The organism is Paraburkholderia phytofirmans, assembly GCF_046028095.1.
Taxonomy (GTDB): Bacteria; Pseudomonadota; Gammaproteobacteria; order Burkholderiales; family Burkholderiaceae; genus Paraburkholderia; species Paraburkholderia phytofirmans_A.
The window spans coordinates 458,747-572,915 of record NZ_JAQQDJ010000004.1; the positions used below are offsets into that span (position 1 = coordinate 458,747).

Here is a 114,169-nt window from a genome sequence, read left to right on the forward strand (position 1 = left end):
GCGGTGGCGGCGCTCGAAGCGCGCATCGGCGTCCGGCTTTTCAATCGCACGACGCGCAGCGTGTCGCTCTCGGAAGCGGGCGCGCAATTCGTGGATAGCGTGGCGCCCGCGCTGTCCACGATCCGCGTCGCAATCGAGCAGGCCGGCAGCTTTCGCGACACGCTGTCGGGCACGTTGCGCATCAATGCCTCGGTGGGCGCGGCGAAGCAAGCCATGCCGCTCTTCATCGCGTTTTTGCAGCGCTATCCCGACATGAAGCTCGATCTCGTCACCGAGGGCAGGCTGGTCGACATCGTCGTCGAAGGTTTCGACGCGGGTATCCGTCTGGCCGAAACGGTGCCGCAGGACATGATCGCGGTGCCGTTCGGCGACAAGCAGCGCTTCGCGGTCGTCGGCAGTCCCGCTTACTTCGCGCAACACAAAGCGCCGCGCACGCCCGCCGATCTGCTCGCGCACCGCTGTATCCGCACGCGCATGCCGAGCGGCGCGATCTATCAATGGGAATTCGAGCGCCGCGGCGAAACGATGCGGATCGACGGAAAAGGCGCGCTGACGCTCGATGAACCGGGTTTGATGCTGGAAGCGGCGCGCGCCGGCCTCGGGCTGACCTATCTGACCGAATGGAATGTCGCTGCGGATCTGCGGGCGGGCACGCTGGTGCGCGTGCTGGAGGATTGGACTCCGCCACTGGACGGGCTGTGTTTGTACTATCCAGGCCGCCGTCACGCGCCGGCCGGGTTACGGGCGCTCATCGATATGATCCGCGAGCACGCCGATATGCAGCGCGAACAGGCGCGGACCAGGCGCAAAGCACGTGGCTCGCGGTAGGTCACTTTTTCCGATCCGGAGAGAGGTCGACTCGTTTCCTCAGTCGATTTAACCCGATCCTCTACGTTTACGTAATAATCGCGACACGCGCGGGTTTCGATTTATCAACCATCAAAAATGCGTAGGTCATGGCTTTCAGCGAACCAAGGTCTCCATTTTTCAAGTGGGTCGTCTCTTCCTCTCAGGATCTGAGCGCGGATAATCGCCAGATATTGCTCGCCAATCTGTTCACGCGAACCGCCTCGATCGTGTTTGCGTCGATCTGTGAAATCAGCGTCTGCGCCACCGCTTACTACCTTTATCCCAAGGCTCTTTACGCGAGTTGGGGCAGCGCCGTTGTCGCATTGCTGGTTGCCCGGCTCGCATTGATCTGGTTGTGCTGCTCGCGCAGCGCCAACGGTCAGCCGACTCCTACCTCCGCGTTTCTGTTCGCGAGCCTTCTCTGGAGCGTGCTGTTCGGCTATGGCACCTTGCTGTGCAATATCAGCGGAGACCAGACACTGTTCCTGCTCGGCAACGTTTGCGCCGTGGGCGTTATTGGCGGATTGGCCGGCCGTAATGCGGGCACCCCTCGGCTCGTATTGCTGCAGATCACGTTCATTCTCGGATTGTTGGCTGTCGGGGCGGCGCTGTCGCCCGGCTCCGGCAAACTGGTGCTGCTTTTCCAGGCGCCGTTCTGCGCCGCCGGCTTCTTTACCGTCGCGCTGCGCAGCAATCGCGACACGGTCGCGTTGCTTCTGGCGCGGGAAAACAGCCACCGGCTCGCCCATCACGATAGCCTCACCGGCTTGCCGAATCGCGCGCGTATCAGCGAACTGCTGCTCGAACGCACGGAGATGGGCGCGCTGCGCAAAGATCGATCGTTCGCTGTTCTACTGATCGATCTGGACGGATTCAAGGCCATCAATGACAGCCTGGGCCATGCCGCCGGCGATCAGATCCTTCAGGAAGCCGCAATTCGCTTGCGTGAAGTGTTGCCGAGCGGCGACCTCGTCGGACGCCTGGCTGGCGATGAGTTCGTGGCGCTTTCCGATGGCATGGGTGACGCTCGCGACGTACGCATTCTGGCGGACCGCATCGTGAAGACTTTGGCGCGCCCGTTCGCGTTGCGCGAGGCGCTGGTGCATATCGGCGCGAGCGTGGGTGTCTCGCTCTATCCAGACCACGCGAAAACCGGCCCGCAACTGCTGATTTGCGCCGACCGCGCGTTGTATGCCGTGAAACGCAGCGGCAAAAGCGCATTCGCTATTTTCGACGCCGCGAAGCACGCGTCGGATGAAAGCCTGAGCCTTCTGCGCAGCGATCTGGAAGGCGCGCTGCATTCGTTCAGCGGTTTGCGCATGGAGTACCAGCCCATTGTCGATCTCAGCAGCGGTGCGGTGTCGGGTCGCGAGGCGCTAATACGCTGGACCCATCCCACGCGCGGTGAACTCTCACCCTCCGCGTTCATTCCTACCGCCGAACGTACAGGCCTCATTCTCTCTTTGGGCGAGTGGGCTTTGCTGCAATCGTGCAAGGAAGCGGTGACGTGGCGAGACAAAGTCACCGTCGCCGTGAATGTATCGCCGGTGCAATTGCGGGAGGAGTCGTTTGCTTCGACCGTTTCGGCGATTCTCCGCAAGACGAAGCTCCCGCCGCAGCGCCTGAATATCGAGGTCACGGAAACGGTGCTGCTGAACGACGATGTCGTGACCCGGCGCAACGTCGGCAGGCTGCGTGCGTTAGGCATCGGTCTCGCGCTCGACGATTTTGGCACCGGCTTTTCGACCATGTCGACCCTCGTGCGCTTTTCGTTCGACAAGCTCAAGATCGATAGCTCGTTCGTCAAGGAGTCCGTGCATCGTCGAGAATCGGCGGCGGTAGTGCGCGGGATCGTCGCGTTGGCGCGGGAAATCGGCATACCGACCACGGCGGAAGGCATCGAGACGCAAGAGCAACTTGATTTCGTGCGCGTATGCGGGTGCACGCATGCCCAAGGCTTTCTACTCGGCAAGCCGGTGCAAAGCCACGAGATTGCGCGGATCGAAGAAAAGGTTGCCGCGCATTCCGCGGATAAAGAATGAGCATTCATGAATGCCGACACTGAGGCGACTATGGAACCTGCCTTGCAATTCCAACTGCGGATTACTGTCTCGCCGGAACTGGCCGACACGTTACATGCTGACCCGGCCTGCGCGTCGCATGCCGCACTCCATGATGTTCTGCGCAGGCACGACGCGACGTTGAAATGCCAGTTCGATGCATTCGCCGACTATGTGAGCGAAGCTGAACGCGAAGGCACGGAAAATTATCCGCTCTATCAATGGACCCGTGAGACGATCGAGAACCCGGAGAAGAAAGCGAAGTACTTGCGGTCGTTTACGGTCTATGTGAATGGCGCCGAAGTCTACGGCAAAGATGCCGCCGATATCATGGAGACCGAACTATTGCGGTTGGTCCGTGAAGACGGCATACAACGCGTTTCCCGATTCGATACCAATCCGGCGAATAACCCACAGCCGCCGCGGCGATAGGCGCGACACTTACCAAACGGAAAGTTTCGCGTTGCCTTTCAGTGGTGTCAGCTAATCGTCATTTCGGTTTTACATTTGACGACAAGGCGTCGAGATCGTGAGACGATGCAAACTCACTTTTTCTCGAGGAGAGCGCCATGGGACTCTTGGACGAAGCAGGAAAGATTGCGGGGGCGATCGCCGCGGTTGAAGCAGCAGAAAAAGTGGATCCGGAAGCGGGTTTGCTAACGAAAGGCATCGCCGCTATCGCCGGTTTTGAAGGCGCAGGCAAGCTGGAATCAATGATCGAAAAGAAAGACGACGACAAGCAGGACGTCGCCGACAACACCCAGTCCACGGACGACACGAATCCGCAGACGTGAGTGATGCTTTGCCGCCGGTCGCATGATTCATGATGGAATCCATGCGCCGGCAAATGCGGCACTCTGTTCTGAGTGTCGTCAATTGTCCGTTAATTCTCTGCATGCGTCGTCGCCACGCCCTTGCGCTTCGAATGGCGGCGAACGCTTCGCGCCTCACGCGGTTTCATCTGACTGTCATAGCCTGGCGACTACGATGGCTGGTCGTCTCCGTTGCGCGCCGGTCTTCAGCGCACTCGCCGTTCACGAAGAGCGCGGTGTGCCCGGCCTGCGCGTCGGCGTCCTTCCACCCCGTACAACAACACCAGACATGTCGAACAAAAAAATCGCTAAGGCTTCGCCGACCGATCAAGGCGCTTCCATCGTCTCGCGTCGCGGGTTCCTGAAGTTTGCCGGCGCGTCCAGTCTCGCCACGGCGGCGGGCACGCTCTCATCGGCCGCGCGCGCGGCGAACAGTGTACCCGACGGCACACCGGAGCAGGTCCACCTGACATGGGGCAACGATCCTGCCCGTGAGGTCACGGTGTCGTGGGCGTCGCTTGCGCCGGCGGTCAACCCGCAGGTGCGCGTGAGCGGCGCACGCGAGGGCAAACATACGGTGCATGGCGTCCAAAGCACCTATACCGATGGCCTGAACGGCGAGGTCGTGTTCACGTATCACGCGCGGCTGCGAGACCTGAAGCCCGATACGAGCTACGAATACGAAGTGACCGCCGACAACGACAGCAACGCGGCGCAGCCCTTCACGGCCAGTTTCCGTACTGCGCCGCGCGGACGTGCGCCGTTCCGCTGGACCAGCTATGGCGATCTCGCGACGCCGAATACCGGCTGGGTTTTGTCGTCGCCGCAAAGCCGCTTCGCGGTGCAGGCGGTCGAGCGCTTTCAGCCGCTTTTTCATTTGCTCAACGGCGACCTGTGTTACGCCAATCTGAATCCGATGCACCAGCCGGACGTGTGGCGCGACTTCGGCAACAACTGCCAGACGTCCGCGTCGAACCGGCCGTGGATGCCGTGTCCGGGCAACCACGAGCTCGAGTTTCACAACGGCGAACAAGGCCTCGCTTCGTATCTTGCACGCTATACGCTGCCGGACAACCACACGCGCTTTCAGGGCCGCTGGTACAGCTTCCGCGTCAGCTCCGTGCTGTTCATTTCGCTCGATGCCGACGACGTCGTCTATCAGGACGCGGCCGCGTTCGTTGCCGGCCCGGCTCCACTGGTGCCGGTTGCGAGCACCGGCAATCCGCCCGTTCAACCCGGCACGTCGCTCTATGTGCGTGGCTATAGCGCCGGCGAGCAGACGCGCTGGCTCGAGAAGACACTGCACCATGCCGCCGCAGACGACGAGGTCGACTGGATCATCGTGCAGATGCATCAGGACGCGCTGAGTTCGTCGAAGACCGGCAACGGGTCCGATAAGGGCATCCGCGAGGCCTGGTTGCCGCTGTTCGATCGCTACGGTGTGGACCTGGTGCTGTGCGGTCACGATCACGACTACGAGCGCAGCTACCCCGTGCGCGGATGCAACCACAACAAGGGTACCGACATCGCGACGGGCCGGCCGGTGGATACGTTGCAGCCGAAACCGGTGATGTCGGCGGTGTCGTCGGGCGCATCGACGTTCGATACGAGCCACGGCACGATTCACCTGATACTCGGCGGCGGCGGCACGAGCGCGCCGCTGGACGTCTATGGCGTGGATGTCGGCACGGGGCTGCCGCAGGCGCGTATTTTCACGCGTCCCAACCGCCCGGTGGCCGGCACGACGGCCGGGACATTCGTGCGCGCGAACGCGGACGCCGTGGAAGACGCGATCTGGTCGGCGCAACGCGATACCGGCACCGGTTATGGGATCGCGGTGTTCGATCATGATCCGGGGCATCCGGGCGGCGAGACCACCATCACGATGAACTACTATCACGCGCCCGGCGCCGATCAAGTGCCGACGCAGAACTACGAATTGTTCGAGACCGTGGAGTTGAAAAAGAAGCGGCGCGGATAAAATTCAAGTGAGCGGTTGGCGGGCTGCCGGTCTACGGCAGCTCGCCAGTATCGTCGGCGCGATCATCAATATGATTAGCTATCCGACAGATATTCAAGAAGCAACGAATGATCTTCTCTTTCTGTTCGGCTTGAACCGATAAAAGCCTCCGCTCTCGACCCTTCGATCATTTTGTTACACGTCTTACCGATGTCGCGCGACGTGGTTACAGAAGCCTTTCAAAAGCGCGGTTATACTCGGCGCCGTCAACAACAGTGAAAGAGCTTTTTATGTCGATGAGAATCCTCAAGATTGTTGCCGTTGCAGCGCTCACGGCTTCGGCGTCGTTGTCGGCAATGGCCGGCGATATGAACAACGCGCTTGGTGGCGCGCTCGGCGGCGTGGCGGGCGCTGCGCTGGGCGGCGCGGTGGGCGGCAGCACGGGCGCCGTGCTCGGCGGCGCAGTGGGTGGCGGCGCCGGCGGCGCGGTCACGTCGAACCGCAGGGAGCGCACGGGTGCCATTATCGGCGGCGCGCTGGGCGGCGGTGCAGGCACGGCGGCAGGCAATGCGATGGGCGGTCGCGGCGGTGGTCTCGTCGGCGCAGCCTTGGGCGGTGGCGCGGGTTCGGCGCTCGGCGGCAACATCTCGCGCTCCAACTCCTACGCCGACGACTATTCCCGCGGTGGCCGATCGGGCAAGCGTCACCACAAGCATCGGCATTACGACTGAGCGGAGCGCCAGAGGGCGGCGTAGCGCGTAACACAGGTACTTGTCTGCGCGCCGGGTGTGCCGGGCCATAAGCGGCCGACGCTCTGCATTGACTTTGCTTCCTCGATGGTTATCGTAAACGGTCCTCGCAGCGCAGTCGCATGCCGGCACGCGTTGCGAGAATACTTCACGATTTCTCCGTCCTCAGGAGAGGAAAAAAGATGCCACGAGTGTATTGCGCTGGTCCGCTTTTCAACGCAGCCGAACGAACCGAAATGGATTCGATTGCAGCCACGCTGGAGGCTGCGGGTTTGACGACATTTCTTCCGCATCGCGACGGTCTCGAGTTTGCGAAGCTGAAGCCGGAACTCGAGAAACTCGGCGCGTCGGTTGAAGAAGCCGCGGACATGCTCGACCGTGCAATCTTCAGTCTGGATACGTATCAGTTGCTCAGGCGTTGCGATGTGGTCGTCGCCAATCTCAACGGCCGCGTTGCCGATGAAGGCACGGTTGTCGAGGCGTCGTTGGCGTGGCACGCGGGCAAACCGTTGGTGCTCTTCAAGGCTGACGCGCGGTCCATGCTCAGCGGCTCCGACAACCCTATGCTCACGGGCTTAGGCGATTTCGACGTGGTCGACCGACTGTCCGCGCTGCCGCAGGCTGTGCTGGACGCCATCGAGCGCGATCGAAGTGGCAGGGTGGAACGGACGCTGGAGAGCGGTGCGGAGATCGCGTCGCTTCGCGAGAGCGGTGGTGAGTTGACCGCGCTTGCTAAGACGCTGTACAGCGCCTTCAGGAAGCAATAAGCCACGATGCTTGCGATGCAGGCGTTCTAGTTGCGACGATCCGCACCATCAAAAAGAAAAAAGGTCGCGAATCGCAACGCAATTCCTCACACGAAAAATGGCGGTAATACCCCCACTTGACGGTGCATCCACCGAGTGCGAGTATCGCCGCCCAATGCTTATGAATTGCTGATTCGCAGCACGCCCCGTGCACTGCGACATGTGCCGAAGCACAAGATAACCAATAAAGCGGTTTGAAAAAGATCGCCTCTAAAACGTATACAAGGACCGATCCCGCACTGTAAATTTTTGACCGAGGTCACTCATGCTGTTTCACGCTTCCATCCCGGCACACAATCCGGAAAACGTCGCACGCGTCATTGCCGAACTGTGGGGCGGATTCCACGCCCCGTTCCCTTCCTTTCCCGATTCGTGGATGGCCATTGCCGGTGACGATCGTGGCTCGATCATCGAGACCTATCCCAACGATCGCGTCCTGAGCCCCGGCGGCGAGCAGGGCTCATTTGTTCCAGGGTCGAGCACAGCCTCGCAATACAGCGCATTTCACATAGCCGTCGCGAGCAAACTTTCCCCGGAGGAAGTATTCGCGATCGGCAAGCGGGAAGGCTGGCGCGCGGTGCGCTGCACGCGCGGCCGCGACTTTTTCGATGTGATCGAGTTGTGGATCGAAAACGTTCTGCTGATCGAGGTGCTGACGGAAGAGATGCAGAAACAGTATCTCGCCTTTGCCACGCCGGCGAACTTCCGAGCGTTCGCAGCCGCAGCGGCTTCAGCGGCAGAAGCTTCAGCGGCACAAGTATGAGCTAATGAGCGGCGCCGCGAGTGTTTATCTCCTGGCTAAGGCATTCGCCTGCGCGTCGCTCTTTCTACAGTCGGAACACATGCCGAACAGAACCAGCTGACGTCCCGTCACCGCGAAGTCGAGGCTGTTCGCGACAGACTGCTGTCGCGCCTCGATTTCCGCATCGAAGAACTCATAGATTCGACCGCAGACCGTGCAAACGAGGTGATCGTGCCGGGCTCCGTCATTGAGTTCGTAGACCATGCGGCCGTCGCCAAAGGCCACGCCAGACAATAGATCCGCATTCACGAGTTGACCGGGCACGCGATAGACCGTGGCGAGACTCATGTTGCGCATGTCTTCGTTGAGAAGCTTATCGACCTGTTCAGCTGTGAAGTGGTCACGAGCGTGCTCTTGAAAAAACTCCAGCACCAGGACTCGTGGGAACGTGGGCCGCAGACGGGCCCGCTCCAGAATTCTATGAATGTTCATGGATGTCGTGGCAATGGAGAAGCGGCGGCCGACCCGCTGGATTGCAGGCCGCCGCCAGGAAGAAGTCGTCGGGAATGACGTCGTGCTGTTGCGGCAAGACGAACCGCGAGTGGCCGAACTATGTAAGCCGGTCCCTTAAGAGAACCTTAAGCGGCAGTTTCAGGAAGCATTGGACGACCGCGAATCGATGAACTGAAACGAGTTCTTAACGTTAAATTACATAATCCTTTCGCACGATTTTTGTCGTTAATATCGCGCCACACTGACTTCCGGCACACGCTGCAACACGTTAAGCTTCGGCCCCTCATTGTTCTTTTGACGCCACGCCGCTTATTTTTTTGACACCGCATTTATTTTCATCGCCCTATGATCGGGGGGCTCGTTTCCGCCGCGCTGGCTAGCATGCGCCGACTGAGCCGACTTGAAAACCATGCAATAGATAAGCGCACGCCTTGGCATAGCCATTGAATTAACGTGTCGCGCAATAAACATCCAATAATTACTTATGCTTCTCGCAGTTTGCGCAACAACGGTTGTAAATGTATTGCATGCGTGTTCACGGCGCTGGTGGAAAGAGCAATTGATACCCTCAATTACCGCTTGATCACGGAGCCAACAAGTATGAAAAAGTCTTTACTCGCGGCCGCGCTCTTCGGCGCATTTACGATGTCGGCGCATGCGCAAAGCAGCGTGACGCTCTACGGCCTCATCGATACGGGATTGGTTTACACGAACAATCAGTTTGGGCACAGCAACTGGCAGGAAGTGAGCAGCTCGACCCAGAACACGGTGTTCGGCCTCAAGGGCTCAGAGGATCTGGGTGGCGGCTTGCACGCGGTCTTCAAACTCGAGCAAGGTTTCCTGCTGAATAACGGCGCCCAGGCATTCTCCGGCGATGGTTTCGGTTCTCAGGCATGGGTCGGCCTGCAAAGCGATCCGTACGGCACCTTGACGTTCGGCCGCCAGTTCGACGTGATGAACGACCTCGTCGGACCGCTCACCGCGGAGTTCAACACGTGGGGCGGCAGCATGGCCGCGCATCCGTTCGAAAACGACAATCTTGCTGCGAATTCCGTCGTGATCAACAACTCGGTCAAGTACGCGAGCCCGACTTACCGCGGCGTTACGTTCGAAACGATGTACTCGTTCAGCAACAAGGCGGGCGACTTCGGGAATAACCGGTCTTACGGTTTCGGCGTTTCGTATGCGCAAGGTCCGGTGAATCTTGCCGCCGGCTATCTGCAACTGAACAACGCGGGCAATGGCAGCGGCGCGGTGACTTCGGGCGATGCAAGCGCGAACTTCCTCGCACAACGCCAGCGTATCTGGTCGCTGGGTGGTAACTACACGTTCGGGCCGGCCACGGTCGGGCTGGTTTGGAGCCACACTCAGATCGACAACGCGTCGGGCGTGTTCTCGTTCGGCACGGGCAGCTACCTCGGTTCGGGCGATACGTCCGCGGGATCGCTGGGCGGTTCGCTGCGTCTCGACAACTACGAGGTGAACGCAAAGTACGCGCTTACGCCGGCGTTGAGCGTATCCGGCGAGTACACGTACACGCATGGCGCGTATAACGGTTCGTCGCCGGGATGGAATACGGCCATGCTGCAAACCGACTACTCGATCAGCAAACGCACGGACTTCTATCTCGAAGGCGTCTATCAGAACGTGCACGGTGCGCCTGCGGACTCCGTCCTCTCGCATGCCATGATCAACACGTTGTCGCCGTCCGCGACGAACACGCAAGTGGCGGTCACCGTGGGCATGCGTCACGCGTTCTAGGCAGGCTCGCGTCGAATAATGTGAACACGCATGCCCTGTTTTTTGCAGGGCATGCGTTGTCATGCTCGGCACGATCAGGGCGCGACGCTCTGCGTTACGTCTCCTGTGAACCCTCGTTCTCCGCTTCAGCCAGAATCTGCTGGATGGCCTGCTCGAAAGTTTCGACAGGCTGTCCGCCGCTCACCAGGTAGCGACGGTTGAAGATAATGGCCGGCACCGACTGAATACCCATTGCCTCGTTATTCCGTTCCTCTGCGCGAACTTCAGCGGCATAGGTTTGTTTTTGCAGTACGTCACGCGCCTTCACGGCATCGAGCCCAACGGACTGCGCGGCTTCGACCAGCACTTCGTGATCGCTCGGATCTTTGCCGTCGGAGTGATATGCCTGCAGCAGCGCCAATTTGAGCGGCAACTGCTTGCCCTCGATGCCGGCCCAATGCAACAGACGGTGCGCGTCGAAGGTGTTGTACACGCGGTTGCGCGGGCCAAAAGTAAAACCGACGCTCGCACCGCGCTCGCGGATCGCGGCCTGTGTTTCGGCGATCTGCTCCGGCGTACGGCCATATTTCTTGCCGAGATAGTCGACAATGGCCTCGCCGTCCGGTCCCATATCCGGATTCAATTCGAACGGATGCACGACGATTTGCGCGTCGACGGCATCGCCAAGACGCGAGAGCGCGCGTTGGAGCGAGGAGAGGCCGATCGCGCACCAGGGGCATGCGATATCGGAGACAAAATCGATTGTGAGCGCTTGGGTCATTGCTGTGTTCCGGTCCTGTGTCAAAGCGAAATCCGCAGCCAGCGTAACCCGTATTGCCAGTATTTGCAGGACTGCCCTCGTGACGGAACGCGAGCCGGCGTCTTACAATTCACCTGCCGCAGTTGGAGCGATTGACCACGCGCGCAATGGGGATGCTGCGAGGCGTCATAATCCCTGTTCGCCGTCGTGCACGACAACGACTGCTTTTCCAACGTTGAAAGGAGCATCAAATGAGCAAGGGATACTGGGTGACGTCATATCGCGCGACGAAGGACGCAACCAAACTCGCCGCGTATGCGCAGCTCGCCGCGCCCGCGGTGGCGGCTGCCGGCGGCAAGTTCATCGTGCGTGGCGCAGCGGAAGAGGCACGTGAGCAAGGCTTGAAGGAGCGGACGGTCGTGATCGAGTTTCCGACCTACGAAGCGGCCATCGCCGCTTACGACAGCGAACCCTACAAGAAAGCGCTGGCCGCATTGGGCGATGGCGTCGAGCGCGATCTGCGGATTGTGCGCGGCACGGAGTAACACGAAAGCGAAAGATACGGCGAGCGCGACCTGCTCATGCAGTTTCGCGCTTGCCCCAGCATCTATTTCACGGCGCCCAACGCGAGCCCCTTCACCAGATACCTCTGCAACCACGCGAACACCACCGAAACCGGCAATGTCGCGCAGAGCGTGGCGGCCATCACCAGATGCCACTGGACCACGTATTTCCCGGCGACCATGTCGGTCACCTGCACGGTCAGCGTCTTGTTCTCGGGTGAGCGGATCAAGGTATAGACCACGGCGAACTCGTTCCACGCGTTGATGAACGTGAAGATCGCGGTGACGACGATCGCAGGCACCGCGAGCGGCAGGAACACTTTGAAGACCGCCTTGGTCCGTCCGCACCCTTCGAGCCACGCCGACTCTTCCAGATCCCGCGGCACCGTCTGAAAGTACGAAGACAGCATCCACACGGCAAACGCGATATTGAAGGCCGCGTAAGAGACGATCACGCCGATCTTGGAATCGACCAGGTTGCCGTCGCCATAAGGAATCATCGCTGCCAGGCGGAACAGGCCGACCACGAGCAGAATCGGCGACAACATTTGCGTGACCAGCAGAAACTGGCGGTAAAGCCCACGTCCTCGAAACGGGAATCTGGCCAATGCATACGCCGCCGGCAAGCTGACGCCCAGCGCAAGCGCGGTCGACAGCAAACTGATCACCGTGCTATTGCGCAGCGCCACGCCGAAATTCGCCGCCACCCACATATCGGAGAAATTGCTCCACTGCCAATGCACAGGCAACCAGCGCGCCGGATAAACAAAAATCTCGGAAGCCGGCTTCAACGCGGTGAACAGCATGACGGCAAACGGAAACAGCACCACTACGACCAGCGGCGACAACGCGAGCCAGCACCACAGCGAGCGCTTCATCTTGACGCTGAGACTCATGACGGATCTCCTTCTTTCGCGGGCTGCAGGCGCAGATAGGCGATCGAGAAAATGAACAGCATGACGAGCATGATCAGCGACACCGCCGCGGCTTCGCCGGGACGCCCGAGCCGGAAGCCGAGCTCATAAAGATACGTGACGAGAATGTGCGTGCTGTTGTCGGGACCGCCCTGTGTCATCACCCAGATGATCGGAAACGAGTTGAACACGTAGATCACGTTCAACAGAATCGTCATGTTGATGAACGGCCGCAACAGAGGCATGGTGAGTTTGCGAAACTGCTGCCAGGCGCTTGCGCCGTCCATGCGTGCGGCTTCATAAATATCGCCGGGCACCGAGGACAAACCGCCGAGCAGAATTGTCACCGTAAATGGCACCGACACCAGAATGCCGACTGCGATTTCGACGGGAAACGCGAGTTCCGGCGTGGCCAGCCAATGAATCGGACCGCTGATCAGGCCGAGCCGCTGCAACGTGACGTTGACCATGCCGTAATCGTCGTTGAAAGCCCAGCGCCAGACCACGGCGGTCATGGTCAGCGAGACGGACCACGGCAGCATCACGATCGTGCGCGCCACACCGCGTCCATAGAAATCCTGGTTCAGCACCAGCGCAACGGGCACCGAGATCAGCACCGTGCCGCCCACCACGCACACAGTCCAGACAAGGGTCCGCCTGGCGGCGGCAAGAAACGCGGGGTCGCTGAAGATCGTGTAGAAATTCTGCAGACCCGTGAAATCGCGAATCGCGCCGAAGCGCGAGACCTCGTGCAGCGATTGCCACACGATGTTGAAAATCGGATAGCTGATGATGAAAAGCGCCAGGACCAGACTCGGCGCAATCAGCAACCAGGGCGCTTGCAGGCGCGAAGAAGCGGAGCGGCTCATGCGTGCTCGATCGTAAGACGCGTCCGCATTAATGAGCGGGCGCGACGGGATGGGCCGGATAGTGCATTACGACCGAAACGCGCACCGCCTTTGCAGGGGCGGCGCGCGTTGCGGGTTCAGCGGATCACTACGAGACTGCGCGTGTTACTTGCCGAGCGACTTGTTCGCCTGCGTGGCCGCCGCGTTCAACGCGTCGGCCGGCTTCGCCTTGCCCAGGTAAATCGACTGCATTGCGTCGGTCACGGCCTTCGCGGTGTCTTCCCAGCCGGTCACCGTCGGCGCGAAGTGGGCAGTCGGCAGCAGCGCGACGAAGGCCTTGGTGTCCGGGTCGTTGAATGCCGGATCGGTCGCCTCAGCCTTGGTGGTCGGCAGGAAGCCTTCGGTCGTGGTGAACTCCACGCGCGGTTCCTTCGTGAACAGATAGTCGAGGAACTTCCACGCCGATTTCTTCACCTTCGAGTTCTTGAACATCACGATTGAATCCGTGACGGCGTAGGTGGCGTGCGCCGTGCCCATCGGAATCGGATCGATGCCGTACTTCAGGTTCGGCGCTTCCTTCTTGATCTGTTTGGCGAGGAACGGTGCGGAGATCATCATCGCGACGCGGCCTTGCTTGAACAGATTCTGTACGTCTTCACGGCTATAGCCGGTCACGCCCGGTTGCGTCAGGCCCTGGTCGATCATCGTCTTGTACAGCGTGGCAGCCTTGATGCCGGCCGGCGAATTGAAGGCCGCCTTGCCGTCTTTGCCGACCACGTCGCCGCCATTGGTCCACAGGGCGTAGTAATAGTAGACGTCGGTTTCGATTTCCTTGCCTTGCAGACCGAAGCCGGCAATGCCCTGCGCCTTCAGTTTCTTCGACGCTTCGATCACGTCGTTCCAGGTCTTCGGACCGTCGGGATAGCCGACTTTCGCGAGGAGGTCTTTGTTGTAGTACAGCCCACGCGCGGACGCGGCGATCGGCAGGCCGTACACCTTGCCGTTGATTTCACCCGGCGCGAGGAACGGGCCGATGAAGCGGCTCTTGAAGTTCGCGTCCATGTAGCCGTCGAGCGGCTCGGCGACGTCGTCCTTCACGAAGTCGAGCAGCCAGCGCGTGCCGACGATCGCGAGGTCGGCGTTGGCGTTGCCGGAAATGTCTGTCTGCAGTTTCTGCTGCAGCGTGTCCCAGTTCACGTCTTCGATCTTGATCGTCGTGCCGGGATTGGCCTTCTCGAAGTTACGGGCCATTTTTTCGAAGTACGGCGCGGTCGCGTCGCTGTAGTGCGCGACGGTCACGCGGACCGTGTCGGCGTGAGCCGCGACGGCAATACCTGCAAACGCGAGCGCCACGGCAACTTTGCCTAGCGCGAGGGAAGCACGGGCATGCAACGACATTTCTCTCTCTCCTGTGTCGAACGGAGTTAGCGCTTTAGCGCTTACTCCGGTCCCATCCAGCAATGGTGGGGTTGGTTCGCTGCCGTCGCCGGCCGCTTCGGGTTGAATTGTTTGAAAAAATCCTACATGACGCAAAATAGCTTGTCACGTAGGGTCTGCCATATTTTTTCCTAGGCCGTTTTGTGCCTAAGATGCTGTAAAGCAGGGATATTCTGCGCAACGTGATGTCACGGATACCCAATCTTCGGGATGACCAAGCAACTGCGGCGAATGCGGATTTGTAGGAAATTTACACGCTAATCCGGGCTGGCGGCTTGGTTGAACAGCGAGGCGGACAATGAATCGTGTGGTGTTGGTAACGGGCGCTTGCGGCGGCATCGGCAGCGTGTTGTGCAAGCGCTTCGTGGAGCAGGGCGATACGGTGCTGGCGCTCGACATCGACGCCGCCGCGCTGAAGGCTCTGAGCGCGCAGCTCGGCGAGGCGCATGTCACGCCGATTGCGGTCGATCTCGGCGACGCCGCCGCAGTGCAGCAAGCGGTGGCCGCCGCGGTCGAGTTGCGCGGTCCGGTGGACGTGCTGGTCGCCAACGCGGGCGCGGCAGAAGGTCTGACGCTCGCCACGACCGACGTCGCGAGCTGGCAGCGCGACATTCATCTGAATCTGAACGGCACGTATCACACGGTCGAAGCGGTGCGCGCGTCGATGATCGAGCGGCAGCGCGGCGCGCTGGTGCTGATCGGTTCGGTGAACGGCATGGCCGCGCTCGGTCATCCGGCGTACAGCGCGGCGAAGGCCGGGCTCATCAGTTATACGAAGGCGCTCGCGCTCGAACTCGGCCGCTACGGCATTCGCGCGAACATCGTGTGTCCGGGAACGGTGAAGACGCAGGCGTGGCAGGCGCGCGTCGACAAGAACCCGCAGGTCTTCGAGGATCTGAAAAAGTGGTACCCGTTGCGCGACTTCGCGACGCCCGACGACATCGCCGACGCGGTGCTGTTTCTGGCCTCGCCGATGGCGCGCGTCATTACCGGCGTCGCGTTGCCGGTAGACGGCGGCCTGATGGCCGGCAACCGTTTGATGGCGGAAGAACTGACGCTCGAGTCGCTCTGAATCGACTGAAGCAACGCGCAAAAGCAGCACGAGATCGAGTCAACCAGGCAAGACGATGAGGACAGCATGGCAGCAGTGCAACTGAGCGGCATCTTCAAACGCTATGGCGACACGCAAGTGGTGCACGGCATCGATCTCGACATCGACGACGGCGAGTTCGTCGTGCTGGTCGGGCCGTCGGGCTGCGGCAAGAGCACGTTGATGCGCATGGTGGCGGGGCTCGAGGAAATCAGCGGCGGCGATCTGATGATCGGCGGCACGCGCGCGAACACTCTCGCGCCGCAGCAGCGCAATATCTCGATGGTGTTCCAGAGCTACGCGCTGTATCCGCATTTGTCCGTCTACGAAAACATCGCGTTCGGGCCGCGGATTCGCAAGGAGTCGGCGGCGAGTTTCAAGCCGCGGATCGAAGCCGCGGCGAAGATGCTGAACCTCGGCGGCTATCTGGATCGTTTGCCGCGCGCGCTCTCGGGCGGCCAGCGGCAACGCGTGGCGATGGGCCGCGCGGTTGTGCGCGAGCCCTCGCTGTTCCTGTTCGACGAGCCGTTGTCCAATCTCGACGCCAAGCTGCGCGTGCAGATGCGCACCGAAATCAAGGCGCTGCATCAGCGGCTGAAGAATACGGTGATCTACGTCACGCACGATCAGATCGAAGCCATGACGATGGCGGACCGCATTGTCGTCATGAACGCGGGGCGGATCGAGCAGATCGGCCGGCCGCTGGAACTGTACGACCATCCGGCGAATCTGTTCGTGGCGAGCTTTCTCGGCTCGCCGTCGATGAACTTTGCCGAAGGCGTGATTGCGAACCGCGCGCAAGGTCGGGGCCTCACGCTGAAACTCACGGACGGCGGCGAGATCGTGCTGGAAGGTGCGCCCGCGTCGGCGGTGGTTGGCGCGAAGGTCACGCTCGGCGTGCGGCCGGAACACATCGAAACCATGACGCAAGCACCGGACGCGACGATGGAAGTCGAAGTGGTCGAGCCGACTGGTGCGGAGACTCACTTGTACGGGAAAATAGGCGGCAGCACGTGGTGCGTGACGACGCGTCAGCGCTCGAAAATCGAGCCCGGCCAGCGCGTCACGCTGCGTTTGCCGGCCGAGCATATTCATCTGTTCGATACGGAGAGTGGACGCAGGCTGGTCTGACCCGCGTGTTGCCGTTTGAGGTTGATACGAGCTTGCCTTAGGCTCACTGAAGCTGCGACGCGACGCGGATTTATTTAACGCATGAGAATGCGCCGGGCCGCTCCAGGTTTTCTCACCCCGTCGGGGGCCTGGCGCGAAGCGACAGGTCTGGGGGCGCTTTGAAGGAACACCGGGTGTCCGCACCGAACTTGATTCCCCACATCCGCAGCGCACTCGCCAATTTGCGGCCGGCCGAGCGCAAGGTCGCCGAGATGGTGCTGAGCGACGTCGACTTCGCGATGCGCGCGAGCATCACCGAACTCGCGCAGCGCGCCGAGGTGTCCGAGCCTTCCGTCACGCGCTTTTGCCGCGCTATCGGTGCGCATGGTCTGCGCGACTTCAAGATGCAATTGGCGCAGAGCGTGGCGGGCGGGTTGCCCTATGCATCCACGGCGGTGGCGCGCGACGACGACGTGCAGACGCTCATGGACAAGGTGGGCGAGGCCGCGGTCGACGGCATCACGCATGCGCGCGGCGCGCTGGATCCGGCGGTGGTCGAGAGTGCGATCGCGGCGTTGTCCAGCGCGCGGCGGGTGTTCTTTTTCGGCGTCGGTTCGGGCTCGGGGCTGGTCGCGCAAGACGCGGCGCTGCGGTTTCTGCGGCTCGATATTGCATCCACGGCGTTTACGGATGGGCATTTGCAGCGTCTTTACGCGGGCTTGATGGAACCGGGCGATGTGGCTTTCGCGATTTCGCATTCGGGTCGTAGTGTTGAAGTCAACGAGAGCATTCAGATTGCCAAGGAGCGTGGCGCGACCACGATTGCGCTGACCAATGTCGGCTCGCGGCTGGCTTGGCTGGTGGATATTCCGCTGCTGCTGCGCGTGCCGAGCCCGATCGATCCGAACACGCCGGGCGTGTCGCGGCTCGTGCATCTTTGCATCATGGACGCGCTGGCGATCGGCGTCGCGCTCAAGGCCGGGCCGAAGACGCTCGAGAAGATGCGGCATGCGAAGGCGAGGCTGGCTTCGCATGAGCCGGAGGCGGCGGGGGATTGAGGCGGTAGCGGTGCTATGCCATCCACCCAAACCGCCGCGACAACCTCGACGTCGCGGCGCGCAAAGTCTGCGCCGGCCCACCCGCCAAATCACTGTCGAAGCTGCCGCTCGGCCCCATCAACGCCAGAACGAGGCAGATGCTGCCCGTATGATCCAGCACCGGCGCGGCCAGCGTGTTAATGCCCGGAACAGGCCGGCTGAGGGCAGTGTCGATCCCATCCGCTCGGATTTGCGCGAGACGCTGCGCGTAGGCTTGCGTCAGCGGCGGCAATGCCGACGCCGCGTCCGTGTCGCCCGCAGCTTTAGCTTTGCCCGCCGGCGCCGGCTTTCCTGCAAAAACCTCCGCCGCATCCGCCCCCGCCAACCGCAGATGATCCTGCACCAGCAAACCCGCGCGCACATCGTCCGCGACATAGGCGGCGAACACGCGGCCGATCGCCGTATTAGCCAGCGACATCACCGTGCCGACCCGCAAGCTCACATGCAGCGGCCGCGCCGACTCCTCCAGACGCACGACGGTCGGCCCAAGCGGACCGAGCACCGCCATCGCGACGCTCATGCCCGTCGTCGCCGCGAGTTCGACCACCTCGGGCTCCGCTTCACGCGTCGGCGACAAGCGCTGCAATCCGATCAAACCCAACTCCAGCGCGAGCGGCCCGGCTTCGAAGCAGCCTGACGCATCGCGATTGAGCAAGCCGATTTTCAGCAGACTCACCAGATGCGGAAACGCCTTTGCCGGCGGCATGCCCGCGGCGGCCGCAAGATCGCGCAGGTTCAACGGCCGAGCCGCCGCGACCAGCGCGGCCAGCAATTCGCCCGTGCTGTCGAGCGACTGGATGCCGCGCTGCGGTTTCGCATCGGCGGCGGAATGGGCGTGAGAAGTGTCGAGAGAGTCGGTCACGATGCGGAAGTTGCCAGCAAGGAAGGGGCGGTTGCCAGTTCAGCGCCGATGTCGCGCGCCGTCGCAAGCAGTGCACGCGCGATCGGACCGTCGGCGGCGACCTCGATCGCACCGGTCGAGCCGATCACCGTCAGCGCCAGCGACAAGCGGCCGTCGGCATCCAGCACGGGCGCGCTCAGACTGCTGATGCCCGGACTCGGCATATCCACGCTGCACGCGAGGCCACGCGCGCGGATTGCGGCCAACGCGGCTTCGAAGGCGGCGCTTTCGTCAGACGGTGTCATGGCGTTGCCAATCGCGCCCGATTGATTCGACCACATTGCGTCAAGCACCTCGCGCCGCGAATAAGCGCAAAACACCCGTCCCGTCGACGTAGCCGGCAACGACATCACCGTGCCCACATGCAAATTGACGTGCAACGGAAAGCCCGCATGCTCATAGCGAACAATGGTCGGCCCTTGCGGCCCGGCAATACAGATCGCGACGCTGAAGCCGATCGCTTCGGCCAACGCGGCCACGCGCGGCACGGCGGCGCGAAACGCCGGCTGGTTTTCCAGGTGCAGCAAACCGAGCCGCAACGACAGCGGACCGGGTTCGTAGCGGCCCGACAACTCGTCGCGTTTGATCAAGCCCAGCCGGCTCAAGCTCACCAGATACGCGTGCGCCTGCCCCGGCGCGAGTTGCGCCGCGCTGGCGAGGTCGGACAAGGCGAGGGGCGTGCGCGCTTGCGCGAGCGCCAGCAACACGCGGCCGCCCACTTCGACGCTTTGAATGCCGCGCTGCGTCTTGCCGCCGTCCGCCGTCTCGCTGCCGCCCGCGCCTTTGCCCGTGGCCGATTTCGCTGCTTTGCTCACACTCGCGCTCGTCCGTGAAAAAGGGTCCATGTTATCCGAAGGCCTGTGCCTTCCTGTCATCATCTTAGGCTCCTCAAGATTTGCGTATAGCGATACATTTCGCTATTGACAAATAAACTGACGCCGTCCTAAGATGCATTCACCCCGACACACCGGCGCAGTTATAGAGTCAAGAAACGGGGCGAGACAATCCTCCAATACCGTCAGCCCGCGCGGCATTCGCGCAGCCGGCCGTCTCGCCTCACGTCCAACTTTTGAGGGAGACAAGCATGGCAAAGGCATTCGCATCCCAGGCCGACCTGGAAGTCAAGAAAGTCACGTGGACCAAGCTATCCGAGAACGCCTACGCGTACACCGCCGAGGGCGATCCGAACTCGGGCGTGATCATCGGCGACGACGGCGTGCTGATCGTCGACACCACCGCCACGCCGGCCATGGCGCAAGACCTCATCGCGAAGATTCGCAGCGTCACGGATAAGCCGATCAAATACGTCGTGCTGTCGCATTACCACGCGGTGCGCGTGCTCGGCGCGTCGGCGTATTTCGAGGAAGGCGCGCAGGAAGTGATCGCGAGCCGCGGCACATACGAGATGATCGTCGAGCGCGGCGAAGCGGACATGAAGTCGGAAATCGAACGCTTCCCGCGTCTGTTTGCGGGCGTCGAAACGGTGCCGGGGCTGACGTGGCCGACGCTGGTGTTCGAAAAGGAGATGACGCTGTTCCTCGGCAAGCTCGAAGTGCGCATCGCGCATCTCGGCGCGGGTCATACGAAGGGCGATACGGTCGTATGGCTGCCGTCGCAAAAGGTGCTGTTCTCCGGCGATCTGGTCGAGTACGACGCAGCTTGCTATTGCGGCGACGCGCAGCTCGAACAATGGCCGGCCACGCTCGAAGCATTGCGCGCGCTGAAAGCCGACAAGCTCGTGCCGGGCCGCGGCCCTGCGCTGACCACGCCGGAAGACGTCAACAAGGGTCTCGATTACACGAAAGATTTCGTCACCACGCTGCTGCAACAAGGCCGTGAAGCCGTCGAACAGAAACTCGATCTGAAGGCCGCGATGGAACACACGCGCAAGGCCATGGATCCGAAGTTCGGCCACGTCTTCATCTACGAGCACTGTCTGCCGTTCGACGTGTCGCGTGCTGTCGACGAAGCAAGCGGTATCACGCATCCGCGTATCTGGACCGCGCAGCGCGACAAGGAAATGTGGGACGCACTGCAAGCCTGATAAGAACAGACGCACAGCAAGACCAGCAGAGCGGAGAAGGACGGAGACACAAGATGAGTATCAACTACCAGACGCTGTCGTTCGAATATCAGCCGTGCCGCGAACAGAGCGCGCAGGGCGGCGCGGAACAGGCGGCCTATCCCGTGATCGTGGTCGGGGCCGGCCCGGTGGGTCTCGCCACCGCGATCGATCTCGCGCAGCAGGGCGTGCCGGTCGTGCTGGTCGACGACGATTGTTCGTTGTCCACGGGATCGCGGGCGATCTGCTTCTCGAAGCGCTCGCTCGATATTTTCGATCGCCTGGGATGCGGGCAGCGAATGGTGGACAAGGGCGTCAGCTGGAATGTCGGCAAAGTGTTCCTGAAAGACGAGTTGGTGTACACGTTCAATCTGCAACCGGAAGCGGGCCATAGCCGGCCCGCGTTCATCAACCTGCAGCAGTACTACGTCGAAGGTTTCCTGCTCGAACGCGCGCAGGAGATGCCGAATCTCGAGATCCGCTGGAAAAGCAAAGTGGTCGGCGTGCAGCAAAACGGCACGCCCGGCACGCACGACGCCAGCGTGACGCTCACAGTGGACACGCCTGATGGCGAGTACGCGTTGTGCGGCCGCTATGTAGTCGCCGCCGACGGCTCGCGCAGTCCGATCCGCAATCTGATGGGGCTCGACAGCAAAGGTGTGACGTTCAAAGATCGTTTCCTGATCGCCGACGTCAAGATGGAAGCGGAGTTTCCGACCGAACGCTGGTTCTGGTTCGATCCGCCGTTTCATCCGAATCAATCGGTGCTGCTGCATCGGCAGCCGGATAACGTGTGGCGGATCGATTTCCAGTTAGGGTGGGACGCCGATCCGGTGCTGGAAAAAACGCCGGAGCGGGTGATCCCGCGCGTGCGCGCGTTGCTCGGGCCGGACGCGAAGTTCGAGCTGGAATGGGTCAGCGTCTATACGTTCTCGTGTTTGCGCATGGAGCGCTTCCGCCATGGCAACGTGCTGTTCGCCGGAGACTCCGCACATGGGGTGTCGCCGTTCGGCGCGCGTGGTGCGAATAGCGGCGTGCAGGACGCGGAGAACCTCGCATGGAAACTGGCGATGGTGCTCGAAGGCAAAGCCTCCGATGCTTTGCTCGACACCTATGCAAGCGAACGCGAATTCGCCGCTGATGAGAACATCCGCAATTCCACGCGTTCCACCGATTTCATTACGCCGAAGAGTCCTGTCAGCCGCGTGTTCCGCGATGCGGTGCTGAAGCTCTCGCGTCATCATCCGTTTGCACGGCAATTGGCCAATAGCGGCCGGCTGTCCGTGCCGGCTGTGTTGCGTGATTCTCCGCTGAATACAGCGGACGGTGACGAGTTTGAGGGGGCGATGGTGCCGGGCGCGGCGTGCGTCGATGCACCGGTGCAAGTCGCGGCACAACCGGCATGGCTGCTGCGGCAACTCGGTCAGCAATTCACCGGCGTGCTGTTCTGCGGCGAGCAAGGTATCGATCAATCGGTTCAGGCAGCGTTGGACAGGTTGCGCGCGGGACCGATTCCGCTGAAGCTCGTCGTGGTGACGCGTGGCGATCCGCAGGCCGTTGTGTCGGTGGACGCGCAAGTGGCGCACGATATCGAAGGGCTGGCTCACGCACGTTACGACGCAAAGCCCGGCACGTTCTATCTGATCCGTCCGGACCAGCATGTCTGCGCGCGCTGGCGGCAACTCGATGCGGGTGATGTCGCGGACGCGTTGAAACGCGCGCTGTGCGTCGAAGGTACCGCTTGAACGTGCGCAGAACGCCGCTTGAGTGGCACGCGCGCGGCATCAGGAAAAAAATAGCTGGAGACAAACATGACACTTAACACGCAACCGAATCTCGCCCGCCCCGATGATTTCTACGAGGCATTGATCGATATGCATCGCGATCTGGACGATGCGCAGAGCCAGTCGGCCAATGCGCAACTCATCCTGCTGCTCGCCAACCATATCGGCGATCACGCCACGCTGCTCGAAGCGATACGGCATGCCCGCGACGGCGTAATCGACATGCCGGCGCGAAATGGTGAAGCACATCCGCTAGCCGCTTAAGCTCCTCGCGCGACCAAAATTAACTTGCGCAACGCAGATGTCGGAAGACTTCGATAGTAATGATTTGTTGCGCGCGCTTTCTCTAAAACTCGCGGTGGATTTCTCTCAATTTTTTCTTTCCGACTATCAGATTCTTCTTAGCAACGTGGCTGGTGTGCTGACTCATACTAGCCGGCTTGTTGAGCTAGGGATGCATAGGGTGTGACGCTCCGGTGGGCCAGATTGCTTCGTGCCGGCGCACCATCTCCTCGTGCGTTGCCCGTGGGCAAGTTCCCACGTTCGGCTGGAAAGAGACACGAGATGAAATTGTTTTTGATAAGCGACCTTGTCGTTCAACAGTTGGCGGCGATGAAAGTCGACGGTAAATGGCTTTCTCCCGCGCAGTTTGCCGAATCGGCGTTGCTCTGGATCAGCCATTACGCGCCGGGTCTGGACGTGCCTGAATCGTTTTTTTTCGAAGTCGAGTGCGAAGTGCTGCAGATTGCCGCACAGCTCGCGGCCGGAGAATTGGCCTCCGTCGAAGATTCGCCATTAGCGCAGTTGTTCGGCGAATATCCAGCGGTTAATTACGCGCATCCTCTGAGCGCGAAAGCGTTGGCCGCGACGCTTGCAGCATGCCGTGAAAAAATCGCCAGTGGTACTAACGCAGCGGTGTCGAATGATGCATTCTGGTCGCGGCGGTTCGCGAACTGCGTGAAGAACGCGCCGCAGTCTCTTGGGTGTCACCCCACCCTTTGTCGGTTGATGAATCATGTCAGTGATACGTCGAAGGCGTGAAGCGTCGCTAGAGATCAAGGCTTCGGACGTGATATCGGGTAGAGTCGCGGCTATGCGTCCGCGATTGCACCCATCACATCCGAACCATGTATTCCATCGACCCTGTTCCGCTGCCTCACGACGGCCCGCCCGACATTGCACTGTGGCGGATCGACATCGACTTCACTGCGTCGCTCGACGCGCCTGCCTTCGCATCCCTCAGCGACGACGAACGCACGCGCGCCCGCCACTTTCGCCGTCATGAAGACGCGCTGCGCTTCGCCAGCGTGCGCGCCGCGTTGCGTGAAGAACTCGCGCGGCGGCTCGATATCGCAGCGCACGCCGTGCGTTTTTCGCTCGACGCCAACCACCGCCCTCACATCGCCGATTCGGATCGCTTCGATTTCAATGTCTCGCATGCGGGCGCGCACGGACTGATCGCCATGTCGGCGGTTCGGCGCGTCGGCGTCGATATCGAGCAGTGCAGCGACAAATTCGATTGGCGTTCGATTGCGGCGTTGACGCTCGATAAAGAAGAGACCGCGTGGATCGGACGTCTCGACGCGGGACAGCGGAGCGCTGCGTTTTACGACGCGTGGGTCGCCAAGGAAGCGCTCGTCAAAACAACGGGCGTGGGCATCACGCGCGGGTTGCAGCATTTGACGGTGCTGCCGCGTGAGAGTACGCGCGTGACGCTGCGCAAGCAGATTCCCGCGGATATGCGCGATGTCGCGGCGCACTGGCTTGCGGCACCGGACGCCTACGCTGCATGCGTAGCGTGGTCGGAGACCACATTCCGGTAATCGCAAACAGACTCAGCACGCTAGGCGTTTGCCTGACCGAACGCCAAACCCTTCGGCCAGCCGAACGTATGCACGTGAGTGAGCGGCTGCCTGGCCGGCTGCGCAAGCGCGACCGCCGCGCGAATCTTGCCGGCCATCGGGACATCGAGCACATGCCAGCGGCCATGTTCTGCGAGATCGAACGCACCGGTTGCGGTGTGGCTGAACAGCAATTCGATATCGATGTCGACGGGCGCGTAACGCAGCGCATTGCAAAGACTGCCGTAGCGAGCGCGCCGGCGCGAGGCTTCCGGCGTCTCGTCGGGCGCCGCGCCGGGCGAAGGCACGATGACGCTCAATCCCAGCGTCGCCGATGCAACGCCGATCACGATCCAGATGCCGCCGTACGCGATATCGATCGTAATGCCGCGGCCGTCGCGAGGATGACGCGCCCGCAGCTTCTCGTTGCCGTCGTCTTGCAGATCGACGGCGTGCGGCTCGCAGTCGAACAGATTCCCGACGATCCAGCGCACCACCACGCGTGCACTGATAAAGCGTTTGCGCAACGCGGCGTTCGGATGCAGCCGCGCGCGCTCGCGTTCACTCTTCGACAACCAGGTATCGCCTTCCTGAACCGGCACCGGCAGCCATTCGCAGCGGAACCGCCAAAGATGCAACTCGCCTGCGCGCGGCGCGGCGACGTTGTATGGATGGCTGCGCGTCAACGGATGGCACAGGAATGCGGGCGCAGCCGCGGTGGAGGGTGCAGTGCTGGCGGCCTGCACGGCAGCTTCGCCGGCCCTGCGTTCAGCGACGACTTCGCGTGACTCGCGGCTGTCGCGCTCACGCGAAGTCGCCGGGCAAGCCTGGTCCAGTTCCAATGACATAGGCCTGCTTCCTCAATGCATGTAGGTGACGCGCCGTGCTTGCACGTCGATTTCCACACCGGCGTCGAGCAGATCGATGGCGAACCAGCGAAGCAGCTTCAGGACGCCACTCACCGCGGGCGCGGGCAGCCATTCGTTCAACATGCGCAACGCCGCGCCGCTATGCGTTCTTTGCAGCAACGCGATGGTCTGCAGGATCACCGCTTCGTCCTTGCCGAGGTCGCTGGCGCACCGGCAGCGCATATCGAGCGGACGATACGACACGTGCATCAGCGAACGCATCAGCAGATCGAAGTGTTCGATGCCGTCCTGTCGCAGACCGACGCCGCTGAGAATGTCGCGCCAGTGCACGCCGCCGCGCGCCGTTTCGCAAGCGGGCCGCAGCCATGTGCGGACGGCGCTCAGGACGGTGCGGTCGGGCGCGTCGGCGGTGTCGGTCGGATGATCGTCGATCAGCTCCGGACGGCTGCTGTGTTGAGAGCGAAAGTTCATCGATGCTCCTGAATGGACACGGTCCATGAATCGCGCCGGCCGGATGGGACGGATGCCGCGTCGCAGGCCAGCGCTTGTCGCGTGCGACGGATGGGCGATGACGCAGAGCCTGCGTCGGGTGCTTATGCGTTTGTTGCGGTTACCGCGGCGTTTGCTTCAGCTTTGAGCCGGCGGCGTCGGCTGCGTCGGTTTCCATTCGCGCACGTGCTTGCTTCGCGCCGGACGCGCCGGTGCTTGCCCCAATGTTTTCGGCGTGCCGACAAAGATGAAGCCGAGCAGGCGCTCGTTCGGCCCGAAGCCGAGCGCGTCGCGCAGGCGTGCTTCGTAACTGTCCGGTCCGGTGGACCAGAAGCCGCCGTAGCCGAGCGCGTGGATCGCGTTGAGCATGTTCATCGCCGCCGCGCCGGCAGCCAGCAATTGCTCGATCTCGGGCACCTTGGGATGCGCCGAGATCGCCGCACCGAGCGCGATCACCAGCGGCGCGGCGAATGCCTTCTGCCGACGATGCGCATGCGCCGAACGCGGTTCGTCCGGCGAGCGGGCGCTGGCGAGGTCGACCAGCACGTCGCCGAGTGCGCCGCGCGCATCGCCGCGAATCGTCACGAAGCGCCAGGGACGCAGATTGCCGTGATCCGGTGCGCGCAAGGCGGCGTCGAAGATCAGGTCGAGTTCGGCGTCCGCCGGACCGGGCTCGGTCAGCGGCCATTGCGATTGGCGGGACAGCAGGACGTCGAGCGCCGCCGAAGCATTCGGGCCGGCACCGGGGGCAGGTTTTGCCGCCGCTGGGTGCTCGCTTTCGGTTTCGGGGCGGGTGATGTCTAGCGTCGTCATGATTTGGGTTCGGCTGATGGCATGGGCTGAATAATGAGCTAATTCGCTAGTAAATGCAAATCATTCGCATTTAGAAATTGTCTTCGTGGTTGGGTTTTCGCCTTGGTCCCCGCGCTCTCCGCAAAATGCGGGTGATATCAGCCGCCGAAGCCGCAAGCCACTGACGCAACTAACGGTCAACCGCCCCCGGCGCCCCCGGATATGATGACGAAGTGCCGAATTGAGCCCTTTCTGACAAAAGCGGCTTGCAGCCTTCTTGCCCACTTTCGCTCGCCCCATGCCGACAAAAACAAAAACACTCGACGCCTCCGTCTCGACTTCCGAGCCCACCGAAGCAGCGCAGCGCCTCCCTACGCTGATGCTCGCCGCGTCCCTATCCTTGGGCAGCGCGATCGCGCTCGGACTCGCCCGCTTCGCGTACGCGCTGCTGTTGCCGTCGATGAAACTCGACCTCGGCTGGAGTTTCGCGCAGGCCGGCGCGATGAATACGGCCAACGCGCTCGGTTATCTGCTGGGCGCGCTGGCTTTCCCGCACCTCGCGCGCCGCTGGTCGGCCGGCGCATTATTCTGCGGCGGTTGCGTGGCGACCGCGCTGCTGATGGCCTGCAGCGGCTTGCTCGCCGACACGAACGCGCTGCTCGCCTTGCGCGTGATCACCGGTGTGAGCAGCGCGGCGATTTTCATCAGCGGCGGCGTGTTGGCGGCGCGGCTTGCATCGGCGAGACCGCACGACGCGGGGCTCGTCCTCGGCTTGTATTACGGCGGTACGGGGTGGGGCATCGTGGCGTCGTCGGTGCTGGTGCCGTTGACTATCTTCAACGTCGCGCACGGCTGGCAGTTCGCGTGGTTCGCACTCGCGCTCGCGTGTGCGGCGCTCGCGGCGGTGGCCGTCGGCGCAGCGCGAAAAATCGAGCGCGTGCACGCGATGCCGTCGTCGGCCGCGCAATCGCACGCCGCCGCCGATGCCCCCCGCTGGCCGCGATTCAGTCTCGCGCTGGCTGGCTACACGTTGTTCGGCGTCGGCTATATCGGCTACATGACGTTTATCGTCGCGCTGCTGCGCAATGCGGGCATGAGCGCGGCTGTCGTCACGTGCTTCTATCTGCTGCTCGGCGTGGCGACTGTGGTCTCGGCGCGGGTGTGGTCGGGGTTACTGGATCGCATGCGCGGCGGCCAGGCGCTCGCGGTGCTGAACGCTTTACTCGCGATCGCGACGCTGCTGCCCGCGTTGTTCACGCAGCCATGGGTGGCGTTCGTATCCGGCGTGTTGTTTGGCGCGACCTTTCTCTCCGCCGTGGCGTCGACCACGGCTTTCGTGCGCCACAATCTGCCCGCGAGTCATTGGGCCAAGGGCATTAGCGCGTTCACGATCGTGTTCGCGTTCGGACAGATCGTCGGGCCGATGGTGATTGGCTGGGTCTCGGACGGCGCGGGTCTCGCGCGCGGGCTCGTCTATTCCGCGCTGCTGCTCGCGGCGGGTGCAGTGCTGGCGGCGTGTCAGAAGGCGTTGCGCCGAACGTGATTCCACGCATGCACGCCTGTGCGCTGCACGCTTTTCAAACCTGCACGGACGGGATGCTCTTCATGCAACGCAAGGCAAACATCGAACGGCTATGACGGATGCCGGCGATCTTGTAGAGCTTCTCACGCAGAAACCGCTCGTAGCCTGCCGTACCGTCGACCGCCACCTTCACCAGATAGTCGTAGTCGCCCGATACGAGATACGCCTCCAGCACTTCGGTTAGCGTCGCCAGTTCGGCGCCGAAGCGCGCGAGGGCGTCGTCGTCGTGACGGTCGAGCGTGACTTCGAGCAGGACGATGTCCGCGAAGCCGAGCTTCTGCTGATCGAGCAGCGCAACGTAGCCGCGGATATACCCCTCGGTTTCCAGTTGACGCGTGCGATTCCAGCACGCGGTGGTCGACATGCCGACCAGCTCCGCCAATTCGGCATTGCTCAGGCGCGCGTTCTTTTGCAACTCGCGCATGATCTTGCGATCCTGGTTGTCGAGCGGGCGATTTCGGATGGTCATACGCGTCACCGGAAGCTTGTCCTGGAAAAGCGCATTCTAACGGAAGATCGTCCCGGTATCGCGTGGGAAGCTCATGGCTTTAAGAAGCCTATCCAGCCGGTGTCCCGGTATATTTTCAGGGTGCATTCATGTCCGGGACAACCGTCCGGGCCGCGGGCCACGCGCCCGCAGCCTCACGCGGCCACAAGCTGCCATCCGGTGTCTCGCCGCCTTTTCACAGGAAGGCGGCACGCGGGCGAATTGCGGCGTCATCAGCGCCGTAAGACGCGCTCGCCGGGCATGGACGCATGTTCCTGAATGTCTACCAGCATGACCGTCCGCGCGGCTCGGTCCCTCGACCTGCAGAGAACGCGGCGTGACGCTGAGAAGCAAGCATGTAGCCGCTTGCTCAACCGCGTTTGGTCGGCGCTTTGGCCGCGCTCTGTACCGCGACATTGCGATAGACGTCACGGCAAAATTGCATACCGCCTTGATGCGTGCCGTTGACACCCGCCGCGATGTGTACCGTTCCCTCCACATGCTGCGGCGCCGCCGGATTAACGACAGCGGCGTCGATCGCGAACGGATCTGAAGGCGACGCACGCATGATGCCGATGCCCTTGATCGTCACGGCAAGGCAAGGGTCGGGCAGTTGCGGAGCGTGGCCGGCCGCGACGTCGAAATTGATGTTCAACGTCCAGAAACCCTCGTGAATATGCTGATGAATAATGACGGCCTTCACCACGTCCTGGTGTGACAGCGTGTACTCGTTGCTTGCCATCGGTCCCTCCTTGCTCCTACGCGTGCTGAGCGTGCGTGTGCAGAAATGGCATTTGCGCGGACTAGGGAAGGTTAGTTTTACGCGCCATTCCTCGCAGTGCAAGCGGAAAGATACGTGCACCCATGCGTCGGCAAACTGCATTGCACGGACGCGCGAAAGGCGACGCCCCGACGCTGGCGTCGCCTTTCGCGCCGTAGCCGTATGGGCTGCGGCGCGGTAAAACGGAGCCTCCGATCAACCGCGCATGCGAGTACGTAGCAACGATTAATGGAAGATGAGGTACAGGATGACCAGTACGATCAACGGTACGCCAAGCAACCAGCCGAGAAGGTAAGGCATGATGTGATCTCCTTTCGTATCGAGGTTTGAATACGAAAGTGATGGAGCATCCGGCGTGCCTGACGTGCCGCTTCGACTCTTCGGCATCGCCACCGCAACGTCAAGGCAAATTCTCCCGTAGAACAATGCTGAATTGCACGGGCTTCACGTCGCTCATCGCATCGCGCTTTTCGCGCACGTTGCGGAATATACGCAGACAATTTCCCACCATGGCCTGCGGCGCTTGCGTGATCAACGCATCCATGGTGCCGTCGATGAGCAAGGCTCGCGTGTCGGGCGTCAAGCCATGCCCGACAAACAGAATCTTCTGCTCCGAACGCGCCTCGACAATCGCGCGCGCCACGCCATCCGATCCACCGCCGCTGTTGTAAATGCCGGCAAGATCGGGATGCTGTTCCAGCAGCTTGCGCGTTTGCATATAGTTGCGCTCGCTGTCGTCGTGTCCTTCACGTAATCCGATCACGCGCACTTGTGGGAACGTCGATTCGATCAAATGCAGAAAACCGATCTCGCGTTCTTCATGCCCACGATAGTTGAGGCTGCCCGCGAGCATCGCGATCTTTCCGCTCGGCCGAGGGCCCATGAAGCGCCCGAGCAGCAACGCCGCCGTGCGTCCCGCCGAACGATTGTCGATGCCCACATAAGCCAGCCGCCGCGCATTCGATAAATCAGAAATAAGCGTGATGGCCGGCACGCCCTGATCCGCCAACACATTCACGGCGTCGCGCACCACGGGATGTTCGAGCGCCATGAACACGACGCCATCCGCACGCTGCCCGTAGTGCAACAGACGGTCGGCCAATTCCTTCGGATTGAAACTCTCGACGTAATGCACGCGGCACTTCATGTCCAACGCGTTCCACTGATCGTGTGCGAAGTCGATGTAGTCGCCGAGCATATGCAAGTAGCGATTGGTGCCGGCAGGCAGCAGGAACGCGATGCGCATCGGCTTCGAGGCGGGCACCACGGGCGCCTCTGGCGTGAGCAGATAGCCGAGCTGGGCGGCCGCTTGCAGCACGCGTTGCGCCGTCACGGCGCGCACGCCTTCGCGGCCATTGAGCACCCGATCCACCGTGGCGGTCGACACACCGGCGGCGCGCGCAATGTCGGGAATGCGGGCCCGCGCGGCGGCGTTGAGAAGAAGCGTATCGGACATGGCAGTCCTTCGTTCACAGAACGGAAGTCCATCAAAAAACATCAAGCTTGCGGTTTGACAGCGCTAGCCGCGCACGCCTAGTCTTGCAGCTATCACACGACGACGCGACACCGCTGACTATAAATCACGGCGTAGCGAGCGCACGATGATGGTTTTTGATGGATTCGACAGTCACATCAATTATAAGCAAGGAGACGCTCAAATGACCAACCTCGCGAGACGCACCCTGCTGCGTGCGGCGGCTGCCGTGCCGGTAGCCAGCGCGCTGGGCTTTCCGGCGATCGTGCGCGCGGCGTCCGGCCCGGAATTCGTGTTCAAGTACGGCAACAACCTGCCGCTCACGCATCCGCTGAACGTGCGCTCGCAAGAGGCCGCGAATCAGATCAAAGAGGCGTCGAAAGGGCGCATGGAGATCCGGATATTCCCTAACAACCAGTTGGGCGGCGACACCGACATGCTCGCGCAGGTGCGCAGCGGCGGCATCGAGATGTTCACGCCGTCGGCGCTGGTGGTGTCGACGCTCGCGCCATCGGTTGCGATCAACGCGGTGGGCTTTGCGTTCAGCGACTACAACCAGGTGTGGGGCGCCATGGACGGCAAGCTCGGCGCTTACGTGCGCGCCGCGATGCAGAAGGCTGGGCTCGAATCGTTCGAAAAGATGTGGGACAACGGCTTTCGTCAAACCACCACGAGCAACGGTCCGATTACGAGCGCACAGAATATGCGCGGATTGAAAATTCGTGTGCCGGTGAGTCCGCTCAGCATCGATATGTTCAAGGGACTCGGCGCTTCGCCGACCAGCCTGCAATTCAGCGAGGTGTATTCGTCGCTGCAAACGCATATCGTCGATGCGCAGGAAAATCCGCTGCCGATCGTGCAGGTCGCGAAACTCTACGAAGTGCAGAAGTACTGTTCGCTTACCAATCACATGTGGGACGGCTACTGGTTCGTGCTGAACCCGCGCGCGTGGCAACGCCTGCCGAAGGATCTGCAAGGCATAGCCAGCGACGCGTTCAACCAGTCGGCTTTGAAGCAGCGTGAAGACGTGCGCAAGCTGAACGACGCGGCGGTCGCGGATCTGCAAAGCAAGGGTCTGTCGATCAACCGTCCCACGCCCGATACATTCCGGGCGGCGCTGCGCCAGGCCGGTTTCTACGCCGAATGGAAGAGCAAGTTCGGCAATCAGGCGTGGGACCTGCTCGAACAATCGGTCGGCAAGCTGGCCTGATCGTGCTGCATACGGGTGAGCCTGAGACGAAGCGCGGCGAGCCGCCGCGAGGAGGCAGCAGGATGTCGAATCACGCATTGAATCCGGCGGACGCGGGCGTGCCGTTGCACGCGGCGAGCATGCCGCGCCGCTGGTTGAGGAGTTTCGATCGCGGTCTGATCGCGCTCGTCGAAGTCTGCGCAGCGGCGCTGCTCGCCGTGGAAATCGTCGTGATGCTCGCGGGCGTGCTGTGCCGCTATGTGCTGCATCAGCCGCTCGTATGGTCGGATGAACTGGCCGGCATTCTGTTCCTGTGGCTCGCCATGCTTGGCGCCGTGCTCGCGTTGCGGCGCGGCGAACATATGCGGATGACGGCGCTGGTCAGCCGCCTGTCGCCGCAGCGGCGCGCGTTCGTCGATACGCTGGCGATCGCCGCATCGATCGCATTGCTTGCGCTGTTGATCGCACCCGCCTACGACTACGCTTCCGGCGAGGCGGCCATCGTGACGCCCGCCCTGCAGATCAGCAACGGGTGGCGCGCCCTCGCTTTGCCGATCGGCGCGGCACTCATGCTGCTGGTGGGCCTGATTCGTCTTGCCCAGGTGAGCCGCGTGCGCGACGTCGTGATCGTGCTCGCGATTACCGCTGTATTGGCCGCGATAGCCGTGTACGCCGGGCCGTGGTTTCAGACGCTCGGCAAAACCAATCTCGTGATCTTTTTCGTCGGCGTGGTGGCGATTGGGATTTTTTCAGGCGTGCCGATCGGGTTTTCATTTGCGCTTGCCACGTTCGGTTATCTGGGCCTCTCGACCTTTACGCCGCTCGAAGTCGTGGTCGGCCGCATGGACGAGGGCATGTCCCATCTCGTGCTGCTCGCGGTGCCGCTCTTCGTTTTCCTCGGATTGCTGATTGAAATGACCGGCATGGCGCGCGCGATGATCGAGTTTCTCGCGAGCCTCGTCGGTCACGTGCATGGCGGTTTGTCGTTCGTGCTGATCGGCGCGATGTATCTGGTGTCGGGTATCTCCGGCTCGAAAGTGGCGGACATGGCGGCCATCGCGCCGGTGCTGTTTCCGGAGATGAAAAAGCGCGGCGCTTCCGAAGGCGATCTGGTCGCGCTGCTCGCCACGACCGGCGCACAAAGCGAAACCATTCCGCCAAGCATCGTGCTGATCACGATCGGTTCGGTGACGGGGTTGTCGATCTCCGCGCTCTTTACTGCAGGCATGCTGCCAGGCGCCGTGCTTGCGCTGATTCTGTGCGTGGTGGTGTGGTGGCGCTATCGCAAGGAAGACCTGAGCGGCGCGCAGCGTTTCAGCAAGCGGCAGATCGGGCGGCTGTTTATCGTGTCGCTGCCGGCGCTGGCGTTGCCGTTCGTGATTCGCATGGCGGTGGTCGAAGGCGTGGCGACGGCGACGGAGGTGTCGACCATCGGCATCGCTTACTCGATGCTGATCGGCCTGCTGGTGTACCGCCGTTTCGAATGGCGACGGCTCGGCCGCATGCTGGTGGATGCGGCGACGTTGTCGGGCGCGATTCTTTTTATCATCGGCTGCGCCACGGCGATGGCCTGGGCGCTCACGCAGTCCGGCTTTTCGCAGGACCTCGCGCAACTCATGGGCTCGATGCCCGGCGGCGCTTACGGTTTCCTCGCGGTGTCGATCGTGGTGTTCGTGATGCTCGGCAGCGTGCTCGAAGGAATTCCCGCCATTGTGCTGTTCGGCCCGCTGCTGTTTCCCATTGCGCGGCTCGCGGGCGTGCATGAAGTGCATTACGCGATCGTCGTGATTCTTTCGATGGGCGTGGGCCTCTTCTCACCGCCGTTCGGTGTCGGCTACTACTCGGCGTGCGCGATCAGCAAGGTCAATCCCGATGCGGGCATTCGTCCGATTGTCGGCTATATGGGCGCGTTGATCGTCGGCCTGATTGTGGTCGCGGCGATTCCCTGGATTTCGATCGGGTTTCTTTAAGCCGATCTCTCAAATTCATTAACAGGTTCGACCTTCGGGCGCCGCGTTCTCGCCGCGCCGGGGCGTCGCTCGTCTTTCAAACCTGCAGCATCGGGAGAGTTTTATGAGTCGTTTCTTTGGCGAAATCCGCCAGGCAGGTTACGTCGTGCGGGACATCGAGGCCGCGATGGACTACTGGAGCCGCGTGCTCGGCGTGGGTCCGTGGTTCTACAACGAACGCGTGCCGATCGAGAACTACACCTATCGCGGGCAATCGTACGAGGTGCATAACTCGGTGGCGTTGGCGAACTCGGGGCCGTTGCAGGTGGAACTGATCCAGACGCGCAACGACGCGCCTTCCATGTATCGCGACTTTCTCGCCGCCGGCCATACCGGTTTACAGCACAACGCGTACTGGACCACTTCGTTCGACGCGGATCTCGCGCGTCTGCAGGAGCAGGGTTTCAAAGTCGCGATGAGCGGCGAAGTGGGGCGCAACGGGCGTTTCGTCTACTTCGATACGGAGAATCATCCGGGCACGGTGATCGAGTTGTCCGAGATCGCCGGGCCGAAAGGCAAGCTCTTCGACATGATCTACGCGGCGTCGCGCGATTGGGACGGCCGCGAGCCGGTGCGCCGCTTTCCCGATCTGAGTACGCTATGAGCGAGACGCTGCAACTCCGCGCGGTCGGTGACGATACGCTCGAAGCCGACTATCTGATCGAGACGCCGCTCGATCCCGCGCGCGTCGCCGATGTCATGGCCGGCGAGCAATCGAGCGGCACCTTCGTGCGCGTCGCCAACGAATCCGATGCGCTGCGCGCGCGCAGCCGCGCGAGCGTGCTGCGTGTCGAAGAACTCGAAGCGGCGGCACGCCCCAGCTTGCCGAACGCATGGCTCGAGCGTCAAGGCACGCCAGGGCCGTGGCGGCGCGCGCGGATCACGCTGTCGTTTCCTCTTGCCAATATCGACGCGAATCTGCCCACGCTGGCCGCGACCGTCGCCGGCAATCTGTACGATCTCGGCGAAGTGACCGGCATGCGGCTGCTGTCGTTGCGCTTGCCGGCTTCGTACCGCAAGCGCTTCGAATTGCCGCGTCATGGCGTGGCCGGCACGCGCGCGTTGACGGAGGTGAAGGACGGGCCGATGATCGGCACGATCATCAAGCCGAACGTCGGCCTGAGCGCGGCGGAAACGGCGGCACTGGTGCGCGATCTGTGCGAAGCAGGCGTCGATTTCATCAAGGATGACGAAGTATGCGCGAATCCCGCGCATGCGCCGCTGGCGGAACGCGTGCGCGCGGTGATGGCCGAAGTGCGCCGCTACCGTGAACGCAGCGGCCGTCCTGTGATGGTCGCGTTCAATATCACCGACGACCTCGACGCCATGCGCCGTCACGCGGAACTGGTCGAGCGCGAAGGCGGCAGTTGCGTGATGGCGAGCATCAACTGGTGCGGCTTTTCCGGGATCCAGACGCTGCGTCGCGCAACGCCGCTCGTGCTGCACGCGCACCGCAATGGCTACGGCATGATGTCACGCGATCCGGCGTTGGGCATGTCGTTTCAGGCGTATCAGACGCTCTGGCGTTTGAGCGGCGTCGATCATATGCACGTACATGGTCTTGCCGGCAAATTCGCGCAGAGCGACGCCGAAGTGATCGAGTCGGCGCGCGATTGCGCGACGCCGCTCGCCGCGGGTTGCGACGATACGGTGCTGCCGGCGTTTTCATCAGGGCAATGGGCCGGCACCGTGCAAGCGACCTTCGACGCCGTGCGTTCCACCGATCTGCTGTTCATGTCGGGCGGCGGAATTCTCGCGCATCCCGATGGGCCCGCGGCAGGCGTGACGAGCGTACGCCAGGCATGGGCGGCGGTGCAGGCGGGCACACCGTTGCCGGTGTACGCCGAGCACATGCCGGAACTGCGGCGCGCCTTGGCGTTTTTCGGCAGCCGCGCGTGAACGCTTCAGGCGACACGGAACTAAAGATGAGCGACGAAGCAAACAGCAGCAGCCCCACTTACGGCTTCTACGGCGACGACTTCACCGGCGCAACCGACACGCTGGCGCATCTCGCCCGCGCCGGTTTGCGCACCATGCTGTTCTTCGCACCGCCGGATGCCGCGCGTCTTTCGATGCTCGGCCGGCTCGACGCGATTGGCGTGGCGGGCGCCGCGCGCACCATGGCGCCCGGCGCGCAACGGCATGAACTCGAACGCGTCGGCGCCGCCTTTGCTGCGCTCGGCGTGCGCGTGATGCACTACAAAGTGTGCTCGACGTTCGATAGCGCGCCGGAAACCGGCAGCATCGGCGTGGCGATTCGTACGTTGCGCGAGTACTGCGCGAACGAACTCGTCGCGGTGGTCGGCGGTCAGCCGAATTTGCGGCGCTATTGCGTGTTCGGCGAGCTATTCGCGGCAGCGGGCGCGGACGATAACGCGCAGTCGATTTACCGCATCGACCGTCATCCGACCATGAGCCGCCATCCCGTCACGCCGATGAATGAAGCAGACTTGCGCGTGCATCTTCAGCGCCAGGGTGTGAAGAATGTGCAATCGATCGACTGGCGCTGTTATGCGCGCGGCGATGCCGAATTGCAAGAAGAAGTGCAGCGCCGGCTCGATTCGAAACCCGACGCTCTGCTATTCGATGTGCTCGACGATTCGCATCTACTGGCGATTGGCCGCGTGATCGCGAGTCACGCCGCGGCGTCGGCGCCGTTGCTCGCGGTCGGTGCGAGCAGCGTTGCGCAGGCTTATGCGTTGGCGCATGACAACGGCGTTAAAGATGCCGCCACAGAAAACCGAACCACGCCGCTGTTGCCTCGCGCACGCGGCCCCGTATTCGTGCTCGCAGGCAGCCTCTCGCCATTGACCGAAGTACAGATCAGCGCCGCGCAATCCTATCTGCGTGTGGAACTGGACCCGCTGAAAATGACCGGCGACGCAGCCTCTGCCTATTTGGCGGAACGTGTGGCCGCAATAGCGGCCCCGTTGCGCGACGGACGCAACGTGCTCGCTTTCACGACACGCCGCGCGTCGAGCGCAGGCGGCGCGCTGCCGCAACTCGCGCACGCCTGTGCGTCACTGTTGCAACAGGTGCTCGGCGCCGTGCGCTTGCAACGCATCGGCATTGCGGGCGGCGACACGTCGAGTTTGGCCGTGCACGCACTCGGCGCCTGGGGGCTGTCGTATCTCGCGCCGTTGTCGGCGGGCGTCACCGTGTGTCGTCTCCATGCCGATCGCGCGGAACTCGACGGCATGGAGATCATGCTCAAAGGCGGCCAGATGGGCGACGCCGATCTGTTCGAGCAACTGCTCGACGGCAACGGCTAACCGTTGTCGGCGAAACCGGGATAGAGCGTCATGCCGCCGTCGACGAACAATGTCGTGCCGACCACGTAGTCGCTTTCATCCGAAGCGAGCCACACGGCGGCCTTGCCGATGTCGTCCGCTTCGCCCACACGGCCGTAGGGAATCAGCTTCAACAGTTTTTGCAGCGCGGCTTCTGTGTCCCACGCGTCTTTATTGATCGGCGTGCGAATCGCGCCCGGCGCAATGGAATTGACGCGGATGCGTTCGGGCGCGACTTCCTGCGCGAGCGATTTCATGAACATCTGAATGCCGCCTTTGGACGCCGCGTAATTGACGTGCCCCGCCCACGGAATGACTTCGTGAACCGAGCTCATGCAGATGATCTTGCCGAGCGCTTTGGACGTGGTGCTCGGGCCGCGTCGGCGGAATTCTTTCACGGCTGCTTGTGCGGTCAGGAACTGGCCGGTGAGATTGGTCGTCAGCACCTGGTGCCAGTCGTCCAGCGTCATATCGGCAAACGCGTTGTCTTTCTGCAAGCCCGAATTCGCGACCACGATATCCACGCTCTCGAAACGCGCGCGGCATGCCGCGAACATCTTCTCGACCTGCGCGGGATCGCCGACGTCGGCCTGCACTGCGAGCGCGGAGCCACCTGCTTTCTCGATCTCGGCGACGAGTTGCTCCGCCTCTTCGGCATGCGAGTGATAGTTCACGACGACGGCCGCGCCCGCATCCGCGAGTGCTTTGGCGACGCCGGAACCAATGCCCGAACTGGCGCCTGTGACCAGAGCGACCTGATGCGCGAGTAACTTTTCCATTGCTGCTCCCGGGGTGACAAGATAGGGATGTGCATCGACCATCGACATAGCAAGGCCGCCGGATATCCATGCAGCGAACTGCGGAGATATCCGGCGGCCGACCCGCTTTCAAGCAATGCGGGTACTACACAACGCTATGGCGTTAAAGGCTATATGACGCCGACGACCAGCAGCACGATCACCACGATCACGACGAGTCCGAGACCGCCGGTGGGACCGTAACCCCACGCGCGGCTGTGCGGCCACGTAGGGAGCGCACCGATGAGGAGAAGAATCAGCACCACTAGAAGAATAGTTCCCAACATATGAATGACCTCCGCCTTGGTTGATAGGACCTGCCCTCACGACAGCCACGCAAGGCCCGCATGGCGAGTGTTCCTGCGAAAGGCAGTATCGGTGTCACTGTTGAGCAAACCGCATGCCCAGACGAGAAGTCGAGCCAGAGACGTTTTAAGAACGTCATGCCGCCGTGCGGCGGGTGGCGCCGATACGCGACGCAATCAGATCCGCGATGAAGGCCACAGCCAGCGCAGCCGCGCCGCAAGTGAAGATCAACGCGTAGTCGTTATGTGTATGCGAGAAAAGGTACGAGTACCCATAGCCGCCGAGCGCCTGAAAAAGTGCGAAGGCTGTCGTCGCGCGACTCCATGCGGCGCGATGTTCGGTGTGATCGTGTGGCACGAGTTCATGAATGCGGCCGAGCACGAGCGGCACGATGCCCGGTGTGAAGATGCCGAGAATCACAGTGGACGCAGCCAGCACGAGCGTGCTGCCCGAGAACGCGAGCATGGCGACGGCGGCCGCTTGCAGAAGCAATCCGACGCGATAGGCCTTGCCGAAGCCGATGCGATCGGCCACGTTGCCGCAGATCACCGGTCCGGCGATTGCAGCGAGGCCGTACAGCACCCAGTAGTCCGCGCCGATCGCCGCGCCGCGTCCCAGGCCGCGAGCGATATAGTCGACGAGCAGCACCATCGCCGGGACAAGGCCGAGTGCGTTTGCGGCGTATTGCGCGTACAGCACGCGCAGCGTCAAACCGTGAGGGCGTACCGCGTGCTGCGCACCTGACGGCACGACCGGTGCGGGCGGATTCGTCGAAGGCCAGCCGAACCAGCTCACCGCGGTCAACACCAGCGCCACGACGCCGAGGCCGATCCACGTAGTCTGCAAACCGTAGTGCAGGAGCTTCGGAATCAACGTGCCGGATGCCGCGATACCGAGTCCGAGTCCAAGAAAGATCATGCCGCTTACGAAGCCACGGCGCGGCACGGGAATGTGCGGAAGAATCGACGTCGCCACCAGCACCATGATCGCGCCGCCGGAAATGCCCGATAACAAACGCCACGCGAAAAACCAGCTCACCGAAAGCGGATACGCGCAGGCGAAGAAGGCGACGGTCACGGCCGCCATCAGCATGCGCAACGCGCTACGGTTCGACAGTGCCGATGCGAGCGGACGGCCGATCAACGCGCCGACCAGATAGCCGGCGAAGTTCGCCGCGCCGAGCGTTACCGCTTGCGACGACGTGAACCAGTGCGCCTGGATCAGCGAGGGAATCAACGGCGTGTACGCGAAGCGCGCGAGGCCGATGGCGACGAGACTGCCGCACAGTCCCGCGAGCGTGGCGAAGAGCGCGCGGGCATCGAGTGAGACTGGACTAGCTGACGTTATCGGAGCAGCGGACATGACGGTTCCTTTACCGGTGCGCGCGCTGATGGCGGCGCTGCCGGATGTCGGTGGGAAAGCGAAGGGGGCGCCTTGTGAGGCGCGTGGCTTAAGCGTCGGAAGCGGTCGCCGGTAGGGCGGGCAAACCGAGTAGCAGCAGGACGGGCGCAATCGCGCCGACGAGCAGCGTCTGTTGCGGATTGACCCGCGCGAGAACGCGCACGCCGATCAGCGTGGCCAGCAGATGAGTGGCCGCGTCGTCGGCGGAAACGACAGGGGTGATTTCACCGCTCTCGCTGGCCGCAATCATGCGGCGGTAGAAAAACGCGCGCATTTCAGCGAATTCCGTCGCCACGATTTCACGGAATGTTTCGTCTTCCGATGTGGTTTCGAGCGCCGAGTTCACCAGCATGCAGCCGCGCTGCGCGGGATCGGCGAGCGTTCGCTCGATAACCTCGTGAAAGAACATCGTGATGCCTAGAGCCGGCGATACGGTCCGCTCCAAACGCCTGATCCGTTCGCGCAACGTGTGCTCGAGATAATGCTCGAGCGCGCGCAGATACAGCGTGCGTTTGTCGCCGAACGCGTTGTAGAGACTCGGCTGCGTCAGCCCGGTTGATTTGACCAGGTCGCGCGTGGAGGTCGCCTCGTAGCCCTTCGTCCAGAAAGCCGCGCTGGCGGCTTCCAGCACCTCGTGTTCGTCGAATTGGCGGGGTCTTGCCATGATGAATATCCTTCCAGCGTCACCGACGACTGGTTCTGTATCGGTCGATATAAAAAGCGATTATATATCGACCGATACAGAACGCAAGAAGAAGATTCGAGGATGTACGGCGGCGCGCCTAAAGTACGCTGCGGTGCGGTGGAAGGGCGTCGGCGGGTGGTTGCCCATCCGGCGCGAGTTCGGTTTCCGGATAGCTGATGCGCACCGGCGGCACGAACCAGGCGAGGCACAAACCGATCAACGCTGCAGCGCCGGCTACCAGAATGCCGATGTGAATGGACTGCACCAGTGCTTCGCGCGCGGACCGCATCATGGCGTCGCCTGATTGGCCGGCGCTCACCAGACGATTGATCAGCGCGGCCTGTTCCGCGCGATCCACCAGCAACTCGGGACTGGCGAAGGACTTGAACCACTGCGTCGCCTGATAGGAATCGAGCGAGCGATGCACGCCGCGCGAATAGAGGTGGCCAAGCAACGCACCCGTCATCACCGTGCCGAGCATGCCGCCGAATGTCCGCAGCGATTGAAGCAGCGCGGTGGCCGCGCCGACATGGTCCCGCCCGACGATCTGCTGCGAACAGACGGTCAGGCTGGTTGCCACCAGACCGAGGCCGAGCCCGCTGATGCCCATGCACGAGGCCCACACCAGATGCGGTTCCGTACCTCGCAAGACGACCACGCTCAGACAGGCGAGCGCGGACAGAGCAAAGCCAACATACATGATGCCGTTCGCGCGACGGACTCGTGTCACGATTCGATTGTTGAGCACGCTACCCACGGTCGTGCCGAGCAGCAGCGGCGTGATCAGCATGCCCGAGTCATGCGCGGACATCGCGTAGCCGCCCTGAAACAGCAGCGGCACGTAGAACACGAGAGAAAACAGTGCGAAGCCGCCGAGCACCGACATCGCAAAGAGCGCGGAGAGTTTGCGGTCCGTGAGCATGTCCACCGGCACGATCGGATAGCCGATGCGCCGCTCCCATAGCCAGAGAATCAGCCCACATGTCACCGCTACGACGGTCAGCACGATGGTCGTCGTGTCGATGCCGCGCCGCGGAAGCAGTTCGATCAGCACTTGCACTGAGCCGAACGTGACCGCGAGCACGAACGCGCCGAGCCAGTCGAGCCGCACGGGGCCTTTGCGGCGCAGATGAAGCAGTGGTGGCAGAAAGCGCAGCACGAACAGCAGCGAAACAAGTCCGATTGGCACGTTGACGAAAAACACCAGCCGCCAGTCGCCGTACTGCGTCAACATTCCGCCGAGCGTCGGCCCGACCATATTGGAGAAGCCGAAAGCGGACGTGACGAACACAAGCCAACGCAATCGCAGTTTCGGATTCGGAAACAGATCGGCGACGGTGGCGAACACCGTGCCGATCAGAATGCCGCCGCCAATCCCTTGCAGTCCACGCGAAACCACCAGCAACAGCATGCTGCTGGCAAAGCCGCACAACACGGATGCGCCGGTGAACAACAGGATCGCTGCGATCAGAAACCGCTTGCGGCCGAACAGATCGCCCAACCGCCCGAAAATGGGAATCGTGATGACGGAGGCCAGCATGTACGACGTCGCGACCCACGCGTACAGGTCGAAGCCTTTCAGATCGGCGACGATCCGCGGGAGTGCGGTGCCGACGATGGTTTGATCCAGCGCCACCAGCATCGCGACGAAAGCGATGCCGAGCATCGCAAGCAGCGATTCGCGGAACGGCAGCAGTTGGCCGCTCGGAAGCGGCTCGGTGAACCCGGTGCTCATGGCGTGCTTACTTGTTGCCCGCTGCCATACGTTTGCCGAGAGCAGCGCCCAGGTCTTCGTCGGTCAGGGCCGGGGAGATGTCCATCGTGAGCAGGTCGCCCCAGTCGAGCGCCAGTGCCGCCATCGCGCGGTTGTCGTCAGCCTCGACGATCGCAACGCCGCGCAAGCCGCCGACAGCGTGCCAGCGTCCCAGCAATTTGACTCCGTCCGGCACTTGCCCGCCGGTCTTCATGAAACGTTCGATGACGGAACTCTCCGCGGTCGGCAGACCGTTCCATTGGACGATAAATTTCATTGCGCGCCTCCAATCCGAAATGGCGATGCCGGCTCGTGGCGCGCTGCCATCGTCGCTTATGGGTACGGCGCGTCGCGGATGCGGTGCGTCGTGTTCAGTTCTGCGCCAGCAAGCTGTCCGCATAGTGCGTGCTATTGGCGGACAGCGATCAAAAACCACGTGGCGTCCTAAGCATCATAGGTGAGCGTGGGGCGCGCGGCGTCGCCTCGTGCGGACATTCGCCAGGCTAATTGCACACGTGCGATTTCATTGCGAAGAAGCGAAGAGCGTTGTCGCCAGATGGGAATACTTCGTGGGTCGTTTGCGTTATCTGGTTATGGCGATGCGCTTCTGTCGACAACAAGAGCAAACGGCACGCGTGAGTGACGCGTGCCGTTCTCGTGACTGTGCGACGCTGAAGCGAGGCGCGCTACGGTTTGTGCTGCATGGCCGCTTTGGCAATCGTCTGATGCGCGGCGGGGAAGCCGGGCGGATATTCGACCACGCGTGCCGAAGCCGGCACCAGTGGCACGGCCGCGTTCAGCCGCGCGCCGATACGCGCGCCGCCGACGATGGCCGTCATGGCCTGACGATCGAGTTCCACGCTATCGGTGAGGTCCCTGATGATCAGCTTGGTCATGGTAGCTCCAGGAATGAAATCGAGCGGCGCGCCGGTGCAATGCGCCGGCCGCCGCTCGGGTGTGTCGTGAAATGTGCTGAGGTCTCCTCGCACAATCAGTATAGGAAATCTCGCTGCAACTCGCCGGCCGGCGATGAGCTGCCGGCATTCGTGAGGCCCCCCGGCCCTCGCGATGGCAAGCCGTCACACGTTGGCGTAGTTGGCGCCCCACAGCGACGGGCTGACGTTCAGGTGCAGCGGCATGACGCCCGCGCCGATCACGCCGACGTTGTTGAGTGCGGCGACGTTGACGTACTGCAGCTGGTTGAGGTTCTGGTTGATCGAGACGTTGACGTTGGCAATGCCGCCAAGGCCGGCGACCGAGGGCAGGCCGGGCACGCTGCTGCCGGTGCCGCCGGCCACCGCCGACATGGCGCGGCGGTCGAGCTCGCGGGTGCCGGACAGATCGCGAATCATGAGGGATGACATGGTGCTTCTCCAAAGGTGCGCGGAAGACGGGGGTAACCGTCGGCAGGCGAAGCGCGCCGGCGAGCCGGGCGCTTCGCCGTGCCGCGTATTACACGTGGATGTTGTTGCTCGTCGTGACGTACGGGTTGACCGTCGAGGTGATGCCGGTGGCGAACGCGACGTTGTTGCCGTTGGCGTTCTGCAGGTTCAGCTGGTTGTTGATCAGTTGGGTGGCGTCGACCTTCTTGCTGTCGTTCGGAGCAAAGACGGGGCTGAAGTTGAAGTACGAGGACGACGGATAGTAGCCGGTGCCGCCGCGCACGGCGCTCATGGCGCGGCTGTCGAGTTGTTCGGTGATGGACAGGTCTTTGATCATCAGTGCGTTCATGGTGAGTCTCCAGAAGGTAAAGGTCAGGGTGTTGCGGTCGGGTGCGAGCAACTTGTCTGCTCGGGTATCACTAACGCACAGGCTGTGCCAGTTTTATTCAAGGTTCCTAAGAAAGATGGTGAGGGCTTGTGGCACAAGGGTTTCGTGTCGCCGTACCGGGCGCGCACAAACGCATTGCCGCGTGGAGGCGATGAACGACTGACGGCACGCGCCAGACAGACCATCGCTTGCTGTTGGATATCGCACGACACGGGCAGCGGCGAAGGGACTCGCTCTGACCGGTGCATCAAGCTTGGGAAGATGCAGAAGCTGTTTTGATCTGGAATAGACGAAGCGTGCGCGAGATCCGCAGCAGCACGGCGCGCACGGTTGTGACGTTATCGCTGGCTGGCGTGGATCGCTTCAACGATTGTCCGTTGCTGTCGCGGACCGGATGACGTCGTGCGAGAAATTCGATGGATTGGTTGGCCTGGACGAAGCGATGGCCGAAGAGATGTCGTTCGCGTCGGCGCGTCGAAGTGTGAGCGTCGAGGCCGACGCCGCTTGATATGAGTTGCGACGCAAAGGGCAAGCATCGATAGGAACACGACACGCGGGCATTCATCCCATCAATGAACAGGCCCCCTCCAACGGCAAAGATGTGAAGGGGGCCTGTTTCTAATTGCGGACACCTCGCGCGTCCTATAAGTAAGGTCCTTTAATACGCCCTTCGAAGATGGCGGTGTTGATTCCGAAGTCGTCGACCTGGCCGAGAGGGCCACGGTCGACGGTGACAATGACGGAACGGCCGCCCCGCAGAGCCTTCATCTGCGCAGCGGTGAGTGTCGTTTCGTCGTGTGGGCGATCTGCGGAACGTGGCAGATCCTTGATGATGATGGTGGATTTCATGGCACTACTCCTGAAGGTGGATGAGAGAGCACGGTTCGGTGCTCAACCATGGTTCTGCAAGGGGCATGCCAATTTATGAGCAATGAACGAGGAACAGAATGCGAGGCGGCAACGCAAGACCAGCAGGCAATAGACGATATGCGATCTTCGACTATGGCGTTCAGTGAGCTTGAAATTCGATGGAACTGTTCGGCGAGTTCCCACCAATCGATGGTGGAATGTCGGCTTATGGCGCTCTGTCGACAACAAAAACAAACGGCACGCGTGAGTGACGCGTGCCGTTCTCGTGACTGTGCGACGCCGAAGCGAGGCGCGCTACGGTTTGCGCTGCATGGCCGCTTTGGCAATCGTCTGATGCGCGGCGGGGAAGCCGGGCGGATATTCGACCACGCGTGCCGAAGCCGGCACCAGCGGCACGGCCGCGTTCAGCCGCGCGCCGATACGCGCGCCGCCGACGATGGCCGTCATGGCCTGGCGATCGAGTTCGACGCTATCGGTGAGGTCCCTGATGATCAGCTTGGTCATGGCGGCTCCAGGAATGAAATCGAGCGGCGCGCCGGTGCAATGCGCCGGCCGCCGCTCGGGTGTGTCGTGAAATGTGCTGAGGTCTCCCCGCACAATCAGTATAGGAAATCTCGCTGCAACTCGCCGGCCGGCGATGACATGCCGGCATTCGTGAGGCCCCCCGGCCCTCGCGATGGCAAGCCGTCACACGTTGGCGTAGTTGGCGCCCCACAGCGACGGGCTGACGTTCAGGTGCAGCGGCATGACGCCCGCGCCGATCACGCCGACGTTGTTGAGTGCGGCGACGTTGACGTACTGCAGCTGGTTGAGGTTCTGGTTGATCGAGACGTTGACGTTGGCAATGCCGCCAAGGCCGGCGACCGAGGGCAGGCCGGGCACGCTGCTGCCGGTGCCGCCGGCCACCGCCGACATGGCGCGGCGGTCGAGCTCGCGGGTGCCGGACAGATCGCGAATCATGAGGGATGACATGGTGCTTCTCCAAAGGTGCGCGGAACACGGGGGTAACCGTCGGCAGGCGAAGCGCGCCGGCGAGCCGGGCGCTTCGCCGTGCCGCGTATTACACGTGGATGTTGTTGCTCGTCGTGACGTACGGGTTGACCGTCGAGGTGATGCCGGTGGCGAACGCGACGTTGTTGCCATTGGCGTTCTGCAGGTTCAGCTGGTTGTTGATCAGTTGCGTGGCGTCGACCTTCTTGCTGTCGTTCGGAGCAAAGACGGGGCTGAAGTTGTAGAACGACGAGGACGGATAGTAGCCGGTGCCGCCGCGCACGGCGCTCATGGCGCGGCTGTCGAGTTGTTCGGTGATGGACAGGTCTTTGATCATCAGTGCGTTCATGGTGAGTCTCCAGAAGGTAAAGGTCAGGGTGTTGCGGTCGGGTGCGAGCAACTTGTCTGCTCGGGTATCACTAATGCACAGGCTGTGCCAGTTTTATTCAAGGTTCCTAAGAAAGTGGGCAAAGGCTTGCTGCGCAAGGGTTTTGTGTCGCCGTGCGGGCGGCGCACAAACGCATTGCCGCGAGGAAGCAGTGAACGACTGACGGCACGCGCCAGACAGACCACCGCATGCTGTTGGCTAACGCACAACATGGGCTCGCGGCCAAAGCAGCGGGGCAATCCTGGTTTGCGAAAGGACGGAGCGGGAGCTAGTATCGAAGCGGCACATGTAACTGGTTACGAAAGGTTCTCTATCAGCCCGACAGGCTTGGGTCGTACTGGACCCGGCCCGACGGCAGCGGCGGCGCTTCGCACATATGGCTAGCCTTGCGCGTGTGATTCACGACTTTCAGAACGGCGAGCTGTCCCGTGACGAGTTCGTGGCTCAACTCGACAGCACGCTGACGACCGAAGGGCTCGGCCCCACGCAGCTGCTGGACATGCTTGGCGCGGCACATCGCAAGGCGCCGCTCCCCGACGATCTTTACGTGGAAGTGCGGCGGCGCATCGAGCAGTTGCGCGTCTCGAATGTGGCGGCGGGCGGCGACGAAACCGGCATCCAGACCACCGTCGAGATTCCGTCGATACGATCAGCAAGCGCGGGCAGCGCAGCCAACGCAGCGGGCGCAGGCAGTGCCACGGGCCACGACCAGATCAAAGGCACCGGCGACACGCTCAACAACCGCTTCGTGCTCGAGGAATGCCTGGGTGTCGGCGGCATGGGCACGGTGTACAAGGCGCTCGATCTGCGCAAGCTCGAGGCTTCGGATCGCAAACCGTATCTCGCGATCAAGGTGCTCAACGTCCAGTTTCGCGGCAACCCGAATTCACTCGTCGCGTTGCAGCGCGAGGCGCGCAAGGCGCAGGTGCTCGCGCATCGCAACATCATCACGGTGTACGACTTCGACCGCGACGGGCCGATCGTCTATCTGACGATGGAGTATCTGTCCGGTAAACCGCTCAGCCAGTTGCTGCGCACGCCGGGCTATCAGGGCATGCCGGTGCGCGCGGCGCTGCCGATCGTGCGCGGCATGTGCAGCGCGCTCGCATATGCGCACGAACGCGGTTTCGTGCATTGCGACTTCAAACCCGCCAACGTGTTTCTCACGACGAACGCCGAAGTGAAAGTAATCGACTTCGGCATTGCCCGCGTGTTCCAGCGTCCAGAAGAAGAGAGCGATGCGACCGTTTTCGATCCGGGCAGCCTCGGCGCGTTGACGCCCGCGTATGCCAGTCCGGAAATGATCGAGCACCGCGAGCCGGATCCGCGCGATGACATTTACGCGCTCGGCTGCATCACGTATGAGTTGCTGACCGGACACCATCCGTTCGACCGCTTGTCTGCGACGCAAGCCCGCAACTCCGATTTCAAACCGCAGCGGCCGGCCAATCTCGACTCAAAACAATGGCGCGCGCTGCGTTCCGCGCTGTCGTTCGATCGCAATACGCGCATGCCGAGCGTGGTGCGCTTCATCGCGGAGTTCGATAACGAAGCGCGCGCGGAGAAGTCGGGCACGCTGGCGAAGGTGGGGCTCGCGAGTTTCGCGGTGGTTTGCGCCGCGGCGGTCGGCGTGTTCGCGTTCCGCTCGGGGGCGAACCGGCATAACGCACCACAGACGCAGGCAGGCGCATCGCAGGCTTTAACCGGGCAGGCGGCTTCGTCGATTTCGGAAGGGACGGTGACCGCACCGCCTGCGGCACCGCCGGCAAGTCCGGTCGCGGCAGTGCCCGCCACGCCATCGGCGGCGCCCGCAGCGAAGCCCGCGCCGAAGCCGGCACTCACTCTCGCCGCCGTCACACCGGCGCTGACGCAAGTGCCTTGTTCGGCGCTATCCGCCTCAGTGCAGGATCACTCGCTGACGGTGCGGGGCTACGTCTCGCAACGCTATGGCGCGGCGCATCTGAAGGACACGCTGGCGGCGTTGCCGGGTGTCGATACGCTGTCGCTCCAGGTCGAGCCGCTCGCCGACGACAAATGCGACACCATCAAGGCGTTCGCGCCCTACTGGATTCACAACATGCAGGCCGGCCACGTTGCGGCCTTGCATGTGCGGCCGCCAGGCGGTCAGTTGAGCGACGGGGACCCGCTGGTGGTCGACGTCACTACGCCGGGCTACGACTCGTATGTGAACCTCGACTATTACCAGCTCGACGGCAGCGTCGTGCACATGGTGCCGAGCCCGCGCGCAAAGGACAATCAGGCGCCGCCGCACTACGCCGCCACGATCGGCAGCGCCGGTGACTGGATCATTTCGAAGCCGTTCGGATCGGAGATGGTGGTGCTGCTGATCACGCCGGCGCCGCTATTCGACAAGCCGCGCCCGGAGAGCGAATCGCGCGCCGATTATCTGCATGCGCTCGATGCACGGCTCGCGCAGATCGGCGGCAAATACGGCCGCGATCATATCGTCGCCGATTTCGCGCCGATCACGACAAAGCCGCGCTCGCCCTGAGCGAAGCGGGAGCGCGGTCTCGTCGTGGTCCGCTGGGCGTTCGATCGAGGCTCGAAGAACGCGGCCTGTGGCAGGTCACTTCAGATCTTTGACGACCCGGAAGCCATCCTGCGATTGACGCACGCCCGCGCTGTACTTGAAACGTGTCGCGCTGAGCATGTAGCCGCCGCCTTCACGCCACGAGCCGCCACGAATCACGCGCATGTCGCAGCCGGGGGTGTCCCATGCATGACCATCGGCGGGCGCGCCCTGGTAGGTGTTGTGCCAGCAGTCGGCGGTCCATTCCCAGACGCTGCCGTTCATGTCGTACAGGCCGAGCGGATTCGGTGCGAACGAACCCGCGGCCTCGGGTCCTTCCTTGTGCCACGGGTCGCCGCAGTCCTTGCAATTGGCGTTGCCCTTGCGCATCTGGTCGCCCCACCAGTAGGCGGTGGTGGTGCCGCCGCGATCCGCGTATTCCCATTCCGCTTCGGTGGGCAGACGGTACGGTTTGCCGGTGGTCTTGCTCAGCCATTTCACGTATTGCTGCGCGTCGTCCCAACTGAGGTCGCGCGCCGGCGCGGCTTTGTTGGTGTTGCTCTCCGGCGTGAGCTTCTGGCACGCATTGGCGGCGACGCACGCGTTCCACTGGTCGACGGTTACCTCGTACTTGCCGATCGCGAACGGCGCAGCGATGGTCACGTGATGAACGGGCTTTTCAGACGGGTCGTCGGTACTGCTGCCCATCGAGAATGAACCGGCGGGCACGACGATCATGATCGGACAGGTCGCGCAATCGCGGCTTTCGCCGGCAACCGGTGCATGTGTGACGGGCTTTTGCGCGACCGCTGCCGCGGGTGGCGCAGCGGGCGGGGCGGCACTCGGAGCGGGCTTGGGCGGCGGGGCGCTGGCCGGCGGCGTTGGCCGCGCGACCTGCGGCGCGGGCGCTGCTGAAGGCGCGGCAGGCGTGGCTGCGGACGGCGCATTCGACGTCGCCGCAGCACGCAAGCGGTCGATGCGCGCATGAGCGAGCGTGGCGAAGCGGCCGTTCGGATAGGCCTTCAAATACGCCTCGTAGTCGCCCGGATAGTTGCTGTCCTTGATCGAATTCCAGAACGTGATTTCGTATTGTTCGCTGCTGTCTTTCGGCAGGATGCCTCTGCTGTGCAGCGTGACGATGGGATTGTCCCGCGCTGTCGATGCGGCATCGGCCGTCAGCAAGGGCCGAGGAGGTGAAGCGGCAACCCACGGCGTTTGCTCGCCGCCGGTGGCGTCGTGAACCTGCGCCGCGACGCGTTGCAAAAGGTCCGCCAGCGTTAGCGACGCAGCGCTGTCGAGCGCATGCAGCCATGCATTCGTATAGACACCGTGCCGCGTGCCGTCCGCCGCGAAACCGCCGGGCGCGGTTGCGTAGGCAACCACTGTATTGCGGGGAAGCGCGGATGTATCGTCTGTCGAGGTCGCCGAGAACGGATCGTTCAGGCACGTATCGAGGATCACGAGATTGAGCCGGCCGTCACGCGGCCCGCGCATCGCCTGCAATACGGTGTGCAGATCGACACCGTTGCGCACGACCGCAGCGGGCGAGCGGGCATCGAGTCCCGCGGGAATGAGCAGTGTTTGCGGGCCTATCCGCATGCCGTGTCCGGCGAAATAGAACAGACCGACACCGCCCGCCCCCAAGCGCTGATGAAATTCGCCGATGGCCTCGCGCATTTGCTGCGGCGTCGCATTCGTGCGCATGATGACGTCGAAGCCGAGCGTCTGGAGCTTGTCGCGCATGGCTATAGCGTCGCGTGGCGCGTTTTCCCGTAGCGCCTCCACCCGCGGGCCATCGCGACCCGCATCGCCCACACCGTCCGCACCATACGCGCCGTTACCGATCACAAGCGCGATCCGTGGAGAAAGCGCATTGCTTCGTTGTGGCGTGAACGGAGCAACCAACGTGAGCGGCAAACTCACCGAACCCGCATTCGCACCCTGCTCGGGGCCCTCACGTTGCGGCGCCGCAAAAGCATCGCCCCAATGCGCCTGCATTGCCCCGGCCATGCACACCAGCATGAATATTCGCCACATCTTCACATCCTGTTTGTTCCGGACAGAACATAGGCAATCGAGGACCGCACAACTCGCACCCGCCGCCGGAGTGAATCGCGCGAACCATCGACGCCGCTATCGACCATCCATCTGCAACCTCTTAATAACGATAGCACGCGCTTTGCGCGCCACAACTGTCCGCGTGCCCCGAATGCGTCATACGGTTAACGAGTGTGGCGTATCTTTTTGGCAAGTTACGTCCTAAGCTAATTTCACAAAGTAGGGCGGCAAGCTCGTTTTAACCAGGTGGCCGTCCAATCTCGCGTACACCCGCGACATCCAGCCGGAACGCCCCTGGCCGTGACCACTCTTCGGGAGAGTGCGCTATGCGAAGAACCGTTACCCCCGTTGTTCTCGACGCGCGTCATGGATCGCATGCGCGGCGCGAGGTATTGCGCCGGACGTTGCGCGCGACGCTCCTCCTCATGTTCGGCAACATGGTGCCGAGCGTCTTCGCGGCGGCCGAGCAAACAGCGTCGCCGCCGGGCGCCGAGGAATACATCATCTGGCCGTCTGACGGCACGGTGATTCACGGCGGCAAGTTGTGGGTGCGCATGGGACTGCGGAACATGGGTGTGTGCCCGAAGGGTGTCGTGTTCCCGAACACCGGCCATCACCATTTGCTGATCGACACCGACCTGCCACCGCTCGATCAGGAGATCCCGTCGGATCGCAATCACCTGCACTTCGGTGCGGGTGAGACGGACGCGCGTATCGAGTTGCCGCCGGGCAAGCACACGTTGCAGCTCATTCTCGGCGACCACAACCACGTGCCGCATGTGCCGCCTGTGTATTCGAAAAAAATCACCATCACCGTGCTAAAAGACTAGCGCGATCCGTTCGTTCAAAGCGAATCCGTCAGGACGGAGAGACCTTCATGTACAAGATCATCGCGGTCGCGACGCTCGCCATGTCGGCGGCATTGGCTTCGCCGAATGCCGCCATTGCAGGTACGACGCCGGCGCCGGCCGGCGCCCATGCGTATATCGGCTATCCCAACGACGGCCAGGTGGTGCCCGCCAACAAACCGTTCAAGGTGTGGTTCGGCCTGCGCTACATGGGCGTGGCGCCCAAAGGCGTCAAGTATCCGAATACCGGCCACCATCATCTGCTGATCGACACGGACTTGCCGCCGATGGATCAGGAGATCCCATCGGATCGCAATCATCTGCACTTCGGTGCGGGTGAAACGGAGACAATGATTCAACTTCCGCCCGGCAAGCACACGCTGCAGTTGCTAATGGGCGACGATATGCATGTGCCGCACAATCCACCTGTGTATTCGAAGAAGATCACCGTCATTGCGCGGTGACGCCCGCTCGTGCATGGCGCGGCGTGACGCGGCGCGCGGACTAGCGCCTCAGTGTCACGCCGCAACCAACAATTTCGCGCGGGTTGTCGGCCACGATCCACCATCCTGTGCGCGCCGTTTCGCCGCTCCATCTCACGTTCGCCTTCACGCCCGCGCCACAACCCTTTATCTACGGCACTCCCGCACATTTCTTAGGATAGGAAATCAATCCTGGCACAGCCCATGCATTAGTGACACTCGAGCAGACAAGTTGCTCGAACCCAACCGCAAACTGTGCTGTATTCCCTTCCAGGAGATTTACCATGAACACGCTGATGATCAAAGACCTGTCCATCACCGAACAACTCGACAGCAAGGCCATGAGCGCCGTGCGCGGCGGTACCGGATACTATCCGTCCTCGTCGTACTTCAACTTCATGCCGGTGTATGCGCCGAACAACAGCAAAACCGTCGACGCCACCCAACTGATCAACACGACGATGAACATCCAGAACGCCAACGGCAACAATGCAGCGTTCGTCGCCGGCATCTCGAGCACGATCGATCCGCACGTGACCGCCAGCAACAACATCAACGTGCACTAAACGGCGCAGGCCGCCGCGGAGGCGCCACAGCCTCCGCGGACTCTTACCGGCCGCTCCTCAAAAAGATTTCGCAGCCAATCGTTCTTTTCACGCCACCCCCGTTTCACCGCCCGATTCCCGCGCCGATCTTCCCGCATCGCTTCGATGGTGAAGCTGCGCAGGAGATGCTTTACTTAAAGGGCGCGTGCATCTCGTGCAACGAAGTGGGCGTCATCGGAGACCATCGTGTCAGCGTTGCTTTCATCAGCTCGTCAGCGCTTTTTCCGCGGGACATCCGCACTGCGCAACGTTTGCGCGGCGACGGTATGCGCGCTCTCGCTGTCGGCCTGTGTCGATGTCAGCATGCCCGACTACAAGCGTCCCGACACGCCCGCCAAAGCTTCGTGGTCGGATCAGAAAGGCTCGCCCGTCTCGGCCGCCGCGACGATCGAACCCGACTGGTGGAAAGGCTTCCACGACCCCTATCTCGACACGCTGATCGCAAAGGCGATTGCCGGCAACTTCGATATCAAGGTGCTGGCCGCGCGTATCGACGTGGCCGGCACGCAGATCGGCGAAGCCAAGGCGGGCGCCTTGCCGACGATGGATCTCGGCGCCGGCGCCGATTTTGAAAAGACCACGCATCAAACGTTCTCCAAGCAGTACAACCTCGCGACGCAGGTGAACTGGGACATCGATATCTGGGGCAAAGTCGAAAAAGGCGTGCAGGCGCAGAAGGCGGAATTCCACGCCAGCGAGGCCGACTGGCGCGCGGGTTATCTGGAACTCGTATCGAACGTGTCCAGCACGTACTTCCAGATCCTGCAATTCGACGACCAGATCGAACAGCAACAGAAGACGCTCGAAACGAACCGGCAGATCCTCGCGATTTACGATGGCCAGCGCCGCAATGGGCTCGTGCCGCAAACCCAGGTGTTGCGCCAGCAGGCGGAGATCAACCGACTGACCAACCAGTTGCTCGACCTGCGCCGTTCGCGCGCGCTGGCCAACAACGCGCTCTGCACGCTGATCGGCGTGCCGGCCGGCGAATTCCAGATGCCCAAGGGGCATTTGCAGCAGCGCGTACAACTGCCGCCCGTGCCGGACGGCTTGCCCGCACAACTGCTCGCGCGCCGTCCCGACGTGGTGGCCGCCGAGTTCAGAGTGCTGGAAGCGTACGACCTCGTCGGCCAGGCCAAGCTCGCACAACTGCCGACCATCAGCCTGACCGGGCACGGCGGCACCGCGAGTTTCGCGCTGACCGATCTGCTGAAATCGTTCACGTACGGCTTCATGCCCAGCATCAACATTCCGCTGCTCGATCCCGGCGTGCGGGCGCATGTGAAGGTTACGCAAGCGCAATCGACGGTGGCGGAACAGCAGTATCGCGTGGCGGTGATGGGCGCGTTCGAGGAAGTGGAAAACGCGCTGGTCAACGTGAATTCGCACAAGGAACAGCGCGTGGAGTTGCAGCAGGAGGTGTCGCGGCTGCAGATCGTCGCGGACCAGATCCAGTCGCAATTGCGCCTCGGCGTGGTGTCGCAACTGGAAGTATTCGAAACCGAACGGACCTTGCTGGAGGCGCAGCAGGAACTGCTCGCCAACCATCAGCAGATTCTGTCCGACACGGTGCTGCTTTATAAAGCGCTGGGCGGCGGCTGGCCGAGCGTCGACGTACAGGCACAAGTAAAGGAACACTGAGCTAATCCGCAATGTGGCGCGCAGCGTGGGGTATTTCGGCTGTATTCGACGCACTCGTTGCCCTCATAACCGACAATCGGAAAATTGACACTCGCCATGTGTGACTTACAATCTTTAAGTAGTCGGCTTTTGCATGACTCACACGAACAATATCTTTTCGCCGTAGTCCTTCGTCCCGTTTCCGTTGCGATCTCGCCGCAACGGGTAAACGCTTAGTGATCCAGATAAAATGGCCGCCGGCGAAGCTCCGATTGCTGAGATGCGCGCGACAGAAGACGCCGCGTTCGACGTGGTGTTGTCGCCGGCTGCGTCCGCGCAACGTCCCGCGCTCGACGCGATCCGTATCGTCGACAACCTGTTTGCAATCGGGCGCAGCGAGGCACCTTTTACCGACTATCCCGCCGAACGGATTGCGCGCCTGTCGCGCCGTCATGCGCGGGTTTTCACGGAACACGGCGCGGTCTACGTCGCCGACCTCGGCAGCAAGAACGGCACGACGGTGAACGGCGTGGCGGTGCGACAGACGCCGGCCCGTTTGCGCCCCGGCGACGAACTGTGCTTCGGCGGCGAGCTCTGCTACCGCGTCAGCATCGAGCCGCGCGCGCGTATCGTGGCGGCCGCCAGTTCGTCCGCCGCGCCGGGATTGCTGCTGGTGCCGCAGCGCGACGATCTCGGCCTGCAACCTATCGAGGTGCAGGCATTTCCGTTTCTCGTCAGCAAAGCGGATGAAGTCTTCTCGCGCTACAAGGACCGCTATCCGCATCAGGTCAACTACATCTCGCGCCGTCATGCGCACATCTTTCTGAAGGGCGGCGAACTCTACGTCGAGGATCTCGGCAGCACCAACGGCACATTCGTCGGTGGAAAGCGGTTGGACGAATCCGCGCTGCCGCTGGTAGAGGGAGACCTCGTTGCATTTGGCGGAGACCACTTCGTCTACAGGGTGTCGCTGCAGAAACCCCCTGAAGTCGAGCCCACCGTGACACAACTATTCCTCGATCCGGCCGCCAACGAAGCGGTGGATCCCGACAAGACCACCTTCGTCGGCGCCGCGCATTCATTCCTCGATATCTTTTGCGTCGATCCCGGCCTCCAGCGTGAAGACGAAGTCAATGAGGCGGCTCAGGCCGCGTCCGCGCATGCGAAGCGCGACGCGCCGACAGGCTCGGCAAAAGGGGCGACCGGCACGAACGGAGCTAACGGTGCGAATGGCGCTGCCAACGCGGCTGCCGCGAAGGGCCGGCCGCGCCGTTGGCGCTTGCTCGCGGGCGAACTCGGCAAGGCGTTTGCAATCGACGACCGCGCGAGCGTGCGGCGCATGGCGACATGGGGCGGCGTGGGCGTCGTGGTGTTGGCGGCGATCGGAACGACGCTGTATATGCGTGGGTCGTCGGAGCGCGAGTTGAAGAATCTGCTGGCGAACGGCGATTACACGAGCGCGGTCACGGCGGCATCGGGCTATCTGGCGAGTCATCCGACGGATACCAAAGTCAGCGCGCTCGCGAGCGAAGCGTTGTTGAAGGCAAAGCTCCCCAGCTGGCTGAATGCGCTGCAAAAGGCGCAGTTCGATCAGGCCGACGCGTTGCTCAAGGAGATGCGTTCGTTGAGCGCGAATAACCCGGACGCCGCGTCGCTGATCAACGAATTGCAATGGGTGGGCGATCTGGAGCGTTTCGTGGCGGCGCGCGGCGGCATGGACGCGCCGATTCGCATGTACGCGGATGAAGGCACGATCAACAATCTGCTGCAACGCTGGGAAGACGACGCGAAGAGCCATCAGCGCGCGCTCGACCGCATCGCCTCGTACGTGCCAGTGTTCGCCGATCCCTATGCGCAGGCGCTGAGCCATCTGCGCAAACTGGAAAGCGACGATTCGGTGTATCTCGCCGCCATCGACCGTCTGAATGGAACGATCCGCACCGAACTGGCGCGTGATAAACCCGACGCGCTGCCTCCCGTGCTCGACGATTACGCGCAGCGTTATCCGCGTCTCGCGGGCATCGATCGGCTGCGGCAGGATTTGCATCAATACACCGACCTGTTGAACGCTGCGCTGAGCCGGCAACTCACACCGTTACTTGCCATGCTGAAAGCGGTCCGCTTCAGCACGCCGCCATTTCAGGCGCAGTTTCAACAACTGGCGGCGAGCCGTTTGCCTTCGCCCGACGTGATTGCTCGCCACGATGCGGTGACGGCGGCCTGGCAGCGCGGCGACGCGCAACAGGCGCTTGCCGGTCTGCAGGCGATGCCCGCGGGGCCGTGGTCCGACGTACTCGCGGCGGAACTGGCCCACAAGAAGGCATTGCTCGACCAGTACGCACAGCTGCAGAAGACGCGCGGCGACAAGGATTACGACCAGCGTCTGCTGTCCTTCTACGCAAGCCTCGATCCGGCAACGGACGTGTGGTTCCTGCAGTCGATCCAGAAAGACGTCGCGGCGTTGCACGACAAAGCGCTGGCGCGTGCGCAAGACCTGCTGCTGCGAGCTCAGAGTCTGTGGAAACAGTATCGCGCGGGCGGATCGATCGGCGGTACGCAGCGTCTCGAAGCCGGCATTTCACCGGGATTTCGCAGCGAGGCGCGTCTGCTTTCGGATGCGCAAACGTCGGCGCAACAGGGCATGCGCATCTACACGCAACTGAAGGCCGATCATCCGGCCGACTTCGACCGTCTGCTGGCGGACATCGAAGCCGAAGCGAATTTGCAGCGCCGGTCGCTAACGGAACTGCGCATGGTGCTGGATCCGGGACTTCTAAAAGCGAAGCTGGCATTGATCGGAGGCGAGCAGAGTGAAACGCGACAATCACCCTAAGCCATTGTCGGAGGCGCTGGAAGATCACAGCGTCGAGGGCATCGCGATCCTGATGGCGGAGCCGGTGCGGCTCGCGCGCGCGCTGATCTGGGCGATGGTCGCGTTGGTCGTCGTCGGGCTGTTGTGGTCGTTCGTCGGGCGTGCTGACGTGATTGTCAGCGCGCAAGGCACCCTGTCGCCGGAGTCCGAGGTGCGCCGGATCTATGCGCCGATCGACGGCGAACTCGCCGATCTGTATATCGCCGAAGGGCAACCGGTGCAGAAAGGCGACGTGCTGGCGCGCCTGAATGCGCGCGGCGCGATCGAAGCCGCCAGCAACGCGTTGCAGGCCCAGCTCAAACTGGAAGACGCCGAACGCGACTGGAAGCAGTTTCCCGAGAAGAAAGCGCTCATGGAGCGCAAAGCCGCCGCGCTCAAGACGCAGATGGAAGTGGAAGCGCGCCAGCACGAAAATCGCGTCTCCGAAGGCACGACCAAACTCGCGGAAGGGCAGAAGGCCGAACTCGACGAAGCACGCAGCAATCTCGACAACGCCCGGCGCGTGCGTGAAGCGGCGCGTCAGGAACTGGACCGCTACTCGCGGCTCTTCGCGCAGCCGGGCGGCGGCGGCATCGCCGAATTGCAGGTAGAGCAGAAACGCACGGCGGCAATGGAGGCGGATAACGCGTACCGTGTCGCCCAATCGAAGCTCGCGGAGCTGGATTTCCGCTTGAGCCACGAATACACGCAGGCGAATGCGCAACTGGAAACCAGCGGCCAGCAGACCACCGACCTGCAGCTTCAATACGATTCGGCGGTGCGCGACATTACCGACGCGGAAGACAAGCTGCGCCTGCAACTGCAAAGCGCACGGTTGGTGTCTGAAGCGGCCGCTCGGATTCGCTTCGAGAACATCGACAAAGACAACTTCCTGCTGATTCTCGCGCCGGTTTCGGGCGTCATCACCGACGTGACGTCGACCCAGCGCGGCGACAAGATTCAGGCAAACGCGCCGCTCGGCGGCATTGCGCCCAAAGACGCGCGGCCCGTGCTGAAGATCGAAATCGCCGAGCACGATCGTGCATTTTTGCACGAGGGTCTGCCGGTCAAACTGAAATTCAACGCTTTTCCGTATCAACGCTATGGGCTGATCAGCGGCACGCTGGCCTATATTTCACCGGCCACCAAACCGTCGCTGACGGACAAGCAGCCGGTCTACGAAGGCCGCGTCACGCTCGACAAGAATTACTACCAGATTGCCGACACGCGCTATCCGTTGCGCTACGGCATGACGGCAAGCGCTGAGATCGTGGTGCGCGAGCGGCGCCTGATCGATCTGGGTCTCGATCCGTTCAGGCAGGTGGCGGGTTGACCGCACGGATCACACGTCAATTAAGGAGCAGAAGAAATGACCGCGATAGTGCGAATTGATGACGAAGTCGTGGACGTGGCCGAGTTCATTCGTCTTCTGAAACTGACCGGCCAGTTCGAGAGCCTGATCGAACAGATCGTGCGCGACAAGCTCACGGTCCACGCGGCGAAGAAGCAGGGCATTACCGTGAGCGCCGATGAAATCCAGCAGCGCGCCGATCAGTTCCGCCGCGTGCGCGGCCTGCATCGCGCGACGGATATGAATCAGTATCTCGACGCGCTCAATGTCAGTCTCGACGAGTTCGAAGCCTTCATTACCGACGGGCTGTATCAGGAGAAGATGCTCGATGAGATCGGCAACGAGGCGGCGATCAAGGATTACTTCGCGCTGAATTCGCCGAAGTTCGACGCGATCGAAGTCAGCCATATTGTGCTCGACAGCGAGGGCAAGGCGAAGGAAATGATCTCGTACCTGCACGACGATCCCGACAGTTTCGCCGACATGGCGCGCGAGCATTCCATCGCGGATACGCGCGAGGCAGGCGGCGTGATCGGCAAGGTGCTGCGCGGCTCGTTGAAGCCGGATATCGAGGCGAAGATTTTCAACGCGGCCGTGGGCGATCTGCTGGGACCGTTTCCGTCGGCGGATCGTTCGTGCTTCGAGATTTTCGCCGTGACGGCCAAATATCCGGCGACGCTCGACGCCGACGTGGCCTCCGAAGTCCGGCGCCTGCTGCGCGAAAGCTGGTTGATCTCACGCGCCCAGGAGCACGTGATCGAAGCGCGCTAGCCCTTTCGAGGCCGCACGCCGTATTGAAACAACGCAACGACACGCCGATTCGAGGTCCGTAAGCACATGGATGCACCCCAGACCGCGCCCTCCACAGCCGAGTTTCTCACCTCGGTGGAAATCCTTTCGCCGTTTTCGCGCGACGAGATCGAGCGTCTTGCCGAATATGCGCAAGCGCGCTTCTATTCATTCGGAGAAACGGTTTGCTCCGCGGGCGAGACGGCTGACGGGCTGTACGTGATTCGTTCGGGTTCCGTGCGGATCTTCTCGGAGGAGCACGGCAAAGAAACCAGCTTGGGCGTGCGCAAGTCGGGCGAGATCTTCGCCGATATTGCGATGTTGCGCACCTATGTCCACGAAGCGTCGGTGCGGTCGTCGGCGAAAACGGAGTTGCTGTTCATTCCGCGCGCCGCGATCGAGCCCGTGATCGCGGGCAATCAGGCCGCGTTGGCGTTTGTCGCCAGCTATGTGGCGATCAATTCGGCGGGCGGTTTCGTCGCGCAGTTATTCGATCTGCGCGGCAAACTGAACAAGGCCGAACTCGAAGAGTATGTGCGCAGCGTCGGCGTGAAACGGGTGGCCGCCGGCAAGGAAATCCTCAAGCAGGACGGACGCGAGGACCGGCGCCTGTACGTGGTGCGCCATGGCGAAGTTCGTATCGTGCGGCACGAGGAAGGGCACGACTACACGCTAGCTACGCTCGGAGAAGGCGAGATATTCGGCGAGAAAGCATGCTTGATGCGCCAGGAGCAGATGGCGTCGGTGGTCGCGACGACCGATACGCGGCTCCTGGTGATTCCGGAGCGCACCGTTCACTTCATTCTCGAACGCAATCCAAAGTTGCGCGAAGTGCTCGACGAGCGGATTCGCTACGGCGACCGCGAATTGCAGCGGCAAAAGCGGGTCGAACAGCGGCGCAAGCTGCCGCTGATGCTCGATTTGCAAAGCAAGCCCGAGTTCGGCGAGAAAGTCATCAAACGCTTCGCGCTGGTCGAGCAGGCCGAAGAAATGGATTGCGGTGCGGCGTGCCTTGCGATGGTATGCCGCCACTACAGCATTCCAATGACGCTCGGCAAATTGCGCGAACTGGCCAACGTCACGACTCAGGGCGCGACGCTCGACAGTCTCGCGCGCGCCGGCGAATCGCTCGGCTTTACAGCGCGCGGCGTGCAATGCACGTTCGATTCGTTGCGCGGTTTCGATCTGCCGTTCATCGTGCACTGGGAGGGCTATCACTACGTCGTGGTGTACGGACTCTCCAAAGATTACGTTTGGGTCGCAGATCCGGCGGTCGGCTTCAAGAAAATGACGGTCGAAGATTTCGAACGCGGCTGGAGCGGCACCTGTCTGCTGTTTACCGGCGGACCGCATCTGTTGCAAATGTCCGCCGCGCGTTCGCCATGGATACGCTTTGTCGGCTACCTCAAGCCATACAAGAAGATTCTCGGCCACCTGTTTCTCGCCACCTTCGTGATTCAGGTACTGGGCGTCATTCCGCCGCTGATTATCCAGAACATTCTGGACGGCGTGATCGTGCATCAGAATGTCAGCCTGCTGCATCTGCTGATCGGCGGCCTGATCATCGCCAATGTCTTTTCGCAATTGATGTCGTCGATTCGCGCGTATCTGGCGAATTTCATGGTGCGCAATATGGACTTCGCGATGATGTCGCAGTTCTTCAAGCACACCATGTCGCTGCCGTTTTCGTTTTTCGCCAAGCGCAAGACCGGCGATATTTTCGCGCGCTTCCAGGAGAACCAGACGATCCGTGCCTTCCTCACCGAATCCACGGTCACCACGGCGTTGAACCTGCTGATGGTCTTCATCTACTTCACGATCATGTTCGTCTACAACGTGAAGATGACGCTGGTGCTGATCGCGTTCGTCATTCCGATCATGGCGCTGACCGCGATCGCCACGCCGAAGATCAAAGGCTATGCGCGCGAAGTGTTCACCGCGTCGACCGAGTCGAAATCGTTTCTGATGGAAGCGCTCGCCGGCGTGGAGACCATCAAGGGCATGGGTATCGAGCGGCCGGTGCGCTTGCGCTGGGAGAAGAAGTACGCCAAGGCGCTCGAAGTGCAATACCGCGCGCACGCGTTCAATATACTCGTGGGACTCGGCAGTCAGTTGCTGAACGCCGCGACAACGATCGCGATTCTGTGGGTCGGTGCGAATCTCGTGCTGGCGCGAGAAATGACGATTGGTCAGTTGATCGCGTTCAATGCGTTCATGGGGAGCGTGCTGGGTCCGCTTATGGGTCTCGTCGGATTGTGGAGCATGTTGAACGACGCGGGCGTGGCGATGGAACGCCTCGGCGATGTGCTCGATATCGAACCCGAGCAGAAGCCGCAGGATTTGCCTTCGCGTGTGATGTTGCCCGAACTGCAAGGCGAGATCAGCCTCAGCGGCGTCTATTTCCGTTATGGCGAAAACGATTCCGCGTATGTGCTAGAAAACATCAGCTTCGATATCAAGCCCGGCGAACTGGTGGCCATTGTCGGACGCAGCGGATCGGGCAAGACGACACTCGCCAAATTGCTGGTCGGCTTTTACACGCCGACCGAGGGCAAGATGACGATCGACGGCTACGATCTCGGCGTGGTCGACAAAGCCTATTACCGCGCGCAGATCGGCTACGTGATGCAGAGCAATTTGCTGTTCTCCGGCACGATTTCGGAGAACATCGCGAGCGGCGACGATGCGCCCGATCGGCGCCGCATCGAGGAAGTCTCGAAGATGGCCGACGCGCACGGATTCATCAGCAAGATGCCGCTCGGCTACGAGCAGATTGTCGGCGAGCGCGGCATCGGCTTGTCCGGCGGCCAGATCCAGCGGCTGTGCATCGCACGGGCGCTATATCACGATCCGCGTCTGCTTGTATTCGACGAAGCGACCTCGGCACTCGACTCGCAATCGGAGAGCAATATCCTCGGCAATATGCACGACATTCTGAAGGGCCGCACGGCGGTGATCATCGCGCACCGGCTCAGCACGATCATGCGTGCCGACAAGATTCTCGTTCTGTATGAAGGGGCGATTGTCGAACAGGGCCGTCACGATGAGCTGATCCAGCGCGGCGGCATGTATTACCAGCTGGTCCAGAAACAGTTGAGTGCATGATGATGAAGATACTCGACCAGATTGAAGAGGCCAGCCCCGCGATTTCATACGCGGGCCTGATCGAGCGGATCGAGATTCTGCGCTCGACACTGCGCTGGTCGTCGCGGCTGGAGCGCGCGGACATCGACAAGCTGCTCCGGCAAGCCACCTCGTTGCGCGACGAAGTGATGCAGCTCTCGCACAAGGAGCGTTTCGTGCAAGCGGCGGTCAACGCCGAGCCGCAGGAGCGCGCCGATCTGTCGCGCGGCGCGCGCCGCAAAGCGTTGCTCGAACGCAGTTTCATTTTCGAAGGCACGTTCGGCGACAATCCACGCCTGCTCGAATCGCTCGAAATCGCCGAGAAAGCTGCGCCGACCGATTTACCCGTATTGATTGACGGCGAAAGCGGCACCGGCAAGGAGTTGATGGCGAAGGTGATTCACGCCAACGGCTCGCGTTCCGACAAGCCGTTCATTTCCGTGAACTGCGGCGCGATTCCCGACAATCTGCTGGAGTCGGAATTGTTCGGGCATCGCAAGGGCGCGTTCACGGGGGCTTCGAACGATCGCAAGGGCAAATTCGAAAGCGCGCACACAGGTACGATCTTTCTCGACGAAATCGGCGAGTTACCGCTCGCCGGCCAGGTGAAGCTGTTGCGTGTGCTGGAAGCGCATGAGATTCAACGCGTCGGGTCCGATGAAACCATTGCGGTGGACACGCGCATCGTCGCAGCGACTAATCGCAATCTGCGGCAGCTCAGCGAAGAGGGCAAGTTTCGCGAGGATCTGTTCTACCGGCTTAGCGTCATTCATGTGACGTTGCCGCCGCTGCGCGAGCGGCGCGACGAAATTCCTCTGCTGATATCGTGGTTCGGCGACGAAGCGGCCGGCACGTTAAAGCGCAGGCCGGTGCGATTGACGCCGCGTTTGCGGGACTTTCTGCTGAATTATGCGTATCCAGGCAATATCCGCGAGTTGCGCAACGTGATGTATCGCGTGTCGTGTCTGGCCGGCGATATGGCCGATGTCGATCATTTGCCGGTGGACATGCGGCCGGCGGCGCCCGGAACCGCGGCGGCTTCCAACGCGGCGACCGCAACAGGGCAGGAGCCGATCAGCGTGGCGAACCTGATGTCGCTGAGCGACGCAAAGCGCGCCGCCAGCGACGACGCCGAAAAAGCCTTCCTCGAGCGCGGCCTTCGCGAAGTGAGCGGCACGGTCGCGGAACTGGCCCGTCGTATCGACATGAACCGTTCGCATCTGCAGATGCTTCTGAAGAAACACGGCCTGCACTCGAAGGATTTTCGCAACCGCAATCAGCCGACCGCGAACAAGAACGGCGCTGAAGATCGCGACGATGAGGACAACGAGACCTGAGGCTGGGGCATCACGCCAATAGGCTCAAGGCGACGGGTTAAGCAGCGTTTTGTCCGCCGCATTCGGGTCTTCAGCGCGCACGACCACGGCGGTGATGTTGTCGCGGCCGCCGCGCGCGAGCGCCATATCGACGAGTTCTTCACACGCGTTCGCGCATGCCGCATTGCTCAGCACAGCGAGCATGTCGTCTTCGCTGACCTCGTTGCTCAGACCGTCGCTGCAGAGAAGGAAGACGTCGCCGTCCGCGACCTCGATCGCATCGTCGTCGAGTTCGAGCAGGTCGGTCGCGCCCACGGCGCGCGTGATCATGTGTTGCGCCGGATGATGCCGCGCCTCTTCCTCGGTAAGCACCCCAAGCGACTTCAACGCTTCCACCTGACTGTGGTCGCGCGTGAGTTGCCGCAGGCTGCCTTCGCGCAGTAAATACAGGCGACTGTCGCCAGCCCAGATGTAGCCGCAGAAGCGATCGCAGGCGAGCAGCACGACGACCGTGCTGCCGATACGCTGCACCTGGCGGCGCGCGGCTTCGTCCCGCAACTGGCGATTGGCGGTTTGCAGGCGCGCGCGCGCATCGGCGACGAAAGACTTCATGCTGACGGGCGGCGTGAGCCGGCTGAGCGCGTCGATTACCAGACGGCTCGCCAGATCGCCGACCGCGTGTCCACCCATGCCGTCGGCGACGGCCCAGCGTCCGAGCGCGGACTGGTCGAGGCAGGAATCTTCGTTGATTTCGCGGACGCGCCCCGCGTCGGAACGCGCGGACGACGTCCAGCGAAATTGGCTCGCACAGGTCACAACGGTTACACCATATCGTTTCTGCTGCGTGCGTCGGGAGAGACACTGATGTTCGAGTTCGCGCCGGTGTTGCGTACATCGACCGACTGGAACGTGTTGATCATCTGGTTAGCATAGAAGTTGTTGGTCACGTCGTACAGGTTCACGACGGGCCCAATGCTCGGCGTGTCGCGTACATAGGGCTGAATCCAGCCGTACACCCACGGGGCGCCGCCGCCGCCGCGAATCGCTGTCATCGCTTTGCGATCTAGCGCGAGGTTTAGCGAGAGGTCGCTTACGGTAATAGAAGCCATGTCGTTTCTCCGGTTGGCCGCGTGTGTAACGCGCGCGGTGACGCGCGGTTAAGAAGTATCTGGCCGTTATAGTGCAAGTGCTATGCCAATTCGCGAGCGATGCGCGCGGTTTGTCGTAGCGCCTTGATTGCCGGGCGATTCCGCGCGCTTGCCGATGCAGCGCACGGTCGGACATGAATTCATCGGTCGGCTGGCAGCCAACATGCCCTCACTCGAACCGATGCGCGACCCAACACATTCCTGCCGCTCGCCGTACCTCTTCAATCCAAGTACTTCCCTCTCCGCGGCAGCTAAAAATGAGCGCCGCTCGCCAACACTTCGGCGGAATTTCTGTCGGTCCGCAACGTACACTCGTCGCCTCCAGAATCCCGCGTTTTCCCGCGAAGCCCTTTAAATAAAGGCTCTCGCGCACATGGCCCGGATGATGCAAAAGATCTCGCAACAGTGTTGGAAATCGAAGTGAGACAGCCATGAACACGAACCAAACCAGCAGCGAAAACAGCGCAGACCGCTGCGACGCCGCGTCCACCATCGACCTGCCGATCGGCGCGCATCTCGTCACGCAACGTCGCGGTTACGAACACCACGGCATTTATGTGGGCAATGGACGCGTGGTTCATTACTCGGGCTTCGCAGGTTCAGCGCATCGCGGCCCCGTTGAAGAAGTGGAACTGGAACGCTTCGCCGCTGGCCATCCGTTGACGATCCGCCCGACTCCGTCCGCCCGCTACGTGGGCGACGAAGCCGTGCGCCGCGCTCGCTCCCGTCTCGGCGAAAACCATTATCGCCTGCTCACGAACAACTGCGAGCACTTCTGCGCATGGTGCCTGCTCGGCGAAAGCCGTAGCGAACAAGTGCATTGCTGCCTGCGCCATCCGCGTACCGGCATGCATGCACTGGTGTGCCTCGTAAAGGCTTTTGTGGAAAGCAGCGCGAAGGGCGCTCACGGTTCCGCTCAGCTGGCGTGAACCATCGACACCGAATTTCAGTGACTCATTTCAGTATTCAACCGTTCAAGGGTTCAAGGAGAACATCATGGCTGCCGCAGAAAAGACCTTGCATTGGGCCGTAGACAAATGGCTTGCCCCGACCCCGTCGATGCCCGCACGCGTCGTGCAGTTCTGCCACCGTGCGTCGCAACATCAGCGCTATGTGTGCGTGGAAGCCTTGCGCCCGGGCGGCATGCTGTCGATCTTCTTCTTCCGTCACGACGACGGCTCGTGGAATGTGTTTCCGCCGCAAGCCGAACGGCCCGCCATGAACGGACATCGCCGCGCATTGCTGGCTGCCTAGTTCTCCGTCTGTGCAGACGCTTCCTTGATGATCCACTGATTGAACAGCAGCATCGCCGGTGTCATGGGTTTGCCCTTCAGCCATGTCAGCCAGTAACTGCCGGCGTGAACCTCCACTTCGAACGGGCGCACCAGCCGGCCTGTGTTGATCTCGTGATCGAACATCAGCGCGGGCGCGAGCGCGATACCCGCACCCTGCATCGCCGCTTCCACCATCAGCCGCGACGAATCGAACACCGGCCCGCGAATCGGCCGCGGCGGAATGCCCGCGGCGGCGAACCAGCTCATCCAGTCGTCGGTGCGATAGGAGCGCAGCAAGGTTTCGTCGACGAGATCCTCCGGCTTCGATAGACGCGCCGCAATCTCCGGTGTACACAGCAGCGCGAGCGGCGCGTCGAGCAGACGGGTCGCGAGCGAACCGGGCCACGTGCCGTCGCCGAAACGGATCGCGAAGTCGAGACCTTCGGTGGCGAGATCGACCAGGTTGTTGTTCGTCAGCAGCCGCAGTTCGACGAACGGATGCGCGTCGCGAAACGATTTCAGGCGCGGCATCAGCCAGCCCACCGCGAAGGTGCCCACTACGCCGACCGTCAGCACCTCGTGAAAGTGGCCGCCTTCGAATTGTTTGAGCACGGCTTCGATGCGATCGAATGCGTCGGTCAGCACGGGTCGCAACGCGAGACCCTCGTCGGTCATGGCGAGGCCGCGCGGCAGACGCTTGAAGAGCGCGGTGCCCAGCCGCTCTTCTAACGTTCTGACCTGCTGGCTGACGGCGGCCTGGGTGACGTTCAGTTCGAGCGCCGCGCGCGTGAAGCTCAGATGCCGGGCGGACGATTCGAAAGCGCGCAGCGCGTTCAACGGAAGGTACGGTCTCATGGCGAAGGCATAAGATTTTCTTGTGAGTTGGCTAACTTATCATCGTTTGTCAGCGACCGGCGGAAAACCGATAGTTGCGGCTTCACACAAAGGAGCGGCGATGATCACAAGACGGAAGTTCGCGGGTGCGATGCTGGGCGTTTCGATAGCTGGGGTTGCGGTTGGCAGTGCCGGCGCGTTCGGCAGGGTATCCGGCAAGGCGGTGAGAACGGGTGCGGCGGTGCAAGGGCGCGAGTTGGCGAAGGCCGATGCGATCCGTCGGCGGCTCGCTGAAATCGAAGCGGCGAGCGGCGGCCGGCTGGGTGTGTCGATCGTCGATACAACGTCTGGTTTGCACGCCGGCTTGCGGACCGACGAGCGCTTTCCGATGTGCAGCACCTTCAAGTTGCTGGTGGCGGGCGCCGTACTGGCGCGTACGGATCGTGGCGAAGAAGACCTGCAGCGGCGCGTGGTGTTCTCACAGAGCGACGTGGTGTCGAATTCGCCGGCCACGAGTAAGCACACCCGCGAGCTGACCGGCAAGGCGGGCATGAGCATCGCCGAGCTGTGCAAGGCGGCGATCACGCTCAGCGACAACACGGCGGCGAATCTGTTGCTGGCCACGTTTGGCGGACCGGCGGGATTGACCGCGTTCGCTCGCAGTCTCGGCGACGGCGTCACGCGCCTGGATCGCATCGAGCCGACGCTGAACGAGGGGACGCCCGGCGATCTGCGCGATACCACCACGCCGAACGCCATGCTCGGCAATCTGCGCGAGTTGCTGCTCGGCGAGCGCTTGTCGTCATCGTCGCGGGCGCAACTGCTGGCGTGGCTCGCGGCCAACGAGACCGGCGGCGCACGGATTCGCGCGAAGCTGCCGAAGGACTGGGGCGTGGGCGACAAGACCGGCACCGGCGATCACGGCACGGCCAGCGACGTGGCGATTCTGTGGCCGCCCGGACGCGGTCCGGTGTTGGTGACCGTGTACCTCACCGAAACGGATGGCGACGCGGCGCGCAGCAATGCGGCCATCGCGGACGTGGGCGCGCTGGTGGTGGCGTCTATCTGATTCCTGCGCGGGCAGGGGGCACGCGATGCGATGGCGCGATGCGTCGATCGAAGTATGCGACACTAGGGCCACACCGAAAGGAGGCAACAGCGAATCGGCCTCGATGGATGCGGTGAGAAGTTGACTGTCCATGGAAATGCTCGACACCTTCTGCCGACGTTCGTCCAGCTAAGCCGTCGGCTTGTTCAACCACGCATCGCTGCCTTGATTCGGAGTCCCCTATGTCTGTCTATGTGCTGGCATTGCTGATCGGCGTCGTGGCCGGTCTTCGCGCGATGACCGCGCCCGCTGCAGTCAGTTGGGCGGCGCATCTGGGCTGGTTGCCGCTGCAAGACACGCCGCTGGCATTTCTCGGCTTCACCGCCACGCCGTATATCTTCACGGTGCTGGCCATCGTCGAACTGATCACCGATCAACTGCCGAAAACCCCTAGCCGTACCGTGCCGATGCAATTCGGCGCGCGTCTCGTGCTTGGCGGCTTGAGCGGTGCGGCGATCGGCGCGGCGCATGGCGGAGTGGGGGCCGGCTTGATCGCAGGATTGATCGGCGCCGTGATCGGCACCCTGGGCGGCGCGAGAGTTCGCGGCGCGATGGCGCGGGCTTTTGGACGGGATCAGCCGGCCGCGTTGATCGAAGATGCGGTGGCGATCGTCGGCGCGGTGCTGATCGTGCTGGCGTTGCGTTGATGTATTTCAGCGAAACGAGACGGGACACGACTCGTTGCGTCCCGTCTCGCTGAAGCGAAGCAGTTCGAGCGGTTCAGCTAACCCGTGCGATGCGTGAATCGGCGGGCGTCCGCGGTGCGGGCAGGGCACCCGTAACGGGAGTGGCGGGAATCAGCTTGCCGCGCACTAGCAAGCCCAACGTCTTCACCACCAGAATCGCGATGATCACATTCGCCGCGATGAACAGCACCGGCGCGGCGTATTCAACCGGACCCGTCGCGCCTCGTTCGACCATCCGGAGCGCCATCGTCGGCAGGGCGGCGACGCCAAAGCTGAAGGCCCAGTAACCCGGCACGAAGGCCTGTTGGCGAATCCACGGCAGCAAACGCAGGAGCAGCAGAGCCTGATACAAGCCATAACCAAGCAGAATCATGGCGAACAGGTCAGGCGTGCCGCTGCTCAGACTGAGATAGGTCACGCCGCCCACCACCGGCGGTGCAAGCTGGATGCCGAGCACCGGACGCAATGCATCGGGCAGCGGTTCATGCACGGCAGCGCGGTGCAGGATCAGCGATTCGATCGCGAGCCACGACAGCAAGCCTGCTCCGAAAAAGAGTTCGCCAAGCTGGTGAAAACCGAAGGCGGCCGAAGCCGTGCCCGCCACGAAGCTCGCGCCCACCGTCGGCAGATAGATGGCGGGCGTCACCAGTTCGGGCTTGCGGCCGCCTTGCCAGAGCTGTCCATGCAAATATGTGCCAAGAGCGAGTTGTGCGACCACGGCGACGCCGAACAACGCGAGCGCCAACGTATGCGCGTAAGGCTGCAGAAGCTGGGCAGCGAGCAGGCTGGAAAGGGGGCCCAGCGCCGCAAACGACGATTGCACCGGATGCTGCATTTCCGCGCGGGCTTCGTCGGCACGCGTCAGCCATTTTTGCCCATATGCCACCAGAATCACGAGCCACACGACGAGCGCGGCTACCGTCATCGCATTGCCTGCCAAGGCGGGCAGATGCCAGAGCCTGATCGCCACGCGCCACAAATTGGCGAACGCCAGCGCGCCCACCGCGATCCCGAAGAAAGCAACTGGAATCGTGCCACGATTGCTGTTCATCACCGATCCTCCGAAAGTTGCGTCGCGCTCCGTTGTTCCGGCTCCGCGCGATCGATGACGTACTGTAAAAGGCCGTGGCCAAACGCTGAATGCTGGGAGCGCTCAACAAATCGCGCGATCGTCTCAAGATGCGGTGCGCCGCATCCGGCGGGCGTTTGCGCCGGGTTCTCACGCGAGTTCGGGTTTCCGCGCGCAATCAGCGCCAAAGCGCTCGCGGCGGGTATGACAGCCCGGCGTCATGGCGTAAAATTTCCGCTTCCCTATGAAGTAACGCCATCCATGCCAACCCCCGCGGACAAATCGAACACGAAGGAAAGCGAAGGTGTTGCCGTCATCGATCGTGCTTGCGCCATCCTGTTCGCCTTCCGGCCGGACGATTACGCGCTCACGCTCGCCGAGCTGGCGGCGCGCACGGGGCTTTACAAGAGCACGTTGTTGCGGCTCGCGGGCTCGCTGATCCAGCATCGCCTGCTGCTGCGTCTCGACGACGGCCGCTATCAGCTCGGCTCCGCCACCTTCATGCTGGGCGCGTTGTATCAACGCAGCCTGAACCTCGGCGATATTGTCGTGCCGCTCATGCGCGAGCTCGCGGAAACCAGCGGCGAAAGCGTATCGTTCTACGTGCGCGACGAGGCGGTGCGGGTGTGTCTGCATCGGGTGGATTCGAAGCATGCGGTGCGTTTTCACGTGCGCGAAGGCGACGTCCTGCCGCTGGAAAGCGGCTCGGGCGGCCTTGCGTTGCTCGCCTTCGGCGGCATGCCGGGCGCACCGTACGAGAAGATTCGCGAGGATTTCTACTGTGTGTCGATCGGCGAACGCGACCGGGAGACGGCGGGTATTTCCATGCCGGTATTCGGCGTGCGCCAGAGCCTGCGTGGCGTGCTGACGCTGGCCGGTCCGAGCTCGCGGATCGATCAGGCGTTTCTCGAACGCAATCTCGGCGCGCTATTCGATTGCGCCGCGCGCGCCACCGATGCCTTGGGCGGCGATTCGCGCGCCATGCGCAACGCGCAGCGGCGCGCGGCCGAAGTTCAGGATAAGTAGTTCAGCGCGAACGGCTCAAGGCAAATGCCGCTCCGGTTTGCCGGTGTACGTATAGGCCATCTGGCGCGGCATCGGACCTTTGTTGCGCTCCTTGCGTCCGCGCTGTTCCCATGCATGCGACAGAATGCCGACCGCGCGCGACAGGCAGAACACGCCACGCGCCAGCTCGGGCGCAAAGCCGAGTTCGGCATAGATCACGGCGGTGGCGCCGTCGATATTCATCGGTACGGGCTTGCTCTTGCGGCTCATCAGCAGCGCTTCTATGCCGCGCGCGATCGCGGCGTAGCGTCCGCTGATACGCTCCGCACGCACGTTTTCGTCCACCAGCGCCAGAAGCCGCGGCGCACGCGGATCGACCGGATGAAAGCGATGCCCGAAGCCCGGCAGATATTTGCCGTGCGCCGCGATGAACGCACCCACACCTTGTTCGACGGCGTATTCCAAAGCGGCGCCCGCTTGCATGCGGGCGTCGATAGCGTCATACAGTTCGACCGCCTGTTGACCTGCGCCGCCGTGCACGTCGTCCAACGCGTTAATCGCGGAGGCCATCGCGCCGTTCAGCGGCAAGCCGCAACTGGTCGCCATCCGCGAGATCGCAATCGACGGCGCATGCGGCCCATGATCCACCGACGACACCAACGCCGCTTCGAACAAACGCGCCTGCTCGGCGTCGGGCAATTCGCCGCGCAGCATCAGCCAGATCATCTGCGGAAAGCTGATGTTGCCGATCAACTCCTGAATCGGGAAACCGCGCACGTTGATCGAGCCCGGATGAATGTCGATGATCGAGGTGCTCCAATAGTCGGCAGCGAGCTTCGCTGCGTCGAATGCTTGCGTCATGTTCAGACCACTCCTTCGGCGCGTAGTTGATCGATGTGTGCGTCGTCGTAACCGAGCGCGGCGAGTTGTTCACGCGTGTGAGCCGAGAGAACCGGCGCGGGTGTGCTCGGCGCCGTGTCCGCGTCGTGCAGACGAAAACCGGCGCGGGTCACGCGCTGGCGGTCCGTGTTGGCATCCGCGGCGAATTCGCGGATGAAGCCGCGCGATTCCAGATGCGGATGCGCGAGAATCTCCGGCACCGACATCACGCGGCCGGCCGGTACGCCGGCTTCAAAGAAACGCTCTTCCCAGTTCGCGGCGCTGTCGCGCGCGAGTGCCGTTTCGATTTCCGCTTTTAACGCAGCGCGGTTCACCTTGCGCGCGTTGCGCTCGGAAAAACGCGGATCGTCGAGCAGATCCGCTCGACCGATCAATTGACACAAGCTCGCGAACTGTTTGTTTTCGTTAGCGGCGATGTTGAGCGGGCCGTCGCCGGTTTTAAAGGTACCGGAAGGTGCTGCCGTGAAATTTTCGTTGCCCATCGGCGTCGGCGTGACGCCGGCGTTCAGGAAGTTCGAGACGACCCAGCCCATGGTCGCGAGCGTGGCTTCGAGCATCGACACGTCGAGCATGCGGCCATGTCCCGTGGCGCGCGCGTCGAGTAACGCGGCGCAAATGCCGAACGCCGCCGTGAGACCGCCGACCGTGTCCGACACCGGATAGCCGACGCGCAGCGGTGCGCTGTCGGCGTCGCCGGTCACGCTCATCACGCCGGAAATGCCCTGAATGATCTGATCGTAGGCAGGCCGTTTCGAAAACTCGCCGTCCATGCCGAAGCCGGAGATCGCGCAATACACGAGCTTCGGATTGACCTCGCGCAGCGCCTCGAAATCGAGGCTGAGGCGCGTCATCACGCCGGGCCGGAAATTTTCGACCAGCACGTCCGCGGTTTTGACGAGCTCGCGCAGAATTGCTTTGCCACGCGGGTCTTTCAGATTGAGGGTGACGGACTGCTTGCCCGCGTTCACGGCGACGAACGAGGCGCCCATGTTGCGCGCTGACGCGTCCTTGTCGGCGCCCAGGCGCCGCGCCAGATCGCCGCCTTCCGGATGCTCGACCTTGATCACTTCGGCGCCGAGCAACGCAAGTTGATACGCGCAAAACGGCCCGGCCAATACATTCGATAAGTCCAGTACGCGGACTCCAGCCAATGGCAGCGTCATGTTCAAAACCTCTTGTTCAAAATGCGATTCAGTGCAGTTCTTCAGTGCGAAATTTCGTCGAGATTGCGATGGTTGGTCCGCGGCCCGAAGATGCCGATCGCGCCCATCACCATCACCATCGACGCGCTGATCAACGCGAACACGCCGCTCACGCCAAAGTGACGCAGCGCGAAGGCGATCATGAAGCCGGAGAACATCGCGGAGAGACGCGACATCGAGTAAACGAAGCCGACGGCGCGCGCCCGCAAACGCGTCGGGAAGAGTTCCGTTTGATACGCGTGGTAGCCGACCGAGAGCAGCGTGCCGCTCAGCGTGATCAGCACGCCGAGGATCATCAGCATGGCAGGCGAAGTTTGCGTCGCGAACAGGCTGCCGAACACGGCAATGCCGAGCGCCGACAGTACGATCAACGTCTTGCGTTCGATGCGGTCCGCGATCGCCATGCCGATCAGCGGCCCGAACGGATTCGACACCGCGATCACGAACGAGTACAGCAGACTGTGCGTGATGGTCACGCCTTTGGAGACGAGCAGCGTCGGCACCCACGAGGCGAAGCCGTAGAAACCGATCGCCTGGAACAGATTGAAGACGAGCATCGTGATCGCGCGCTTGCGATACGGCGGCTGCCAGATTTCGCGGAAGGCAGCCTTGGTGGTTGCCGGTTCGACGGTCGGCACGGCGGGCGGAAGAGGCTTGCCGTATTGCGCGGCGACTTTCGCTTCCAGCGCCTGCAGGACCTGCTCGGCTTCGGCGGCGCGGCCTTGCTGCGCGAGCCAGCGCGGGCTTTCCGGCACGCGTCGGCGAATCGCCCACACCACCACCGCGCCCAACGCGCCGATGATCACGACCCAGCGCCAGCCGTCGAGTCCGAATGGCGTGAGCGGCACCAGCCACCACGCGAGAAACGCCACCGACGGCACAGCGGTGTACTGCACCAGATGCACGAACGCAAAGGCACGGCCGCGCAGATGTTTAGGCACGAGTTCGCTGACGTACGTATCGATCGTCACCAGTTCGACGCCCACGCCGATGCCTGCGATCAGGCGCCACAGATTGATGGCGGGCGCCGTGCTTTGCAGCGCCATGATGAGCGTCGCGGCGGAATACCACAGCAGCGACACCGTGAACACGGTCTTGCGGCCATAGCGGTCGGCCATGCCCGCCAGAAAGAACGTGCCGATGAAGAGCCCGGCGAACGACGCCGCCACGAACGCGCCAAGTCCGGACACGCCGAAGAACGACGCGGTGGTCGTCGCGTAAACCCCGCTTTTGACGAGGCCGGGCCCGACGTACGCGGTGAAGAACAAATCGTAGAACTCGAACCAGCCGCCGATCGACAGCAGGAACACCAGCATCCACACCGCGCGCGTCGCGGGCAGGCGGTCGATGCGCGCGTTGACGCCGGGCGTGAGCCCCGGCGCGCCGGCGCTTGAGTGGGGCGACGCGCCGGACGCGTCGATCGGCAGACTTGCCATGGAATCCTCCTTCGGGTGTCTCTCGTCGGTATCGTTCTGTTAGATAGAACGACGTTCTGTTTAATGGATGTGCCGAGAGTAGTCTGTGTGGCAAGTGCAAGGAATTCGGGGTTTTACCTAGAGAGAGGAATGAGCGTTTGCGGATGGGCGCTTGCGCCGGTGCGCCGTATGGGCGTTCCGGCGCTCCTGCTGCGCTCCTGCTGCGCTCCTGCTGCGCTCCTGCTCTTTACGCGCCCATACGCTGAAGCATGGCCAGCAAGGCATCGAATGAAAGCGGCTTGCGCGCATATTCAATGTGCGGGTTCGGCTGCACGGGGATATCCGCAGCCGCGCTGCAGAGGATGATTGGAATCGCGCGCAGATCGGAATCGGCGTTCAGCTCCGCGCACAACTGTAGCCCCGACATGACCGGCATCATGCAGTCCGACACGATGATGTCAGGCCGCGTCTTGCGTATCTGTTCGAGCGCGGCGGCCCCGTTCGACGCCGTCAGCACGGTATAGCCGTGCCGCTCCAGCAGCAGCCGCCAGACTGTCAGGATGTCGAACTCGTCGTCCACGACCAGAATGGTTTTCATGGTCGGCTAGGTATTTCGTCGCGGCTGAAGTGTGGCCGACAGGCCGGCCGGCGCATGCAGGCTGGCAGCACTCGCTGGGTTTTCGTGGACATCGAGACCTTGAGACGAAATCACAAGCTCGCGCAAGGAAGTGTCGTGGGCGCTTTCACGCTGCTTGACCACGGAAATCATGCGCCGCAGACCCGTGTCCGTTTCGGCGTAACGCAGCAGCATGAGGTTCTCGGTCAGCGCCGAAACGCGTACGCTCCGCGCGTGGCCGGGATCGGCGTAAAGCGGCAGCTCTTCGGTCAGCAGCGTGGTGACGCAGGCTTCGCGAAGCTGGTGTAGCAGCGCATTCAGGAACAGGCCAAAGCGTTCGGTACGCAACGCGGAATCGCGGAACCCTTCCACGCCGTCGATGACGATGCGCGACGCGCCGATCTTCTTGACCGTGGCGAGCACGGTGGCGGCGAGTTCGTCGATGGCCAGTTCAATGGCCGGTTGCCACTGAATCACGAGTCGGCCGTCCTGATACGCGTCAGCGAGTCCGATCGACACGGCCTCGGCTTTGCCGATCAGCCGCTGCGGTCCTTCATAAAAGCCGAGGTACACGCAGCGTTCGCCGCGCGCGACGCCGGCCGCGAGAAATTGCAGACAGAGGAGGGTCTTGCCGACGCCCGACGGCCCGATCAGCGTAGTCGTGGAGCCTTGCGCAAAGCCGCCGCCGAGCAGGTCGTCCAGATGCGGCAGGCCGAAGCCGAGCCGCGTTTTCAGATCCACTGGACCGGGTTGCGCGGCAGACTGCGCTTCCAGGCGCGGGAACATCAGGAGCCCGCTTTCGGCGATGCGGAAGAAATGCTTGCCCATCAGATGATTGCGCGCGCGCATCTTGTGGACTTCGATTTCTCGCGCGCGGCGCATGCCGTCGCTGTAGCGGTTCAGTTCGATCAAGCCGTCGACGAGCGTATGTTCCGGATGCGGTTCGTTGCCGGACAGCGGCGCGAGCAGCAAGGTCGTGCAATCCATGGCCGCGACCAGCGCGTTCAACTCGTGGATGAACTTGGACAGCGACAGCTCGGTCTCGCTGAATTCACGCGCGCTCCGAAAGCCGTCGATGATCATCAGGCTCGGACGGTAGTCGTAGATGCTCGAGGCAATCAGCTTGAGGAAGCCATCGAGGCCGTCCTTCATCAGCTCGTGATAGCCGGACACGAACAGCATCTGCTGGGCGACCGCCTTCTCGTCGAAGAAACTCAGACCCTTGAGATGACCCAGCAGCTTGTCGTGCGATTCGGCGATCAAGGTCATGTACAACACCTTCTCGCCCTGGCTTACACGATGAAAACCAATCTGGCTCGACAGGATCGTCTTGCCGGCGCCGGCCATGCCTTCCAGCAGATAGACGCCGCCGCGGACCAGACCTCCGCCCAGGATCTCGTCGAGACCGGGGACACCCGTTTCCACGTTGGATCGGGAAGACGTCTGAGATTCGTGGTTAGTCATTGTCGAAAAGTCGTTCAAAGTGCGGAGAAGCGATGGCTCGCACAGGAACCGTCCATTGCTGAAACTTCTGTATTCAGCAATCCGCGTTCCCGCTCCTGGGCGGCGACGCTGTGCGTCGGCATGAGATGCAAGGGATTCTATCCGGGGACGAGGCGCTTGGCGAATCGCAAATCGGCCATACGGTGCGAGACGCGCGGGCAGAGCGTTGCCGACCGCCGAGTGGCGGTGAATTTTTCAACGCGATGAAAGGAAGAGGAAAGAACGGGGCCGCGCCTCGTGCACGCGAAAAGGCACATTGCATGCGCGAGGCGGGTACAGCGAAGCGGGCCGGCGGCCCGCCTTTGACTCAGCTACAAGCGAAACTACTCGCGGCGTTGACGTCGCCGCCCTGATAGCGCGCCACTTTCGGATACGGGCAGAGCGGCCGTGTGCGTCCCGCGCCCCAGCCGGCGGGCACGTCAGAGTTCGGCACGACATTGCTCGCGTCGCGCGCGGTGGCGACCACACTGTCCGGCGCCTTGCCCTGCTCGACCCATGCGACGAGCGGCGTAAGCATGTCGAACTGGTCGGTGCTCGGACCGCCGCTGCAGTGGTTCATGCCGGCAATCGTGTAAAGGCGCGCGAAGTTCGACGCGTCGCCGCTATTGGCTGCCGTGAGCCGCTGATACCAGTCGGTCGTGTCGTTCGACGAAAACACCGGGTCGCTCGTGCCGTGATAGACCATCAGCTTCGCCCCGCGCTGCTTCAATGCGCTCAGATTGGTTTCGTCGGGCGGCGTCATGAACGACCAGGCAGACTCGCTATACGCGCCGCTGGTGGCGAAGATCTTCGGCGCGTCGGTGTCCATGCTGAAGTTCAGCGCGTACGCGGACAACTGGCTCAGCACCGAAGCGGTTTGCGGCGGCGTGGTGAAGGTGAAGGCGGCCGCGGCCGGGTCGAGCGTGATCGAGTTGGCCTGCTTCCATGCCGACCAGCCGGGGCCGAGTCCGGCGTCGTATGGAAAGCTTGCGTAAAGAGCCGTGCCTGCACTGTTGCGCGCGCCGGAGAACACATTGCCGACGGCGTCCTTCTGCGCGCTCGTCAAGCACGTGCCGTCGCGGACGTTGTTCGTGCAGGTCGGGACATCCGTCGCAAGGTTGAAGTTTACCTGGCATGCCTTGATATCCTGAATGAGGCCGTCGGTCGCACCGTCGAGCGCATCGCACTTTGACAGTATTTTCGACGCCACCATTTGACGTTCCGCGGCGGTGAAGCCGGTCGTGATATCGGGCAAGCCGTTCGAGGTCGTCGCGGTCGCCACTTTCGCGAGCTGCTGCGCGCTCCACATTTCGCCGATGGCCGCCTTCGGCAGATGAAAGCCCGGATCGCCCGCAATGATGCCGTCATATTCCGCAGACGAGCGTGCCGCCGCGACCAGCGCATGACGTCCGCCGTTGGAGCAGCCGTCGAAGTAGCTGCGGTCCGGCGCCTTGCCGTACGCGAGCTTGATGACCTGCTTGGCCATCGGCGTGAGCGTGGCGACTGCGTTGTAGCCGTAGTCGATGCGCGCCTGCGGATCGAGACCGAACAGCGGATTCTGCGCCGAACTGTGCCCCGCATCCGAGCTGATGACGGCGAAGCCCATGTTGAGCGCGTCGCTGGTGGGACCGCCGCCGCCGATCTCGCCGGTGGCCGTGACCACATTGCCGTCGAGTCCGCCGTTGGCCTGATAGAAGAAACGCCCATTCCACGCAATCGGCAGGCGCATTTCGAAGCCGATCGCATAGGTCTTGCCGTCGACGCTGCTGACCCGTTGATTCATGCTGCCTTGAATCAGGCAATGTTCGGGGATCGGCTTGCCGGCTACTTTCAGCGTGCCTGCCGCGACGTCAGTCACTGTGGTGAAGACGGTGTTGGCGAACGAGAGCTTCGCGGCGAGTGCCGCGCAATTGCCCGCCAGCGTGCCGGGCGTGGCCGCGCTCAGTTGCGGCAAGGCGGACGAATTGGCGCCGGTGTTGGCGGCGCTGCCGAGATCGTTGCCGCCGCACGCGGCGAGTGTGAGCGTAGCAGCCGCGGCAAGCGCGATAGAGGTGCACTTCATGCTGTGTCTCCTAGAACGAATGACGAATGCCGACCATCGCGCCGGTCTGGCCGGTGCCTGCAGTGGGCGTCGTGCCGCCGCCGCCGGCGCTGACCGAGTAGTGCGCCTTCGCGCTATTGGCGAGATACGAACCTTGGGCGTAGACAGCGGTGCGCTTCGAAAGCAGATAGGTGGTGCGCAGCGTGCCCATCGTGGCGCGCGTGTCGTGTTCGCTATTGGTGATGTGATAGACCTCGCCGTCGACGATGAAAGCGGGCGTCACGTTGTACGAGGCGGCGACGAAGAACAGATTGGAGCGCACGCTGGCAATCGTGTCCGCGCCCGGTTCGACGCGACGGTTGAGCCATCCCAGTCCGAGCTTGGCCTTGCCGAGGTTTGCGTAGGCGCTCACATGCGTGCGGATGTCCTTGTCGGCGGCGCGGGTGAGCGGAGTCGGCGCGATGCCGTCGAAGAAGTTCGCCGCCGCGGTGCTGCCGCCACGCTGCTCTTCATACGACGCCGCGACGCCGAAGAGCGGCGCGTCGTACTTCAGCATCACGGACCATTCGCGGCATTGAGTCGCCTGTCCGGCGACCGATCCCGTGCACGTGCCTTGGCCCGGCGAGTTGCCGGTGCCGGCCGAGTCGCGGCCGAACGAGTAGTTCGCGCCGAACGTGACGCCCGCGTAGCTGCCGAGGTACACCACCGAGTTGTCGGCGCGGGCATTCGGCACGTAGGCGTCGAGCGAGCCCAGACCGTAGATGTCCGGGCCGATCAGGTCCGCGCCCATCAGCGCGAGGTACGTCATCGTGTATTGGCGGCCGAACGAGACCGTGCCGTACGGACTCTTGATGCCGACGAACGCCTGACGCCCGAACAGCCGTCCGCCCTGACCGAGATCGCCGGCGCGCACGTTGAAGCCGCTTTCCAGCGTGAAGACCGCGCTATAGCCGCCGCCGAGGTCTTCATTGCCGCGCAGACCCCAGCGCGAAGGCAGTTCGCCCGTGACCGACGGCATGCGGAACACGCTCTTGCCCGCGGCGTTCGCGTGCGATACGTATTCGATGCCGGTATCGATAATGCCGTAGAGCGTCACGCTCGATTGGGCCGCTGCGGCGCCGCTGACGGCGCACAATGCGCCGCAGAGTAGTAGACGTGCGGATGCTTGCATGAAGGGTGTCTCCGAACCGTTGAATGAATGTGTGTTGTTGTTGGCTGTTGTTGTTGGGTCTTGTGCGGACGGTCAGTCGTCGGCGCGCGGGCGGCGCAGCAGGAGCAGCGCGGCGGCTGCCGCGATCAGCGTGACGGGAATGCTCGCGCCGATCACGGTCGACGAACTGCGGCCCATCGCCAGCAATTGACCTGCGGCGAGCGGCCCGACCACTGAGCCGATGCGGCCCACCGCCACCGCCGCGCCGACGCCGGTGCCGCGCATGGCGGTCGGATAGAACGCAGCGGAAAGCGCATACAGCACCGATTGGCCGCCGATCACGAACATCCCCGCGAAGAAAGCAGAGGCCGCGAGCGCGCCGAAGCCGTGCGCCGTCGAAAGCGTCGCGAGCGAGGCGATGATCCCGACATACATGCCGGCCACCACCACGCCCGAGCGCATGCGATCCATCAACATGCCGATGCACAGCGCGCCGATCCCGCCGCCGATATTGAAAAAGATCTGCACGTAGCCGACTTGCGCGCGCGTCAGACCGCTTGCGGCCATCAACGAGGGCAGCCAGTTGAGCAGAAAGTAGAGGACGATCAGCGTGCAGAAGTAGCTGACCCAGATCTGCACGGTGGAGAGCCCGCGCGTGCCGCCGAACAGGATTTCGCCGACCGGCGCGGGCTTGGCTTGTCCATCGCGCGATGCTTTGGTGAACGCCTTCGAATCCGCGAGGAATACGAGCAGCAGCGGCACCAGCACGAGCGGCCCCGCACCGCCGACGTAGAAAATGTGACGCCATTCGGTGTCGCCCGCACTCAACACGCCGATCACCGACGCGATCACGCCGCCGAACGGAATGCCGCAATACATCACGCTCACGGCGGTGCTACGCGAGCGCGGCTCGACCGCTTCCGACGACAACGCGATCAGATTCGGCAACGCACCGCCGAGCCCGATACCTGTTAGCACTCGCACGATCACGAGCGTGTGAAAGTCGCTCACCAGCGCGGTCATGATCGACAGCAGGCCGAACAGACAAGCGGATATCACCAGCACGCGCTTGCGGCCGATGCGATCGGCGAGCCGTCCGCCGAACATCGCGCCGGGCAGCAAGCCGAAGGTGCCGGCGCTGAACGCGAGTCCCATTTGCGCGACCGAAAGACCGAACTCGCGTGCCATGCGTGGTGCGGCGACGCCGACCGACTGCAGATCGAGTCCTTCGAGCAGGGCGATGGCAAAGCACAATCCGAGGGTGACGAAGGCGCCAGTCCGGCTCGACGCTGCCGGGACCGTGGTGGCTTCGGTCGAATTCAATGTTCCGGCTCTTTTCACGTTAGTGATCCTTATTAAATGGCGTGGTTTTCCGGTTTCGCTGAAAGGCAGCAGATGCCGAGTCGCCGTCCTGCACGACAGACGGGTTCGGCAAGCGGGCGTCAGATCATCGTCGAGGCCGCGATGGAATGCCCGGCAGCAGCGCAGCGAACACCGCCGCGCGCGGCGCATCGTTTCGATGGCCAGACGACGGTGCATTTGCTTCGAGGCGATGCGGCGCGTCTCCACACGCTGCATCGTGGACTGGATTTAATATCAGGTAGGCTGATAACACAAGCGCAAATTGTTCGGTGAAAACACCTAGCAATTCGGCGGCGTGGCGCGAGCGGATCTAGCCGCGCAGATTACGAACGAAAGTTTCGAGGTGAGTCTGGACCGCGCCGGCAGCGTCGAGCTCGATGCCTTCCATCATTTGCTTTTCGATGGTCTTGACGGCCTGCTCGCATTCGCGCAACACGGCGCGCCCATCGTCCGTGAGTTGCAGCAACACGATGCGGCCGTGCGTCGGATCCGGTTCGCGGCTCACCCAGTTGCGGGCGGCCATCGCGTTCATCACTTCATTGGCCGATTGCGGCGTGATGAACGAACGCTCGGCGACCTGCGCATTGGACGCCTGCCCTTTGGCTTCGAGCACGGAAAGCGCGGTGAATTGCGCGAGCGTCAGGCCGAGCGGCGCGAGCGCTTCCGTCATGCGGCGCCGCAGGATGCGGTCGAGACTGCCGATCACATAGGTCAGGCGCAGGCTGGAGCGGCGAGTGCGCGCGGCGGCGGGCTCGGCAGGCGTATTTTGATTTTTGCTCATCTTGGACAGGAGGTTCGTTCTATCCCGCATCTTAGCGCGCCTCGACGCGATTTCCGCCGCTAGGGGTTTGCACCGAGCGTGTGAATTTCCGCTTTACATATCAGGCAGCCTGATATTAAATGTGATCATCAGGCCGCGGTCGCGGCCAACGTTCACGGAGAAAACAAATGAGTTATGAAGGCCGTTGGAAAACCGTCAAGGTCGATGTCGCGGAAGGAATCGCATGGGTTTCGTTCAATCGGCCCGAAAAGCGCAACGCCATGAGCCCGACGCTGAACAAGGAAATGATCGAGGTGCTCGAAGCCGTTGAACTCGACGCCGAAGCGCAGGTTCTGGTGCTCACGGGCGAAGGCGACGCGTGGACTGCCGGCATGGACCTGAAGGAATATTTCCGCGAAGTCGACGCCGGCCCCGAGATCCTGCAGGAAAAGATTCGCCGCGACGCGTGCCGCTGGCAATGGCAACTGCTGCGCATGTACGCGAAGCCGACCATCGCGATGGTCAACGGCTGGTGCTTCGGTGGCGGCTTCTCGCCACTGGTGGCATGCGATCTGGCAATTGCCGCCGACGAAGCCACCTTCGGTCTCTCCGAAATCAACTGGGGCATTCCGCCGGGCAATCTGGTGAGCAAAGCAATGGCCGATACCGTCGGGCATCGTCAGGCGCTGTATTACATCATGACGGGCGAGACGTTCACCGGTCAGGAAGCGGCGCAGATGGGCCTCGTCAACAAGAGCGTGCCGCGTGCCGAACTGCGCGAGGTGACGCGTGCGCTCGCCGGCAAGCTGCTCGAGAAGAATCCGGTGGTGTTGCGCGCGGCCAAGCATGGATTCAAGCGTTGCCGCGAACTGACGTGGGATCAGAACGAAGACTATCTGTACGCGAAGCTCGATCAGGCGCAACTGCGCGATCCGGAAGGCGGCCGCGAACAGGGCCTCAAGCAGTTTCTCGACGACAAGGCGATCAAGCCGGGTCTGCAAACGTACAAGCGCTGATCGGCCGCATCGGCGTGGACTTCAATCCATGCAGACTACGGCGAAAGATGCAGCGAGACAGACAGCGAGGAGACGGCAGACATGCATGAAGTGACTTTGTTGATTGGCGGCGAAAGCCGTGGCGCGTCGGACGGCAAGACCTTCGAGCGGATCAATCCCGCGAGCGGTCAGGCTGCGTCGCGTGCGGCAGCGGCCACACTGGCTGATGCCGACGCCGCGGTCGAAGCGGCGGCGCGGGCCTTTCCGGCCTGGTCGGCGCTGGCGCCGACCGAGCGCCGCAAGCGGTTGCTGGCGGCAGCCGATCTGATGGACGCCCGCACCGCGCAGTTCATCGAAACCGGCGTCGCCGAAACCGGCGCGATGCCGAACTGGTACGGCTTCAACGTCATGCTGGCCGCCAACATGCTGCGCGAAGCCGCGGCCATGACCACGCAGATCGACGGCGACGTGATTCCGTCCGACGTGCCGGGCAGTCTCGCGATGGCGGTGCGCCAGCCATGCGGCGTGGTGCTCGGCATGGCGCCGTGGAACGCGCCGGTGATCCTCGGCACGCGCGCCATTGCCATGCCGCTCGCGTGCGGCAACACGGTCGTGCTCAAGGCATCTGAAGGTTGTCCGGGCGTGCATCGGTTGATCGGCAGCGTGCTGCAGGAAGCCGGTCTCGGCGATGGCGTGGTCAACGTGATCACGCATTCCGCTGAAGATGCACCCGCGATCGTCGAGAGGTTGATCGCGCATCCTGCGGTACGTCGCGTGAATTTCACGGGTTCGACGCGAGTGGGGCGCATTGTCGCGCAACATGCGGCGTCGCATCTGAAGCCGGCGTTGCTCGAACTCGGCGGCAAGGCGCCGGTGGTCGTGCTCGACGACGCCGATCTGGATGCGGCGGTCGCAGGCATCGCGTTCGGCGCGTTTTTCAACCAGGGGCAGATTTGCATGTCGACGGAGCGCGTGATCGTCGATAGGAAGATTGCGGATGCGTTGGTGGAGAAGCTCGCGGCAAAGGCGCGGACTTTGAAAGCCGGCGATCCGGCCGCTGCGGATTCCGTGCTCGGCGTGCTTGAAAGCGCCGCCGCCGCTCAACGCATCAAGGCGTTGATCGAAGATGCGCACGAGAAGGGCGCCAGGTTGCCGGTCGGCTGCACGGTCGAAGGCGCCGTGATGCAGCCGGTGATTGTCGACGGCATCACGCCTGCCATGAAGCTGTATGCGGAAGAATCGTTCGGGCCGGTGGTCACGGTGCAGCGCGTGGACGGCGACGAAGAAGCAATTCGAATCGCTAACGACAGCGAGTACGGACTCTCGGCGGCAGTATTCAGCCGCGATGTGTCGCGAGCGTTGAACGTGGCGAAGCGTATCGAATCGGGCATCTGCCATATCAACGGTCCGACCGTGCACGACGAAGCGCAGATGCCGTTCGGCGGTGTGAAGAAAAGCGGTTATGGGCGATTCGGCAGTAAGGCGTCGATTGCAGAGTTCACGGATCTGCGTTGGATCACGATTCAAACCGGACCTCGGCACTATCCGATCTGAGCGTTGCGATCGCGCTTTTCACAAGGAGACAGGCTTTGCATTCCGAGCCGATACAAAAGAACACCGCCGACGCGCCAAAGCGCTACCGGGCGACGACGATCGGCGCTCCGTCATTGCACACGCAACGGCAAGGCGACACGTGGTATTTGCGCGCGGCCGAACCGCTCGGCGCGCATCCGCAGCGTATGACCGAACGGCTCGTGAGCGGCGCGCAGGCGCATCCCGAGCGATGGCTGGCGGCGCGTCGCGGCAGCGATGGTCAATGGATCGGCCTGAGCTACGCAACAGCATTGCAAAGCGCACGCGCAATCGGCCAGGCGCTGCTCGCACGCGGTCTGTCCGCTGAACGGCCCGTCGTGATTCTGTCGGGCAACGATCTCGAACATCTGCAACTCGCGCTCGGTGCGATGTGGGCCGGCGTTCCCTATGCCGCGATTTCGCCCGCCTATGCACTTGCTTCCGGCGACTTCGGCAAGCTGCGCCATACGATCGATTTGCTGACACCGGGTCTCGTGTTTGCAAGCGCCTACGATTCGTTCGCCAAGGCTATCGACGCAACCGTGTCTGCCGATGTCGAAGTGGCGGCCGCGAAATTGCCGCGAGAACGGCCGGCGGCACGCACCGTGACCTCGTTCGACGACTTGCTGAACACAACGCCCACCACGGTCGACTCTGTTCACGCCACAGTAAGCCCGGACGGAATCGCCAAATTTCTTTTCACCTCGGGTTCGACCAAGCTGCCGAAGGCAGTGCCGACCACGCACCGCATGCTGTGCAGCAATCAGCAGATGCTGCTCGAAACGTTTCCCGAGTTCGCGAAGGAACCGCCGGTGCTGGTCGACTGGTTGCCCTGGAACCACACGTTCGGCGGCAGCCATAACGTAGGTATCGCGCTCTACAACGGCGGCACGCTCTATATCGACGACGGCAAACCGGTCAACGGAAAATTCGAGGAAACACTGCGCAATCTGCGTGAAATCGCGCCCACCATCTACTTCAACGTGCCTAAGGGTTGGGAGGAACTGGCGATTGCGCTGGAACGCGATGAGCAATTGCGCGAGACATTCTTTTCGCGCGTGAAGGTGTATTTCTTCTCGGGTGCAGGACTGTCGCAAGCAGCATGGGACCGGCTCGAACGCGTCACTGAAACTTATTGCGGCGAGCGCATACGCATCATGGCCGGACTCGGCATGACGGAGACGTCGCCTTCGTGTCTGTTCACCACGGGTCCGATCATGCGCGCGGGCTATGTGGGCTTGCCCGCGCCCGGCTGCGAAGTCAAACTCGCGCCGGTCGGCGACAAGTTCGAGGCGCGTTATCGCGGGCCGCATGTCATGGCCGGTTATTGGCGCGCCGACGCGGCGGAGTTGCACAACGCGTTCGACGAAGAAGGCTACTTCCGCAGCGGCGATGCCTTGCGCTTCGTCGACGTAACGCGGCCGGAACTCGGATTGCTGTTCGACGGGCGTATCGCGGAGGACTTCAAACTGAGTTCGGGGACATTCGTGAGTGTCGGTCCGATGCGGGCACGCGTGATCTCCGAAGGCGCACCGTATGTGCAGGACGTGGTAGTCGCCGGCATGAATCGCGACGATGTGGGCCTGTTGGTCTTTCCTCGCATCGACGATTGCAGACGGCTGGCTCGCTTGCCCGCCTCGGCGAGCGCGCAAGAAGTGGTCGAAGCACCGGCCGTGCGCGCGCACTTCGCCGCGTTGCTCGACACGCTCAATCGCAGCGCCACGGGCGGCGCGACGACCATCGCGCGTCTGCGGCTCATGGACGTCGCGCCGTCGCTCGATCTCGGCGAGATCACCGACAAAGGTTCGATCAATCAACGCGCGGTGTTGACGCATCGTGCGGCGCTCGTCGAAGCGATGTATGACGTGGCGCAGCGCGATCCCGCGGTGATTGTCGCGAGCGCATGCGGCGCGACGTGACGTGATGTGCGCGCCGCGGAATCACACAGGGAACCGTAGATGAAGCTCGATCAACTCGTCGCAATCGACACTCACGTGCACGCGGAGGTTTCGTGCTGCCAGCCGCCGGATCTGTTCGGCAAGGAATTCGACGATGCCGCCGACAAGTACTTCGGCACCGTGCTGAAACTCGGCCGGCGGCCGACGATTCCCGAAACCATCGAACACTATCGCGAGCGCAAGATCGGCTTCGTGATGTTCACCGTGGACTGCGAAGCGAACCTTGGGCGACGCCGCATTCCGAACGAGGAGATTGCCGAATTCGCGCAGAAAAACAGCGACATCATGATCGCTTTCGCTAGCATCGATCCGCATAAGGGCAAGATGGGCGTGCGCGAAGCGCGCAAGCTGATCGAGGAACACGGCGTGCGCGGTTTCAAGTTTCATCCCACGATGCAGGCCTTCTTTGCCAACGACCGGCTGGCTTATCCGCTGTACGAGCTGATCGCCGAACATCGGCTCACGGCGGTGTTTCACAGCGGCCATTCCGGCATGGGATCGGGCATGCGAGGCGGCGGCGGGCTGCGCTTGAAGTACTCAGAGCCGATTCATCTCGACGACGTCGCGGCGGATTTCCCCGACATGAACATCGTGATCGCGCATCCGTCCTGGCCGTGGCAGGAGCAGGCGTTATCGATCGCACTGCATAAGCCCAATGTCTATATCGACTTGTCCGGCTGGTCGCCAAAGTATTTCTCACCCGAGTTGATCCGCCACGCCAACACGGTGCTGAAGCGCAAGATGCTGTTCGGTTCGGATTTTCCGCTGATTCAACCGGACCGCTGGCTGGAGGATTTCAAGCAGGTCGGTTTCAGGGGAGAGGTGCAGCCGTTGATTCTCAAGCAGAACGCAATCGGTCTGCTGGGACTTCAGCAAGACGCCTGAGCGGTGCGGGAGCGGCGAATGGGCTGATGGAGCAGAGCAGGTCCACTACGCACGGCAGAGGCGCTTCGCCGTATACAATTCGGCAGCGCCTGACTTTTGCCGGCTTCTTGCACAACTCCGACTTGATCCCATCCATGCCGAATCCGACCCGGGCCTTCCTTCTTGGCCCGCTCCTGAAAGGCGTTTCACGCTCCTTCTATCTCACCCTGCGCGTGCTGCCCGTCGGGATGCGCGATCCGATCGGACTCGCTTACCTGCTGGCGCGCGCGGCCGACACCATCGCGGACACCTCGCTGATCTCGCCGGAACAACGCCTCGCTTTGCTGTTGTCGCTGCGCGCTCAGGTGAACGGCGCAACGGACGACGGCGCGCTATTTCAACGCATGGCTGCGGAAGTAGCGGGCCAACAGGACCAGTCGGATGAGAAAGTGCTGCTCGAATCGCTCGGGCCCGCGCTCGATGTGTTGTCGCAACTGAGCGAATCGGATCGCAAGGCCGTGCGCGAGATCGTTTCGACGCTGACCGAAGGCATGGAGTTCGATCTTCGCACCTTCCCCGACGAACGTTCCGGTCAGATCGCGGCGCTGCGCGAATACGACGAACTCGACCGCTACACGTACCTGGTGGCCGGCTGCGTCGGCGAATTCTGGACCACGATGACCTACGCGCACATGCCCGGCACGCTGAAGGAGCGGCCCGGGACGATGGCACGGCGCGGCGTGCGCTTCGGCAAGGCGCTGCAGATGACCAACGTGCTGCGCGATTGCGGCAAGGATTTGCGGATCGGCCGCTGTTATCTGCCGCAGACCCTGCTCGACCGATATGGTCTAAGCGCGCAGGATTTGATGGTGCCGGCCAATTCGGTGCGTGCCCGGCCGTTGATGGTCGAGCTTCTGCGCAAGACGCTCGATCATTTTCGCGAGGCCCTCGATTACACGCTGGCGATTCCTGCGTTTTCCGTGCGTTTGCGGCTCGCCTGTTTGTGGCCGATCCTGATCGGTCTGGAAACTCTGCTCCTGCTCGTAGACAACGATGCCTGGCTTGATCCGCAGAAAGTATCGAAAGTGCGGCGTAATAAGGTGTATCAGATCATCGCGTCGTCGTTGTTGCTGGTGCCTTCGAATGCACTCGTGCGCCACGCCATTGAACAGCGAATCAGGCAAATCGAAGCCCGGCTTTGAGCGTCACGAGCAAGCAGAGCTGATTTAATCTGCATCATGGAATAGCCATCGATCGGGAAACCCCTAGGACCGTGTATCCATGGTTCGCGTTAGTCTCTTCCAAAGAGGAGGCGAACCATGAGACAAGCGTTCAATATTGCCGTAGTGCTGTTGCTCGGCTATCTGATGGCAGATAGAGCGCTGATGCGCGCGCAAGCGGGCGAGATGGGGACAATAACGTGTCACCAGGGCGCGGAAATGGTCAAATCGAACGCGCTGAAAAAAGGCTTCGGAGACATTGGCGCCAGCAGCCAGGGCGAGAATTTTCTCTCGAGTTGTCTCGTCACCGGGCGCGGTCAAGTGGGCGATCTGATCGCACGGGACTGACGCGGGCTGCGGGCCCATTATCTGAAACCGGCCTCGGTCCGCCAATACGGGCTCCGTTTCGATACTGACAAAGGCGTTGCAGAACGGCGGCGCCAATAAAAAGCGCCCGGACCGTGAGGGTCCAGGCGAAGCCATCGGGAGCCCGATGACGGAGGTAACTAATGGACAACTGGCCCGCGATCGGAGATACCGGTCGTGGGCCAGTTTCGTTTTGAATCATCGCGCACCGGTTACTGGTGCGCCAAGGCGGTTGATCGTCGCACAAGAGGGCTTCGTGCCTGTGCCGCTCAACTCGCCGGACAACTGGTTACGGTCGGGTTGCGCGCTGATTACCGCGCGGCTACTGCTTAGTGACCGAAATAAACCGACTGCGGACCAGTCGCGGGAACCGGGCGGCCTGCTTGAGAGGCGCCGCTTACCGTGCCACCGTAACCACTTTCCGCTGCCTGTGCGGTGCCGTTTTCACGAGCGACGCGAGCTTGTGCGGCCTGAATGTCGGCCGGGTAGTACGGATCGGCGAGGCCGGGTTGATAGCCTGCTTTTTCGAGTTGAATCAGTTCGGCGCGCACTTGGGCGCGGGTCACGGGCTGGTTGGATTGCGCAAACGAAGCAACGGGAGCGGCCAGCACAGCAGCGATAACAACAGCTTGAATGAGCGATTTCATGATGAACTACCTCCAATTCGGTTTTTATCTTGCTACGAACGTTGTTGTTCGTATTCAGTGATTGCATTGTAGTTTTGCGGCCTGGAGAGAGTAATCACCGTTTGAGGTAATGTTTGTTGCTGAATTTGAGACAAACACCGGGATTCCGGAGGCGAGATACGCGCGACGCAGCACGCAGCGAGCCGTTGTCTCGTCGTGTGCTGCGTCTGGTCCGTGAACGAATCGTCATCAACTGCCCGAGAAAATCGGGCCCTGTCCACCCGGCGTGAATTGCTGGAATGCCTCGCTGTGCGACGGAGCCGGCGCCGCTTGTGGCCGCGCCGCTGAAGCCGTGGCGGGTTCGCGCAGCGTAAGCGCGCTGTCCGCGGTGATGGGCACGCTGGGTTTGGCGAGCAGTTCGGTCTTTCGCATCGATCCCACCGATGTGCCGAAGTAGTAGCCGATGATGCTGATCCACGCCGTACCCAAAGCGCCGACGACCACGTTGACGAGATCCTTGTTCGTGCCCGGCAGCGGCTGGAAGGCCATGAGCAGCAGAATACCGAAGAAGCCGGCGGTGACCGCCATCGCAAGGACTTTGGGTACCCAGTCCTTGTTGCTGATGCCCATTGCGCGCGCGTCGGCCCGATCGGCGGCCTGGATGCGCGCCATATCGCTTTCGTGCGCGAGGCTCGCCTGGGCGGCGGTGACCATCAACTGTTGCAACTGCAACGAGTTCGCACTCTCGGCTTGCCGGACCTTCTCGAGTGCGCTGGGATCGTTCAACGCGAGTTCCACGACGCCGGGGTCGCTCGGCGTGCCGAGCGCATGCGAAATGATCGCGGCGGCGGCGGTCACGCCCACGCCGATCGGACCACCCACGAGGCCGGCGAGAAGCGGTGCGCTGCTGCCGATGTTCGACGCTACTTTAGACCAGTCCATCATGCTGCTCCCAGGAGAAGATTAGCGGCCATTCTTTCGGTCCATCCACGGCTGAAATTGGGCCATGCGTGCAGGTTGCGCAGGTAGCGCAGGCGATAAGCGGCGAAGCGCATGACAAACTTCAGCGGGTCCGCGCTTTTCACTGCATCGAGTGTGTCCGGGCCGAACTTGCCGTCTTCTTTCGCACCGGAAGCTTTTTGCATCCACAGCACCACCAGGCCGCCGTTGTAATTGGCGTCGAAGATCTGGAAGGCAACGCGCGAATCGAGTTCGTCGAGATGGAGCGGGTCCCAGTACTTCTGTTTGGCGATCTGTTTGGCGGTATCCAGCGGCAGGTCTTTCATGGCGCCGGCATAGCCCGCGCTGCGTGCCACGCGCGCCGTGACGCCCCACATCGTTTCACCGCCAGGGTCATGCGGATTAAAGGAGTAACCGCCTTCACTGCCAATCAGTGCCCTGAACGCATCTTCGAAATTGTCCATCGAACATCTCCTCGTCAACCAGGTGTATTACTGCAACGGGTGGGTACTGCGGGACTAAGCCATCTGCATGGCCGGGTATTCGTTACGCGGTTTGCAATGCAAGCGAGGCGGGCGGATTCGAAACAGGCCTGACTCCGTCATTGGGCTTCGACGCGTCTGGGCGATTGCCTCCCTGCGCCGCTCTGGCAAGCCGCGCCAGATGACTTTCGCGCACCGACAAAGTCCCCGCGTCGAGTTGCAACGCTTGAGCGTATTTGCGCGAGGCGCCGGACAGATCGCCTTTGCGATCCAGTGCCCGGCCCCATTCCGCGTAAGAGGGCGCGAGATCCGGGCGCAGTGCGACGGCGCGCGAGAGTTTTTCGATTGCTTCGTCATAGCGGCCGACGGTGACGAGCGCTTCGCCCCAATCGTGCAGGTTGTCGACGGAGTCGGGCTTCATTCTGTCTGCCTGCTTGAACGCATCGAGTGCTTCGGAATAGCGGTTCGCATGCAACAGCACGTCGCCGAGAAGACGCAGATTTTCCGCCGTCTTCGATTTCTCGCTCGCGCCGACTCGCAAGGCTTCGAGTGCGTCGTCGATGCGATGCTGCTGTTCGAGTGCAATGCCAAGGCTTGCGTGCAGCACCGCTGAATGCTGGTACACGGTCAGCGCTTCGCGGGTCTGCTGCTCGGCCTCCTTGGACAGCCCCTGATTGGCAAGCAGCCACGCTTTGCCGGCGAGCGCCCATTCGCCTTGCTCGGAGGCGGGCAGTGCGAGCACTTCGTCGTAGATCGCGACGATCTCGCCGTAGTTGCATTGGGCGAGCGAACACTTGGTTTTCTGCACTTGCGAATAGAGATGACTGGCGAGAATATTCGGCTCCGCAAGACGCATGGCTTTCACTGCAATGTCGTGCACGAACTTTTCCAGATCGCGTCCTTCGAAAGACACCGTGCTTTCGCGCGAATTAAACGGACCGCCTTCAATCTGCACATGCGCCACGTAGGAGTCCGCGCTGTCGTTGACCTTCGTGATGCCGACATGAACGACCACGTCCGTGCGTTTGATGACGCCTTTAATGAAGCGCACGGTGGTCGCATACGACATCTCCTGACCGGGGATCTGAATGTCCGGTTGTGCGTCGTTGTCCGTCATGGTGTCGTGCGGAATCGACTCAGCGTCCTGACCGATCGCTCGCATCGAAGACATGATGCGTTCGGCGAGAAAGTTCGATGTATAACCGCGTTCCACCAACGACTGCGGCGTTTCGACGGGCGGCACCAGCAATTGCCGCGTGAGTACGCCGCGCACGACGAGGCAGAAAAAACCGATGGTGAGCACCGCGAAAACCCACGGCAAGACATACGGCCACAATTGTTTCGGGCCTCGTCCGATGAAGCCGGCGGTCCGCAGCCCGAACGGCACGAATCCCGCCGAGAAGTCGCGCTTTGCCATATGACGCTTTGAACGGGCATCCGCGCAAAAAGGCCGGCTTCGCCAATTCACTGGCCGACGTTGGCTCTGCACACTCGACATGACGCACCTCGATTTCAACGGATGTTGGTAAGTGCACGACTGGGTGACGTCTATTACGCATCGACCGTGCCATTGCGCACAGAGCCTTATTCGACGGGCATGTAGAGGACCGCAATGCATGTGAGCGCGGAATTGTGTTGCGTGGTGGCCAACGAATGTTGCGCGTGAGTTTGCTGACGGGAGACAGGCGGCGGGGAGTAGGCGGGAAATGAGGTGTTTCGATCCGACGCCGTATTTGCCCTGTCGGGCGACAGGACACATACGGCGTCATGCATGCAACGAAGCCGGCGGCGAATTATTCAATTACGCGGCCGGCTTCCGTGCCACGGCGCAGTTCAGTTGCCTCCCTTGAACAGCTCTTGCAGGCGCGCTGCATCGCCGCTTTTCTGCGATTGAATGAGTTGCTGGTAGACGTCCGCACGCGTGAGTCCTTGTGCGTTTGCCGGACCGCCGGACATCGAAGTGGTGGAGGGCTGCCCGCCCACTGCGTCGGCCGCTGCCGGCTGAGCTTGCGCCGTACTCTCCGTGCTGGCGTCCTGAGCGTGCGCTTGCCATGTGAACGCGCAAAGCAGTCCGCCTGCGATGATCAGAGCCTTCTTCATGTCCCTCTCCTTCAAATCCTCGGCGCCGCCCTCGCGGCACCTCATTGCGGAAGTTCCGCCAGGATTGCACGCGACACATGCCGGACAATCAGGCGGGACACAGGGCGGAGACGATCACCGGCTTCCTTGTCGAACTCTGCGCAGCGCACCAGAGAAGTGCGTTATCGAAATGCTTCGTATTGCAAGGAAAGGTGCGCGCTGAGGCGTTATTGTTCGGCGACGGTTCAGAGAGTCGGACTTGCCTCCACCATGTGAAGGAGACGGATGGGTCGCATTCAAATTCAAGTATTAATCAGCCATCCTGAATGCGTAGAGTGATCTTTGCTTAAAAAAGTCTGACTTGGTTAATTTGGCCTTACTTGCATCTTTCATTTTGCCGGAAAGAAAAATGCCGTTCAGTCTGTGACTGAACGGCATTCTTTTTAACGTGATCTTCTACGCGGTTAATGTTGCTCGTTCAAACTGCAGCCGGCCGCCACTTCAACAGCCGCTGTTCGACCGCAGTCAACAGATAGTCCGCTGCCAGTGCGACTACGGCCAACACAATCATCGCGGCGAATACACCGCTTGCGTTAAACGCGCCTTGCGCAGTCGAGATCAACAGTCCGATACCTTGCTTCGAGCCGAGGAACTCGCCGACCACCGCACCGACCAGCGCGAACCCGAAGCTCACGTGCAAGCTCGCGAGAATCCAGCTCAACGCCGACGGGATCACCACCGAGGTCGTCACCTGACGGCGCGACGCGCCGAGAATCTGCGCGTTCGCGATCATATAGCGATCGGCTTCACGCACGCCCTGGAAAGCGTTGGCGAACACGACAAAGAACACCATCACCACCGCCAGCGCCACCTTCGACGCCATGCCCAAACCCAGCGCAATCACGAACACCGAACCGAGCACCACGCGCGGAATCGAGTTGGCGATCTTGATGTAGAGACTGAAGACGTCGGAGAGCAGCTTGTTGCGGCCGAGCACGATGCCGCAGAACACACCGGCGACCGAACCGATAATGAAGCCGAGCCCGGTTTCTTCGAGCGTGACCCACACTTGCGTAAGCAGCGGACCTTGCGAGGTGCCGTTCACGAACCAGTCGATGATCTGTTCGAAAATCGCGCTCGGCATCGAGAAGAAGAATGGGTCGATCCACTTCAGGCGTGCGGACAGTTCCCACCCGCCGAGTACGACCACCAGCACGACGATACGCAGCGAGATCACCAGCGCCTGACGCTGCCGGATGCGTTTTTGCGCTACACGTTCGACATGGGCGAGCGATGCGGCGTCGATGCCTGAAGGCATCATCTGTTGAGGGGTAGTAGACATGTTTGCCGTTCCTTGATTAACCGATCTGCACTTCTTCGCGCAGGTCGTGCCAGATGTCGCGCGAAATTTCGATGAAACGCGGCTCGTAGCGAATCTCCGAGGTGACCCGCGGACGCGGCAGATCGATTTCGTAGACTTTCTTCAGCGTCGCCGGGCGGGCGGTCAGCACGAATACACGGTCGGCGAGCGCAATCGCTTCTTCCAGATCGTGCGTGACGAACACCACCGAACCGGCGCCGCCCCACAGTTGCAGCAGTTCGTCCTGCATCAGCGTGCGGGTTTGCATGTCGAGCGCCGAGAACGGCTCGTCCATCAGCAGGATTTCCGGCTTGTTGATGAAGGTCTGCGCCAGCGCCACGCGCTTTCTCATACCGCCGGACAACTGATGTGGGTAATGCTTGCCGAACTTGTCGAGGCCGACACGGCGTAGCCATTCGTTGGCCTCATCGTACGCGGCGGATTTCGAACGGCCGCGATACAGCGGCCCCGCCGCCACGTTGTCAAGCACCGAACGCCACGGAAACACGGCGTCGGCCTGAAATACGAAACCGATACGCGGATCGATGCCGTCTACCGGCGCGCCCATCACGCGTACTTCGCCCGTGGTGGGCTTCAGCAAGCCGGTAATCATGCTGAGCGTGGTGGACTTGCCGCAACCCGTGGGCCCGACCACCGCGACGAATTCGCCGCGCGCCACCGACATGCTGAAGTCGCGCAACGCAATCGTCGCCTTGCCATCAGGAGAAATGAAACGGCACGACACGTTGCGCATTTCGATCGCTGGCGTATCGCGTGACAAAGGTTGATTCATCGGCTGGTGCCTCGCTTCTCGTGATAGTGATAGGGGCGTTACTTCGCCGCCGTCTTGACCGGTGCCGACACGTAGTCGTTGGTGTAAGTCTTGGCGAGGTCGATATGCTTACCTTTCACCGAAGGATTGAACGCTGACAGCACTTTCAGCACGGTATCCGGGCCGTCGGCGGGCATCTTGCCGTCCTTCGTGAACATCGGCAGCGACGCCTTCAGCGCGCCGACATACAGGTCTTTGTTGTTGCCGTAGTAGTCCTTCGGCATCTTCGCTGCGATCTCTTCGGCGCTATGCGTCGCGATGAAATTCAGCGTCTTCGCGAAAGCGTGCGAGAGCTTCGCGGCGTCGTCCTTGTGCGATTCCGCCCACGCGCGCTGAACGTAGAAGCTCGAAGCCGGATAGGTGCCGCCGAGCGCGGCGCGCGTGCCTTCCAGCGTGCGCATGTCGACCAGCACCTTGGCGTCGCCGGTCTTCAGCAACTGCGAGACGGTCGGCTCGGTCGTCATGCCCGCGTCGATACGGCTCTGCTTGATGGCCGCGATAAAGCTGTTGTCCGCGCCAACAGGCAGCAGCGTGTATTGCGTGGACGGCACGCCCGCACGTTGTGCGAGGTATTGCGTGAGGAAACTGGTCGACGAACCGAGCCCCGTCACGCCGAGCGTTTTGCCCTTCGAGTCGGCCATGCTTTTGAAGCTATCCGCAGCCTTGGTGGAGACCATTTCCACTTCGCCCGGCACCTGACCGAAGATCACCAGCGCCTGGATTTCCTTGCCCTTGCTTTGCAGGTCGATGGTGTGGTCGTAGAAGCCCACCACGCCTTGCACCGCGCCCGCGAGCAGCTCGTTTTCCGCATCGACGCCGGCCGGCTGCGAGAGGATTTCGACGTCGAGGCCTTCGTCCTTGAAGTAGCCGAGTTGCTCCGTCAGCTTGGCGGGTAGATAGATGATCTTGGTGGCGCCGCCGACCATGATCGTGAGCTTTTCCGCGTGAGCGGCGGCCGAAGCGGCGGCAAGGGCAAACGCAACACCTGACACAGCGGCAATCTGGCGCAAGGTACGCATGAAGCAGTCTCCTTAGGTTTGGTCGCCGCTGGGTGTTCGTGCGGCGCTTTCTGGGTGAATGACGGCGATTATAGAAATCGGAAACCTTCTGGCAGCTTTCGGGGGTATAGCCAAATCATGAGTGTTAACCCGCAACTTCCCGGCGACCCTGCCGAAAACCTCGTGACGTATCCCGCGCACCACACAGCGCGCGCGCAATGCCCTTGTTTTACGGCACAATCAACGGCCTGACTTTTGCCGTTCCCGCCATGAAGCTGCTGCTCATCGAAGACAACCCCACGCTGGCGCACTGGCTCGCGAAGATGCTGGAGCATGAGGCGTTCGCGCTCGACGCCGTGCAGGACGGCGACGCCGCCGACCAGTTGCTGCGCACCAACCACTACGACGTAATCCTGCTAGACCTGAATTTGCCCAAGCTGTCGGGCAAGAACGTGCTGCGGCGTCTGCGTCAGCGTGGCGACGCGACGCCGGTGCTGATTCTGACGGCGAGCGGTTCGATCGACGAGAAAGTGGAACTGCTCGGCGCCGGCGCGGACGATTACCTCGTCAAGCCGTTCGAAGTGCGCGAGTTGATCGCGCGGATCAAGGTGGCGATCCGCAGGCAGTCACCCTCGAAGGCGAGCGAAGTGGTGTGCGGCGATCTCGCGTTCGACATCGACACGCGGCAGTTCACGCTGAAGGGCGCGCCGCTGAACGTCACGCCACGCGAGCGCTCGGTACTCGAAACGTTGATCCTGCGTCTGGGCAAAACCGTCACGAAGCCGGCGCTGGTCGACGCGATCTTCACGCTGGCCAACGAGCCGAGTGAAGACGCCGTCGAAATCTACATTTCGCGTCTGCGCAAGAAACTCGACGGCAGTTCGGCGGCGATCGTCACGCTGCGCGGGCTCGGTTATCTGCTGCGCAAGAAAGAAGATGACTAATAGTCTGCGCATGCGTCTGCTGTGGTGGCTGCTGGTGCCACTCGCGTTGTACGTGTTCGTGACCGGCAAGGCTGAATACGACAATGCGCGGCGCACGGCGGATCTGGTGCAGGACAATCAATTGATCTCGTCGGCGCGCATGATCGCGGGAGAAGTGGAATGGGTGGATGGTTTCCTGCGCGTGGATGTGCCGCCCGCCGCGCTCGAAGTATTCGTGTCGCCTTATCGCGATCAGGTGTTCTACAGCGTACAGGTCGACGACGGACGGCTGCTCGCAGGAACGCCCGATTTCCCGACGCGTCCGGTGCAGGCGCCCGATACGCCGGATCACTACGACACCCATCTGCAAGGCCACAATGTGCGGGCGGTCGGGCTCGTGCGCCTCATGTACGACAACGGCGCGACGCGCCGCGTGCGCGTGACCGTCGGCAAAACCGTGCGTTCGCGTGACGCCATGGCTGAGCAATTGTGGCAACCGCAACTCGTGCGGCAGATCGAGATGATCGTGCTGGCGGTCGCGTTGGTTTGCATCGGCCTCACGTTCGAGTTACGGCCGCTGATGAAAGTGAAAGAGGAGGTGGCGGATCGCGACCCGATGCAACTGGAGCCGATTCGCGTCGAGCGTCTGCATACCGAGTTGCGGCCGATCGTGGAAGCAATCAATCAATGCATCGCGCGGCTCGGCGTGCAGGTGGCCGCGCAACGCCGCTTTATCGCCGATGCCGCGCATCAATTGCGCACGCCGCTCACTTTGCTCGGCACGCAATTGCAGTTCGCTCGCCAGCAGGAGGACTTGAATCCCGCGCTCGATGAAGCACTGGCCGCCATGCATCGCAGTAATCGTTCGATGGTGGGTCTCACGAACAAGCTGCTGCTGCTCGCGCAAGCCGAGGCCGCCGACAACACGCAACTCGCCGTGGAAACGGTGGACCTCGTGCCGCTCGCATTGGAAGTCGTGGAGGACCTCGCGTTGCTCGCACAGGCCGGAGACATCGATCTAGGCGCCGAACTGAACGGTGCCGCGCCGGTGGCGGGGCATCGTGGGCTATTGCAGGCGTTGATTGCCAATCTCGCGGAGAACGCGATCCGCTATACGGGCAGCGGCGGTCATGTCACCGTGGGCGTGAGCGCCGACGCCGATACGGTCACCGTAAGCGTGCTGGACGATGGCCCCGGCATTCCGGCCGAGTCGCGCGGGCGCGTGTTCGAGCCGTTCTTCCGGGCGTCGGCGGATACGGAGGGCACCGGTTTGGGCCTCGCCATCGTGCGTGAAATCGCGGACGCCCATCATGGCGGGATCACGCTCAAGCCGGGCGAGGGCGGCAAAGGCGTGCACATCAGCGTGGTGTTTCCGCGAGCCGCGGCAGAGCGTTTTAAGGCCGGTTAAAGCCGCTATTTCATCGCGACTCAGGACAAACACACAATCAGGACCGCAAAGGCATTGGCGAAAGCTTTGAGAAGGATTCGCGCGCCTGGAATTTTTGCAGGCGATTCTTCAGGCGCCGACCGCGGATGCGGAAAAACAACGGAGACATCCTCACCATGCCTCATGCTGTGACGCGCGTTTCGCGCGCCGTCCATGCCGCCGTCGCGGCGTCGCTCATGATCTTCCTGCTCGCCCAGCAGGCTGCGCCCGCGCGGGCGGACGCGCCCGAAAAAATCGTCATCATGGTGGGCGGCATTACCAAGCTCATCTATCTGCCCGCACGCCTGACCGAACAGCTCGGCTATTTCAAGGCGGAAGGGCTCGACGTCGAACTGCAATCGCAGCCGGCGGGCGTCGATGCGGAGAATGAACTGCTCGCGGGCGGCGTGCAGGCCGTGGTCGGCTTCTACGATCACGCGATCGATCTGCAAGCCAAGGGTAAGGAAATCAAGGCGATCGTCGTGTTCGGCCAGGTGCCCGGCGAAGTGGAGATGGTCGCGACCAAGGCGGCCGATTCGATCAGAAGCATGGCCGACGCGAAGGGTAAAACGCTCGGCGTGACGGGGCTCGGTTCTTCGACCAACTTTCTCACCCAGTACCTCGCCAGCCTCAAAGGCGTGTCGCGTTCACAGTACACGGTGCTGCCGGTGGGCGCGGACAACAGCTTTATCGCCGCGATCCGGCAAGGGCGAATCGACGCGGGCATGACCACCGAACCGACTGTCTCGCAGCTGCTCAAATCCGGTGACGCCAAGGTACTGGTGGACATGCGTAATGTCGAAGGCACGCGCGCCGCGCTCGGCGGAACGTATCCCTCTTCAAGCCTGTATGTGCAGAGCGCGTGGCTCGACAAGCACCCGCAAGAGGCGGCCAAGCTCGCACGCGCATTTGTGAAAACGTTGCGATACCTGAACACACATAGCGCCGAAGAGATCGCCGCGCAGATGCCGACAGACTACATCGGCAATGACAAGGCGCTCTATGTGAACGCGTTGAAGGCCTCGTTGCCGATGTACACCGCCGACGGCAAGATGCCAGCCGACGGGCCGGAAACGGTGCTCAAGGTGCTGGCGGGTTTCAACCCTTCGGTGAAGGGGCGTCATATCGATCTGTCGAGAACCTTCAGCAATCAGTTCGTCAATGAAGTGAGGCCGTAAGACGGAAACCGGCTGCTTCTGTCTCGACGAGGCGCACGTGCGCCTCTATTGCTGCAGATCCGAACCAATTAAAACGTATTAATCAAACGTTCGAAATCTCCGGGTCGTGCAGAGGAAGGCGCTCGTTCACCTGTTCCAGCACGCCTGTCTTCTTCCACGCCATGTACCGAAGATAGCAAGTCTGTTGCGGCGGGAAAGTCGCTGGAAGCCTGTGCCATTTCTCCTTTCGTTGCTGCAACCAGAGTATCGCGTTGAGGATGTCGCGATCGCTACGGCGAGGCCGTCCACGTGTTGACGATAGCACGGGGAAAAGACTTTGGACGCGGGCCCAATCGGCGTCTGAAAGTGGGATTTCTAGCATCGAGCTGGTCTGAGTACTGTGGGTGTTATTAGTATTTACGTGCTGCGGTTGGCACTGATACTAGTCAATCTATTCCGCTCGGTCAAATTGTCTTGCTGGAGGTCTTCGCACGCAATCACGTGGCGAGCGAAGCAGCGTAACGTCACGAGGAATGCTACGTTACGCACGGATTCGCGCAAACGTTTGGCAATGCAAATTCGCTCCGCCGCGGGATTCTTTCTTTTCCTCGGGAACGCCCGTGCGGCGTGGTTTTCTTATCTTTATTCCACTCTCTTTACGCATTAGACCGGTGTACTTGGCACGACATGTGCATACGTGGGCGGGGTTGAATAACCCGTTTCCGTTATGTACACGCTCGACTATGCACAACCCGTATCGCTTGCCAACACGTTGGACTCACGCATCGACCGTGTTGCGCAGAATAACGCGGACACATCCGGCGATGCTTCCTTGGGCCTGAGCGAACTCGAACGGCGTGTCCTCGACGGACTGCATGCGGGCGAATTCCATCTCGTGTTTCAAGGCGCTTATAGCGCGGCGAGTGGTGTATTGGCGCGCCTTGAAGCGCAAGTTCGATGGACGCATCCGGATTACGGCTTGCTGTTGCCGGGCATCTTCATGATGCCGCTCGAACATCCGGAAGTTGCGCGCGAGATGGTCTCGTTCATCGTGGACGGCGTGTGCCGTGAATTGGGCGACGCTCTCGCTGCGAAGTTGCCGTTGCCGCCGATCGCGATCACGGTGCCCGCTCAAGTGGCGTTGCTCGATTCGTTCGCAGAGGAACTCGTGCGAGTGGCCGGTTCGTATGGCGTGCCGGCGTCTCTGCTTGAAATTGAAGTTACCGATAGCGTAGAAGCAGCAAAGTTATTGTCTTTGCGTACGTTGACTGAGGGACTTCGCGAAGCAGATGTTGGTCTTTCAATAGGCAAATGGGGTAATGGCGCGTCGTCGCTCGCATTGCTCGGGTCGCTCAATGTCGACACCGTCACTGTCGCGCGGGAGTTGATGGCGGCGGTTCCGGGTGATAAGCGTGGCGCGGCGGTGATGACCGCGATCATGGACCTGCTGCACGCACTCGATATGCGAGTGGTGGTGAGCGGCGTCGATACTCAAGAACAGTTTCAGTGGCTGAGCCGATGGCCGGAGGCGCTGGTGCAGGGGTTGTTGTTCGCGCGTCCGCAGGCGGGGTTGGCGAGTGTGTTGGCGCTACGGCGGAAGGGGTGACAAGTGCGCCCGACGTTACGTAACGTCGCGTGGCGCATCGCATTCTGATCGACGTCTGCAGACAGTTCATCGTGCTGAATTTATCTTCACAGATCAAGTGTGGACGCGCCCTTCAGGGAATAGGCGCTGACGATTAAAAGAATAAAAAATCAATTGGCACGCTTGGTGCTTTATAGGTTGCGCGCTGCACAAAAAGCGCTGGAAGTAGAAACATAGGTTGCAGCGAATTCTGTCTCAAACGATCGCCTGATCGGGGGTTATCAGGCGGTCTTCTCAACGCAGAACGATGCGGTCTTCCGCCGAAGATCGCGCTGTGTTTGCGTGGTGTCGGCGTGTCCAGATTAAGCCGGACGCGCGAGGCATGTCGAAAAAATCCCCCATTTTTTATTTGCGTTCAACCGGTCGGCTTGTCGCGCGGCCCGTTGAACGAAACCACGTTATCCGCGCCGGGGTGCTGTTGTCGTGAATAACGTGGTGCTGGAAGCAGGATATGAGAGCTGTTGAGGGCACGGCAGGCTCAGCAACTCGATATAAACGTTTGGCGCGAGAGACCAGCGCGGGGATAAAAATGGATACGGCGAATTTCAGGCCGCAGATAAGGACGATATCGGGGTTGCAAAGCCCTATCGCGCGCTTGCTCGACGTGATGCTAGTCGTGCTGGGTGCGTTGGCCGCGGCGCAAGTGCGGTTCGGAGATCTCGCGCCAGGTCGGATCGACAGTGGGTTCGTTACGTTTGCGGCGGCTTCCACGCTGGTCCTATTTCCAGTGCTCGGCGTTTATGGTTCATGGCGCGGACGCGCCATGTGGCGGCTGATCGGACAGGTGTCGTTGGCGTGGCTCATTGTTCAGGGTTGCGGTCTCGTGTTGATGTTCTCGCTGCATCGTACGGACTATGTGTCACGCCTTTGGTTCGCGTATTGGACTGCGCTGAGTGGCGGCGCGCTGATTGTCTCGCGCGTTGCCGTACATATCGTGCTAGACCGAATCCGCAATGCGGGTCTTAATCTGCGCAGAGTCGCTGTGGTCGGATGCGGCGCCCATTGCCAGCAGGTGGTACGCAATATCGAAAGTTCGCCGTCTAGCGGTTTTCGCGCGGTGGTGGCATTCGATCTGCGGCCGGTTGTGGGAGTCGTCGGATCGGGCGTGCCGGTTTTTGACGACATCGACAAATTTGCTGCGCACGTCAGATCCCACGGCGTGCAGGAGTTGTGGCTCGCACTGCCGTTGTCGGAAGAACAGGCCATCTCTCGTTTCGTGAGTGAGTTCCGCGACGATCTTGTGAACGTGCGATTTGTGCCGGACATGCGCAGCGTTGCGCTATTCGATAGCGACGTGATCGATTTGATCGGTATGCCAGCTATCAATCTGGTGGCGTCACCTGTGCCTGCACGCGCGTTGTTGAAGAAGGAGATATTTGATCGCATATTCGCCGCGCTTGCGCTCATTGCACTCGCGCCGCTGCTGATCGCCATTGCTACCGCGGTGAAGTTGTCGTCGCGAGGCCCGGTGTTCTTCACGCAGAAGCGTAAGGGCGCGGATGGTCGTATCTTCAGGATCTACAAGTTTCGCTCGATGCGCTCTCATGCAGTCGAGTCAGGTGTCGTCAAGCAGGCCACGAAGGGTGATCCCCGGATCACACGAGTCGGGGCGTTTCTCAGGCGTACGAGTCTCGATGAGCTTCCGCAATTCTTCAATGTGCTCTGCGGCGACATGTCGGTCGTCGGACCGCGGCCGCATGCAATCGAACACGATGAGCTCTATCAGAAAGTAGTCAACGGATATATCCACCGTTACCGCATCAAGCCGGGCATCACTGGATGGGCGCAGATCAACGGGTTCCGCGGGGAAACGGATCAGATCGAGAAGATGCAAGGGCGCGTCGAACACGATTTGTACTACCTGCGTAACTGGTCATTCGGCTTCGACATGAGGATTGTCGTCGCGACGATTGCGAAGGGCTTCGTCCATAGCAACGCGTATTGACGGACCCACAACAACAAAACATGGCCACGACATTGCGCGGACCAACACGACTATCGGCTCGGAGAGCAGTGGCCTTGGCAGTTTCACTGACATTCCCGGCCTCGGCATTCGCTGTGGAACCCGCGCTAAACGCATTGGGTCAGGCGGGTGGGCTCGTCATTCCGTATGCGTTTGCATTGCCGGAAGGTACGGTGGAAGCGCAGTACAACAACTATATCGATCCGCGCTACGGGAAACAGGCGACCGATTCGCAGATGTATTGGGGCGCCGTCGGGCTGTTGCCGTATGTCGAGCTTTCCGGCGGGCTTGCGAATTATCCGGGGAATGTTCACGCGCCCTTTACGAATGCGGACCATTTTTTGTTTCGTCACCTGATGGGTGACGTAAAAATCGAAGTGCCGAAGTTCTTTAAGTATCAGCCGAGCATCGCATTCGGTGTGACGGACATAGGCGGACAGACGCATTTCTTCCGCTCGAAATACGGCGTGGTGTCACAGGCGTTGGGGCCGGTGACGTTGACTGCCGGTTATGGACAAGGAGATCGGCTCGACGGATTTTTCGGCGGTGCGCAGTTATCGCTCTGGAATACCGGCTTGTCGCTGTTGGCGGAAGACGATTCGAGAACGCCTTATGCGGGCGTCCGTTACCAGTCGCCACGAATTAGCTGGCTCGCCGATGCAAACGTGACCGGCACGTTGATGCGCTCGATCCGTTCGACAAACGGCGTTTCGCCGCGCACGTCGTTTTCCGTGGGTATTCAGATTCCGTTGGGCAAGCGCTTTAGTGCGCAGCGTTGTACCGAGGGATTGTGCGAGGGGCCGCAAGCGTTGCCGGTGCAAGCGGCAGAGGATGACGAGCAAGTGCCGATCAGGCTCGCAAGTCTGAAGCCTATCGACGTGCGGGACTCGGCAAGCAGCGTGAGCGCGCTTGCCGGTGCGCCGATCGCGTACGTGCCTCCACTGCAGTCGTATGCATCGGTAATGCTGAGTGAAATCGCGCCCGCCAGATCGTTGGATTTGCCGGCTCCTGCCATGCCGGATGCGCTCGATACATCCGCACTCGACGAAATTGCCGCGCAACTTTTTGCAGCAGGTCTGGAGCGTGTACGTGTCGGCGTGAGTGGGCGTGACCTGGTCGTCGAATATGAAAACCATCGTTACAACCAGAACGAGGCGGACGCAATTGGCATTGTGCTCGGTGTGGCCAGCGTGAATGCGCCACACGGTACAGAGAAGATTCACGTGGTCATCAAGAAGGCGAATGAGCCGTTGGGCGAAGTCGTGGTCGATCGGGCGGCGTTTGCGCAGTTCATTGCAGGCGGTGCGCCTTCAGCCGCCAGCGCCTCGCTGACGATGAGCACGCGGCCGACATATGACCCGGACGCTATCGCATGGCATGGCAATGAGCACACGCATGGGCTGACGCGCATTCAGATCGAACCGATAGTGAGCTATCTGTACGGTACTGAGTACGGCGTCTTTGATGTATCTCTCGGTGCCAACATCGAGGGATTCGTCCCACTCTGGCGCGGCGCGGAGTTATACGCGAGCTATATCGCACCGCTCTACAACACGAAGAATATGGATGAGGGTCGTGTTTTTAGTGACTATCGCTTGCGTGGGGGGCTGAATGCGGTTGCGTTGGCACAGAGCTTCTGGATTATGCCGGGGGTTTTCAACGTGGCCACGGTGGGCAAGTTCGACTACTCGTATGTCGGCGTGCAAAACGAAACGACTGTGTTCGTGCCCGGTCGGCCCGACCTGATCCGTTTGCGCCTCGCTTATTTGCATCATGAACCCGGCCACGACACCTTGCCGAGTGAGAAGACCGCGCAACTGACGTACCGCTGGGTGCAGCCGTCCTGGAAGCTGTGGATCGAGGCAGGCGTCGCGCGCTTTGTCGGTGGGGACAAAGGTCCGGTCGCGACGTTCACGCGCTGGTTCGACGACGTGTCCGTCAGCGTGCACGGCGAGCATAGCGGGCAAGGCACGTTTGTGGGCGCTGCGGTGAGCTTTCCGCTCACGCTGCGGCAGGGTATGAAGCCGGGGATCAGTCAGGTGGACGGGACGGGGCAGTTCGATCTGGATTTTCGTACGCGGGTTGGATCGACGAATTATCTGTCGGCGAACGGGGCAGAGAGCATGAGCTTCCCCTATAGCACGCAGCAGATCCTGTTGAATCAAGGGCGCTTTAGTGGAGAGTACTTCTCCACGCAGCTTTATCGGATGCGAGATGCGTATTTGCGGTATGGACGGCGCGATGGCGGCGCGAATAGAACGCAACCTCAGCCGGACGCAAGAGAGCTTTCAACGCGCATCGCGCTTTGTCGCGACGCCTACGGGAACGGGTTGAAGGGTGTTAGCGATGCACCGGTAGTTGTGCCAGTCAATTGTGAATGATCTTCTTTGGAGATAGCGATGAAGCTTCTTAACGGCGCCACGCTGCGCACGCTGCAGTTCGGATCGATGGTTCTTGCGGCTAGTGCGCTGGTGGCTTGCGGTGGTGGTCATGATAGCGGCGGTTCGCCGGGCGCTACGGTCAGCGGTACGGCGGCCGTGGGTGCAGCGCTGGCAAATGCGAGCGTTGTCCTGACTTGCAAGAACGGTAATGGAAGTGCGACGGCGAATGCGAACGGCGCTTATTCGGCGAAGTTTAATTTCGACGGTCCTTGTGCGATTACCGCGTCGAGCGGCGCGATCGCGATTCATTCGTTTGCGGCCGGTGCGGGTACGTTCAACGTGACGCCGCTGACGGAATTGCTTTTGAGTTATCTGGCTGGGCAGTTGGGGACGACGGTGAGTGGGTTGCTGTCCGGCATCTCTTCCAACGTTTCATTTCAGAGTGCACTGACGAATAGCACGGTGATTGCGAATGCCCAGGCGGCTGTGGTGCAACTGATCCAGAAGACGTATGGGATCACGCTGTCGTCATCGTCGTTTTTGACGGTTGCGTTTACGCCCGGTTCACCTGGTGCGGACGCGGATCTTGAAACGTTGATGGCCGCGGGCGCGATCACGAGCGATGGGCAACCGGCTCCGGCGTTGGCTGCAGCGGCGGTGGCGGCAGGGGCGGCGGCGCCGATTTCGGGTGGTAACACTGGGGCGACGGGAGGAACTGGCGGAACGGGAGGGGCGGGGACCAATAGCAAATAGACCACATAACCTGGGACGGGCGCACTGACTCTCGATGATGGCAGCGCGCAGTTCCAGGTTCCCGCGGCTTTATGGAAGACCTCAAGTGCTTTACGCACATCGATTTGCGATGAGCAAGCGAGGTGATGTCTCTGGATCAAGCACCGGGTAGCTAGGCCGACGCGAGAGCCGTGCGCTGCAGGTGGTGAAGACGCTTTAAAGGGTTAGCACGCTAGAGACGTTGATACGCGAATAGCGAAATGACAAGAACGAGAGGGATCGGCTGGGGGCCGGGGAAATGAAAATACTACATGCCGCAGAGACCATAAAAGGCGGGGTAGCAACTGTTATGCGTCAACTTATGCTGGCGCACGTCAACGAACAGGATGTACGTGGAATCTCATGCCTTGTTCCGGCGCACCATCGAGATGAACTCCCGTCGCTTGGCGCGGATACTATCCATTGCTTTGAGCGTTCCGGTCGAAATTTCATTTCGCTGTGGCGCTTCCTGACAGCTTTTGTCACCGTAGTTTTAAGGGAACGCCCTGATGTGGTTCACCTTCACAGTTCGTTCGCTGGTGTAGTCGGGCGCCTATGCTTGGTTCCCCTCGCTGTGGTCGTGCGCCCGAAGGTTGTTTATTGCCCCCACGCCTTTCCGTTCCTGATGAAAACATCGAAGTCCTGGCTGCTGATGTACAGAACTGTGGAAAATCTGCTCGCGCTTTTTACGGATGTGATCATTTGCGTTAGCCAGCATGAGCGGCAGTTGGCGCTTCGTGCAGGGTTGAAAGCGGAAAAGTTGATCCTGGTGCACAACGGGATACAGCATCCCAAGCAACTGCGAGAGCTTCGTTCATGCGAGACGGAATCTCCGCTTCATTTGCTGTTCGTCGGTCGCTTCGATCGGCAAAAGGGCTTCGACGTACTTCTTGCCGCGATGAATCTACTGGAGGACTACCCGGTGGAGTTGGTTGCCGTAGGTGAGCCGGTAAATGGTGCGGTCGTTCCTGTTCCTCAGAAGAACGTCAGATATTTGGGTTGGCTTGATGCCGAAAGTCTGGGACCTGTCTTTGCGGCAGCACATGTTCTGGTTGTGCCGAGCCGATGGGAAGGCTTTGCGATGGTGCCACTCGAGGGTATGAGTCACGGACTGCCCGTTATTGCCAGCGATTGTTCGTCGCTGCCAGAGGTTGTCGTCAATGGTGTAACGGGATGTCTTTTCCCGGTCGAGGACAGTAAAGCTCTTGCCGATTGCATTCTGAGCAAAACAAAAGAGGAATGGGTAACAATGGGCGCGAACGGGTCGACCAAATTCTTCAATGAGTTCACCGCCTCTAGAATGACCAACTCGACGTTGAATATCTATCGCAGTCTACTCGGTCGGCAAGAGGCTGTTTACGGTCTGTCCAAACTTTCATAGACACACTTGGAATCAGAAGGCGGACAAGCGAATGGTCAGGATTAAAGACTCGCTAGTTTCGATGAGCGGCGTTGTTACGGCGCAGGTCCTGTTGTTTCTCAGCATTGTGTTGCTGGGCCGGGAGCGCGGTCCAGAAATTCTGGGGCAATTCAACGGCTCAGTCGCGCTAGGTACTTTGGCGGGAACACTGCTGGCATTGCGTTATGAATTAGCCTGCCTGTCTGACAGATCGGAAGTTTCTTTCGAGTCGCTGGTTCACGTACTCGCGTTGGGCGCGGCCATCGCTACCGCAGTTGCCGCGGTCTTGCTGGCGTGCGGGCGGCATCATTTGCTTCTGGTCGAACTGTATGCGATCGCCACATTCATATTCAACCTGGCTGCGGCATATCTGAACAGCCTGAAACGCTATGGATTGATTGCGCTAGCAAGAATAGCGGTGAATGTCGGGTTGCTCGTGTGTGTGGCCAGTCCATTTCGGGGCTGGCTCAAGGCTGAGCCATTTCTTGCCTATACGATCGTCAATACCGTTATAGGGCTATTGGCATTGACCGCGACACTATGCAATGGGTGGTCGAAGGGTTATCGGGTCACATTCGATCCGAAATTCTATTCGGTGAATCGCCGATTTGCCGCATATATCCTTCCCGCGACTGTCTTCGGGTCGGTTATGACCTACGCACTAGCGATCGCCGTCCCTTCGTGGTACGGGGCGAAGGAAGCGGGTTATTTCGCAGTGGCTTACCGGCTAGGCTTTTCCCCGGTTTCACTTGTCGGTCAAAGCATCGGCGGAGTGTTTCGAAGGGATGCGCTCGGCGCGGTCCGTACAAACCCGGATGGAGACGAGCTAGTCCAGGTCTACCGAACCTATGCGCGGGGCTTGATCGCGGTCAGCCTGGTTTATGCGTTCCTTGCATTCGTTCTCTTCGAACCGGTCGTTGAGCTGTTCCTTGGCGCGAAGTGGGATGGCGCCACGCCGTTCTTTTATTTCCTGATCCCGCTGTTTTCTGTGCAGATTTTGTACGTTCCACTTTCGCAGGTTTTTCTGGCGGTGCGAAAGCAGAAGCTGGATTTCTTATTCCAATTGTGGTCAGGCGGCGTCTTGCTTGCCACGTTATACGCGACGCATGCTTTGAACTTATCTGCCATCGTCAGCGTGGCGATATTTTCGATCGTGGGGGCGATCGTCACGGTATGGGGTGTGACGGTAACCGCTCGGGCTGCAAGCTCGAGGACTTCGGGGTACCGGGCCGTGTTGGATTGTCTAATTTGACGGGGGAATGATGATCGTCGTAGTTATCGATTCGATGGAAAGATGTTACTTCTTCTTGCGGTTGGTAGAGAACCTGAGAAGCGATCACCAGTTCTACTTTCTTACAACAGAGCCTCTTGCCCACGCTCTCGCAGTGCTGTCTAACATTCCGTCGGTATTCGTGCGTCGCAAGGCTCTGAGGTTGGAGAACTCTCCGCTGCGCGCAGAAGATGGCTATTGGAAAAATGCTATCGAGGTTCTCAACGGGCACATCTCGCCGCTCCAAGCGAGAAGGGATGCCGCGGCAATCGAGGCCGCGATGGCGAAAATCATCAGGTCTATTAACGTCGCGCGGTGTCTGATCTGGAATGGTCAGCAACTACTCGGGCGAGCCGTTACCGAGGCATGCAATCGGCACGGTGTAGAAACGATCTTTCTGGAAATTTCGAATCTGCCGTCCAAACTGTTTGTGGATCGAGAAGGGGTGAATGCTCTCTCGTCAATTGCCTCTTTGCCGCATCGATTGGACGCTCTTCCGTTGCCGTCGATGGATGCCCACGAGGCCTGGTTTCGACGGTATGAGCAATCAAAAAAAGCGCCGCTACCTCAGTCGCGGTTCCGTCTGAGCCGGAAATTGATTTCGGCGATTAATCTGCTTATAAAAATCGTTGGGCGGGGGGCCGTGCTCAACACATCCAATGTTCTAAAGTTTAGCAACGCCGTCCCGAAAATTCATGGATCGAAATGTTACTCCGGTGACGAGTTGGCAAAGCGCATCTACGTATTTCTTCCCCTACAGGTGTCGGCGGATACGCAGCTAAAACTCCATTCCGACGTGACCAGTATAGAAGCGATTCGTCAGGCCGTGGGTTATGCCGAGAAGATCGGCGCTGAGCTGTTTGTCAAGGTTCATCCGGCCGAGACTGATCGAGGCGAATTGCGGCAAATTTGCGATTTAAGCTCGAAACTGAATTTCGATATTGTCTCTTCCGCCACTCTGGATCTTGTAAGGAATGCGCATTCGGTTGTGACGATTAATTCAACCGTGGGTCTGGAGGCGTTGATGTACAACAAGAAGGTGATTACGTTGGGGCGATCCTTTTATCGGGATTTCGACGGCGACCGGCTAAAAAAGTACATTCATCATTTCCTGGTAGATGGTATCGATTATTTCGGGAGTGGCGCAGTCTCTGCCGATGCGGCGAAGGCACTGTTAAATCGATAATTTGAATTTTTGGATATTTTGCGATTTGAATTGCTGAACTAAAATTATATTAGAGAAAATAGTATGAATGTCAAGATTGGCCAGCATATTGTCGTTGGGGAAAATCAGCCGTTTGTCTTGTTCGGCGGCCTGAACGTTTTGGAGAGTGTGGACCTGACTTTGCGTGCCTGTTCCGAGTTCGTGCGAGTGACCAGCAAACTCGGCATTCCATTTGTGTTTAAAGCGTCTTTTGACAAGGCCAACCGCTCATCCATGCGGTCTTACCGAGGCGTCGGGTTAGACGCCGGATTAGATATTTTCCGAAAAATCAAGCAGGAATTCGATATCCCAATCATCACCGACGTTCACGAAGTATTCCAGGCGCCGCTGGTCGGCGAAGTGGTAGATGTGTTGCAGGTTCCGGCGTTCCTTGCGCGACAAACGGATCTGATCACGGCTATCGCCGAAGTCGGCAAACCGATTAACGTAAAGAAGCCGCAATTCATTAGCCCGACGCAGATGAAACATATCGTTCGAAAATGCCGTGAGGCGGGTAACGACCAAATAATCCTCTGCGAGCGCGGAACCTCATTTGGATATGACAACCTCATTGTCGACATGCTCGGATTCGGGCTGATGAGTGAGGCGACGGGAGGTTGTCCGTTGATATTTGACGTGACTCATAGTCTCCAATGCAGAGACGCGTTCAGCGAGGCGTCGAGCGGACGACGCCGGCAAGTCCTACATCTCGCGAGAGCCGGGATGGCCGTTGGTCTGAGTGGGCTTTTTCTGGAGGCGCATCCCAATCCGGAAGAAGCACTTTGTGACGGAGCGAGTGCATTGCCATTGGCCGCTCTGGAGGCGTTCCTGGTTCAAGTCAAAGCAGTTGACGATCTTGTGAAGTCGTTGCCTCGACTGGAGATCGAATAGCGGTGACACGGGGCTCGATCTTTCGCTGATGGACAGGCTGCGCATCGGCGTCTTGCTGGTTCGCGGAGGGAAATTTGTCGTAGGCGTCTTGCAGGAAACAATAATTACTATTTATTCCGGCAATTTTTGTGCGGGGTCTTTGTTGGGATTGAGATTTGTCGGCATTGAAAGTAATTCTATATTTAGAAGGTCGTTAAAAATGATCCATGATTCAGCTGCTAGCAAGACTATATTTATAGTTCATCCGGGTAAGGCGAATTATCCCGAGATAGCCGCATATGCTTCATATTTTGGCGACCTCGGATTCCATGTTATGTCGGGTAGCAAGCGGGATTATGCGAAAATTCCAAAGGATGTGCGAAAGCGCACTGTGGTCTGGTGCATTATGGGATTCTACCCCACGAAATTCGATGCAAGGCTCGTGATTCACGATTACAGGTCTCTGTCGGTAGGCCGATGCGCCAGTTTAAAGGATCGGGTGAAGCGACATCTCCAACCCACGCCAGCTTTGCGCATCTTTCAGACGGCAGAGATGGAAAAGATGATGGGTTTCAGTGGCAACGGAAAAAGCGTAATTCTTCCAATGGGAGTTCCTGACTGGATTTTCAGCATGAACGAAGATGCGATCGCAGATGATGTACCTTCAGCGACGTTCTGTTACATAGGCGAGATTTCGCGTGAAAGAGGATTTGATTCCTTTCTCGATGGGTTTTGTCGTTTTCGGAGATCTGATGAAACACTGATTCTTGTGGGCGACGCCGAAAAGTGTATCGTTGAGCGCTTCGAAGGCGCGCCGGGGGTGACGTTTACTGGTCGTTTGCCTCAACGCAATGCGTTGGCAGTTGTTCGGAAAAGCCGCTTCGCTGTATCGACGATTCCGAGTGTTCGGCCATACAACGTTCAGGCTCCGACAAAATTGCTGGAATATGCTGCGTTAGGCAAACCGATTGTGTGCAATGACTCGCGTTCCAACATCGATGTGATAAACAAATTCGGCATTAATTGTTTGATCACTGGGCCGACGATTTTTGACAGATTGGATCGTGAAAGATTGATTGTTAGTCTGCCGAACGATCCCGGTAAACTGCATATGCTGCGCTGGAATGAAATCATTCGACGAGCAGATATTGAAAGCATGTTTTAAGAAAGAAAAATGCGGTGGTATTGACCGAATGACATGGAACGGTTTCGCGCGGCGGGCGGAATGCGTTCGCGCGTAGACGCTTGTTAGCCTGTGTTGACCAATTGGCTGACGCAGACCGCAAGACCATACTTAAGCGGCTCGTGTATGCGGCCAGCCTGCGGAGGCCGAGCGCCATTGCCTCCTCGACCACGTTCCGCAATCGGCCCTGTTACGCAACGCGTAACGTTACGTGTTCCGTCAAAGCGCAGAACACATAGCCGGAGCGGTCCATTCTATCGGCGTTTCCCGACGATTTTACATTGGCACGGTTAGTGCTTAATCTCAGCCGTCTGTTAGATGGTGAAGATAAAAAGCTATAGGCCATACGGGGAAATTAATGTCAGTTAAGACCAGCTGTTTATCGGGCGTCGGTGCGTCTCGCCGCTCTATCGCGGCGCGCGTGACCTCATGCCTGATCGCTGTGGCGTTTCTCGCAGGATGCGCGGCCGCGCCAGGAATGAGAATGGAAAGGCCGCCCAGCATTGCGAATTCGGCCACCGCTTCCAATCCGACGGAAGCGCAGCTTTCCGTTCCGATTATCGATATCGATTTATCGCTGATCAAGAAGATCCGCGAGTCCAGCCGAAGCGTCGATCTCGACTCGAGCCGTCTGGAGAGCGCTGGGGGTTCATACAAAATCGGCGCTGGCGACGTGCTTCAAATAACAGTTTGGGACCACCCCGAACTAGCTGCTGCGTTGGGCGGCCAGACCCAAGCAGCCGCGCGGCCCTCCGATGCGCCGCCGGGTTTCGTCGTGGATGACGCAGGCTACCTGGTATTCCCGTACGCGGGCCGAATACACGTGGCTGGCTTGCGACCCGAGCAGGTACAAGCCATTCTGTCGGAGTCGTTCACCAAGGCATTTCGTGATCCGCAAGTAACCGTTCGCGTCGCATCCTTCCGCTCTCAGCGTGTTTATATCGAAGGGGAAGTGCATGCGCCAGGTACTCAAGTCATCAACGATATACAGATGAACCTGGTTGATGCCATCAGTCGGGCGGGTGGGTTTTCGTCGACTGCAGATCAGAGTCACGTTGAATTGAAGCGCAAATCGATCACTACGGTGATCGACATGTCCAGTGCGAGAAGCGGGAAACTGGATCCATCGCAGATCATACTGAAAGACGGTGACGTGTTGCGAATTCCGCCAAGAGACGAATTCGGTGTCTTCGTGATGGGCGAGGTGAATAAGCCTGTGACGGCTATTCCGCGCACTACCGGATCATTGAGTTTGAGTGAAGCTCTGGCGCAGGCCGGAAGTCTGAATTCCAATTCGGCGGATGCTGCGCAATTGTATGTTGTCCGCGGATCGCTCGACGGAGCGCCGGAAGTCTTCCATCTGGACGCTCGATCTCCGGTGGCGATGGTGCTTGCGAACGAGTTTCCTTTGAAACCTAAAGACATTGTCTACGTCGACGGTAACGGGCTGGTTCGTTTCAATCGCGTGTTGACTCTGTTG

General features: G+C 61.4%; 107 protein-coding genes and 1 pseudogene (2 of these 108 cut by a window edge). 58 read left to right on the forward strand and 50 right to left on the reverse strand.

Annotated elements, in window-relative coordinates; genetic code table 11:
- The 8 genes from PQR54_RS14740 to PQR54_RS14775 all read left to right on the forward strand — a co-directional run.
- Nucleotides 1-828, forward strand: the 3' portion of a protein-coding gene (locus PQR54_RS14740; RefSeq protein ID WP_408246787.1) for a LysR family transcriptional regulator. 111 nt of this gene lie to the left of the window's left edge; the window shows 828 of its 939 coding nt (coding positions 112-939); the start codon falls outside the window, past its left edge; the stop codon is at nt 826-828.
- Nucleotides 829-956: 128 nt separating this feature from the next.
- A complete protein-coding gene (locus tag PQR54_RS14745) occupies nt 957-2,891 on the forward strand; it encodes a putative bifunctional diguanylate cyclase/phosphodiesterase (protein WP_408246789.1) in 1,935 nt (644 codons plus the stop codon).
- A gap of 30 nt (nt 2,892-2,921) precedes the next feature.
- The gene (locus tag PQR54_RS14750; protein WP_408247168.1) at nt 2,922-3,341 is read left to right on the forward strand and encodes a hypothetical protein; all 420 of its coding nucleotides are present in this window, start codon (nt 2,922-2,924) and stop codon (nt 3,339-3,341) included.
- A gap of 137 nt (nt 3,342-3,478) precedes the next feature.
- Nucleotides 3,479-3,703: a hypothetical protein gene (locus PQR54_RS14755; protein WP_408246791.1), complete on the forward strand. Its 225-nt coding sequence runs from the start codon at nt 3,479-3,481 to the stop codon at nt 3,701-3,703.
- A gap of 307 nt (nt 3,704-4,010) precedes the next feature.
- Nucleotides 4,011-5,702, forward strand: a complete 1,692-nt coding sequence (locus tag PQR54_RS14760; protein ID WP_408246793.1) for a purple acid phosphatase family protein — start codon at nt 4,011-4,013, stop codon at nt 5,700-5,702.
- A 269-nt stretch (nt 5,703-5,971) separates the two neighbouring features.
- A complete protein-coding gene (locus PQR54_RS14765; RefSeq protein ID WP_134460740.1) occupies nt 5,972-6,412 on the forward strand; it encodes a hypothetical protein in 441 nt (146 codons plus the stop codon).
- Between the two features lie 200 nt (nt 6,413-6,612).
- The gene (locus PQR54_RS14770; protein WP_408246795.1) at nt 6,613-7,197 is read left to right on the forward strand and encodes a nucleoside 2-deoxyribosyltransferase; all 585 of its coding nucleotides are present in this window, start codon (nt 6,613-6,615) and stop codon (nt 7,195-7,197) included.
- A gap of 304 nt (nt 7,198-7,501) precedes the next feature.
- Nucleotides 7,502-7,999: a hypothetical protein gene (locus tag PQR54_RS14775; protein ID WP_408246797.1), complete on the forward strand. Its 498-nt coding sequence runs from the start codon at nt 7,502-7,504 to the stop codon at nt 7,997-7,999.
- A gap of 24 nt (nt 8,000-8,023) precedes the next feature.
- Here the strand turns inward: PQR54_RS14775 and PQR54_RS14780 are convergent, their stop codons facing one another.
- A complete protein-coding gene (locus tag PQR54_RS14780; protein WP_408246799.1) occupies nt 8,024-8,470 on the reverse strand; it encodes a Fur family transcriptional regulator in 447 nt (148 codons plus the stop codon).
- A gap of 621 nt (nt 8,471-9,091) precedes the next feature.
- Between PQR54_RS14780 and PQR54_RS14785 the strand changes: the two genes are divergently transcribed.
- Entirely contained in the window at nt 9,092-10,252 is a 1,161-nt protein-coding gene (locus tag PQR54_RS14785; protein WP_408246801.1) for a porin, read from the forward strand.
- 94 nt (nt 10,253-10,346) lie between these two features.
- Here PQR54_RS14785 and PQR54_RS14790 read toward each other — a convergent pair whose 3' ends face one another.
- Nucleotides 10,347-11,012: a DsbA family oxidoreductase gene (locus PQR54_RS14790; protein ID WP_408246803.1), complete on the reverse strand. Its 666-nt coding sequence runs from the start codon at nt 11,010-11,012 to the stop codon at nt 10,347-10,349.
- Between the two features lie 230 nt (nt 11,013-11,242).
- On the opposite strand from PQR54_RS14790, the gene PQR54_RS14795 reads away from it, so the two are divergent.
- Nucleotides 11,243-11,536, forward strand: coding sequence for a DUF1330 domain-containing protein (locus PQR54_RS14795; RefSeq protein ID WP_408246805.1), 294 nt, complete (start codon nt 11,243-11,245; stop codon nt 11,534-11,536).
- 62 nt (nt 11,537-11,598) lie between these two features.
- On the opposite strand, the gene PQR54_RS14800 is transcribed toward PQR54_RS14795, so the two are convergent.
- The 3 genes from PQR54_RS14800 to PQR54_RS14810 form a co-directional block, all read right to left on the reverse strand.
- Nucleotides 11,599-12,450, reverse strand: coding sequence for a carbohydrate ABC transporter permease (locus PQR54_RS14800; RefSeq protein WP_408246807.1), 852 nt, complete (start codon nt 12,448-12,450; stop codon nt 11,599-11,601).
- On the reverse strand, nt 12,447-13,337 hold the full coding sequence (locus PQR54_RS14805; RefSeq protein ID WP_134460727.1) for a carbohydrate ABC transporter permease: 891 nt from the start codon (nt 13,335-13,337) through the stop codon (nt 12,447-12,449). Before PQR54_RS14805 ends, PQR54_RS14800 begins: the two co-directional genes overlap by 4 nt.
- A 144-nt stretch (nt 13,338-13,481) precedes the next feature.
- A complete protein-coding gene (locus PQR54_RS14810; protein ID WP_408246809.1) occupies nt 13,482-14,714 on the reverse strand; it encodes an ABC transporter substrate-binding protein in 1,233 nt (410 codons plus the stop codon).
- A 337-nt stretch (nt 14,715-15,051) separates the two neighbouring features.
- Between PQR54_RS14810 and PQR54_RS14815 the strand changes: the two genes are divergently transcribed.
- From PQR54_RS14815 to PQR54_RS14825, 3 genes are all read left to right on the forward strand, one after another.
- Nucleotides 15,052-15,825 (forward strand): SDR family oxidoreductase, encoded by a 774-nt coding sequence (locus PQR54_RS14815; protein ID WP_408246811.1) that lies wholly within the window; start codon nt 15,052-15,054, stop codon nt 15,823-15,825.
- A 66-nt stretch (nt 15,826-15,891) separates the two neighbouring features.
- Nucleotides 15,892-16,974, forward strand: a complete 1,083-nt coding sequence (locus tag PQR54_RS14820) for an ABC transporter ATP-binding protein (protein WP_408246813.1) — start codon at nt 15,892-15,894, stop codon at nt 16,972-16,974.
- Nucleotides 16,975-17,147: 173 nt separating this feature from the next.
- Nucleotides 17,148-18,011 (forward strand): MurR/RpiR family transcriptional regulator, encoded by an 864-nt coding sequence (locus PQR54_RS14825; protein ID WP_012428992.1) that lies wholly within the window; start codon nt 17,148-17,150, stop codon nt 18,009-18,011.
- A 13-nt stretch (nt 18,012-18,024) separates the two neighbouring features.
- Here the strand turns inward: PQR54_RS14825 and PQR54_RS14830 are convergent, their stop codons facing one another.
- Nucleotides 18,025-18,912, reverse strand: a complete 888-nt coding sequence (locus PQR54_RS14830) for an IclR family transcriptional regulator (RefSeq protein WP_408246815.1) — start codon at nt 18,910-18,912, stop codon at nt 18,025-18,027.
- On the reverse strand, nt 18,909-19,796 hold the full coding sequence (locus tag PQR54_RS14835) for an IclR family transcriptional regulator (RefSeq protein WP_408246817.1): 888 nt from the start codon (nt 19,794-19,796) through the stop codon (nt 18,909-18,911). Before PQR54_RS14835 ends, PQR54_RS14830 begins: the two co-directional genes overlap by 4 nt.
- Before the next feature lie 239 nt (nt 19,797-20,035).
- On the opposite strand from PQR54_RS14835, the gene PQR54_RS14840 reads away from it, so the two are divergent.
- The 5 genes from PQR54_RS14840 (at nt 20,036) to PQR54_RS14860 (ending at nt 24,620) form a co-directional block, all read left to right on the forward strand.
- Entirely contained in the window at nt 20,036-20,995 is a 960-nt protein-coding gene (locus tag PQR54_RS14840) for an MBL fold metallo-hydrolase (protein ID WP_408246819.1), read from the forward strand.
- A 53-nt stretch (nt 20,996-21,048) separates the two neighbouring features.
- Nucleotides 21,049-22,758: an FAD-dependent oxidoreductase gene (locus tag PQR54_RS14845; RefSeq protein WP_408246821.1), complete on the forward strand. Its 1,710-nt coding sequence runs from the start codon at nt 21,049-21,051 to the stop codon at nt 22,756-22,758.
- 66 nt (nt 22,759-22,824) lie between these two features.
- Nucleotides 22,825-23,061: a DUF2783 domain-containing protein gene (locus PQR54_RS14850; RefSeq protein WP_408246823.1), complete on the forward strand. Its 237-nt coding sequence runs from the start codon at nt 22,825-22,827 to the stop codon at nt 23,059-23,061.
- Between the two features lie 300 nt (nt 23,062-23,361).
- Nucleotides 23,362-23,838 (forward strand): hypothetical protein, encoded by a 477-nt coding sequence (locus PQR54_RS14855; RefSeq protein ID WP_408246825.1) that lies wholly within the window; start codon nt 23,362-23,364, stop codon nt 23,836-23,838.
- 86 nt (nt 23,839-23,924) lie between these two features.
- On the forward strand, nt 23,925-24,620 hold the full coding sequence (locus PQR54_RS14860) for a 4'-phosphopantetheinyl transferase family protein (protein WP_408246827.1): 696 nt from the start codon (nt 23,925-23,927) through the stop codon (nt 24,618-24,620).
- Nucleotides 24,621-24,640: 20 nt separating this feature from the next.
- On the opposite strand, the gene PQR54_RS14865 is transcribed toward PQR54_RS14860, so the two are convergent.
- The 3 genes from PQR54_RS14865 to PQR54_RS14875 form a co-directional block, all read right to left on the reverse strand.
- A complete protein-coding gene (locus PQR54_RS14865) occupies nt 24,641-25,486 on the reverse strand; it encodes a 4'-phosphopantetheinyl transferase family protein (RefSeq protein WP_408246829.1) in 846 nt (281 codons plus the stop codon).
- 12 nt (nt 25,487-25,498) lie between these two features.
- Entirely contained in the window at nt 25,499-25,978 is a 480-nt protein-coding gene (locus PQR54_RS14870; protein WP_408246831.1) for a hypothetical protein, read from the reverse strand.
- Nucleotides 25,979-26,134: 156 nt separating this feature from the next.
- Nucleotides 26,135-26,809, reverse strand: a complete 675-nt coding sequence (locus PQR54_RS14875) for a nitroreductase family protein (protein WP_408246833.1) — start codon at nt 26,807-26,809, stop codon at nt 26,135-26,137.
- A 277-nt stretch (nt 26,810-27,086) separates the two neighbouring features.
- Here PQR54_RS14875 and PQR54_RS14880 point away from each other — a divergent pair, with 277 nt between their 5' ends.
- Entirely contained in the window at nt 27,087-28,331 is a 1,245-nt protein-coding gene (locus PQR54_RS14880) for a YbfB/YjiJ family MFS transporter (RefSeq protein ID WP_408246835.1), read from the forward strand.
- A 34-nt stretch (nt 28,332-28,365) separates the two neighbouring features.
- Here PQR54_RS14880 and PQR54_RS14885 read toward each other — a convergent pair whose 3' ends face one another.
- From PQR54_RS14885 to PQR54_RS14895, 3 genes are all read right to left on the reverse strand, one after another.
- A complete protein-coding gene (locus PQR54_RS14885; protein ID WP_168789346.1) occupies nt 28,366-28,839 on the reverse strand; it encodes an Lrp/AsnC family transcriptional regulator in 474 nt (157 codons plus the stop codon).
- 388 nt (nt 28,840-29,227) lie between these two features.
- The gene (locus PQR54_RS14890; RefSeq protein ID WP_408246837.1) at nt 29,228-29,599 is read right to left on the reverse strand and encodes a hypothetical protein; all 372 of its coding nucleotides are present in this window, start codon (nt 29,597-29,599) and stop codon (nt 29,228-29,230) included.
- Between the two features lie 439 nt (nt 29,600-30,038).
- Entirely contained in the window at nt 30,039-31,094 is a 1,056-nt protein-coding gene (locus PQR54_RS14895) for a LacI family DNA-binding transcriptional regulator (RefSeq protein ID WP_408246839.1), read from the reverse strand.
- Between the two features lie 202 nt (nt 31,095-31,296).
- On the opposite strand from PQR54_RS14895, the gene PQR54_RS14900 reads away from it, so the two are divergent.
- The 5 genes from PQR54_RS14900 (at nt 31,297) to PQR54_RS14920 (ending at nt 37,582) form a co-directional block, all read left to right on the forward strand.
- Nucleotides 31,297-32,322, forward strand: coding sequence for a TRAP transporter substrate-binding protein (locus tag PQR54_RS14900; RefSeq protein WP_121309426.1), 1,026 nt, complete (start codon nt 31,297-31,299; stop codon nt 32,320-32,322).
- A 62-nt stretch (nt 32,323-32,384) separates the two neighbouring features.
- Complete coding sequence (locus PQR54_RS14905) at nt 32,385-34,271, forward strand: TRAP transporter large permease (protein ID WP_408246841.1); 1,887 nt, start codon at nt 32,385-32,387, stop codon at nt 34,269-34,271.
- Nucleotides 34,272-34,374: 103 nt separating this feature from the next.
- On the forward strand, nt 34,375-34,914 hold the full coding sequence (locus PQR54_RS14910) for a VOC family protein (protein WP_408246843.1): 540 nt from the start codon (nt 34,375-34,377) through the stop codon (nt 34,912-34,914).
- Nucleotides 34,911-36,209: a ribulose-bisphosphate carboxylase large subunit family protein gene (locus tag PQR54_RS14915; protein ID WP_408246845.1), complete on the forward strand. Its 1,299-nt coding sequence runs from the start codon at nt 34,911-34,913 to the stop codon at nt 36,207-36,209. Before PQR54_RS14910 ends, PQR54_RS14915 begins: the two co-directional genes overlap by 4 nt.
- Before the next feature lie 26 nt (nt 36,210-36,235).
- Nucleotides 36,236-37,582: a four-carbon acid sugar kinase family protein gene (locus PQR54_RS14920; protein ID WP_408246847.1), complete on the forward strand. Its 1,347-nt coding sequence runs from the start codon at nt 36,236-36,238 to the stop codon at nt 37,580-37,582.
- Here PQR54_RS14920 and PQR54_RS14925 read toward each other — a convergent pair.
- From PQR54_RS14925 to PQR54_RS14985, 13 genes are all read right to left on the reverse strand, one after another.
- Nucleotides 37,579-38,379, reverse strand: coding sequence for an SDR family oxidoreductase (locus tag PQR54_RS14925; protein WP_408246849.1), 801 nt, complete (start codon nt 38,377-38,379; stop codon nt 37,579-37,581). The two genes, PQR54_RS14920 and PQR54_RS14925, sit on opposite strands and share 4 nt — an antisense overlap.
- Nucleotides 38,380-38,528: 149 nt before the next feature.
- On the reverse strand, nt 38,529-38,684 hold the full coding sequence (locus PQR54_RS14930) for a DUF3309 family protein (RefSeq protein ID WP_012429014.1): 156 nt from the start codon (nt 38,682-38,684) through the stop codon (nt 38,529-38,531).
- 154 nt (nt 38,685-38,838) lie between these two features.
- Nucleotides 38,839-40,065 (reverse strand): YbfB/YjiJ family MFS transporter, encoded by a 1,227-nt coding sequence (locus tag PQR54_RS14935; RefSeq protein WP_408246851.1) that lies wholly within the window; start codon nt 40,063-40,065, stop codon nt 38,839-38,841.
- Nucleotides 40,066-40,153: 88 nt separating this feature from the next.
- Nucleotides 40,154-40,768, reverse strand: coding sequence for a TetR/AcrR family transcriptional regulator (locus PQR54_RS14940; protein WP_408246853.1), 615 nt, complete (start codon nt 40,766-40,768; stop codon nt 40,154-40,156).
- A gap of 118 nt (nt 40,769-40,886) precedes the next feature.
- Complete coding sequence (locus PQR54_RS14945) at nt 40,887-42,524, reverse strand: MFS transporter (protein ID WP_408246855.1); 1,638 nt, start codon at nt 42,522-42,524, stop codon at nt 40,887-40,889.
- A gap of 7 nt (nt 42,525-42,531) precedes the next feature.
- The gene (locus PQR54_RS14950; protein WP_408246856.1) at nt 42,532-42,819 is read right to left on the reverse strand and encodes a DUF3303 domain-containing protein; all 288 of its coding nucleotides are present in this window, start codon (nt 42,817-42,819) and stop codon (nt 42,532-42,534) included.
- A gap of 409 nt (nt 42,820-43,228) precedes the next feature.
- Entirely contained in the window at nt 43,229-43,438 is a 210-nt protein-coding gene (locus tag PQR54_RS14955) for a hypothetical protein (RefSeq protein WP_408246858.1), read from the reverse strand.
- 183 nt (nt 43,439-43,621) lie between these two features.
- Nucleotides 43,622-43,906, reverse strand: coding sequence for a hypothetical protein (locus PQR54_RS14960; protein ID WP_408246861.1), 285 nt, complete (start codon nt 43,904-43,906; stop codon nt 43,622-43,624).
- 88 nt (nt 43,907-43,994) lie between these two features.
- Complete coding sequence (locus PQR54_RS14965; RefSeq protein WP_408246863.1) at nt 43,995-44,273, reverse strand: hypothetical protein; 279 nt, start codon at nt 44,271-44,273, stop codon at nt 43,995-43,997.
- A 681-nt stretch (nt 44,274-44,954) separates the two neighbouring features.
- The gene (locus tag PQR54_RS14970) at nt 44,955-45,161 is read right to left on the reverse strand and encodes a hypothetical protein (RefSeq protein WP_408246865.1); all 207 of its coding nucleotides are present in this window, start codon (nt 45,159-45,161) and stop codon (nt 44,955-44,957) included.
- A 315-nt stretch (nt 45,162-45,476) separates the two neighbouring features.
- On the reverse strand, nt 45,477-45,686 hold the full coding sequence (locus PQR54_RS14975) for a hypothetical protein (protein ID WP_012429019.1): 210 nt from the start codon (nt 45,684-45,686) through the stop codon (nt 45,477-45,479).
- Between the two features lie 183 nt (nt 45,687-45,869).
- Nucleotides 45,870-46,154 carry a hypothetical protein gene (locus PQR54_RS14980; RefSeq protein WP_408246861.1) on the reverse strand — a complete coding sequence of 95 codons (285 nt, stop codon included), beginning with the start codon at nt 46,152-46,154 and terminating at the stop codon, nt 45,870-45,872.
- 88 nt (nt 46,155-46,242) lie between these two features.
- The gene (locus PQR54_RS14985) at nt 46,243-46,521 is read right to left on the reverse strand and encodes a hypothetical protein (RefSeq protein WP_408246867.1); all 279 of its coding nucleotides are present in this window, start codon (nt 46,519-46,521) and stop codon (nt 46,243-46,245) included.
- 415 nt (nt 46,522-46,936) lie between these two features.
- On the opposite strand from PQR54_RS14985, the gene PQR54_RS14990 reads away from it, so the two are divergent.
- Entirely contained in the window at nt 46,937-49,072 is a 2,136-nt protein-coding gene (locus tag PQR54_RS14990; protein WP_408246869.1) for a serine/threonine protein kinase, read from the forward strand.
- Nucleotides 49,073-49,147: 75 nt separating this feature from the next.
- On the opposite strand, the gene PQR54_RS38960 is transcribed toward PQR54_RS14990, so the two are convergent.
- Together PQR54_RS38960 and PQR54_RS15000 are read right to left on the reverse strand one after the other, a co-directional pair.
- Entirely contained in the window at nt 49,148-50,272 is a 1,125-nt protein-coding gene (locus PQR54_RS38960; RefSeq protein WP_494478642.1) for an SUMF1/EgtB/PvdO family nonheme iron enzyme, read from the reverse strand.
- Nucleotides 50,273-50,287: 15 nt separating this feature from the next.
- Nucleotides 50,288-51,127: pseudogene (locus PQR54_RS15000) on the reverse strand (caspase family protein); the annotation flags it as partial.
- 347 nt (nt 51,128-51,474) lie between these two features.
- Here PQR54_RS15000 and PQR54_RS15005 point away from each other — a divergent pair.
- The 9 genes from PQR54_RS15005 (at nt 51,475) to PQR54_RS15045 (ending at nt 64,154) form a co-directional block, all read left to right on the forward strand.
- Nucleotides 51,475-51,978 carry a DUF4399 domain-containing protein gene (locus PQR54_RS15005; RefSeq protein ID WP_408246871.1) on the forward strand — a complete coding sequence of 168 codons (504 nt, stop codon included), beginning with the start codon at nt 51,475-51,477 and terminating at the stop codon, nt 51,976-51,978.
- 47 nt (nt 51,979-52,025) lie between these two features.
- A complete protein-coding gene (locus PQR54_RS15010; protein ID WP_408246873.1) occupies nt 52,026-52,460 on the forward strand; it encodes a DUF4399 domain-containing protein in 435 nt (144 codons plus the stop codon).
- A 302-nt stretch (nt 52,461-52,762) separates the two neighbouring features.
- On the forward strand, nt 52,763-53,044 hold the full coding sequence (locus PQR54_RS15015; RefSeq protein ID WP_116146342.1) for a hypothetical protein: 282 nt from the start codon (nt 52,763-52,765) through the stop codon (nt 53,042-53,044).
- 225 nt (nt 53,045-53,269) lie between these two features.
- A complete protein-coding gene (locus tag PQR54_RS15020) occupies nt 53,270-54,724 on the forward strand; it encodes an efflux transporter outer membrane subunit (RefSeq protein WP_408246875.1) in 1,455 nt (484 codons plus the stop codon).
- 229 nt (nt 54,725-54,953) lie between these two features.
- The gene (locus PQR54_RS15025) at nt 54,954-57,536 is read left to right on the forward strand and encodes an FHA domain-containing protein (RefSeq protein ID WP_408246877.1); all 2,583 of its coding nucleotides are present in this window, start codon (nt 54,954-54,956) and stop codon (nt 57,534-57,536) included.
- Entirely contained in the window at nt 57,514-58,887 is a 1,374-nt protein-coding gene (locus tag PQR54_RS15030) for a beta-barrel domain-containing protein (protein WP_408246879.1), read from the forward strand. The genes PQR54_RS15025 and PQR54_RS15030 overlap by 23 nt, the downstream gene beginning before the upstream one ends.
- A gap of 36 nt (nt 58,888-58,923) precedes the next feature.
- Nucleotides 58,924-59,676, forward strand: a complete 753-nt coding sequence (locus PQR54_RS15035) for a peptidylprolyl isomerase (RefSeq protein WP_408246881.1) — start codon at nt 58,924-58,926, stop codon at nt 59,674-59,676.
- Nucleotides 59,677-59,742: 66 nt separating this feature from the next.
- Nucleotides 59,743-62,799: a peptidase domain-containing ABC transporter gene (locus PQR54_RS15040; protein ID WP_408246883.1), complete on the forward strand. Its 3,057-nt coding sequence runs from the start codon at nt 59,743-59,745 to the stop codon at nt 62,797-62,799.
- Nucleotides 62,799-64,154: a sigma-54 interaction domain-containing protein gene (locus PQR54_RS15045; protein ID WP_408247172.1), complete on the forward strand. Its 1,356-nt coding sequence runs from the start codon at nt 62,799-62,801 to the stop codon at nt 64,152-64,154. The genes PQR54_RS15040 and PQR54_RS15045 overlap by 1 nt, the downstream gene beginning before the upstream one ends.
- 24 nt (nt 64,155-64,178) lie before the next feature.
- Here PQR54_RS15045 and PQR54_RS15050 read toward each other — a convergent pair whose 3' ends face one another.
- Nucleotides 64,179-64,949, reverse strand: a complete 771-nt coding sequence (locus PQR54_RS15050; protein ID WP_408246885.1) for a PP2C family protein-serine/threonine phosphatase — start codon at nt 64,947-64,949, stop codon at nt 64,179-64,181.
- Nucleotides 64,950-64,954: 5 nt separating this feature from the next.
- Nucleotides 64,955-65,242 (reverse strand): hypothetical protein, encoded by a 288-nt coding sequence (locus PQR54_RS15055; protein WP_012425907.1) that lies wholly within the window; start codon nt 65,240-65,242, stop codon nt 64,955-64,957.
- A gap of 470 nt (nt 65,243-65,712) precedes the next feature.
- Between PQR54_RS15055 and PQR54_RS15060 the strand changes: the two genes are divergently transcribed.
- Together PQR54_RS15060 and PQR54_RS15065 are read left to right on the forward strand one after the other, a co-directional pair.
- A complete protein-coding gene (locus tag PQR54_RS15060; RefSeq protein ID WP_408246887.1) occupies nt 65,713-66,210 on the forward strand; it encodes a lecithin retinol acyltransferase family protein in 498 nt (165 codons plus the stop codon).
- Nucleotides 66,211-66,277: 67 nt separating this feature from the next.
- Nucleotides 66,278-66,535, forward strand: coding sequence for a hypothetical protein (locus tag PQR54_RS15065; RefSeq protein ID WP_012425909.1), 258 nt, complete (start codon nt 66,278-66,280; stop codon nt 66,533-66,535).
- On the opposite strand, the gene PQR54_RS15070 is transcribed toward PQR54_RS15065, so the two are convergent.
- Nucleotides 66,532-67,410, reverse strand: coding sequence for a LysR family transcriptional regulator (locus PQR54_RS15070; RefSeq protein ID WP_408246889.1), 879 nt, complete (start codon nt 67,408-67,410; stop codon nt 66,532-66,534). The genes PQR54_RS15065 and PQR54_RS15070 overlap by 4 nt on opposite strands.
- 100 nt (nt 67,411-67,510) lie before the next feature.
- Here PQR54_RS15070 and bla point away from each other — a divergent pair, with 100 nt between their 5' ends.
- Nucleotides 67,511-68,458: a class A beta-lactamase gene (gene bla / locus PQR54_RS15075; protein ID WP_408246891.1), complete on the forward strand. Its 948-nt coding sequence runs from the start codon at nt 67,511-67,513 to the stop codon at nt 68,456-68,458.
- 221 nt (nt 68,459-68,679) lie between these two features.
- Nucleotides 68,680-69,144: a DUF4126 domain-containing protein gene (locus PQR54_RS15080; RefSeq protein ID WP_408246894.1), complete on the forward strand. Its 465-nt coding sequence runs from the start codon at nt 68,680-68,682 to the stop codon at nt 69,142-69,144.
- 73 nt (nt 69,145-69,217) lie between these two features.
- On the opposite strand, the gene tehA is transcribed toward PQR54_RS15080, so the two are convergent.
- Nucleotides 69,218-70,234, reverse strand: coding sequence for a dicarboxylate transporter/tellurite-resistance protein TehA (gene tehA, locus PQR54_RS15085; RefSeq protein ID WP_408246896.1), 1,017 nt, complete (start codon nt 70,232-70,234; stop codon nt 69,218-69,220).
- Between the two features lie 279 nt (nt 70,235-70,513).
- On the opposite strand from tehA, the gene PQR54_RS15090 reads away from it, so the two are divergent.
- Nucleotides 70,514-71,278, forward strand: a complete 765-nt coding sequence (locus PQR54_RS15090) for an IclR family transcriptional regulator (RefSeq protein ID WP_408246898.1) — start codon at nt 70,514-70,516, stop codon at nt 71,276-71,278.
- 15 nt (nt 71,279-71,293) lie between these two features.
- On the opposite strand, the gene PQR54_RS15095 is transcribed toward PQR54_RS15090, so the two are convergent.
- The 9 genes from PQR54_RS15095 to PQR54_RS15135 all read right to left on the reverse strand — a co-directional run bounded on the left by PQR54_RS15095 (nt 71,294) and on the right by PQR54_RS15135 (nt 82,236).
- Nucleotides 71,294-72,118, reverse strand: a complete 825-nt coding sequence (locus PQR54_RS15095; RefSeq protein ID WP_408246900.1) for a citryl-CoA lyase — start codon at nt 72,116-72,118, stop codon at nt 71,294-71,296.
- Nucleotides 72,119-72,120: 2 nt separating this feature from the next.
- On the reverse strand, nt 72,121-73,320 hold the full coding sequence (locus PQR54_RS15100) for a CaiB/BaiF CoA transferase family protein (protein ID WP_408246902.1): 1,200 nt from the start codon (nt 73,318-73,320) through the stop codon (nt 72,121-72,123).
- Between the two features lie 41 nt (nt 73,321-73,361).
- On the reverse strand, nt 73,362-74,795 hold the full coding sequence (locus PQR54_RS15105; RefSeq protein WP_408246904.1) for an MFS transporter: 1,434 nt from the start codon (nt 74,793-74,795) through the stop codon (nt 73,362-73,364).
- A gap of 226 nt (nt 74,796-75,021) precedes the next feature.
- Nucleotides 75,022-75,372 carry a response regulator gene (locus tag PQR54_RS15110; RefSeq protein ID WP_408246906.1) on the reverse strand — a complete coding sequence of 117 codons (351 nt, stop codon included), beginning with the start codon at nt 75,370-75,372 and terminating at the stop codon, nt 75,022-75,024.
- Nucleotides 75,373-75,378: 6 nt separating this feature from the next.
- On the reverse strand, nt 75,379-76,854 hold the full coding sequence (locus tag PQR54_RS15115) for an ATPase domain-containing protein (protein WP_408246908.1): 1,476 nt from the start codon (nt 76,852-76,854) through the stop codon (nt 75,379-75,381).
- Between the two features lie 346 nt (nt 76,855-77,200).
- Nucleotides 77,201-78,934, reverse strand: coding sequence for a tannase/feruloyl esterase family alpha/beta hydrolase (locus PQR54_RS15120; RefSeq protein ID WP_408246910.1), 1,734 nt, complete (start codon nt 78,932-78,934; stop codon nt 77,201-77,203).
- Nucleotides 78,935-78,944: 10 nt separating this feature from the next.
- Nucleotides 78,945-80,084, reverse strand: a complete 1,140-nt coding sequence (locus tag PQR54_RS15125; RefSeq protein WP_408246912.1) for a porin — start codon at nt 80,082-80,084, stop codon at nt 78,945-78,947.
- Nucleotides 80,085-80,156: 72 nt separating this feature from the next.
- Nucleotides 80,157-81,386, reverse strand: coding sequence for a 3-(3-hydroxy-phenyl)propionate transporter MhpT (gene mhpT / locus PQR54_RS15130; RefSeq protein WP_408247174.1), 1,230 nt, complete (start codon nt 81,384-81,386; stop codon nt 80,157-80,159).
- A gap of 349 nt (nt 81,387-81,735) precedes the next feature.
- Entirely contained in the window at nt 81,736-82,236 is a 501-nt protein-coding gene (locus tag PQR54_RS15135; RefSeq protein WP_408246914.1) for a MarR family winged helix-turn-helix transcriptional regulator, read from the reverse strand.
- A 137-nt stretch (nt 82,237-82,373) separates the two neighbouring features.
- On the opposite strand from PQR54_RS15135, the gene PQR54_RS15140 reads away from it, so the two are divergent.
- The 6 genes from PQR54_RS15140 to PQR54_RS15165 all read left to right on the forward strand — a co-directional run bounded on the left by PQR54_RS15140 (nt 82,374) and on the right by PQR54_RS15165 (nt 89,142).
- Nucleotides 82,374-83,201 (forward strand): p-hydroxycinnamoyl CoA hydratase/lyase, encoded by an 828-nt coding sequence (locus PQR54_RS15140; RefSeq protein ID WP_106278740.1) that lies wholly within the window; start codon nt 82,374-82,376, stop codon nt 83,199-83,201.
- Between the two features lie 81 nt (nt 83,202-83,282).
- Entirely contained in the window at nt 83,283-84,734 is a 1,452-nt protein-coding gene (locus tag PQR54_RS15145; protein WP_408246916.1) for an aldehyde dehydrogenase, read from the forward strand.
- Nucleotides 84,735-84,769: 35 nt separating this feature from the next.
- Nucleotides 84,770-86,671 carry a feruloyl-CoA synthase gene (locus PQR54_RS15150; RefSeq protein ID WP_408246918.1) on the forward strand — a complete coding sequence of 634 codons (1,902 nt, stop codon included), beginning with the start codon at nt 84,770-84,772 and terminating at the stop codon, nt 86,669-86,671.
- Between the two features lie 39 nt (nt 86,672-86,710).
- The gene (locus PQR54_RS15155) at nt 86,711-87,595 is read left to right on the forward strand and encodes an amidohydrolase family protein (RefSeq protein ID WP_408246920.1); all 885 of its coding nucleotides are present in this window, start codon (nt 86,711-86,713) and stop codon (nt 87,593-87,595) included.
- Between the two features lie 134 nt (nt 87,596-87,729).
- Nucleotides 87,730-88,776 (forward strand): squalene/phytoene synthase family protein, encoded by a 1,047-nt coding sequence (locus PQR54_RS15160; protein ID WP_408246922.1) that lies wholly within the window; start codon nt 87,730-87,732, stop codon nt 88,774-88,776.
- Between the two features lie 117 nt (nt 88,777-88,893).
- Nucleotides 88,894-89,142 carry a hypothetical protein gene (locus PQR54_RS15165; RefSeq protein WP_012425929.1) on the forward strand — a complete coding sequence of 83 codons (249 nt, stop codon included), beginning with the start codon at nt 88,894-88,896 and terminating at the stop codon, nt 89,140-89,142.
- Between the two features lie 347 nt (nt 89,143-89,489).
- Here PQR54_RS15165 and PQR54_RS15170 read toward each other — a convergent pair whose 3' ends face one another.
- The 8 genes from PQR54_RS15170 to PQR54_RS15205 form a co-directional block, all read right to left on the reverse strand.
- Nucleotides 89,490-89,807: a DUF4148 domain-containing protein gene (locus tag PQR54_RS15170; protein WP_408246924.1), complete on the reverse strand. Its 318-nt coding sequence runs from the start codon at nt 89,805-89,807 to the stop codon at nt 89,490-89,492.
- 228 nt (nt 89,808-90,035) lie between these two features.
- Complete coding sequence (locus tag PQR54_RS15175) at nt 90,036-90,728, reverse strand: hypothetical protein (RefSeq protein ID WP_408247175.1); 693 nt, start codon at nt 90,726-90,728, stop codon at nt 90,036-90,038.
- Nucleotides 90,728-91,210: a glycoside hydrolase family 108 protein gene (locus tag PQR54_RS15180; RefSeq protein ID WP_408246925.1), complete on the reverse strand. Its 483-nt coding sequence runs from the start codon at nt 91,208-91,210 to the stop codon at nt 90,728-90,730. Before PQR54_RS15180 ends, PQR54_RS15175 begins: the two co-directional genes overlap by 1 nt.
- 82 nt (nt 91,211-91,292) lie before the next feature.
- Nucleotides 91,293-92,726, reverse strand: coding sequence for a tetratricopeptide repeat protein (locus tag PQR54_RS15185; protein ID WP_408246927.1), 1,434 nt, complete (start codon nt 92,724-92,726; stop codon nt 91,293-91,295).
- A gap of 335 nt (nt 92,727-93,061) precedes the next feature.
- Complete coding sequence (locus tag PQR54_RS15190; protein WP_408246929.1) at nt 93,062-93,328, reverse strand: hypothetical protein; 267 nt, start codon at nt 93,326-93,328, stop codon at nt 93,062-93,064.
- A gap of 457 nt (nt 93,329-93,785) precedes the next feature.
- Nucleotides 93,786-94,649, reverse strand: coding sequence for an ABC transporter permease (locus PQR54_RS15195; protein ID WP_408246931.1), 864 nt, complete (start codon nt 94,647-94,649; stop codon nt 93,786-93,788).
- A 16-nt stretch (nt 94,650-94,665) separates the two neighbouring features.
- Nucleotides 94,666-95,460 (reverse strand): ABC transporter ATP-binding protein, encoded by a 795-nt coding sequence (locus tag PQR54_RS15200; protein ID WP_012425936.1) that lies wholly within the window; start codon nt 95,458-95,460, stop codon nt 94,666-94,668.
- A 38-nt stretch (nt 95,461-95,498) separates the two neighbouring features.
- The gene (locus tag PQR54_RS15205; protein ID WP_408246933.1) at nt 95,499-96,518 is read right to left on the reverse strand and encodes an ABC transporter substrate-binding protein; all 1,020 of its coding nucleotides are present in this window, start codon (nt 96,516-96,518) and stop codon (nt 95,499-95,501) included.
- Nucleotides 96,519-96,766: 248 nt separating this feature from the next.
- Between PQR54_RS15205 and PQR54_RS15210 the strand changes: the two genes are divergently transcribed.
- The 3 genes from PQR54_RS15210 (at nt 96,767) to PQR54_RS15220 (ending at nt 100,024) form a co-directional block, all read left to right on the forward strand.
- Complete coding sequence (locus PQR54_RS15210) at nt 96,767-97,441, forward strand: response regulator (protein WP_408247177.1); 675 nt, start codon at nt 96,767-96,769, stop codon at nt 97,439-97,441.
- Entirely contained in the window at nt 97,434-98,828 is a 1,395-nt protein-coding gene (locus PQR54_RS15215; protein ID WP_408246935.1) for a sensor histidine kinase, read from the forward strand. The genes PQR54_RS15210 and PQR54_RS15215 overlap by 8 nt, the downstream gene beginning before the upstream one ends.
- A 215-nt stretch (nt 98,829-99,043) precedes the next feature.
- Nucleotides 99,044-100,024, forward strand: a complete 981-nt coding sequence (locus tag PQR54_RS15220) for an ABC transporter substrate-binding protein (protein ID WP_408247179.1) — start codon at nt 99,044-99,046, stop codon at nt 100,022-100,024.
- Between the two features lie 82 nt (nt 100,025-100,106).
- Here the strand turns inward: PQR54_RS15220 and PQR54_RS15225 are convergent, their stop codons facing one another.
- Nucleotides 100,107-100,385, reverse strand: coding sequence for a transposase (locus PQR54_RS15225; RefSeq protein ID WP_408246937.1), 279 nt, complete (start codon nt 100,383-100,385; stop codon nt 100,107-100,109).
- Nucleotides 100,386-100,898: 513 nt separating this feature from the next.
- On the opposite strand from PQR54_RS15225, the gene PQR54_RS15230 reads away from it, so the two are divergent.
- From PQR54_RS15230 to PQR54_RS15275, 10 genes are all read left to right on the forward strand, one after another.
- Nucleotides 100,899-101,609, forward strand: coding sequence for an EAL domain-containing protein (locus tag PQR54_RS15230; protein ID WP_408247181.1), 711 nt, complete (start codon nt 100,899-100,901; stop codon nt 101,607-101,609).
- A 604-nt stretch (nt 101,610-102,213) separates the two neighbouring features.
- The gene (locus tag PQR54_RS15235) at nt 102,214-103,593 is read left to right on the forward strand and encodes an undecaprenyl-phosphate glucose phosphotransferase (protein WP_408247183.1); all 1,380 of its coding nucleotides are present in this window, start codon (nt 102,214-102,216) and stop codon (nt 103,591-103,593) included.
- Between the two features lie 20 nt (nt 103,594-103,613).
- Nucleotides 103,614-105,992, forward strand: a complete 2,379-nt coding sequence (locus tag PQR54_RS15240; protein ID WP_408246939.1) for a YjbH domain-containing protein — start codon at nt 103,614-103,616, stop codon at nt 105,990-105,992.
- 18 nt (nt 105,993-106,010) lie between these two features.
- A complete protein-coding gene (locus PQR54_RS15245; RefSeq protein ID WP_408246941.1) occupies nt 106,011-106,745 on the forward strand; it encodes a carboxypeptidase regulatory-like domain-containing protein in 735 nt (244 codons plus the stop codon).
- A gap of 277 nt (nt 106,746-107,022) precedes the next feature.
- Entirely contained in the window at nt 107,023-108,144 is a 1,122-nt protein-coding gene (locus tag PQR54_RS15250) for a glycosyltransferase (RefSeq protein ID WP_408246942.1), read from the forward strand.
- A 31-nt stretch (nt 108,145-108,175) separates the two neighbouring features.
- Entirely contained in the window at nt 108,176-109,414 is a 1,239-nt protein-coding gene (locus PQR54_RS15255) for a lipopolysaccharide biosynthesis protein (protein ID WP_408246944.1), read from the forward strand.
- Nucleotides 109,415-109,421: 7 nt separating this feature from the next.
- Complete coding sequence (locus PQR54_RS15260) at nt 109,422-110,618, forward strand: capsular polysaccharide export protein, LipB/KpsS family (RefSeq protein ID WP_408246946.1); 1,197 nt, start codon at nt 109,422-109,424, stop codon at nt 110,616-110,618.
- Between the two features lie 63 nt (nt 110,619-110,681).
- Nucleotides 110,682-111,527 (forward strand): 3-deoxy-8-phosphooctulonate synthase, encoded by an 846-nt coding sequence (gene kdsA, locus PQR54_RS15265; protein WP_408246948.1) that lies wholly within the window; start codon nt 110,682-110,684, stop codon nt 111,525-111,527.
- 199 nt (nt 111,528-111,726) lie between these two features.
- Nucleotides 111,727-112,671 (forward strand): glycosyltransferase, encoded by a 945-nt coding sequence (locus PQR54_RS15270; protein ID WP_408247185.1) that lies wholly within the window; start codon nt 111,727-111,729, stop codon nt 112,669-112,671.
- Nucleotides 112,672-113,047: 376 nt separating this feature from the next.
- A protein-coding gene (locus tag PQR54_RS15275; protein WP_408246950.1) for a polysaccharide biosynthesis/export family protein crosses the window boundary here: on the forward strand, nt 113,048-114,169 show its 5' portion. Its footprint extends 48 nt past the window's final position; the window shows 1,122 of its 1,170 coding nt (coding positions 1-1,122); it begins with the start codon at nt 113,048-113,050; the stop codon falls past the right edge of the window.

What these genes read in the sequence shown, in the direction of transcription:
- PQR54_RS14850 (WP_408246823.1), top strand. Translation starts at nt 22,825, where the DNA reads ATGACACTTAACACGCAACCGAATCTCGCCCGCCCCGATGATTTCTAC.
- kdsA (WP_408246948.1), top strand. Translation starts at nt 110,682, where the DNA reads ATGAATGTCAAGATTGGCCAGCATATTGTCGTTGGGGAAAATCAGCCG.
- PQR54_RS15095 (WP_408246900.1), bottom strand. Translation starts at nt 72,118, where the DNA reads ATGACGCAAGCATTCGACGCAGCGAAGCTCGCTGCCGACTATTGGAGC.
- PQR54_RS14755 (WP_408246791.1), top strand. Translation starts at nt 3,479, where the DNA reads ATGGGACTCTTGGACGAAGCAGGAAAGATTGCGGGGGCGATCGCCGCG.
- PQR54_RS14985 (WP_408246867.1), bottom strand. Translation starts at nt 46,521, where the DNA reads ATGAACGCACTGATGATCAAAGACCTGTCCATCACCGAACAACTCGAC.
- PQR54_RS15135 (WP_408246914.1), bottom strand. Translation starts at nt 82,236, where the DNA reads ATGCGGGATAGAACGAACCTCCTGTCCAAGATGAGCAAAAATCAAAAT.
- PQR54_RS15260 (WP_408246946.1), top strand. Translation starts at nt 109,422, where the DNA reads ATGATGATCGTCGTAGTTATCGATTCGATGGAAAGATGTTACTTCTTC.
- PQR54_RS15250 (WP_408246942.1), top strand. Translation starts at nt 107,023, where the DNA reads ATGAAAATACTACATGCCGCAGAGACCATAAAAGGCGGGGTAGCAACT.
- PQR54_RS14950 (WP_408246856.1), bottom strand. Translation starts at nt 42,819, where the DNA reads ATGAAATTTATCGTCCAATGGAACGGTCTGCCGACCGCGGAGAGTTCC.
- PQR54_RS14745 (WP_408246789.1), top strand. Translation starts at nt 957, where the DNA reads ATGGCTTTCAGCGAACCAAGGTCTCCATTTTTCAAGTGGGTCGTCTCT.
- PQR54_RS14980 (WP_408246861.1), bottom strand. Translation starts at nt 46,154, where the DNA reads ATGTCATCCCTCATGATTCGCGATCTGTCCGGCACCCGCGAGCTCGAC.
- PQR54_RS15255 (WP_408246944.1), top strand. Translation starts at nt 108,176, where the DNA reads ATGGTCAGGATTAAAGACTCGCTAGTTTCGATGAGCGGCGTTGTTACG.
- PQR54_RS15035 (WP_408246881.1), top strand. Translation starts at nt 58,924, where the DNA reads ATGACCGCGATAGTGCGAATTGATGACGAAGTCGTGGACGTGGCCGAG.
- PQR54_RS14885 (WP_168789346.1), bottom strand. Translation starts at nt 28,839, where the DNA reads ATGACCATCCGAAATCGCCCGCTCGACAACCAGGATCGCAAGATCATG.
- PQR54_RS14865 (WP_408246829.1), bottom strand. Translation starts at nt 25,486, where the DNA reads ATGTCATTGGAACTGGACCAGGCTTGCCCGGCGACTTCGCGTGAGCGC.
- PQR54_RS14960 (WP_408246861.1), bottom strand. Translation starts at nt 43,906, where the DNA reads ATGTCATCCCTCATGATTCGCGATCTGTCCGGCACCCGCGAGCTCGAC.
- PQR54_RS15210 (WP_408247177.1), top strand. Translation starts at nt 96,767, where the DNA reads ATGAAGCTGCTGCTCATCGAAGACAACCCCACGCTGGCGCACTGGCTC.
- PQR54_RS14940 (WP_408246853.1), bottom strand. Translation starts at nt 40,768, where the DNA reads ATGGCAAGACCCCGCCAATTCGACGAACACGAGGTGCTGGAAGCCGCC.
- PQR54_RS14770 (WP_408246795.1), top strand. Translation starts at nt 6,613, where the DNA reads ATGCCACGAGTGTATTGCGCTGGTCCGCTTTTCAACGCAGCCGAACGA.
- PQR54_RS15270 (WP_408247185.1), top strand. Translation starts at nt 111,727, where the DNA reads ATGATCCATGATTCAGCTGCTAGCAAGACTATATTTATAGTTCATCCG.
- PQR54_RS15195 (WP_408246931.1), bottom strand. Translation starts at nt 94,649, where the DNA reads ATGTCTACTACCCCTCAACAGATGATGCCTTCAGGCATCGACGCCGCA.
- PQR54_RS14780 (WP_408246799.1), bottom strand. Translation starts at nt 8,470, where the DNA reads ATGAACATTCATAGAATTCTGGAGCGGGCCCGTCTGCGGCCCACGTTC.
- PQR54_RS15005 (WP_408246871.1), top strand. Translation starts at nt 51,475, where the DNA reads ATGCGAAGAACCGTTACCCCCGTTGTTCTCGACGCGCGTCATGGATCG.
- PQR54_RS15240 (WP_408246939.1), top strand. Translation starts at nt 103,614, where the DNA reads ATGGCCACGACATTGCGCGGACCAACACGACTATCGGCTCGGAGAGCA.
- PQR54_RS15080 (WP_408246894.1), top strand. Translation starts at nt 68,680, where the DNA reads ATGTCTGTCTATGTGCTGGCATTGCTGATCGGCGTCGTGGCCGGTCTT.
- PQR54_RS14810 (WP_408246809.1), bottom strand. Translation starts at nt 14,714, where the DNA reads ATGTCGTTGCATGCCCGTGCTTCCCTCGCGCTAGGCAAAGTTGCCGTG.
- PQR54_RS15160 (WP_408246922.1), top strand. Translation starts at nt 87,730, where the DNA reads ATGCCGAATCCGACCCGGGCCTTCCTTCTTGGCCCGCTCCTGAAAGGC.
- PQR54_RS14870 (WP_408246831.1), bottom strand. Translation starts at nt 25,978, where the DNA reads ATGAACTTTCGCTCTCAACACAGCAGCCGTCCGGAGCTGATCGACGAT.
- PQR54_RS15145 (WP_408246916.1), top strand. Translation starts at nt 83,283, where the DNA reads ATGCATGAAGTGACTTTGTTGATTGGCGGCGAAAGCCGTGGCGCGTCG.
- tehA (WP_408246896.1), bottom strand. Translation starts at nt 70,234, where the DNA reads ATGAACAGCAATCGTGGCACGATTCCAGTTGCTTTCTTCGGGATCGCG.
- PQR54_RS15090 (WP_408246898.1), top strand. Translation starts at nt 70,514, where the DNA reads ATGCCAACCCCCGCGGACAAATCGAACACGAAGGAAAGCGAAGGTGTT.
- PQR54_RS15015 (WP_116146342.1), top strand. Translation starts at nt 52,763, where the DNA reads ATGAACACGCTGATGATCAAAGACCTGTCCATCACCGAACAACTCGAC.
- PQR54_RS15105 (WP_408246904.1), bottom strand. Translation starts at nt 74,795, where the DNA reads ATGGCAAGTCTGCCGATCGACGCGTCCGGCGCGTCGCCCCACTCAAGC.
- PQR54_RS14975 (WP_012429019.1), bottom strand. Translation starts at nt 45,686, where the DNA reads ATGACCAAGCTGATCATCAGGGACCTCACCGATAGCGTCGAACTCGAT.
- PQR54_RS15155 (WP_408246920.1), top strand. Translation starts at nt 86,711, where the DNA reads ATGAAGCTCGATCAACTCGTCGCAATCGACACTCACGTGCACGCGGAG.
- PQR54_RS15175 (WP_408247175.1), bottom strand. Translation starts at nt 90,728, where the DNA reads ATGGACTGGTCTAAAGTAGCGTCGAACATCGGCAGCAGCGCACCGCTT.
- PQR54_RS14955 (WP_408246858.1), bottom strand. Translation starts at nt 43,438, where the DNA reads ATGACCAAGCTGATCATCAGGGACCTCACCGATAGCGTGGAACTCGAT.
- PQR54_RS14775 (WP_408246797.1), top strand. Translation starts at nt 7,502, where the DNA reads ATGCTGTTTCACGCTTCCATCCCGGCACACAATCCGGAAAACGTCGCA.
- PQR54_RS15055 (WP_012425907.1), bottom strand. Translation starts at nt 65,242, where the DNA reads ATGGCTTCTATTACCGTAAGCGACCTCTCGCTAAACCTCGCGCTAGAT.
- PQR54_RS15115 (WP_408246908.1), bottom strand. Translation starts at nt 76,854, where the DNA reads ATGACTAACCACGAATCTCAGACGTCTTCCCGATCCAACGTGGAAACG.
- PQR54_RS14765 (WP_134460740.1), top strand. Translation starts at nt 5,972, where the DNA reads ATGTCGATGAGAATCCTCAAGATTGTTGCCGTTGCAGCGCTCACGGCT.
- PQR54_RS14800 (WP_408246807.1), bottom strand. Translation starts at nt 12,450, where the DNA reads ATGAGTCTCAGCGTCAAGATGAAGCGCTCGCTGTGGTGCTGGCTCGCG.
- PQR54_RS15110 (WP_408246906.1), bottom strand. Translation starts at nt 75,372, where the DNA reads ATGAAAACCATTCTGGTCGTGGACGACGAGTTCGACATCCTGACAGTC.
- PQR54_RS14890 (WP_408246837.1), bottom strand. Translation starts at nt 29,599, where the DNA reads ATGGCAAGCAACGAGTACACGCTGTCACACCAGGACGTGGTGAAGGCC.
- PQR54_RS15180 (WP_408246925.1), bottom strand. Translation starts at nt 91,210, where the DNA reads ATGGACAATTTCGAAGATGCGTTCAGGGCACTGATTGGCAGTGAAGGC.
- PQR54_RS15225 (WP_408246937.1), bottom strand. Translation starts at nt 100,385, where the DNA reads ATGCTAGAAATCCCACTTTCAGACGCCGATTGGGCCCGCGTCCAAAGT.
- PQR54_RS15045 (WP_408247172.1), top strand. Translation starts at nt 62,799, where the DNA reads ATGATGAAGATACTCGACCAGATTGAAGAGGCCAGCCCCGCGATTTCA.
- PQR54_RS14815 (WP_408246811.1), top strand. Translation starts at nt 15,052, where the DNA reads ATGAATCGTGTGGTGTTGGTAACGGGCGCTTGCGGCGGCATCGGCAGC.
- PQR54_RS14785 (WP_408246801.1), top strand. Translation starts at nt 9,092, where the DNA reads ATGAAAAAGTCTTTACTCGCGGCCGCGCTCTTCGGCGCATTTACGATG.
- PQR54_RS14900 (WP_121309426.1), top strand. Translation starts at nt 31,297, where the DNA reads ATGACCAACCTCGCGAGACGCACCCTGCTGCGTGCGGCGGCTGCCGTG.
- PQR54_RS14910 (WP_408246843.1), top strand. Translation starts at nt 34,375, where the DNA reads ATGAGTCGTTTCTTTGGCGAAATCCGCCAGGCAGGTTACGTCGTGCGG.
- PQR54_RS14750 (WP_408247168.1), top strand. Translation starts at nt 2,922, where the DNA reads ATGGAACCTGCCTTGCAATTCCAACTGCGGATTACTGTCTCGCCGGAA.
- PQR54_RS14925 (WP_408246849.1), bottom strand. Translation starts at nt 38,379, where the DNA reads ATGGAAAAGTTACTCGCGCATCAGGTCGCTCTGGTCACAGGCGCCAGT.
- PQR54_RS15120 (WP_408246910.1), bottom strand. Translation starts at nt 78,934, where the DNA reads ATGAAGTGCACCTCTATCGCGCTTGCCGCGGCTGCTACGCTCACACTC.
- PQR54_RS14875 (WP_408246833.1), bottom strand. Translation starts at nt 26,809, where the DNA reads ATGACGACGCTAGACATCACCCGCCCCGAAACCGAAAGCGAGCACCCA.
- PQR54_RS14970 (WP_408246865.1), bottom strand. Translation starts at nt 45,161, where the DNA reads ATGAAATCCACCATCATCATCAAGGATCTGCCACGTTCCGCAGATCGC.
- PQR54_RS15200 (WP_012425936.1), bottom strand. Translation starts at nt 95,460, where the DNA reads ATGAATCAACCTTTGTCACGCGATACGCCAGCGATCGAAATGCGCAAC.
- PQR54_RS14805 (WP_134460727.1), bottom strand. Translation starts at nt 13,337, where the DNA reads ATGAGCCGCTCCGCTTCTTCGCGCCTGCAAGCGCCCTGGTTGCTGATT.
- PQR54_RS14915 (WP_408246845.1), top strand. Translation starts at nt 34,911, where the DNA reads ATGAGCGAGACGCTGCAACTCCGCGCGGTCGGTGACGATACGCTCGAA.
- PQR54_RS15025 (WP_408246877.1), top strand. Translation starts at nt 54,954, where the DNA reads ATGGCCGCCGGCGAAGCTCCGATTGCTGAGATGCGCGCGACAGAAGAC.
- PQR54_RS14965 (WP_408246863.1), bottom strand. Translation starts at nt 44,273, where the DNA reads ATGAACGCACTGATGATCAAAGACCTGTCCATCACCGAACAACTCGAC.
- PQR54_RS15140 (WP_106278740.1), top strand. Translation starts at nt 82,374, where the DNA reads ATGAGTTATGAAGGCCGTTGGAAAACCGTCAAGGTCGATGTCGCGGAA.
- PQR54_RS14840 (WP_408246819.1), top strand. Translation starts at nt 20,036, where the DNA reads ATGGCAAAGGCATTCGCATCCCAGGCCGACCTGGAAGTCAAGAAAGTC.
- PQR54_RS14845 (WP_408246821.1), top strand. Translation starts at nt 21,049, where the DNA reads ATGAGTATCAACTACCAGACGCTGTCGTTCGAATATCAGCCGTGCCGC.
- PQR54_RS14905 (WP_408246841.1), top strand. Translation starts at nt 32,385, where the DNA reads ATGTCGAATCACGCATTGAATCCGGCGGACGCGGGCGTGCCGTTGCAC.
- PQR54_RS14895 (WP_408246839.1), bottom strand. Translation starts at nt 31,094, where the DNA reads ATGTCCGATACGCTTCTTCTCAACGCCGCCGCGCGGGCCCGCATTCCC.
- PQR54_RS15185 (WP_408246927.1), bottom strand. Translation starts at nt 92,726, where the DNA reads ATGTCGAGTGTGCAGAGCCAACGTCGGCCAGTGAATTGGCGAAGCCGG.
- PQR54_RS14990 (WP_408246869.1), top strand. Translation starts at nt 46,937, where the DNA reads ATGGCTAGCCTTGCGCGTGTGATTCACGACTTTCAGAACGGCGAGCTG.
- PQR54_RS15070 (WP_408246889.1), bottom strand. Translation starts at nt 67,410, where the DNA reads ATGAGACCGTACCTTCCGTTGAACGCGCTGCGCGCTTTCGAATCGTCC.
- PQR54_RS15190 (WP_408246929.1), bottom strand. Translation starts at nt 93,328, where the DNA reads ATGAAGAAGGCTCTGATCATCGCAGGCGGACTGCTTTGCGCGTTCACA.
- PQR54_RS14945 (WP_408246855.1), bottom strand. Translation starts at nt 42,524, where the DNA reads ATGAGCACCGGGTTCACCGAGCCGCTTCCGAGCGGCCAACTGCTGCCG.
- PQR54_RS14760 (WP_408246793.1), top strand. Translation starts at nt 4,011, where the DNA reads ATGTCGAACAAAAAAATCGCTAAGGCTTCGCCGACCGATCAAGGCGCT.
- PQR54_RS14835 (WP_408246817.1), bottom strand. Translation starts at nt 19,796, where the DNA reads ATGGACCCTTTTTCACGGACGAGCGCGAGTGTGAGCAAAGCAGCGAAA.
- PQR54_RS14855 (WP_408246825.1), top strand. Translation starts at nt 23,362, where the DNA reads ATGAAATTGTTTTTGATAAGCGACCTTGTCGTTCAACAGTTGGCGGCG.
- PQR54_RS14920 (WP_408246847.1), top strand. Translation starts at nt 36,236, where the DNA reads ATGAGCGACGAAGCAAACAGCAGCAGCCCCACTTACGGCTTCTACGGC.
- PQR54_RS14820 (WP_408246813.1), top strand. Translation starts at nt 15,892, where the DNA reads ATGGCAGCAGTGCAACTGAGCGGCATCTTCAAACGCTATGGCGACACG.
- PQR54_RS15245 (WP_408246941.1), top strand. Translation starts at nt 106,011, where the DNA reads ATGAAGCTTCTTAACGGCGCCACGCTGCGCACGCTGCAGTTCGGATCG.
- PQR54_RS14790 (WP_408246803.1), bottom strand. Translation starts at nt 11,012, where the DNA reads ATGACCCAAGCGCTCACAATCGATTTTGTCTCCGATATCGCATGCCCC.
- PQR54_RS15040 (WP_408246883.1), top strand. Translation starts at nt 59,743, where the DNA reads ATGGATGCACCCCAGACCGCGCCCTCCACAGCCGAGTTTCTCACCTCG.
- PQR54_RS15065 (WP_012425909.1), top strand. Translation starts at nt 66,278, where the DNA reads ATGGCTGCCGCAGAAAAGACCTTGCATTGGGCCGTAGACAAATGGCTT.
- PQR54_RS14930 (WP_012429014.1), bottom strand. Translation starts at nt 38,684, where the DNA reads ATGTTGGGAACTATTCTTCTAGTGGTGCTGATTCTTCTCCTCATCGGT.
- PQR54_RS15205 (WP_408246933.1), bottom strand. Translation starts at nt 96,518, where the DNA reads ATGCGTACCTTGCGCCAGATTGCCGCTGTGTCAGGTGTTGCGTTTGCC.
- PQR54_RS15220 (WP_408247179.1), top strand. Translation starts at nt 99,044, where the DNA reads ATGATCTTCCTGCTCGCCCAGCAGGCTGCGCCCGCGCGGGCGGACGCG.
- PQR54_RS15215 (WP_408246935.1), top strand. Translation starts at nt 97,434, where the DNA reads ATGACTAATAGTCTGCGCATGCGTCTGCTGTGGTGGCTGCTGGTGCCA.
- PQR54_RS14795 (WP_408246805.1), top strand. Translation starts at nt 11,243, where the DNA reads ATGAGCAAGGGATACTGGGTGACGTCATATCGCGCGACGAAGGACGCA.
- PQR54_RS15170 (WP_408246924.1), bottom strand. Translation starts at nt 89,807, where the DNA reads ATGAAATCGCTCATTCAAGCTGTTGTTATCGCTGCTGTGCTGGCCGCT.
- PQR54_RS15010 (WP_408246873.1), top strand. Translation starts at nt 52,026, where the DNA reads ATGTACAAGATCATCGCGGTCGCGACGCTCGCCATGTCGGCGGCATTG.
- PQR54_RS14880 (WP_408246835.1), top strand. Translation starts at nt 27,087, where the DNA reads ATGCCGACAAAAACAAAAACACTCGACGCCTCCGTCTCGACTTCCGAG.
- PQR54_RS14860 (WP_408246827.1), top strand. Translation starts at nt 23,925, where the DNA reads ATGTATTCCATCGACCCTGTTCCGCTGCCTCACGACGGCCCGCCCGAC.
- PQR54_RS15060 (WP_408246887.1), top strand. Translation starts at nt 65,713, where the DNA reads ATGAACACGAACCAAACCAGCAGCGAAAACAGCGCAGACCGCTGCGAC.
- PQR54_RS14935 (WP_408246851.1), bottom strand. Translation starts at nt 40,065, where the DNA reads ATGTCCGCTGCTCCGATAACGTCAGCTAGTCCAGTCTCACTCGATGCC.
- bla (WP_408246891.1), top strand. Translation starts at nt 67,511, where the DNA reads ATGATCACAAGACGGAAGTTCGCGGGTGCGATGCTGGGCGTTTCGATA.
- PQR54_RS15100 (WP_408246902.1), bottom strand. Translation starts at nt 73,320, where the DNA reads ATGACGCTGCCATTGGCTGGAGTCCGCGTACTGGACTTATCGAATGTA.
- PQR54_RS15125 (WP_408246912.1), bottom strand. Translation starts at nt 80,084, where the DNA reads ATGCAAGCATCCGCACGTCTACTACTCTGCGGCGCATTGTGCGCCGTC.
- PQR54_RS15165 (WP_012425929.1), top strand. Translation starts at nt 88,894, where the DNA reads ATGAGACAAGCGTTCAATATTGCCGTAGTGCTGTTGCTCGGCTATCTG.